The 92,852-nt window shown below is 53.3% G+C and carries 73 protein-coding genes, 1 tRNA gene and 1 rRNA gene (1 of these 75 cut by a window edge); 38 read left to right on the forward strand and 37 right to left on the reverse strand.

The features are described from left to right. Positions 1-342: the 5' portion of a formimidoylglutamase gene (locus FOE74_RS18730; protein ID WP_149100160.1), read on the reverse strand. 807 nt of this gene lie to the left of the window's left edge; 342 of the gene's 1,149 nt are visible here — the first part of the coding sequence; it begins with the start codon at positions 340-342; its stop codon lies beyond the left edge, outside the window. A 155-nt stretch (positions 343-497) separates the two neighbouring features. Here FOE74_RS18730 and FOE74_RS18735 point away from each other — a divergent pair, with 155 nt between their 5' ends. The 9 genes from FOE74_RS18735 (at position 498) to FOE74_RS18775 (ending at position 15,141) form a co-directional block, all read left to right on the forward strand. Further along, entirely contained in the window at positions 498-2,264 is a 1,767-nt protein-coding gene (locus FOE74_RS18735; protein ID WP_149100161.1) for an AMP-dependent synthetase/ligase, read from the forward strand. A 285-nt stretch (positions 2,265-2,549) separates the two neighbouring features. After that, positions 2,550-2,993 (forward strand): MarR family winged helix-turn-helix transcriptional regulator, encoded by a 444-nt coding sequence (locus FOE74_RS18740; protein WP_149100162.1) that lies wholly within the window; start codon positions 2,550-2,552, stop codon positions 2,991-2,993. Positions 2,994-3,127: 134 nt separating this feature from the next. Continuing rightward, positions 3,128-5,530, forward strand: coding sequence for a 3-hydroxyacyl-CoA dehydrogenase/enoyl-CoA hydratase family protein (locus FOE74_RS18745; protein WP_149100163.1), 2,403 nt, complete (start codon positions 3,128-3,130; stop codon positions 5,528-5,530). An 85-nt stretch (positions 5,531-5,615) separates the two neighbouring features. Then, a complete protein-coding gene (locus tag FOE74_RS18750; protein ID WP_149100164.1) occupies positions 5,616-6,794 on the forward strand; it encodes an acetyl-CoA C-acyltransferase in 1,179 nt (392 codons plus the stop codon). 113 nt (positions 6,795-6,907) lie between these two features. Then, complete coding sequence (locus FOE74_RS18755) at positions 6,908-7,204, forward strand: GIY-YIG nuclease family protein (protein ID WP_149100165.1); 297 nt, start codon at positions 6,908-6,910, stop codon at positions 7,202-7,204. Positions 7,205-7,361: 157 nt separating this feature from the next. Next, positions 7,362-9,149, forward strand: coding sequence for an acyl-CoA dehydrogenase family protein (locus FOE74_RS18760; protein WP_149100166.1), 1,788 nt, complete (start codon positions 7,362-7,364; stop codon positions 9,147-9,149). A 971-nt stretch (positions 9,150-10,120) separates the two neighbouring features. Then, positions 10,121-13,237 carry a SusC/RagA family TonB-linked outer membrane protein gene (locus FOE74_RS18765; RefSeq protein WP_149100167.1) on the forward strand — a complete coding sequence of 1,039 codons (3,117 nt, stop codon included), beginning with the start codon at positions 10,121-10,123 and terminating at the stop codon, positions 13,235-13,237. 4 nt (positions 13,238-13,241) lie between these two features. Continuing rightward, complete coding sequence (locus FOE74_RS18770; protein ID WP_149100168.1) at positions 13,242-14,672, forward strand: SusD/RagB family nutrient-binding outer membrane lipoprotein; 1,431 nt, start codon at positions 13,242-13,244, stop codon at positions 14,670-14,672. A gap of 13 nt (positions 14,673-14,685) precedes the next feature. Beyond that, positions 14,686-15,141, forward strand: coding sequence for a hypothetical protein (locus FOE74_RS18775; RefSeq protein ID WP_149100169.1), 456 nt, complete (start codon positions 14,686-14,688; stop codon positions 15,139-15,141). 345 nt (positions 15,142-15,486) lie between these two features. On the opposite strand, the gene FOE74_RS18780 is transcribed toward FOE74_RS18775, so the two are convergent. From FOE74_RS18780 to recG, 3 genes are all read right to left on the reverse strand, one after another. Next, positions 15,487-15,876, reverse strand: coding sequence for a hypothetical protein (locus FOE74_RS18780; protein ID WP_149100170.1), 390 nt, complete (start codon positions 15,874-15,876; stop codon positions 15,487-15,489). Between the two features lie 81 nt (positions 15,877-15,957). Beyond that, on the reverse strand, positions 15,958-17,409 hold the full coding sequence (locus FOE74_RS18785; RefSeq protein WP_149100171.1) for a hypothetical protein: 1,452 nt from the start codon (positions 17,407-17,409) through the stop codon (positions 15,958-15,960). Positions 17,410-18,124: 715 nt separating this feature from the next. Further along, positions 18,125-20,221 (reverse strand): ATP-dependent DNA helicase RecG, encoded by a 2,097-nt coding sequence (recG, locus tag FOE74_RS18795; RefSeq protein ID WP_149100173.1) that lies wholly within the window; start codon positions 20,219-20,221, stop codon positions 18,125-18,127. A 489-nt stretch (positions 20,222-20,710) separates the two neighbouring features. On the opposite strand from recG, the gene FOE74_RS18800 reads away from it, so the two are divergent. Beyond that, entirely contained in the window at positions 20,711-21,787 is a 1,077-nt protein-coding gene (locus FOE74_RS18800; protein ID WP_149100174.1) for an FUSC family protein, read from the forward strand. A 199-nt stretch (positions 21,788-21,986) separates the two neighbouring features. Here the strand turns inward: FOE74_RS18800 and uraH are convergent, their stop codons facing one another. The 7 genes from uraH to mutY form a co-directional block, all read right to left on the reverse strand. Further along, a complete protein-coding gene (uraH, locus tag FOE74_RS18805; protein WP_149100175.1) occupies positions 21,987-22,394 on the reverse strand; it encodes a hydroxyisourate hydrolase in 408 nt (135 codons plus the stop codon). Positions 22,395-22,410: 16 nt separating this feature from the next. Continuing rightward, positions 22,411-22,953: a heme-binding protein gene (locus FOE74_RS18810; protein ID WP_149100176.1), complete on the reverse strand. Its 543-nt coding sequence runs from the start codon at positions 22,951-22,953 to the stop codon at positions 22,411-22,413. 64 nt (positions 22,954-23,017) lie between these two features. Further along, entirely contained in the window at positions 23,018-23,587 is a 570-nt protein-coding gene (locus FOE74_RS18815; RefSeq protein ID WP_149100177.1) for a Crp/Fnr family transcriptional regulator, read from the reverse strand. 567 nt (positions 23,588-24,154) lie between these two features. Then, the gene (gene gldD, locus FOE74_RS18820; RefSeq protein ID WP_149100178.1) at positions 24,155-24,754 is read right to left on the reverse strand and encodes a gliding motility lipoprotein GldD; all 600 of its coding nucleotides are present in this window, start codon (positions 24,752-24,754) and stop codon (positions 24,155-24,157) included. Then, positions 24,741-26,102 (reverse strand): transporter associated domain-containing protein, encoded by a 1,362-nt coding sequence (locus tag FOE74_RS18825; protein WP_225840887.1) that lies wholly within the window; start codon positions 26,100-26,102, stop codon positions 24,741-24,743. The genes gldD and FOE74_RS18825 overlap by 14 nt, the downstream gene beginning before the upstream one ends. A 26-nt stretch (positions 26,103-26,128) precedes the next feature. Next, positions 26,129-26,611 carry a single-stranded DNA-binding protein gene (locus tag FOE74_RS18830; RefSeq protein WP_149100179.1) on the reverse strand — a complete coding sequence of 161 codons (483 nt, stop codon included), beginning with the start codon at positions 26,609-26,611 and terminating at the stop codon, positions 26,129-26,131. A 45-nt stretch (positions 26,612-26,656) separates the two neighbouring features. After that, on the reverse strand, positions 26,657-27,733 hold the full coding sequence (mutY, locus tag FOE74_RS18835; RefSeq protein WP_149100180.1) for an A/G-specific adenine glycosylase: 1,077 nt from the start codon (positions 27,731-27,733) through the stop codon (positions 26,657-26,659). Positions 27,734-27,921: 188 nt separating this feature from the next. Here mutY and FOE74_RS18840 point away from each other — a divergent pair, with 188 nt between their 5' ends. The 3 genes from FOE74_RS18840 to FOE74_RS18850 all read left to right on the forward strand — a co-directional run bounded on the left by FOE74_RS18840 (position 27,922) and on the right by FOE74_RS18850 (position 30,993). Beyond that, on the forward strand, positions 27,922-28,227 hold the full coding sequence (locus FOE74_RS18840) for an HU family DNA-binding protein (protein WP_149090371.1): 306 nt from the start codon (positions 27,922-27,924) through the stop codon (positions 28,225-28,227). 53 nt (positions 28,228-28,280) lie between these two features. Then, positions 28,281-29,171 (forward strand): tetratricopeptide repeat protein, encoded by an 891-nt coding sequence (locus tag FOE74_RS18845; RefSeq protein WP_225840888.1) that lies wholly within the window; start codon positions 28,281-28,283, stop codon positions 29,169-29,171. Positions 29,172-29,388: 217 nt separating this feature from the next. Next, positions 29,389-30,993: an Rne/Rng family ribonuclease gene (locus tag FOE74_RS18850; protein WP_149100181.1), complete on the forward strand. Its 1,605-nt coding sequence runs from the start codon at positions 29,389-29,391 to the stop codon at positions 30,991-30,993. Between the two features lie 119 nt (positions 30,994-31,112). Here FOE74_RS18850 and FOE74_RS18855 read toward each other — a convergent pair whose 3' ends face one another. Continuing rightward, a complete protein-coding gene (locus FOE74_RS18855) occupies positions 31,113-31,805 on the reverse strand; it encodes a porin family protein (protein WP_225840889.1) in 693 nt (230 codons plus the stop codon). Between the two features lie 67 nt (positions 31,806-31,872). Here FOE74_RS18855 and gldB point away from each other — a divergent pair, with 67 nt between their 5' ends. Continuing rightward, positions 31,873-32,868 carry a gliding motility lipoprotein GldB gene (gene gldB / locus FOE74_RS18860; RefSeq protein ID WP_225840890.1) on the forward strand — a complete coding sequence of 332 codons (996 nt, stop codon included), beginning with the start codon at positions 31,873-31,875 and terminating at the stop codon, positions 32,866-32,868. Between the two features lie 68 nt (positions 32,869-32,936). Then, positions 32,937-34,139: a glycosyltransferase family 4 protein gene (locus FOE74_RS18865; protein ID WP_149100183.1), complete on the forward strand. Its 1,203-nt coding sequence runs from the start codon at positions 32,937-32,939 to the stop codon at positions 34,137-34,139. 52 nt (positions 34,140-34,191) lie between these two features. On the opposite strand, the gene FOE74_RS18870 is transcribed toward FOE74_RS18865, so the two are convergent. The 8 genes from FOE74_RS18870 to FOE74_RS18905 all read right to left on the reverse strand — a co-directional run bounded on the left by FOE74_RS18870 (position 34,192) and on the right by FOE74_RS18905 (position 42,292). Continuing rightward, on the reverse strand, positions 34,192-35,859 hold the full coding sequence (locus tag FOE74_RS18870; RefSeq protein ID WP_149100184.1) for a S41 family peptidase: 1,668 nt from the start codon (positions 35,857-35,859) through the stop codon (positions 34,192-34,194). A gap of 215 nt (positions 35,860-36,074) precedes the next feature. Beyond that, positions 36,075-36,752: an endonuclease III gene (gene nth, locus FOE74_RS18875; protein ID WP_149100185.1), complete on the reverse strand. Its 678-nt coding sequence runs from the start codon at positions 36,750-36,752 to the stop codon at positions 36,075-36,077. A 168-nt stretch (positions 36,753-36,920) separates the two neighbouring features. Next, on the reverse strand, positions 36,921-37,148 hold the full coding sequence (locus tag FOE74_RS18880) for an anti-sigma factor (RefSeq protein ID WP_149100186.1): 228 nt from the start codon (positions 37,146-37,148) through the stop codon (positions 36,921-36,923). Continuing rightward, positions 37,123-37,722, reverse strand: coding sequence for an RNA polymerase sigma factor (locus tag FOE74_RS18885; RefSeq protein WP_149100187.1), 600 nt, complete (start codon positions 37,720-37,722; stop codon positions 37,123-37,125). Before FOE74_RS18885 ends, FOE74_RS18880 begins: the two co-directional genes overlap by 26 nt. Before the next feature lie 443 nt (positions 37,723-38,165). Next, positions 38,166-39,053 (reverse strand): YitT family protein, encoded by an 888-nt coding sequence (locus tag FOE74_RS18890; protein ID WP_225840891.1) that lies wholly within the window; start codon positions 39,051-39,053, stop codon positions 38,166-38,168. 19 nt (positions 39,054-39,072) lie between these two features. Continuing rightward, positions 39,073-39,714 (reverse strand): DUF6799 domain-containing protein, encoded by a 642-nt coding sequence (locus FOE74_RS18895; RefSeq protein ID WP_149100188.1) that lies wholly within the window; start codon positions 39,712-39,714, stop codon positions 39,073-39,075. Between the two features lie 617 nt (positions 39,715-40,331). Then, positions 40,332-40,724: a group III truncated hemoglobin gene (locus FOE74_RS18900; protein WP_149100189.1), complete on the reverse strand. Its 393-nt coding sequence runs from the start codon at positions 40,722-40,724 to the stop codon at positions 40,332-40,334. Between the two features lie 1,133 nt (positions 40,725-41,857). After that, a complete protein-coding gene (locus tag FOE74_RS18905) occupies positions 41,858-42,292 on the reverse strand; it encodes a hypothetical protein (protein WP_149100190.1) in 435 nt (144 codons plus the stop codon). Positions 42,293-42,479: 187 nt separating this feature from the next. Between FOE74_RS18905 and FOE74_RS18910 the strand changes: the two genes are divergently transcribed. Beyond that, positions 42,480-43,739: an MFS transporter gene (locus tag FOE74_RS18910; protein ID WP_149100191.1), complete on the forward strand. Its 1,260-nt coding sequence runs from the start codon at positions 42,480-42,482 to the stop codon at positions 43,737-43,739. Between the two features lie 483 nt (positions 43,740-44,222). On the opposite strand, the gene FOE74_RS18915 is transcribed toward FOE74_RS18910, so the two are convergent. The 4 genes from FOE74_RS18915 to FOE74_RS18930 form a co-directional block, all read right to left on the reverse strand. After that, complete coding sequence (locus tag FOE74_RS18915; protein ID WP_149100192.1) at positions 44,223-45,377, reverse strand: efflux RND transporter periplasmic adaptor subunit; 1,155 nt, start codon at positions 45,375-45,377, stop codon at positions 44,223-44,225. A gap of 2 nt (positions 45,378-45,379) precedes the next feature. After that, positions 45,380-49,750, reverse strand: a complete 4,371-nt coding sequence (locus FOE74_RS18920) for a CusA/CzcA family heavy metal efflux RND transporter (protein WP_149100193.1) — start codon at positions 49,748-49,750, stop codon at positions 45,380-45,382. A 365-nt stretch (positions 49,751-50,115) separates the two neighbouring features. After that, positions 50,116-50,496, reverse strand: a complete 381-nt coding sequence (locus FOE74_RS18925; protein ID WP_149100194.1) for a hypothetical protein — start codon at positions 50,494-50,496, stop codon at positions 50,116-50,118. Between the two features lie 424 nt (positions 50,497-50,920). Beyond that, positions 50,921-51,043, reverse strand: coding sequence for a 30S ribosomal protein THX (locus FOE74_RS18930; protein ID WP_149100195.1), 123 nt, complete (start codon positions 51,041-51,043; stop codon positions 50,921-50,923). Between the two features lie 277 nt (positions 51,044-51,320). On the opposite strand from FOE74_RS18930, the gene uvrA reads away from it, so the two are divergent. From uvrA to FOE74_RS18975, 8 genes are all read left to right on the forward strand, one after another. Beyond that, on the forward strand, positions 51,321-54,137 hold the full coding sequence (uvrA, locus tag FOE74_RS18935; RefSeq protein ID WP_149100196.1) for an excinuclease ABC subunit UvrA: 2,817 nt from the start codon (positions 51,321-51,323) through the stop codon (positions 54,135-54,137). Positions 54,138-54,606: 469 nt separating this feature from the next. Continuing rightward, on the forward strand, positions 54,607-55,272 hold the full coding sequence (locus tag FOE74_RS18940) for a carotenoid biosynthesis protein (RefSeq protein ID WP_149100197.1): 666 nt from the start codon (positions 54,607-54,609) through the stop codon (positions 55,270-55,272). Next, a complete protein-coding gene (locus tag FOE74_RS18945; RefSeq protein ID WP_149100198.1) occupies positions 55,262-56,410 on the forward strand; it encodes a lycopene cyclase family protein in 1,149 nt (382 codons plus the stop codon). Before FOE74_RS18940 ends, FOE74_RS18945 begins: the two co-directional genes overlap by 11 nt. Before the next feature lie 175 nt (positions 56,411-56,585). Further along, positions 56,586-57,350, forward strand: coding sequence for a triose-phosphate isomerase (gene tpiA, locus FOE74_RS18950; RefSeq protein WP_149100199.1), 765 nt, complete (start codon positions 56,586-56,588; stop codon positions 57,348-57,350). A gap of 266 nt (positions 57,351-57,616) precedes the next feature. Beyond that, the gene (gene prmA, locus FOE74_RS18955; protein WP_149100200.1) at positions 57,617-58,456 is read left to right on the forward strand and encodes a 50S ribosomal protein L11 methyltransferase; all 840 of its coding nucleotides are present in this window, start codon (positions 57,617-57,619) and stop codon (positions 58,454-58,456) included. Between the two features lie 14 nt (positions 58,457-58,470). Further along, positions 58,471-63,582 (forward strand): hypothetical protein, encoded by a 5,112-nt coding sequence (locus FOE74_RS18965; protein ID WP_188686992.1) that lies wholly within the window; start codon positions 58,471-58,473, stop codon positions 63,580-63,582. Positions 63,583-63,791: 209 nt separating this feature from the next. Continuing rightward, positions 63,792-64,436, forward strand: coding sequence for a glycerol-3-phosphate 1-O-acyltransferase PlsY (gene plsY / locus FOE74_RS18970; RefSeq protein ID WP_149100203.1), 645 nt, complete (start codon positions 63,792-63,794; stop codon positions 64,434-64,436). Between the two features lie 159 nt (positions 64,437-64,595). Continuing rightward, on the forward strand, positions 64,596-65,966 hold the full coding sequence (locus FOE74_RS18975; RefSeq protein ID WP_149100204.1) for a dipeptidase: 1,371 nt from the start codon (positions 64,596-64,598) through the stop codon (positions 65,964-65,966). 96 nt (positions 65,967-66,062) lie between these two features. On the opposite strand, the gene FOE74_RS18980 is transcribed toward FOE74_RS18975, so the two are convergent. The 9 genes from FOE74_RS18980 to FOE74_RS19020 form a co-directional block, all read right to left on the reverse strand. Beyond that, positions 66,063-66,725, reverse strand: a complete 663-nt coding sequence (locus FOE74_RS18980) for a porin family protein (protein ID WP_149100205.1) — start codon at positions 66,723-66,725, stop codon at positions 66,063-66,065. A gap of 194 nt (positions 66,726-66,919) precedes the next feature. After that, positions 66,920-67,573 carry a porin family protein gene (locus tag FOE74_RS18985; RefSeq protein WP_149100206.1) on the reverse strand — a complete coding sequence of 218 codons (654 nt, stop codon included), beginning with the start codon at positions 67,571-67,573 and terminating at the stop codon, positions 66,920-66,922. Between the two features lie 389 nt (positions 67,574-67,962). Next, positions 67,963-68,322: a hypothetical protein gene (locus tag FOE74_RS18990; RefSeq protein ID WP_149100207.1), complete on the reverse strand. Its 360-nt coding sequence runs from the start codon at positions 68,320-68,322 to the stop codon at positions 67,963-67,965. 6 nt (positions 68,323-68,328) lie between these two features. Continuing rightward, complete coding sequence (locus FOE74_RS18995) at positions 68,329-69,027, reverse strand: porin family protein (protein WP_188686995.1); 699 nt, start codon at positions 69,025-69,027, stop codon at positions 68,329-68,331. A gap of 217 nt (positions 69,028-69,244) precedes the next feature. After that, the gene (locus FOE74_RS19000) at positions 69,245-70,783 is read right to left on the reverse strand and encodes a YifB family Mg chelatase-like AAA ATPase (RefSeq protein WP_149100209.1); all 1,539 of its coding nucleotides are present in this window, start codon (positions 70,781-70,783) and stop codon (positions 69,245-69,247) included. Between the two features lie 130 nt (positions 70,784-70,913). After that, positions 70,914-71,498 carry a D-sedoheptulose 7-phosphate isomerase gene (lpcA, locus tag FOE74_RS19005; protein WP_149100210.1) on the reverse strand — a complete coding sequence of 195 codons (585 nt, stop codon included), beginning with the start codon at positions 71,496-71,498 and terminating at the stop codon, positions 70,914-70,916. Positions 71,499-71,501: 3 nt separating this feature from the next. Beyond that, positions 71,502-71,999 (reverse strand): hypothetical protein, encoded by a 498-nt coding sequence (locus FOE74_RS19010; protein ID WP_149100211.1) that lies wholly within the window; start codon positions 71,997-71,999, stop codon positions 71,502-71,504. Positions 72,000-72,168: 169 nt separating this feature from the next. After that, entirely contained in the window at positions 72,169-74,004 is a 1,836-nt protein-coding gene (locus tag FOE74_RS19015; protein WP_149100212.1) for an ABC transporter ATP-binding protein, read from the reverse strand. Between the two features lie 278 nt (positions 74,005-74,282). Beyond that, positions 74,283-75,977, reverse strand: coding sequence for a hypothetical protein (locus FOE74_RS19020; RefSeq protein ID WP_149100213.1), 1,695 nt, complete (start codon positions 75,975-75,977; stop codon positions 74,283-74,285). Between the two features lie 550 nt (positions 75,978-76,527). On the opposite strand from FOE74_RS19020, the gene FOE74_RS19025 reads away from it, so the two are divergent. From FOE74_RS19025 to FOE74_RS19035, 3 genes are all read left to right on the forward strand, one after another. After that, the gene (locus tag FOE74_RS19025) at positions 76,528-77,487 is read left to right on the forward strand and encodes a GNAT family N-acetyltransferase (RefSeq protein WP_149100214.1); all 960 of its coding nucleotides are present in this window, start codon (positions 76,528-76,530) and stop codon (positions 77,485-77,487) included. Then, on the forward strand, positions 77,442-78,107 hold the full coding sequence (gene upp, locus FOE74_RS19030; protein ID WP_149100215.1) for a uracil phosphoribosyltransferase: 666 nt from the start codon (positions 77,442-77,444) through the stop codon (positions 78,105-78,107). The genes FOE74_RS19025 and upp overlap by 46 nt, the downstream gene beginning before the upstream one ends. A 149-nt stretch (positions 78,108-78,256) precedes the next feature. Next, positions 78,257-78,715: a hypothetical protein gene (locus FOE74_RS19035; protein ID WP_225840892.1), complete on the forward strand. Its 459-nt coding sequence runs from the start codon at positions 78,257-78,259 to the stop codon at positions 78,713-78,715. Between the two features lie 165 nt (positions 78,716-78,880). On the opposite strand, the gene FOE74_RS19040 is transcribed toward FOE74_RS19035, so the two are convergent. Continuing rightward, a complete protein-coding gene (locus FOE74_RS19040) occupies positions 78,881-80,353 on the reverse strand; it encodes a DEAD/DEAH box helicase (protein WP_149100216.1) in 1,473 nt (490 codons plus the stop codon). A 503-nt stretch (positions 80,354-80,856) separates the two neighbouring features. Between FOE74_RS19040 and FOE74_RS19045 the strand changes: the two genes are divergently transcribed. From FOE74_RS19045 to FOE74_RS19055, 3 genes are all read left to right on the forward strand, one after another. Then, positions 80,857-82,194, forward strand: a complete 1,338-nt coding sequence (locus tag FOE74_RS19045; RefSeq protein WP_149100217.1) for a dihydroorotase — start codon at positions 80,857-80,859, stop codon at positions 82,192-82,194. 81 nt (positions 82,195-82,275) lie between these two features. Then, positions 82,276-82,349 (forward strand) — tRNA-His (locus FOE74_RS19050). A gap of 206 nt (positions 82,350-82,555) precedes the next feature. Continuing rightward, a complete protein-coding gene (locus tag FOE74_RS19055) occupies positions 82,556-83,479 on the forward strand; it encodes a PfkB family carbohydrate kinase (RefSeq protein WP_149100218.1) in 924 nt (307 codons plus the stop codon). A gap of 124 nt (positions 83,480-83,603) precedes the next feature. On the opposite strand, the gene FOE74_RS19060 is transcribed toward FOE74_RS19055, so the two are convergent. Next, positions 83,604-83,990: an STAS/SEC14 domain-containing protein gene (locus tag FOE74_RS19060; protein WP_149100219.1), complete on the reverse strand. Its 387-nt coding sequence runs from the start codon at positions 83,988-83,990 to the stop codon at positions 83,604-83,606. A 159-nt stretch (positions 83,991-84,149) separates the two neighbouring features. Between FOE74_RS19060 and FOE74_RS19065 the strand changes: the two genes are divergently transcribed. Both FOE74_RS19065 and FOE74_RS19070 read left to right on the forward strand, forming a co-directional pair. Further along, positions 84,150-84,464 (forward strand): hypothetical protein, encoded by a 315-nt coding sequence (locus FOE74_RS19065; RefSeq protein ID WP_149100220.1) that lies wholly within the window; start codon positions 84,150-84,152, stop codon positions 84,462-84,464. Between the two features lie 66 nt (positions 84,465-84,530). Further along, positions 84,531-84,812: a hypothetical protein gene (locus FOE74_RS19070; RefSeq protein WP_149100221.1), complete on the forward strand. Its 282-nt coding sequence runs from the start codon at positions 84,531-84,533 to the stop codon at positions 84,810-84,812. A gap of 119 nt (positions 84,813-84,931) precedes the next feature. Here FOE74_RS19070 and FOE74_RS19075 read toward each other — a convergent pair whose 3' ends face one another. Both FOE74_RS19075 and FOE74_RS19080 read right to left on the reverse strand, forming a co-directional pair. Beyond that, entirely contained in the window at positions 84,932-85,828 is an 897-nt protein-coding gene (locus FOE74_RS19075) for a serine hydrolase (protein WP_149100222.1), read from the reverse strand. Between the two features lie 90 nt (positions 85,829-85,918). Then, entirely contained in the window at positions 85,919-87,679 is a 1,761-nt protein-coding gene (locus FOE74_RS19080; RefSeq protein WP_149100223.1) for a M61 family metallopeptidase, read from the reverse strand. Between the two features lie 425 nt (positions 87,680-88,104). On the opposite strand from FOE74_RS19080, the gene rpmH reads away from it, so the two are divergent. From rpmH to FOE74_RS19110, 6 genes are all read left to right on the forward strand, one after another. Beyond that, positions 88,105-88,263, forward strand: coding sequence for a 50S ribosomal protein L34 (gene rpmH, locus FOE74_RS19085; RefSeq protein WP_071885432.1), 159 nt, complete (start codon positions 88,105-88,107; stop codon positions 88,261-88,263). 35 nt (positions 88,264-88,298) lie between these two features. After that, positions 88,299-88,709, forward strand: coding sequence for a ribonuclease P protein component (gene rnpA / locus FOE74_RS19090; RefSeq protein ID WP_149100224.1), 411 nt, complete (start codon positions 88,299-88,301; stop codon positions 88,707-88,709). Between the two features lie 33 nt (positions 88,710-88,742). After that, positions 88,743-90,398 (forward strand): S41 family peptidase, encoded by a 1,656-nt coding sequence (locus FOE74_RS19095; protein ID WP_149100225.1) that lies wholly within the window; start codon positions 88,743-88,745, stop codon positions 90,396-90,398. A gap of 113 nt (positions 90,399-90,511) precedes the next feature. Beyond that, positions 90,512-91,201, forward strand: a complete 690-nt coding sequence (gene tsaB, locus FOE74_RS19100; RefSeq protein WP_149100226.1) for a tRNA (adenosine(37)-N6)-threonylcarbamoyltransferase complex dimerization subunit type 1 TsaB — start codon at positions 90,512-90,514, stop codon at positions 91,199-91,201. Positions 91,202-91,209: 8 nt separating this feature from the next. After that, on the forward strand, positions 91,210-91,734 hold the full coding sequence (locus tag FOE74_RS19105; protein WP_149100227.1) for a DUF2480 family protein: 525 nt from the start codon (positions 91,210-91,212) through the stop codon (positions 91,732-91,734). A gap of 997 nt (positions 91,735-92,731) precedes the next feature. Further along, positions 92,732-92,852: ribosomal RNA gene (locus FOE74_RS19110) — 16S ribosomal RNA — on the forward strand; the annotation flags it as partial.

Raw genomic sequence — 92,852 nt, forward strand, 5'->3', positions numbered from 1 at the left:
GCCGGCGTCTACCAGAATCTCAATGACTTCTTTCAGGCGCAGGTAGGTGTCTTCCAGGGCAATGCCGGGCAAAAGGTTACCCAGGTCCATCAAGAGCCAGGAACCGGTGCCTTTCATGAGCCGGTACAACTCCTGCCTTATTTTATTGGGGCCCTGGTAGGTAAGGTCTGTGGGGGCAGCGGTGCCCCGGTATTCTGGTAACCCAATGAGCACCACTTCGGCGGAGCGCCAGTCTGGGAACGAATGAATGAACGGCGCCAAATACCCGCCCACTGATTTGGGGTTCTCAGGATACCCGAAAAGATCTTCTGGAAGAGGCTCAAAAAATATGGAAAGGTTCATGCGGTAGGTAGGCCAAAAATCAAATTTAGCTATTTCTAAGCCATTGGAAACAGGCAATTTTAACAAAATGGCGAAAGATGCTCAGACCCGTTTTGTTTTTTTTAATAGGATTTTGCGCTATATTAACCGGACAAACAACTTACAAAGAAGAATCTATGAAAGTAACCCGGGTTTTTGATTTACTAACCAACCAGTTACAGCAGTTTCCGCAACCAGACTGTCTGGCTACAAAAATCAATGGGGAATGGGTGAAATACAGCACCCAGCAAGTGTTGGAGACGGCTAATACGTTGAGCCTTGCCTTAATGCGGTCGGGGATCAAGAAAGATGACAAAGTGGCCCTCATTTCCATGAACCGCCCAGAGTGGACCTTCGCGGACTATGGCATTCAGCAGACCGGCGCGGTGAGCGTACCCATGTACCCCACCATCACGGTAGAAGATTACCGCTATATCCTGAAAGACTCAGAAGCCAAGTTGATCCTGGTTTCCACGGAGGATCTCTATAACAAAGTAAAAGAAGCCTCCTCTGATATTCCGGGGGTGCAGGAGATCTACACCTTTGACCATGTGCCCGGGGCTAAGCATTGGAGCGAGCTGCTGAAAATGGGCGAAGGACAGGACATGGCGGCTCTGGAAGCCGCCAAGGCTGCCGTGAAGCCGTCTGATCTGCTTTCCATTATCTATACCTCCGGTACCACTGGTGCCCCCAAAGGGGTGATGCTCTCACACAACAACCTGGTCAGCAATTTCACCTCGGCTATGCCGTACGTGCCCGTGAACCAGACGCACCGGGCCCTGAGCTTTCTGCCGCTGTGCCACATCTATGAGCGCATGGTGTCCTGCATTTACCTGTCTGTGGGCGTTTCCATCTACTTTGCTGAAAGCATAGAGAAAGTAGGCGACAACCTGCGGGAAGTAGGGCCGCACATCTTCGTGACGGTGCCCCGCCTGCTGGAGAAAGTGTATGACAAGATAGTGGCCAAAGGCGGTGAACTGACCGGCATTAAAAAAGGACTGTTCTTCTGGGCCTTGGGCCTTGGGCAGAAATATGATACCCGCACCTCACCAGGTTTCTCCTATGATGTGCAGTTGAAACTAGCCCGCAAGCTGATCTTCTCCAAGTGGCAAGAGGCCCTGGGCGGAAACGTGAAAGTGATCGTGTCTGGTGGCGCTGCCTTGCAACCCCGTTTAGCCCGGGTATTCTGGGCGGCCAACATCAGGGTGATGGAAGGCTACGGCCTCACAGAAACCTCTCCGGTGATTGCCGTGAACCGCTATGAGCCGGAGAATAACGTGATTGGGACGGTGGGGCCGGTTATTGACCGCGTAGAAATAAAGATTGCCGAAGACGGAGAGATCCTGACCCGCAGTGAGAGCGTGATGGTAGGCTACTACAAGCGCCCAGACCTCACCGCTGAGGTGATAGACCAAGATGGCTGGTTCCATACCGGTGACATTGGCGAACTGGTAGAAGGCAAGTACCTCAAGATCACCGATCGCAAGAAAGAGATGTTCAAGACCTCGGGCGGTAAGTACATCGCCCCGCAGCTTATTGAGAACAAGCTCAAGGAGTCGCTGGTGATTGAGCAGGTGATGGTGGTGGGTGAAGGCGAAAAATTCCCCGGCGCCCTGATCGTGCCCGCCTTTGAAGGCCTGCAGGAGTGGTGCCGCATCCGCAGCATCCCTTACAGCACCAACGAGGAAATGATCAGAAAGCCAGAGGTGCTGGACAAGTTCCAGAAGGAGATTGACAAGGCCAATGAATCCCTGGCCCAGTATGAGCGCATCAAGAAGTTTGTGCTGCTTCCTAAGCTCTGGAGCGTGGAAACCGGTGAGATGACCCCTAAGCTCAGCATCAAGCGTAAGATCATCACAGGCAATAACAAAGATTTGATTGAAAGCCTGTACCGCACGGCATAATAAAGAAGAAAAGAGAAGGGGAGACGCAGTTTGTGTCTCCCCTTCTGCTTTTTAAACGGGTGTATAAGGCCGGTTTTAAAAAAGTACCGCCTAAACCAGCCACGCAGGTTGCGGGTATAAGAGACAGGCACCAGCTCGGGTGGACTAGCGTTTAGCAAGACCTGAGGTAGGCAGTATAGTGGGGTTTAAAGCCTGCTTTTTGAGAAACAACCCAAAACTTTATTCGTTTATAGTATGCAAGCATAACAAATATTCTTAAATTTGGTAAGAGACAGACACGCCACCATGAAAGCAAACGAGACGGTAGACTATAATATCAAGGTATGTTGGCATGCTATTGCGCGCATGTACAACACCCAGGCGGTGAAGAATGACATTACCACCTCCATTGGGTTTGTGCTGCTGAACATTGACCCCGAGAAAGGCACGCCGGCCACCAAGATCGCGCCTTTGCTGGGACTGGAGGCCAGAAGCCTTACCCGTATCCTGAAAAGCATGGAAGAGAAGGGCCTTATCTACAAAGTAGCCGATGAGCAGGACAAGCGCTCCGTGCGTATTCTGCTCACGGAATTAGGGCTGGAAAAGCGGGAGGTGAGCCGGGTCACGGTGCGCCAGTTCAACCAGAAGGTGCGCGAAGTGATCCCTGAGAGCCAGCTGCAGGTTTTCTTTCAGGTGGTTGGGCAAATAAATGAGTTGATAGAAGCCAAGGAGGTTTTCAGAAATACCTAAAGAGGCGCTGTTTTAGGGCAGATATTCTAAAATCAACCCATAAACAGCAACTGGACCAAAGAAAAGCCGTGCGTCTTGCTACATAAGAATAGCACATCAGCAATTTGAAAAATTAGCACATTATACGAGTAACTATGAAGAGAATCATTAAGAAAGTGGCAGTGTTGGGCTCGGGCATCATGGGTTCGCGCATTGCCTGCCACTTCGCCAACATTGGCGTGCAGGTGCTGCTCCTGGACATGGTACCGCGTGAGTTGCTGCCCGAGGAAGAAGCCAAAGGCCTTACCCTGGAAAACAAGCAGGTGCGCAACCGCATCGTGAACACCGCGCTGCAAACCGCCATTGCCTCTAACCCCGCGCCCCTCTACAAGAAGACCGAGGCGCGCCTTATCCAGACCGGTAACTTTGATGATGACCTGCCCCGCATAGCCGAATGCGACTGGACCATTGAGGTGGTGGTGGAGAACCTCAAGATCAAGCAAAGCGTGTTTGAGCGCGTGGAGCAGTTCCGCAAGCCGGGCACCTTGATCACCTCCAATACCTCGGGCATTCCTATTCACCTGATGCTGGATGGCCGTTCTGAAGACTTCAGAACCCATTTCTGCGGCACCCACTTCTTCAACCCGCCGCGCTACCTGAAATTGCTGGAGATCATCCCCACCGAGGAGACCGACCAGGAAGTGACTAATTTCCTTCTGAACTACGGTGACCTGTACCTGGGCAAGACCACCGTACTGGCCAAAGACACCCCGGCATTTATCGCCAACCGCGTGGGTATCTACGGCATCATGCAGGTGCTGCACGTCATGGAGAAACTAGGCCTGAACGTAGACGAGGTAGACCGCCTGACCGGACCGGTAGTGGGCCGCCCTAAATCTGCCACCTTCCGTACCTCTGACGTGGTAGGGCTGGATACCCTGGCCAAAGTAGCCCAAGGCCTGTACCAAACCGGCGAGGCCGATGAAAAACGTGACCTGTTCCAACTGCCCGCCTACATTCAGCAGATGCTGGAGAAAAATTGGCTAGGCGATAAAACCAGACAGGGCTTCTACAAGAAAACCAAAAACCCGGACGGTGCCACCGAGATCCTCACCCTGGACCTCAAAACCATGGAATACGGGCCCAAGCAGAAGGTCCGGTTCCAGAGCATGGAGATGCTGAAACCCATTGAAGATCTGCGCAAGCGCCTCAAAGCGTTCAGCCAGGCCCAGGACAAAGCCGGGGAGTTCTTCCGGGAAACCTCCTACGGCCTGTTCCAGTACGTGACCAACCGCATTCCTGAGATCTCAGACGAGCTCTACCGCATTGACGATGCCATGCGCGCCGGCTTTGGCTGGGAACTGGGACCGTTTGAAACCTGGGACGCGTTTGGCGTGCGCGAGACCGTAACCGCCATGGAAGCCGCCGGCTACAAACCCGCTCAGTGGGTGTATGAGATGTTGGAAGCGGGTCATGAGACCTTCTACCGCAGCCAGAACAACCAGCGCCAATATTACGACCTGCTCACCAAAGACTACCGCCAGATTCCGGGAACCGAGAACTTCGTGCTCCTGGACGTGCTGCGCGGCACCAACGTGGTCTGGAAAAACGCCGGCTGCTCTATCATTGACCTGGGTGACGGCATCTTGAACGTGGAGTTCCACTCCAAGATGAACGCCATGGGCAGCGAGATCATCCAGGGCCTGAACAAAGGCATTGACCTGGCTGAGCAAAGCTTCCGGGGCGTGGTAGTGGGTAATGAGGCCGCCAACTTCTCTGCCGGGGCCAACCTGGGCCTGGTGTTCATGTACGCCCTGGACCAGGAGTACGACGAGCTCAACCTGATGATCAAACAGTTCCAGAACACCATGATGCGCATGCGCTACTCGGCGGTTCCGGTAGTGGCCGCCCCGCACGGCTTAACGCTGGGCGGCGGCTGTGAGCTTTGCCTGCACGCTGACCGGGTACAGGCTGCCGCTGAGACCTATATTGGCTTGGTGGAGTTTGGCGTAGGCCTGATCCCAGGCGGGGGCGGTACCAAGGAAATGACCCTGCGTACCTCGGCCGCTTATGAAGAAGGCGACACCGAATACAACGCCCTGCGCAACGTGTTCATGACCATCGGGACGGCAAAGGTTTCTACCTCGGCCGCTGAGGCCTATGACCTTGGTTTCATGCGCCACGGCGACGGCATCACGCTCAACACGAACCGTCAGTTAGCCGAGGCCAAAGCCGAAGCCATTCTTCTGGCCGAAGCTGGTTACACCAGACCCACGCCAAAAACCAACATCAAGGTGCAAGGCCGCGGCGGTTTGGGGATGTTCATTACCGGCGCCCACGCCATGCACGCCGCCGGCTTCATCTCTGAGCATGACCGCAAGATCTCTGAGAAACTGGCCTACGTGATGTGTGGCGGTGACTTGTCCATGCCGTCTGAGGTGTCTGAGCAATACCTGCTGGACCTGGAGCGCGAAGCCTTCCTGAGCCTCTGCGGCGAACGCAAGACCTTGGAGCGCATCAAGAGCATCTTAACCACGGGTAAACCGCTAAGGAATTAGACTTAGATAATTATTGTTCAGGAAGATGGGAAACGAGTTGTTTATAGGCTCCTTTCCCTGAAACACCTCAAAAACAGAAAAGAAAATGCAAACTGCCTATATAGTTGCCGGATTCAGAACCGCCGTAGGGAAAGCGCCCCGTGGAGTATTCCGGTTTACCCGGCCCGATGATTTGGCCGCCGATGTGATCAAGCACCTGCTGGCTTCGGTGCCACAGTTAGACCCTGCGCGCGTAGATGACCTCTTGGTTGGAAACGCGGTGCCCGAGGCGGAGCAAGGCCTCCAAATGGGACGCATGATCTCCCTGCTGTCCCTGCCCATCAACGTGCCCGGTGCCATCATGAACCGCTACTGCGGCTCTGGTATAGAGACCATCGCCACGGCGTCTTTCAAGATCCAGGCCGGCATGGCCGATTGTATCATTGCCGGGGGGGCGGAGTCTATGAGTCTGGTGCCAGTAGTGGGCTGGAAAACCTCGCCTAACTACAAGATAGCCAAAGAACATCCTGAGTACTACCTGAGTATGGGCTTGACTGCCGAGGCCGTGGCCCATGACTTCAAGGTGAGTCGCGAAGACCAGGATGCCTTCGCCTACGCCTCGCACCAGAAAGCCATCAGAGCCATTGAAGAGGGCCGGTTCAGAGACCAGATTGTGCCCATCAACGTGGAAGAGACCTATCTGGATGAGAACGGCAAAAAGAAAACCCGCTCCTATGTGGTAGACACTGATGAAGGCCCGCGCGCCGATACGTCCATCGAGAAATTAGCCAAACTTCGCCCGGTGTTTGCTGCCAACGGAAGTGTCACCGCCGGTAACTCTTCCCAGACCTCAGACGGCGCCGCCTTTGTGGTGGTGATGAGCGAGCGCATGGTGAAAGAACTGAACATTGAGCCCATCGCCCGTTTGGTGTCTTACGCCGCGGAAGGCGTAGACCCGCGCATCATGGGCATGGGACCGGTGAAAGCCATTCCCAAGGCATTGAAAAATGCCGGCATGAACCTGCAGGACATTGACATCATTGAAATGAACGAGGCCTTCGCGTCACAGTCCATTGCCGTGATGCGCGAGCTGGGCATTGACCCAGACAAGCTGAACCCCAACGGCGGCGCCATTGCCTTGGGCCACCCGCTTGGTTGCACCGGGGCCAAGCTCAGCGTGCAACTCTTCAGTGACCTCCGCCGCGAAAACAAGAAATACGGCATGGTCACCGCCTGCGTAGGAGGTGGCCAGGGCGTGGCGGGGATTTATGAGTTGTTGCGCTAGGCGCAACGGTAGCAAGTAACATGACAATAGGGAAGTTAAAACAATAGTTTTTTTACATCTCCCTCTTTGTCATCCTGGAAGGATCTCGGTGGCCAACTAGACAGGCAGCGGCTATGAAACAGCATAACTACTTTGTCTACATCACGTCAAACCCAACTAAGACGGTTTTCTATGTGGGAATGACCAACGACCTGTCCAGGAGACTGATTGAGCACCGCGAGAACAGAGGCAAGCCAGAGACCTTTGCCGGTAGATACTACTGTTACAAATTGCTGTACTATGAGCGGTTCACTTACGTGCAGCATGCCATTGAAAGGGAGAAAGAGTTGAAGCTGATGATCCGGGAAGAGAAGATTACCTTGATTAAAAGCTTGAACCCGAAGATGCTTTTTCTCAAAATAGCTGATTGAGTTACCGTTCGCCACCGAGATCCTTCCAGGATGACAAAGTGGGGGAGAGTAACTTTTTAACCGGAGTTGAAAATGGAGTCAAATAAAGTTGCTAGGGATTTAAAATCCGAAGCAATTGAACAAATCATTTAACTACTAGAATCTAGAGTCTAAAAATATGGAAACTGCAAGCAGAACCCTTAAAGGCGGTGAATTCATCATCAAAGAAACCAACGCCGCAGACATTTTCATCCCGGAGGATTTCTCTGAGGAACAACGCATGATGGCTGAGACGGCCCAGCAATTTGTGCAGACCGAGGTGCAGCCGTTAGTGGAGCGCCTGGACAACCATGAGGAGGGCCTCATGGAAGACCTCATGAAGAAAGCCGGTGATCTGGGCCTCTTCGGGGTGGCCATACCGGAGGAGTACGGCGGGCTGAACATGGACTTCAACTCCTCTTTGCTGGTGACAGAATCGGTGGGGTCAGGCCATTCGTTCCCGGTGGCGTTTGCCGCGCACACGGGCATCGGCATGCTGCCTATCCTGTACTTCGGTACCGAGGAGCAGAAAGCCAAATACCTTCCTAAGCTCACCACCGGCGAGTGGGCCGCTTCTTACTGCCTCACTGAGCCTGGTTCCGGGTCAGATGCCCTGGCCGCCAAAACCAAGGCCATTCTGGATGTGGAAGGCGAGAACTTTATTCTGAACGGCCAGAAAATGTGGATTACCAACGCCGGCTTCGCCGATGTGTTCATCGTGTTCGCGCAGGTAGACGGCGACAAGTTCACCGGCTTTATAGTGGAGAAAGGCTATGAAGGCCTGAGCCTGGGCAACGAAGAGCACAAGATGGGCATCAAAGGTTCCTCTACCCGCCAGGTGTTCCTGACCGACTGCAAAGTGCCGAAGGAAAACGTGTTGGGCGAGATCGGGAAAGGCCACTTGATCGCCTTCAACATCCTGAACATTGGCCGCATCAAGCTGGCCGCCGCCTGTCTGGGCGCCTGTAAGATGGTGGCCGACCTGTCGGTGAAATATGCCAATGAGCGCATCCAGTTCAAGATCCCTATCTCTAAGTTCGGGGCCATCCGCCACAAACTGGCCGAACAGGCCATCAGAATTTTCGCAATGGAATCAGCGCTGTACCGGTGCGGACATGATATCCAAAACAAAGAGCTGGAGCTGCTGGCTGCCGGTAAAAACTACAACGAAGCCGTATTAGAGGCTGCCCGCGAGTTTGCCGTGGAAGCCGCTATCCTGAAAGTAGACGGTTCTGAGGTCTTGGATTACGTGGTAGATGAAGGGGTGCAGATCTACGGCGGCTACGGCTACTCCGCTGACTATCCTATGGATCGCGCGTACCGCGATGCCCGGATCAACCGCATCTTTGAAGGCACCAATGAGATCAACCGCATGCTCATTGTGGACATGGTCTTGAAGAAAGCCATGAAGGGCGAACTGGACTTAATGGGCCCGGCCGCCAACGTGCAGCAGGAACTGATGGAGATTCCAGACTTCGGTGACGAGGACACTACTTTGTTTGCCTATGAGAAGAAAGCCGTGCAGAAATTCAAGAAAGCCGTACTTTTGACCGCCGGTACCGCCGTGCAGAAGTTCATGATGACCCTTGACAAAGAACAGGAGGTGCTGATGTACATCGCAGACATGGCCATCCAGACCTACATTGCTGAGTCTACCCTGCTGCGCGTAGAGAAACTGGTGAGCCGCAACGGCGAAGAAGCCCACGCGGTGCACTTAGACATGGCCCGCGTAGTCATCAACGACGCCGCTGACCGCATCAACAAAGCCGGCAAGGAAGCCATTGCCGCCATGAGTGAGCCCGGTGATGAGCAGAAACTGTTGCTGATCGGGTTGAAGCGCTTCACCAAACTGGAGCCTTTCAACACCAAGGAGGCCCGCCGCCGCGTGGCCGCCCAGATGATCAAGGCCAACGAGTACGTGTACTAACTCGCGTTTTAGGCCTGATTTAGCCAAAACGTTTTATAAACAGAAAACCCCGCTACACCAGCGGGGTTTTCTGTTTTCTGAGCCTATCCTTTTGGGCATTGCCTCACCCGCCGCGAAGGTGGCTCGGTTCTGCGCTCAACCCAAATTCTGATGACTGTTCAATGGCTGGCGGAAGGATATGGTCATAGGCTAGTACGTCCAGAACAGGCACCTCCAGAAGCAGCCTGTTTAAGGCCTTCTTTTGCCAAACGCGTCCGGAAACGGCTTGAGTAGATGATGGTTAGCCATATAGGTTATGTCAAGTCTTGAGTAAAGAACCGTCTTGGGTAGAGAACCGTCTTGGGTAGAGAACCCATTCCCGTTTTTCATGGCTTTTTCATGAAACAAGCTGAAAACGAAGGTGTTGAGTGGAGTATTCCAAGTGGTCTTGGAAATGGAGCCGTTCACTTACCCAAAGCAGTACCGCCTCATCCTCGCCACGCATTCCGTCCCCTTTGAAGGGGGTAGGGGGATGATGACTCTTGCTGATCAGGAATTCCTGAGCATCCTCCTCGTTGCCTCCAGACAAAGGTTTCTGGTTTTCTGCTGCTTCTCAGCCTACCAGCCTGGGTTAAAAAGAAGCAACTTAGTGCATTGGAATTTGACTTGTCAGGGGGCAGGCCAGAAGGAGGGAAATGTCTAGGCAGGCGAAGTGAAATCAAGTAAACATTAGCTAGCCTTTAGCATAAAGCACCCGCCGCTGTTTCAGGGGTATTTCCCGGGAAACAGGGCAAAAACGAAGAACTTGGCAAGGGTGGTTTAGTGGTATTTTAACGGAGGAAAATGAGGAGGAACAGGGCCGTCTAATTTAGATGATTCCTGTTTCTTTTTACATAATCAATCTATACCTTAGGTACCTAATATATCCTAGATACCGCTGGTGTCTTTGATACTCAATCGTTCTTTTTTGGCCTTACTTAAACGCTTGTACTATGACAAAATTTCTATTCATCTTACTCCTGGTCATGGGGAGTTTCTGTTCTTATGGCCAGACCAGAATCACAGGGCAAGTCACCTCGGGGAATTCATCCGAAGGACTGGCTGGCGTGACTGTTCTGGAGAAGGGCAACCCCACCAACGGGGTAGCCACCGGCGCTGATGGACGCTTCTCCATCTCGGTTGCCAGCCCCAGTTCGGTGCTGGTTTTCTCTTTTATAGGGTATGAGACCCGCGAGGTGCCCGTGGGCAACCAGCAGACCATCAACATAAGCCTGCGGGAAGATGCCCGCGCCTTAGCCGAGGTAGTGGTGACCTCGTTTGGGCGGGAACAGGAAAGCAAGTCGCTCACGTACGCGGTGCAGCAGGTAGATGCTGAGTTGATCCAGGAAACGAACCAGCCCAATGCCTTGAATGCGCTGCGGGGGCGGGTAGCGGGTGTCAGCATCCAGAGTGCAGGCGGGGCCCCGGGCGCCGGTGCCACCATTGTGATCCGCGGGATCAACTCCCTGAACCCTAATGCCAATAACCAGCCCCTTTTTGTGGTAGACGGCATTCCCATCAGCAACCAAACGGATTTAACCGGCAACCGCTCTGGAACCGACCTGACCGGGGGCCGGGCCGGTGACATCTTCACCAACACCAACCGCTTCGCCGACATCAACCCAGATGACATTGCCTCCATCTCCGTGTTGAAGGGCCCGGCGGCGTCAGCATTGTATGGCCTCAGGGCTTCCAACGGCGCCGTGATCATCACCACCAAGTCGGGGCAGTCGGGAAAGACTACGTTCAACTTCCGTACCTCGGCTAGTATAGATGATGTTTACCGCACGCCTCCCATGCAGACCCGGTACGGCCGGGGCTTCAACGGCATCTACAACCCCACAGATTACCGCGCAGATGGTCCTCCCATTCCGGCGGGGGAACCCATCTATGACCAATGGGACCAGGTGTTCAGGACCGGGCACCAGTACCAGAATAATTTCTCTTTTTCAGGGGGAACAGAACAGGCCACCTTCTACGGTTCCTTGGGCCGGTTAGACCAGACCGGGGTAGTGCCCAATTCTGATTTTGACCGTACCACTGTCAAAATCACGGGTTCGCTCAAAACCTCTGACCGGTTGAAGTTAGACGGCTCCGCCAATTACATCAACTCCAACGGCCTCAATCCGCGTAGCGGGGTAGGTGGGTCTGGCGTGATCTCCTACGCCTCGCGGTACGCGCCAGATGTAGACATGCGCAACTACCTAAACCCAGACGGTACCCAGCTACGGTATGCCACACAGCTGGACAACCCGCTGTTCTTCGCGGAGAATGCCTACCAGGAGGAAGACCTGAACCGGGTCATAGGAAACATGGGGCTGAACTATAAATTCACTGACTGGCTTTCTTTGGATTACAGGGCGGGCATTGACTACTACAGCAACCAGCGCCGGATCATCACGCGGCCCACGGTGTTGATTGCCGCTGGCAGCCGGGGCAGTATCTCAGAGCAGAACCTGACCTACCAGGAGATCAACAGCAACCTGTTGTTAACCGGAGACCGGCAACTTAGTGAGGACTTTGGGCTTACTTTTTCTGTGGGCAACCAGGTGACCATGATCAATAGCACCGACATCATAGGGTCTGGTACCAACTTCATTCTGCCTGATTTCAACAGCGTGAACAACCTGGGGCAATATACCGTGCGCTCTTTTCCTACGGAACGCAACATCATAGGGGTGTTTGCTGACGCCAAGCTGAATTTCAGGGAAACGGTGTTCCTCAACGTGACCGGCCGTAACGACTGGTCTTCCACCTTGCCGGAAAATAACCGGTCGTTCTTTTACCCATCGGTAAGCTTGGCCTACATCTTCACGGAGACTTTGGGGCTGTCGCAGAACCAGATTTTCAATTACGGGAAACTGCGGGCTTCTTACGCTGAGGTGGGGAAAGATGCCGCACCTTACCTGCTGGGGAACTACTATACCACCCAGGCCCCGTTCCTGGGCGTGGCCGGCATTAGGAGAAGCGAAGTCATAGGTTCTGAAACCCTGCGGCCAGAGCGCACCAAAGGCATAGAGATGGGGGTGGAACTGGGTTTCCTGGGTAGCCGCCTGAAACTAGACGCGACTTATGCCATCCAGAACTCCGTGGACCAGATTGTTCCCGTGCCAACCAGCAGACCTACGGGTTTCACCACCTTTGTGACTAATGCCGGTGAAATCCAGAACCGGGTGCTGGAGCTGATTCTGGATGCCGAAGTCTTGAGGTCTGAGAACTTCAAATGGAACAGTATCTTCAACTTTACCCGCCTGCGCGGGGAGGTGTTAAGCATGCCCGAGGGAGTAGATGTGATCACCTTCCAGCCAGAGTCGCCGTGGGTGAAACAACGCATACAGACCGGCGGCCGACCCGGTGACTGGTACGGTTGGGAACTGAGCCGCGTGAATTCTCCCGGTAATCCGGCCGACGGGCGCCTGGTGATCCTGAACGGCTACCCAGATGTGAACAACAACTGGAAAGGCACCCCGCTGGCCCAGGATACCTACATTGGCAACGCCTTCCCAGACTATGAGGGCGGCTGGAACAACAGCTTCAGCTTCAAAAATTTCTCCTTCAGTTTCCTGTTCAACTTCCGCAAGGGAGGTGAGGCGTTTGACATTAACCGCCGCATGCGCTACGGGTCTAGCGGGGGCGAGGCGCCTACCGGGGCAGAAACCGACCTGCGCAACCGCCTGGTCATCTTTGATGGCGTCACGAACACGGGTACCATAGAGGCGCCGGTATGGGTAGAGAACACTACCCCTGTAGTGCTGGATGTGGCTACTTTCTACAGCCAGGCATTCCGGTACCGTTTGGCGAAAGAGTTCAACGGTTTCCAGGATGCCAGCGTGCTGCGCCTGCAGAACGTGAGCCTGAGCTACAGCCTGCCCAAGACCTTGCTGGGCAAAACGCCTTTCACCAACGTGACCGCCTCCGTGACCGGCAATAACCTGTGGATGACCTCCCCTTTCATAGGGTTTGACCCAGAGCAGAGTGCTTACGGACCGGGCAGTAATGTTTTTGGGTATGTAGGAACCAACATCCCGGCCACCAGAAGCGTGTATTTTGGTCTTAACTTCACTTTTTAACCGTATGAGAAAGCTACTATACAGTACAGCCATAGCCTTGGGCACGCTCTTCTTGGGGGCTTGCGGCGACCTGCTTGACGTGAATTCTGACCCAGGCAGGGTGAGTCCGGAGGAGGCGACCTTGCCCACCTTGCTTCCCTCTGCCCAACGGTTCACGGCGAACACCCAATACGGGGCGGCGCAGTACGGGGTGCAATACCCGCAGTATCTGACTGGCCAGGCCATTGGTCAGTTCACGCCCTATGGGTTTGACCAGCTCTGGAACCCGTTCTACACAGACGCCTTTCCTACGTTGCAGGATATGATCAACCGGGCCGGGGAAGTAGGGGCGTACAATTATTCAGGCATTGCCAAAACCCTGCTGGCCCTGAACCTGATGACCGTCACAGACATTTACGGCGATGCGCCCTACTCCCAGGCCAACCAAGGCACGGCGAACCTCTACCCTTGCTATGACAAGATGGAAGATCTGTACCGGGTACACATCATCAAGCTACTAGACGAAGCTCTGGCAGATTTAGCCCGTCCTTTGCCTGCTAGGCAAGATTTACGCAACGTACAGAATGACTTGATTTACGGTGGTGTCTTAACCCAGTGGACCAAGGCCGTGAGAGCCATCAGGGCCCGGTATTTCCTGCATTTGAGCGAGAAAGACCCTGCGCTTCTGGCTACCGCAGCCCAGGAGGCCGCCGCTTCTTTTGGGTCCATAGCAGATGATCTGCAATTGAGCTTTGAGATGCAGAACGCTAACCCTTGGTTTGGCTTTCTGGGCAGTCCCGGGGCTAAGCCCATGCAGCCCAGCTCCTATGTGGTAGATCTGCTGAGTGGCAGGGGAGGCCGGTTCCAAGGAGTGGCAGACCCACGTTTGCCCATCTACATGACCCGTACCACTCCCAACCAAACCACCGATATTGGCCTTACCCCGGGTAGGCTGGTGGGGGATCAACCCACCGTAAACGTGAACATGACGTCTACCTCCTGGCATACCCGGGCTATTGCGCCTATCCTGTTCATCACGTACGCGGAGACCCAGTTTATCATTGCCGAAGCGTTGTTCACTACGAACCGGGCGGGGGCTCATGCCGCTTACCTGCGGGGCATTGAGGCCAGCATGGCCAAAGTAGGGGTGCCGGTGGCTCAGATGAGCGCTTACCTGGCCAACCCAGCGGTGGCGCTTACGCCGGCTACCTTGACCTTACAGGACATCATGCTGCAGAAGTACCTGGCCCTTTACATGCAGATAGAGACCTGGACCGATATGCGCCGGTACCAGTATTCCCAAACAGTGTACCCCAGACTGGAAAAGCCGGTGATCAACCAGTTGCCTGGCAATCCCTGGGTACAGCGGTCTAATCTGGCAGATGAAGAGCCAGGCGTGAATACCTGCCTGCCTTCGGGCGTTACCCAAACAACTCCTTTGTGGTTATTCCAATAAAAACAGCCTTTATATGAAAAGCCTATTCAACCTTCTCTCTTTGTTTTTACTGGCCGTGGTGTTTACCTTCAGCTCCTGTGACAAAGACCCTACCGAGGATCTGGAAGAGATCATCAAGGAAGATTTGGGGTATGTACCCAAGATTGCCGCCTTCCGGCTGGTTACCCCGGCTTCCACCGCTGTGCCGCCGGGCACCAACCTCACCATGGACCTGCGGTATTGGTCAGAGGGTCAGATCAAAGACATCCAGTTTTTTATGATCAGAGGAACCCAGGAAACCAAGATAGGGGAAAGCCCTTATACACCGGCCTACAGCAAGGTCACGCGTACTGATTCTCTGCTCTTCACGTACCAGGTGCCTACTACCATTGCCCGCGGTAGTACCTTCACCATTCAGGCGCGGGTAACCAACCAAGGGCTGGAGCAATACCCTGCCAGAGCAACGCTCAGCTTTACGGTGCCGCAGTAAGTAGAATGGGAGTGAGGTTGCGGTAATCTCTTTACTTACTTCCTAAAACAGAACGGCTCCCTGATATCAGGGAGCCGTTCTGTTTTAGGAAGGTTTCTTATGATTACCCACGCCGCCTTTCCTGGATAGTGATCAACAGTAAACTCAAAAGGATTTGTTCTTTCTCACTGGAGGTGAAAGGGTTTCCTCTATAAACGGAGAATTTGCGTGACAGAGAGGACTTTTGCTTTTGAAGTAAGGCTACTTGTGTACTATCAGGCCGGATCACGTGGTACGAAGGATTGAAAAAGTAGCCCGTAAATAGTCCTAAGAGAGGGATTTTGCTTAAGAGGGTGTCGTTGAACCTCACATAGCCAGCCCTTCTCTAACGATGAACACCTTTTGCAGGTGCTTGTCAAAAATATGATAGTGCGCAGCCAACTCAGGCACCCAGGTGGAGCGGGCTACATACCCTAGCACTTGCCCATCTTTGTCCATAAACCCAAAAGAGGCGGTGAAATCTTTCCACGGCACGGCTTTCATGATGTAAAGGGCTTCTGCTGCAGATGAATCTCTGAAAATCTTCACCTCATCTATAAATGGATCTATATTCAGAAGGCTTGATTCAGAAAACTCATCTTCATGAACCTGCTTCACAAAGTAGATGGCTTGTCCCTTGACATCTGTTACCTGTAGTCGGTTAGCAAAGGTGAATTTCTCAAATGTGAAGTTCACTGGGAAATCAAGGTCTTGCATCTGGTAAGGTGTATCCTCGTCTACAGAGGTCAGAGGTTGTGCTTAGGGGTTGTTTTTCTAAAAAGAGAGCCTAAAGGCAGTTTAGTTTTTGAAGGTGATGCGGCTCAGCCGTAAGCCCGCAGAAGCTTTGGACGGGCGGTTTACGGCCGTGATGGTACGCTCGTCTAACCAGGTGGTGAAGTCTTTCACGAAGGCCACTTGCTTGTCATTGGCTACGTTCAGGCCTACCGCCTTGGGAGGTTCAGCCGCCCCGGTCACCAAATGGATGGAGCGGGTATAGAGGTCTGTCTTGCCTTTGAGGGTTTCCAGGGTAAGCAGCTGGAGCCGGTTCCCCACCAGATGGGCACTGTAGGAAATACCCGCGAACCCCTCCGTGGAGGGAGCTACCTGGTTTTTGATGATGACCGAGTTCCAGGTAGGTTGCAGGTACTCATTATAGGCGAACAGCAGGATTTCCTTTGCGTGGTAATCGCTGTTCTCACCGCCTTCCGTATATTTCTTCTCTGCCATTACCAGCGTCTGTCCCTCTGAACTGATAAGGATGTCTGAGAGGTAGATGTCTTGCAGGCGGGCTTCTCCGGTGGCTTTGGCTAACTGGGCCGTAAACGCGGGGGTGAACTGGAACTCTTCGGCAAAGCGCATGTTGCCGGCCGCATAGTCAAACCGCACCATCTTAAGGCTGCGGTAGTCGCCTGATTTTTCCTCGGCCACCAGCACGGCGGCATAGAGGCTGCTATCCTGGTGCAGCTGGAAGTGGGTGTCCAGCACGTACATCTTCTCACCGTTAAAAACGCCGCCCAGCATGACCTCCATCACCTTGATCTCATTGTCGCGGTTGTTGTAGCGACGCACGCTCAGGCGCATGGAGTTGTTGGTGAGAACACTCACGAACTGGTTTCCGTGGTTGTCTACCTGTACCTGGGCGCTTACCTGGGTTCCGGCACCGGCAAAGTCATAGGTGCGGTCTTTGATCTTGGCCAGAGAGGCATCATAGACCGTGGCCTGCATAGACTTGAGTTCCTCGTTTCTGGTGATGGCGTGGTAAGCCACGATCTTGGACCCATCTGCGGAAACTGCCACGGCCGGGCGCCGGCTGCGGCTAGGGGCCTCAACCAGTTTGGTCTGTTTCAGCTCTTTGCCTGAGGCCACGTCAAACAACCGGCCATACAGGGCCTGGCTGCCTTGGTCTGCCATGACGCGGTGCGTGATGAGCATCACCGTTTGCTGGTTCTGCGAGAAAGCCTCTACCGTTTCCTGGCCCAACAGGTTCACTTTGGTAGACCAACGGGCTTTGAGGTCCTCGCCGTAGCGTTCCACCGCATAGGAATTGTCCGATTTCCGGCTAAGGATCACAAAGTCAGTGGGGCTGACGGAAAACGCTTTTTTGGGGATGCGCTGGTTGTATTGGTCTCCGGCTGCCTCAGGGGCGTACGTAAAAGCCGCAGACTTTATCTTCTGCGCCTGGGCCTGATAAAGGCTAGCAAAGACGCCAAATAAAATAACCAAAAAGTGTAACTGGTAGCGATTACGCATAAATAAAAACGTTGGATTCTGGCAAATATACCCTCTAAACGTGTGGAAGGGCACTATTGATATTTCCCTTTATAAAAAGGATATTAATTTATAGTTAAATTTTTATTGGAAAAATGTAATTGTCAAATTATTCCTTAACTTTGCACCCGCTTGAAAAAGAGATAAACAGACAGACAAAACTATTTAAATCTAATATTAAAATATAGGAATACGTGGAACTTTCAAGTTGTGGAAAACTTTAGCGAATTCATCCGAACCTAAGGTTAGTTAGTTCGTACACACCAAAGCTTGTCAAAATAGTGATAAGCTGATACAGAAGTAGGACACTAGAAGGCCAAGTTGTAATTTTTTAATAGAAGCTTAACCTTATGGTGATGATTGTTACTTGTTGCTTGACGTAAATTGCTTGAGAAAGCCTAAATCACATTTAATTAGTTTGTTTATGAAATTTATTTTTAAGGTGTTGGTCTTAGTGGGGATTATCTTAGTAGGGAAGTTTTTGAAAGAAGACACTTCTTCAGAAGTAGGAACAAACAGCCAGATCAAAACAGAAGACGCTTATTCTTTAAATAACCAGGAGAGGTACCCCTCCAATTCTCAGACCAAAAATTACTTAGTACCTACCACTAAAAAAGTTACCTCTGAAGAAACCTTTACTTACTCTTTCAATTAATCGCTCCTAAGAGCATACCTGTTAAAAGATTCAGACTCAGGTCTAGCTGATCCTGCTCCAGTTCACGGCGTTGTGGCTCAGTGACCGGATGTGCCGCAATAGGTTGGCATGTTCCGGAAGACTTAAGTCCGGGTCTTTTTCTATTATCTCCAGGGCCGCATGGCGGCTCTCTTTCAGGATCTTGGCGTCTTTGGCCAGATCAGCGATCAACAGATCCAACACCCCGCTCTGTTGGGTGCCCATCAAATCTCCCGGACCCCGCAGCTTCAAGTCAATGTCAGCGATCTCAAAGCCGTTGTTGGTGCGCACCATGGTCTCAATCCGGGTCTTGCCTTCTTTGCTGAGTTTGTAGCCCGTCATGAGAATACAGTAGCTCTGCTCTGCACCCCGGCCCACGCGGCCGCGCAACTGGTGCAGCTGGGCCAACCCAAACCGTTCTGAGTTCTCAATCACCATCACGCTGGCGTTAGGTACGTTCACTCCCACCTCAATCACGGTGGTGGCCACCATGATGTGCGTCTCGTGTTTCACGAAGCGCTGCATCTCAAAATCCTTGTCTTTGGGCTTCATCTTGCCGTGTACCATGCTCACCCGGTACTCAGGAAAAGCACGGGTCACGCTCTCGTAGCCATCCATGAGGTCTTTGTAGTCCAGACCTTCAGATTCCTCAATGAGCGGGTACACAATGTAGATCTGCCGGCCCAGCTTGATCTGCTCCCGTATGAACCCGAAGACTTTCAGGCGGTTGCTGTCATAGCGGTGCACGGTCACAATCTCTTTCCGGCCGGCGGGTAACTCATCAATCACCGAAACCTCCAGATCACCATAAAGGGTCATGGCCAGCGTGCGGGGTATTGGCGTGGCCGTCATGACCAGCACGTGCGGAATGATACGTGGGTTCTTCTGCCAGAGCTTAGAGCGCTGGGCCACGCCAAAACGGTGCTGTTCGTCCACAATGCAGAGGCCCAGGTTCTGGAACTGCACCTCGTCTTCCAGCAGGGCGTGGGTGCCCACAATCATCTTCATCTCGCCACTGCGCAATTGCTCATGTAATACCCGCCGGTCTGCCTTTTTAGTGGAGCCGGTGAGTTTGCCCAGCAAGATGCCCAGCTTGTCAGCGAACTGTTTCAGGCCCTGGTAATGCTGGTCGGCCAGGATCTCCGTGGGGGCCATGATGCAGGCCTGGGCCCCGTTGTCGGTGGCCAGGAGCATGGTCACGAACGCCACAATGGTCTTGCCGCTGCCCACGTCGCCCTGCAGGAGGCGGTTCATCTGTTGGCCGCTGGTCACATCCTGGTAGATCTCGCGCACCACGCGCTTTTGGGCCCCGGTGAGGTCAAAGGGCAGGTGGTTCTTGTAGAAATCCGTGAGGGTAGGGGTTTTGGAGAAGACCTGCCCGGCCAGTTCGGCTTTGCGTTTGGTGCGGGTGCGTAGCAGCTTGAGCTGGGTGTAGAACAATTCCTCAAACTTGAGTCGGAAACGGGCCGCCTGCAGGGTGTCCCAGTTACTGGGGAAGTGCACCTGCAGCATGGCCTCGCGCTTAGACACCATGCGGTAATGGTCAACCAGGTCTGGGGTCAGGGTCTCTGACAGGTGCGTAGGCGCTTGCTTGAGCAGGTCGGCCATCATCTTGCTGATGGCTTTGCTATCTACGCGGTGGTTCTTGAGTTTCTCAGAGGTATGGTAGACCGGCTGCAGAAAGCTCTGGCCTTGTTTTACCTCGGTGGCTTCTTCCAACTCTGGGTGCGCCATGTTGAATTTGCCGTTGAACAGGCTGGGCTTCCCGAAGGCGATGTACTCCTGATTTACCTTCAGTTGCACGTTGAGCCATTTCACGCCCTTGAACCATACCAGTTCCAATTCGCCGGAGGCATCGCGGATCACCACGGAAAGGCGCTGCTTCCGGCCTTCGCCTATGAGGTTCTTGTCCATGATGCGGCCCTTGATCTGCACGTACTGCATGTCCTCGGTGAGGTCTGCGATGGCGTGGAACTGGGTACGGTCCATGTACCGGAAGGGGTAGTGCTGGATCAGGTCGCCGTAGGTGAAGATGCCCAGCTCCGTCTGCAGCAGACCGGCGCGCTGGGGCCCCACCCCTTTCAGGAATTCAATCTTGGTATGGAAAAAGCCGGATGACACCTATTGGGGAAGCAACTCTGTTTTTAAGCTTGTTTTCTGGAAACAGGCCCAGAAACGCCAGCCAAGCCGCCCTGTAAAATTACAGAAAAGAAAGCAGGCAGACCAACCGCCCAGCCATTCAGTTTCAAAGGCGTTTTAGGGAAAGCAGGCAGGAAGTAGGTGCTGGGCATTTTCTTTATCTGGCTGCGAGGCGATTTAAGGGCGGTTTTCTGCAAAAGAACCCCTAAACGAAGAAGGTTGAATGGTTCATGCCTGGAGAGAAAGAACCAGGAGAAGGCACCGTGCGAATAATCCTCTATCGGTTACTAGGTGGTTCAGTAAGGGGTAGACGTTGTTTTTGGGGTATTTTTGCGAAAAGAAGCCGAAAGCTTGGGCCAAGCCATAGGGGCAACGGTTGCGTTTAAAGGAAGGAGAAAGGCGGGTGGGCGTGTTAAAAGGAAAGCGCCTGCCGTCGCCACAGTTTCATTAGGGGCAAAGGCAAAAGATACAATGGAAAACACGTCTTCTGGGTGGGTACGCCGCGAACTGAGATCTCTGGTAGAGCTGAAGGAAACGCAGCGCCTGTGGCATATTGCCCTATTGGCTGCGCTCTGCGTGGGCATTCCGCTATTGGTGGGGTATTATTTTGACGCTCTTCCGTACGGTATTTTGGCCTGCACCGGGGGGCTGGTGATCTTGTATCTGCCCCTTACCTCAGTGGCGCACCGCATGGTCACCTTGTTGGTGTGCTCCTTTGGGTTTATGGTTTCCTTCACCGTGGGCATCAGCTTTAGTTTCCATCCGGTTCTGTCTTCCGTGGTGCTGGGGCTGTTCGCGCTCACGGTGCATTGGGTGGTGAACTTCTTTTCGCTTCGGCCACCCGGAAACTTCTTTTTCATTATGGTGGCCACCATTGCCAGTTGTATGCCTTTTGAGCTGGAGACCATTCCCAGTCGGGTTGGTTTTGTGGGCTTGGGGACTATGCTGGCCTGCGGGCTGGCGTTTTTCTACAGCCTGTACATCACCCGCAAGCACCCGCCCCGCCGGCCAATAATCGTCAGGAAGAACACGTACACCAGTTTGTTTGAGGCCGTTATTATTGGGGTGTTTGTGGGAGGCTCCTTGCTGGTGGGGCATCTGTTGCCGGTAGACAACCCGTACTGGATTCCTATTTCCTGCGCCGCCGTCATGCAGGGCGTGAGCCTGCAGCATGTCTGGCAACGGAGCTTCCACCGCATTCTGGGTACGTTTCTGGGCATGGGGCTAGCCTGGGGATTGCTGTTGCTGAACCTGACGCCTTTGCGTGTATGCCTGAGCATTATGCTGTTGCAGTTCATCATTGAGATTCTGGTGGTGCGCAACTACGGGCTGGCTGTCGTCTTCATCACGCCCCTCACTATCTTACTGGCCGAGGCGGGAAGCGCCATGACTGCCCTACCTAACGCCTTGATCCTGGCCCGCATGCTGGATATTTTCATTGGAAGCATGATTGGTGCCCTGGGCGGTTGGTTCCTGCACCACGAGCAGCTTAGGACCAAAGCGGAGCGGCAGATCAGGAAGACAAGGGTAGGTTTCCTGCGGCGCTAGGGGCCTTGAAAGAAACAAGATTTTTTGGGGCAATGCTTCTTAGGCTTATCCCACGGTTTCACCCTGTTTCCCTAAAAGAAGCCTCAAAACTAGACACAAGCTACTGGCAGCCAGGGAAGGCGCGCGAGGCGTAGTTAAAACCCCTGCAACGCAAAGTAGGGCGGCGCAATTGCCGCCCTACTTTGTTTAAAAACTCTGCTTAATTTCCCCGGTACGTGGAGTAGCCGAAGGGCGAAAGCGTGATGGGCACGTGGTAATGGTTTTGGTCCTTGATTTGGAAAACCACCTCTATAAACGGATAGAAGCTTTCGGTCTTTTTGCTTTTGAAGTAGTCTGCCGTGAGAAACGTGAGCCGGTATATACCTTTCTCAGACTTCTTGTAGTCCAGGAAATCTTTGATGCGGCCATTCTCATCAGTGGTCTTGGAGTCAACCGCCGTCCAGGCTTTGGTCTTTTCATTAAGCTTCTCCAGGTTGACCTTCACGCCCGGAGCCGGTTGGCCGGTAGAAATGTCCAGGATGTGGCTAGACAACTGGTGGGTGGGGGTTTGCGCGAACCCGAAGGTGGTAATAGCGCAGAACAGAAGACTAAAGAAAATGCTTTTCATATGTTGGTTTTTATGGTTAACGGGTGGTGGTGTTTGCTTCGGGCAAGAGGGCTGCTCTGGCAATGGCGTCGTCTTGCTCAGGTCCGCCGCCGCCGGCAATGCCCAGGCCGCCAATGACTTTGCCCTCATGCCACAGCGGAATGCCGCCGCCTAGCAGCAGCAACTCCGGTAAATGGGCCAGGTTCTCCGTGTCGGGGTTGGTTTTGGCGTTTCGGCCCAGGGTGAGCGTAGCCGTTTTGGTGGAAAGGGCGGTATAGGCTTTCCGGCGGGCGGCTTCAGTGTTATGAGGACCCACGCCATCGCCGCGCGTGAGCAGAAGGACTTCGCCGGAGGCATCCACCACCGCCACTGATACCACCTTCTGCGTAGAAGCCGCTTTCGCCTGGGCGCGGCCCAGCATGTCAAGGGCGGCGGAAAGGGTGAGTTGGTGGGCCTCAGATACGAGAGGTGCCTTGGCTTCCGCTACGGGAACCGGGTGGCGGGAGGTACCCTTGGGAGAGGTGCCTTGGGCGAAGGTGAAAAGGGGAAAGAAAAGGAGGACGAAGAAGCTGTATCTCATGGTACTTTATTGGTGTAAAGCTACCCGAAGTACAAACCGGAAACATTGCCCCAGGGCAACATTTTCAGAGCTTGGCTTTTAACCGGCTCAGGGTAGAAGGGGAGAGCCCCAGATAAGAGGCCGCTATCTTGTTGGAAACCCGCAGCAGGAAATCAGGTTGATGTTGTATCACCCACTGAATCTTCTCCAGGGCATCAAAGCCCTGAAAGCCGTAGATCCGTTTCTGCGCCGTGATAAAGCCCAGTTCCAGGATCTGCCGGTAGATGAACGCGAACTGGGGAATGGTGTCTACCAATTGGTAAAAGTCTGCCCGGGAGATTTGCAGCAGGTCAGATTTCTCAATGGTCTGCATGTACTCAAAGGCGGGGGTATGCTCAATGAAGCTGGGCAAAGCGGTGCCAAAGCCTCCTTCAAAAGCGAAGAACCGCGAAGTCTCCAGCCCTTCTTTGTTGATGGTGTACATCCTGATGCAGCCTTTGTTGACGAAATAATAGTGCTGGCACGTTTGCCCGTACTGGAGCAGGAATTGGTTCCGCTTGGTTTTCAGGGGGCTGAAATGGGAACAGATGAACGCCAGGGTGGCTTCGTCTATGGTGGTCCTGGCCGTTAGATAGTCCCGTAGTAGCTGGTACATGGTTGGTGGGTAGGTGTTCTGTGTATGCCTGCTTTCAAATGTACGTGAGCCATGGGTGGAGGTCCAGCCACGAGGTGTCCTTTTCTCTGGTCGGAGTTTTCCTAGTTTACCCTTTGGCTTACCTGTCTTGATACGCCCAAAGTATTCCCTGTACCGGGGCCAACGCATTTTTGAGACTAGCCATAATGATGCCGGGGAGGTTGAGTTTGGCCGTTCATCATGTTGCTCGGGTATACCCTGCCGGCAGGGTAAAGGACTTTTCCAAGGCTCGTTTTGACCTGTAAAGAACGTTTTACGATAGGGGCCACAGATAACTGGTTCAAGGCTGGTTAGTTTAAGTATGGGTATTGGCTGGGGCGTTTGGGGCGTGGATTTTAAAAGTAAGACCTGAAACAACAACCTTGAAGTAGCCATCTAAGGGAAAGGGGTTATGGTAGGGCAGACTTGGTTGGCGTCAAACCACTAGGTGCAGGACCGGCGGCAGGGACATAAAAAAGCCGGCTAACCCTGCAGGGGGCTAGCCGGCTTTTTCAGTCTGGTTTGAGAAAAGTAGTCCCAGAACGGCTTCTACTTTACCTGCTGGGTCCAGTGCAGGGTGTTGAGAAGGTGCACCGCATCTTTCTTCAGGTATTCAATCACCGGGGCCAGGGAATCATTAGAGGTGGCCGTTCTGAAGTAAAGGGCTCCCCTAAAGAAATGCCTGGAACTGTCAGTGAGGTAGAACTGGAACTGGCTGGGTACTTCGCCCTCCAGTTCAAACACGCTGGCGGTGATGCCGGTGGGCGTCTTGATCTGGCTTTCCTCAATGGCGTAGGCCTTGATCTGGTGCCGGGAGGTCAGTTTGCGGGCATCCTCTACCAGGTCATTGAACATCTTGGGGTCCTGGTTGAAGTTCTTGTACGTGAGCTGGATGTTGGCTTTGAACCGGGGGTAATAGATGTCTATCCAGTGCGGTTCGGCTATGCGCGAAGAGTCTTTCAGTATCTTGGCGTACACAGAGTGCTCAAACGTATATGGGTGCCGCTCCTGCAGTTGCACATATTTCGCCTCTGGCAGGTCAATGCGGTTATAGCCTTTGGGTTTAGGGGTATAGTCTTCCGTGCAGCCAATCAAAAACAGGAAACCACACAGAAAGGCGGTGACCAACAAGGGATTATTCTTTTTCATTATGGGAGTGGGGCACTGCCTCGTGCACCCGTACTTGCTTTATTTTCTTACTGTCAGCGGCCTCTATCCGGAAGTGGTAAGGACCTAGCTGTATTTCTTCGCCCGGAAGCGGGATGCGAGCGAACAGCCGGAGCATCAAACCAGCCACCGACTCCACCTCGCCTCTTATTTCCTTGAGCAGCTCAGCCGGCGGGTCTACCACCTTGCAGAAGTCATGCAGAGAGGTGCGGCCTTCAAACAGGAACGTGTTCTCGTCCAGCTGCGTATAGTAGTGGTCTTCTTCTTCGTCCAGCTCATCATGGATTTCCCCTACTATCTCCTCAATCACGTCTTCTAAAGTGATAAGCCCGGTGGTGTCACCGTATTCGTTCACTACTATGGCCATGTGTACCCGCCGCTCCTGGAACTCGCGCAGCAGCTCATCTATCTTCTTCGTTTCCGGTACAAAGTACGGGGTTCTGATCAGGTTTTGCCAGACAAAGTCGGCGGGGGCGTTCAGGTAAGGCAGCAGGTCTTTCACGTATAAGACCCCGTCTATCTTGTCAAGGCCCTGGGTGTAGACCGGTATGCGGGAGTAGCCCCCCTGGTGGATCTGCTTGAGCAGGGCCGGGAACGGCATGCGGCGGTGCAGCCCGATGATGTCTGCCCGCGCCCGCATGATTTGCTTGACCGTGATGGAACTGAAGTTTACAATGGCCTTCAGCAGCCCTTTTTCCTGGGGAGAGGCGGGCTCCAAAGGAGCCTGGTCCAGCGAATGGGACAGTTCCTCTGAGGCCGAGGGAGCGCCAAACGCTACCCGGGTGCGGCCCACCAGGTGCTGTACCGGCAAGATCAAAGCCACAAACGGCCGGGCAAGCGCCTGGGTCAGGTGCAGCACGGGCAGCAGCACGAGAGAGGTTGTTTTCTCCTGTTTGCGCCTTGCCCACTGAATGAGGCCCAGGCGCAGCACCAGCAATAGCGTGGTCACGCCTAAAGTGTAGGCAATGGTGATGGCCCAGAAGGAAGCGGTGGGTGGAACAAGCCGGTCCAGTAGCCAGAAGCCGGTAAGGCCCAGCAGCACCTGGAGGGTGGCCGCCAGAAAGGCACCACCAATTACCATCTTCTCTGGGCTTTCAAAGATAGAAAGCGGGGGCAATGGGGTTCTCTGTCTGGAAGTGGTGGGGTAGGTGCTGTTGCCTAATACCTGTTGAAAAGCGGCCAGCGCCGCTGCTAGGAGCAGGATGCCGCCAAAGAGCAGCACAAATAAGGCAGTGGGCAGAACCCAAGATGCCTCAGGGCCAGTTGAAAGGGATAAAGTTAAGAGAGAGCCCCAACTGGAGGGCTCTCCTAATGATGGTATACTTTCCAAAACGTGAAGTTTGGTTCAACAATAAGTTAGAAGGGCAGATCGTCGGGCTCTTCTTCATAGGCAACCGGCTTAGCCGCACCGCCTTTGCTTTGGCTGGCGGCGGCATTGCTGTTGCTGGCGCTACCAGAAGAAGCCTCGTTGCCGTAATTGCCACTGCCCGCCTGGGCACCGCCCTCAGGACGGCCACCCAACATGGTCATGTTGTCCGCCACAATCTCGGTGCTATAGCGTTGCACACCGTCTTTGTCTTGGTAGCTGTTGGTTCTGATTCTGCCTTCAATATACACAGACTGGCCTTTTTTGACGTATTTCTCAGCCACCTCTGCCAGCCCCCGCCAGACCACAATGTTGTGCCACTCGGTGCGTTCCTGACGTTCGCCGTTCTTGTCTTTGAACGTCTCTGACGTAGCCAACGGGAAACGGGCCACCGCCACGCCGCCTTCTAAGTGCCGCACCTCTGGGTCTTTGCCAAGGTTGCCAATTAGGATAACTTTATTAATACTCGCCATAGATTAAAATCTGTAGGGTTGGATTTGCTTTAGCTTATAAAAATATTAAAAAAAATACTCATTTAAAAATGAATGGATCAAAATCGGCTTAGGAAGTTCTTCTATTTCAGAAATAGAATATAGCTGCAAGCCAATAGATTCTTCTGTTTCTTTCCTTAAACGGATAGGAAGCGAAATCAGATAAAATTGGGCGGAAATTTTCTGGTGGCTTAAGACGTGCTTGTACACCTTCCCGGTGCTGTGGAGCGGGATAGGCGGTACCCCAAGGGCGGTGGCCACCTGGTCCTGAAAAACGTCCGGGTCTGGGTGCAGCGTGTCTGTTTCTACCGTGAAAAAGTCATAGAGCCCTTGCCAGATATCGTTACCGGGTCGCTTTTTAAGATAAATTTTGTCATCGTGCTGCAGCACCAGGTAGTGGAGAAAGCGCTGGCGGCTGCTTTTGGCTTTCTCTTTCACCGGCAACACATTCACCAGCCCGTGCTGAAACGCGAAACACTCCTGCTGCAACGGGCAGAACAGGCAGTCTGGCGCCACCGGGGTGCACTGGATTGCCCCAAATTCCATGATGGCCTGGTTGAAGGTGTCTGGGTGGTCCGTGGGGATCTGGCTATTGGCTAGTTCCTCAAACACCTTCTTGCTGGCCGGGGCGGCGATGTTCTCGTGGCGCCCAAACACCCGGGCCAGCACCCGGTACACGTTTCCGTCCAGCACCGCCACGGGTTCACGGTAGGCAAAGGAAGCAATAGCCGCGGCGGTATAGGAGCCAACGCCCTGCAGTTGCAGCAGACCCGCATAATTCCCCGGAAACTCCCCGTTGAAGTCAGTTACTACCTGTTTGGCCGTGAAATGCAGGTTACGGGCCCGCGAGTAATACCCCAAGCCTTGCCATAGGCGCAATACTTCATCTTCCGGTGCGTTTGCTAAGTCGTGTACCGTAGGGAACCGCTCCAGGAACTTCAGGTAATATGGAAGTCCCTGACGCACCCGCGTTTGCTGCAGGATTATCTCTGAAAGCCAGATGGCATAGGGGTCTGTAGTGTCACGCCAGGGCAGCGGGCGGCGGTGGCGTTGGTACCAGGCAAGAAGGGCATTACTGAAGAACGTGGGGGTGGAAGTGGCCATGGAAAGGCTTTAACATATTGGTATGCTGCTGGTAGGCAATGCGAAGGCCAGCAGATTTTTGCAGAAATAGTTTTATTTTGTGAAAAGGCCGGCTACCTTTGTGCCCCGATTTCAGGGTGCTGCAACCGGCAGTAAACGTTTGTACAAACATATTCATCTTTACTTAATTACCTTTAAAGTTTAAACAAGTGACTAAAGCAGAAGTTATATCAGAAATTGCGGATAAGACAGGGATTGAAAAATCTGATGTTGCGGCCACAGTAGAAGCGTTCTTCAAAGTGGTGAAAGATTCCATGGCCGATGGTAATAACATTTACGTGCGTGGCTTTGGAAGCTTTGTGAACAAGAAGCGCGCGAAGAAAGTAGCCCGCAATATTTCTAAAAACACCTCTATCATCATTGACGAGCACTTCATCCCTTCCTTTAAGCCGTCAAAAACCTTTGTTGCGAAGATCAAAAACAGCAAAAAGATCAAAGAACCGGTAGTTTCTTAGTACCTTTGCAGCCTTAATCATTTGTTTCATAAGAATTTCCGGAGTTCAAGCGTATGTCAAAAGGTCGTGTAGCCCTCATTCTTTCTGCCGTGGTGCTGGCTGTTTTGATGGCGTTGTTGCCGAAAGTCATTATCAACAAAGACAAGAAAGGCGAGTTTGCCGCTAACGGAGCCGCTGCCCCTGCCGCCCAGCCTGACCATGACCCCAACCATGAGGGCCATGAAGATCATGCGACAGAGACAAAACCGGCTGCTCCCGCAGATGCCCACGTAATGGCTACGCCCGCCCAATTGAAGGAGATCGCTGATTTGCGCATCAAGTTCAACCAGGCAGGGGCTGGACAGGGCAAAAGCAAGTTGGCAGAAGAGCTGGCCGTGAAATACGCGGCTATTGCCAAGCATGACAGCGCCGGTTATTTCTATGAGCAGGTAGCCCAGGTGAGACCAGGCGAGAAAAGCTTCCAGAAGGCGGCGGATGAGTATTTTGAGGCATTCACCTTTGCCGCTACCCAGGAACGTTCACAGGAACTGGGGGCCAAGGCACAGGGGCTTTATGAGCAAGTGCTGAAGAATAACCCCACCAACCTGGAGGCCAAGACCAACCTGGCTATGACCTATATCTCCAGCAGCACGCCTATGAAGGGTGTTACCTTGCTACGCGAAGTAATTGCCGCTGACCCTAAAAACGAGAAGGCCTTGTTCAACATGGGGCTGCTGTCTATCCAGTCAACTCAGTATGAGAAGGCGGTAGACCGTTTCAGGGAGTTGCTGGCGGTGAACCCTAATCACATAGAAGGCACCTTTTACCTGGGGGTGGCGTTAGCAGAGACAGGCAAGAAGGTGGAGGCCCAGAAATCTTTCATGAAAGTGAAAGAGATCAGCAAAAACCCAGAAGTGCAGGCCTCCGTTGACAGTTACCTGGAAAAGCTGAAAAGCGCCAATTAAAACAGAGTCAAAACATTTTTCACTTATAAAAAAACCATACTATGCCTTGCGGTAAGAAAAGAAAAAGACATAAGATCGCTACTCACAAAAGAAAGAAGCGTCTTCGTAAGAATAGACATAAGAAAAAATAAGGCCTAGCCTTTGATTCTGAAAGCCCACATTACCACCTTAGGTAATGCTGGGCTTTGGTATATTCTTCCACCTAACATCTAATACATTGAGTAACGAATTAATCATTAATTCTACTCAAGATGGAGAACGAATAGCCCTTCTGCAGGACAAGCGACTAGTAGAGTATCACTTCGACCGGAATGATACGAACTACTCCGTAGGAGACATTTTCCTGGGAACCGTGAAGAAAGTGATGCCGGGTCTGAACGCTGCGTTCATTGACATTGGCTACACCAAAGACGCGTTCCTGCACTACCATGATTTAGGAGAGAACATCAAGACTCTCAATAAATACGTGAAGACGGTGCAGACCCAGAAGAATACTTCTGCCCAGCTGACCCCTGTGAAGTTTGAGCCCGAAATAGACAAGCTGGGCAAGATGGCAGATGTCCTGAAAAAAGGGCAGCAGATCTTGGTCCAGATTGTAAAAGAGCCAATATCTACCAAGGGGCCCCGGCTTTCTTGTGAGATTTCCCTGGCCGGCCGGTACCTGGTGCTTGTGCCCTTCTCTAACACGGTAAGCGTGTCAAAGAAGATCGTGAGCAAAGAGGAACGCACACGTCTGAAACGCCTTATTTCTTCCATTAAACCGGAGAACTTTGGCGTGATCATCCGTACCGTGGCCGAAGGCCGCGAAGTGGCGGAGTTAGACAAAGACCTGCGCACCATGCTGACTACCTGGGAAGAAGGCATTGCTACGTTACGCACCGCTAAGGAGCGTGACAAAGTGATTGGGGAGCTAGGACGCTCCTCCTCCATGTTGAGAGACATTTTAAATGAAAGTTTTGACAACATCGTGGTGGATGACGCCAAGTTGTATGACGAGATCAAAACTTACATTGAGACCATTGCCCCAGACAAGCTGAAGATCCTGAAGCATTACTCGGGCAAGGTGAAGACCTTTGAACACTTTAACATTGAAAAGCAGCTGAAATCCCTTTTTGGGAAGACAGTGAGCATCCCCGGCGGGGGGTACCTGGTGATTGAACACACAGAGGCCCTGCACGTGGTAGATGTGAACAGCGGGAACAAATCCAACTCCGAAACGGACCAGGAAGCCACCGCGCTGAATGTGAATCTAACCGCGGCAAAAGAGGTAGCGCGTCAGCTGCGCCTCCGGGACCTGGGCGGAATCATTGTAGTAGATTTCATTGACATGAAGTCTGCCGAAAACCGGCAACGAGTGCAGGATGTGGTGAAGGAGGAAATGAAGAAAGACCGGTCTAAGTACACGGTGTTGCCCATCTCCAAGTTCGGCCTCATGCAGATCACCCGCCAGCGCGTACGGCCTGAGCAGAACATTGTAACCGGTGAGGTATGCCCTACCTGCGGAGGCAGCGGCAAGATATCCGCCAGCATTCTGGTAACCGATGAGATAGATCAGACCATTGAAGATCTGCTCACGCGCCAGAATCAAAAGAACATTACCCTGTACGTGCATCCGTTCTTGCACGCGTACTACACCAAAGGTATCCTCTCCAAACAGCGGAGATGGTTCCTGAAGCACTTCAAGCGGGTGAACGTGATGAAAGATACGGCGCTCGCCCTCACAGAATTCAAAGTGATGGATGAACACGGCGACGAAATTGAGCTGAAATCAGCGTATACTGAAGTAAATGGGTTACAAGACCGCGCAGTAGAAACAGAGTAAACCGTTTCCATTGCCAGCGATATAAAAGAAAAGCCCCCGTTGTGAAACAACGGGGGCTTTTTCGTGGAATGGGTTTTGGGTTTCAGGCCTTGTTCCAAAGAAACGGGCCTGAAACAGGGCTAGAACTTGATCCCGAAGTCAAGGGCGAACGAGCTGCTTTTCAGTTCTACCTTGTTGTCATTGAAGATACCGGAGTAGTGGTCGTCGTCCACGTCAGTAAGTCCGCGGTGGTAAGAGAGTCCGCCAAACAGCTTGGTGCTTTCCCCTAGGGCCCATTCTGCCCCGGCGCCCAACACGGCCCCAACCTCAAAGGTGTTGAACCGTTTGGTGAATTTGTCTCCTTCGCTGTCCACTTTCTTGTCGTTCACCTTGGCGGCCAGCATGGTGTTCAAAGAGCCCCCGGCCTGGAAATACAGGCGGGTGTCTGGGGCTACCTCATTGGTGAAAAGCTTCAAAGAAACCGGGATCTCCAGGTACTGGAGGCTGATGTCATCTGAGCCTTTCATCTGCGTGGTTCCTGTGCCACCGGCAGTAGGAATAGTGTAGTCATATGCTACCTCGCCCCCCTTGCCGTTATAGATAAGGCCAGAGCTGAAGGCGTAATTCGCCCCAAAGAAATAATCAGCAATGATGCCCATGCCAAATCCGGCGTCGGCGCCTTTGTTCTTGAAGTTGTACTGGTCTTTGGCAATGGTGCGGGTAGAGTTGATGGAGGGCGATACTTTCACCCCGATCTCTATTTGTGCAGTTGCTTTCTGAGAGCAGAACAGAAGGGCGGCCAAGACTAAGACCAAGGGTGTAAAACGAATCATCTTCATGAGGTAAGAGGGTATTAAGATTTAGTACGTTAAATTTGCTTAAAGATAAAGGAAGAAAAGGATGCGAGCCTACTTATTGCTGCTGTTTACTGTGTTGTTGTGTATTGGTTGTACAAAAAAAGAAACATGTGAAATTCCAGATGAGGTAGCCAGTCTTCCGGTAGACGTGAAAATAGACCGCCTGGAAGACCAGTTCTTCCAGATAAAGACCCTTCCAGAAATGCAGGCTTTCCTGCAGCAGCACCCTATGTTGCGCGACAAGTACCTGTTGCGTGACCGCTACCCCTCCCTAGACCATATGGCCCAGAACCTGCTGCGCCTGGCCACCGACACCAGCATCCATAAACTGGCGCGCCAAAGCAAGGAGCAGTTCGGTGACTTGAAAGACGTGGAGCAGGAACTGGAGACCGGCCTGAAATTCGTCAAGCATTATTATCCTTCGTTCCATATTCCGCAGGTGCAGACCTTTATCTCAGGCCTGAGCCGCGACCTGCTGGTGAGCGACAGCTTGATTGTGCTGGGGTTGGACTTCTTTATAGGCAAGAAGGCTGCTTTCCGGCCCCAGGCGCCCCAGTACATTCTGGAACGCTATGAGAAAGAGAACCTGGTGCCGTCTGTCATGCTGCTGGTTTCCAACAAGTTCAACAAGACCGACTTCGTGAACAAGCACATGCTGGATGAGATGATAGATTACGGCAAGTCTTACTATTTCACCCAGAAAATGCTACCCTGTACCCCAGACTCCTTGATTATCTGGTACTCTGGCCAGGAGCTGGCCGATGTGAAACACAACGAGGGGAAGATCTGGGCCCATTTCATTGAGAAAGGCCTGCTCTATGAAACCAGCCAGTTCATCATCAGGAAATACATTGGCGAGCGGCCCAACGTGCCTGAGATCAGTGCGCGTTGCCCTGGCCGGGTGGGGACCTGGGTGGGCTGGCAGATTGTACGCTCCTACATGGAGAACAACCCAGAGGTGACCCTGCAGCAGCTCATGGAGGAAAAAGACGCCCGCAAGATCCTGGACAGGTCTAAGTACAAGCCGCAGAAAAAGTAACCCTTTTGGTTTAGGGGCTGTTTTCACCAAAGCAGCCCCTAAACGTTTCCCTTCGTTTTCGCTAAGGCATGCACATTGCGCTGTTTCACCAGTACCACCACAACCCAGACTGCCCCGCCACGTGCCGGCATTACACGTTCATGGCAGAACTGGTGAAACGGCATAAGATTACGCTGATTACCTCCAATGCCTGGGAAAGCAAGCGCCTTACGCAATTATATGACTGGGTGCCGCCGGGGGTGGAACTTATCTCCATTAAGGCGCCCTATTCCAATTCCATGGGCGTGGTGCAGCGACTGCGGGCGTTTGGCTCGTTCGCTACGCATGCTTTGGTGAAAGGCCTGAAAATGCCTAAGCCAGATGTGATTTGGGGCGTTTCTACGCCCTTGACTACGGCCTGGGCCGCCGCGCAGGTGGCGAAGATCAGAAGAGTGCCCTGGGTGTTTGAGGTGCAGGATCTTTGGCCGTCTTTCCCCATCCAGATGGGCGCGGTGCCTTCAGCTTTCGCGCAACGCCAGTTGTACAGCCTGGAGCAGTCGTTGTACCGGCAAGCTGCGCACATTATTCCGCTGTCTACTGACATGGAGCAATACATTCTGGAAAAGGGCATTGCACCCCAGAAAATCACCACCCTGGAGAACGGCACGGAGATCCCCACGGCTTCCATGCCCTTGCGGCAGCAGGAAGCGCTTCGGGAAAAACTGGGCCTTCAGGGGAAACAGGTGGTGCTGTATGCCGGTACCTATGGCCGGGCGAATGATATGCCCATGTTGTTGAAAGCGGCGGCGTTGCTGCAAGACCAGGAGCAGATTTGCTTTGTCTTCACGGGCCAGGGTTTTGAGGCTCCTTTGCTGGAAGAAGCCGCTAAACGGCAGAAGAATATCAGGCTGCTTCCGCCGTTGCCGCGCCCTGACGTGCTGGCGCTTTTCTCCCTGGCGTCTGTGTCTGTGGTGTCATTTATTGACTTACCTGTGCTGAAAGCCAATTCCCCCGGAAAGCTATTTGATAGCCTGGCCATGGGTACTCCGGTAGTAGTCACGAACGCCGGCTGGACGAAGAACCTGGTGGAGACGCATGGCTGCGGTTGGTATGTGCCCGCCGGCGATGCCTCTGCTTTGGCCCATTCTTTGAAAAAAACCCTAGGAAACGAGCCGGAGCTGGCAGGGATGCGCGAAAGAGCTGCCCAGGAAGCCCGTTCAAAGTTTGACCGCCTGCAGATGGTACCCGTTTTAGAGGAGATTTTTGAGAAAGTGGCCCAGAAAAATGCCTGAACCCTCTGGTCTTCTTGGGTAACGCTGCTACCTCTTAGGTAACGCAAGCAACCTACTTACCGGAGGTGATGAATTGGATGGCTCTCTGGAGGACTTCATCTTCCCCTCTCTGCATACCGGCAATGGTGGGCTTTACCTCTATGTCTGGCACAATTCCGATGCGCTGCGTTTCTCGCCCATCTGGGTAATACACACCTAATCCTGACATGCTGGCTTTATAGCCTCCCGGAAAAGGAATATACACAATATTGCCGTCTGCACCGGCCGTTTGGCTACCCATGATGGTGACATTTGGGGCAGTCTGTAGGTTCATGGCTGAGAATTCCCCGGCGCTCATGGTGCCCTCGTTCACCAGTACTACCACTTTCCCCTGGTAGTGATTTTTGTTGTTCTTGCTGCCAGATTTCCAGGGGTAGTTGGGCCTGAAAACGCCCGGGTAAGAAAGGTCTGGATACGTCATGAGCGCGTAATGCGACCGCTCTGGTTTAAGGTAGGCTGCTACCGCATGGGTGATGGGCGTGGGGTATTCCCGGAGGTCCACCACAAGGCCCTTTGAGTGCAGAACTTCTTTCATGGCAGTGCTCACATCCTTGGCCACCAGATTGCCCATATGAAGGTATCCCACCTCTGCATTGAGCATTCGCCAGGGTTTTCCTTTTGCCGTTACACTATCTGGTTTGTACCCGAACCTGGCAAATTGGTGCCTTTGTATTTCTTTGGTTTGTTCAGTGCCATCTTTCTCAAAAGTAACCTGCAGGGAAGGGGTGTGGCCAGTAAACAGCACGGCGTGGACACGGCTTAATTTATAGGAGTAGTTAGAACCAGAGATGTATTTGAGGTTAGGCTTTAAAACCTCTTCTATGGGTTTGCCTTCAATCTTGGTGATCACGTCTCCTAGTTGAACGCCATCAGATTTCGCAAACCTCTCATGGTAGAAGCCTGTCACCAGCGCTTTCCCCTCCACAATCTTAAACTGGAAGGGCACATGGTAGTACCCAAAATACTGATACGTGTATTTGGTGCCGAAGAAATTATGCCCATCATGGATCCGGTTACTCAGTTCCAGCAGGGCCATTTGGTAGTCTACCGGCTTTGCCGCGTCCCTGAACTTGGGGATCATATCTGCCAGTACATGGTCCCAACTCTCACCTATGGCATATTTGTAAGGGAAAAAATAGTTGATGATGTTCCAGTACCGAAACAGAGCCACCAAACGGTATTCCTCTGCAGGCAGATCTGGTAAATCTTCATACAGCTTCTCGTTGGGGAAATAGGCCTGGGTTTTAAAAAACTTGTAACGGCGCTGGACATAATAATTTCTGCCCTGCGCACGGTTCTGCCTGATGTAATCTAATTGCTGAGAAAAGGTTGGGGTGAACGTGGTTGAGTCATGTATCCACTCAAATGTAATATTCCGCAGGAGGCTGTCAGGGAGGTTGTTGTCACAGCTGCCGCATCTTTTTACTTTCCCCAGTGAGGTTAGCCAGCCGGCATAAAGGTGACTTAGTTCTTGCCGGGTTCGGGCTTGCTTGACTGCTAGGATTTTGGCCATCAGCTCCGCATCCCAGTCGCGTTTGCCTTTGGCCACTTCTGGATGGTAATACTTCAGAAACCCCCAGACCTTGGCAAGGCTCTCCAGCTTCTGGTTTTCAGTGAAGGTGGGTTGGGCAAAGACGGTGAGGGTGGAAAAGCATAACAAAAAGAGCAGAAGCTTTTTCATGGAAAGCAGGGGAAGGAAGCGTTCATAAACTTGTAAAGGGTTTACAAGTGTTTGCTCCTGGCTAACGTTAGAATGTAAGAATTTTATATAGGATATATAATATTTTATAGATTTGCCTCTCCGCCTCCCTTGCCACGAGGAATACAGCTTTGCTCTCAGCTTTTACCCAAGAGTTAAAGCTTCCTTTTCACCAAAACAGCCTGAAAACAGTAACCTTACCCCAACTTGTTCTGCGGGTCATCTGGCTTGTTGGGCCAGTTCTTCTGGTAGTAGGCGCAGAAGTGGGTGAGCGGGCAACGCTCGCACTGGGGCGTGCGGGCCAGACAGATGTAGCGGCCGTGCAGAATAAGCCAGTGGTGTGCCTTGGGCACCAGGTCTACGGGAATGTGCTGAAGCAACTCTTTTTCCACCTCCAGCGGGGTTCTGGCCTTGGAACTTACCAAACCCAACCGTTTAGAGACCCTGAACACGTGCGTATCCACAGCCATGGCGGGCATGTTGAAGATTACCGAGGCAATCACGTTGGCGGTCTTGCGGCCCACACCGGGCAACAGCTGCAATTCTTCTATGGAAGAGGGCACCTCACCGGCAAACCGGTCAGCCAGCATGCGGCCCAGGCCTGCCAGGTGCTTGGCTTTGTTGTTGGGGTAAGAGATGCTTTTGATATAAGGGAAAATCTCCTCAGGCGTGGCAGTGGCTAAAACCTCCGGGGTAGGGTACACCTCAAACAAGCCAGGGGTGACCAGGTTCACCCGTTTGTCGGTGCACTGGGCACTCAAGACCACCGCTACCAACAGCTCATACGGGTTGCGGTAATCAAGTTCCGTCTCGGCCTCAGGGAAATTCTGGGTGAAATAAGAGATTAAATGGCGGTACCGCTCTGGTTTGCGCATAGTGTGTTCATTCTTTCTGCCGGTAAAGGTACGGCTTTGGTAAGAGGAAGTCTACTGGGTTTCTAGGAGAGCTTTAACGGGTGCCTGCGGGCCTGCCGGAACGATGCAGAAACAGAAAGCGCCAATCATGTGCATGACTGGCGCTTTCTGGTAAGGTCTAATAAAAGACTACTGTAAACTTAAACTTTTGGAGTAACTAATGATGGCATTGGTTACCCGCTCGCTTGGTTGGGTGAGCGCTTCCTCCAAGCTTAGCTGGGTGAGGAGCAAATCAGCACAGCATTCGGCCAGTTCCTGGTCTACCATCAAGGCTTCTTCCAGGGCTAGGCGTTGCTTTTTAGGCAGTTCGTTGTAAAGATACTGTACTAGATCATGTTGAGTAAAGGTTTTGGTCATAGGCTGTTTTATCATTGGACATTTTTTTACGCAGGTTAATTAACGCGTATCTCATTCTGCCCAAAGCCGTGTTGATGCTCACACCGGTAGCCTCTGCGATCTCCTGGAAACTCATGTCAGCGTAGTGGCGCATGATGAGCACCTCTTTCTGCGCGGCCGGCAACTGCTGGATCAGGTCTCGCAGGCGGGCATGGGTTTCCTCTTTGATCCGGATGGATTCCACTGATTCTTCAGAGAAGCTCAAGGTGTTAAACACATTGCTGCCGTCTTCCAACGTAATCATTGGGCTCCGTTTCTCCCGGCGGAAGTAATCAATAGCCAAATTATGGGCGATACGGCAGATCCAGGATGAAAATTTGCCTTCTTCGTTGTAACGACCGCTCTTCATGGTATGGATAGCCTTCACAAACGTCTCCTGCAACAGGTCTTCAGCGGTGTAGGTATCTTTTACTATAAGCAGAATAGTGGTATAAACCTTGCTTTTATGGCGGTTTACCAGTTCCTCAAATGCGCTCTCGTTACCAGCGATATACGACGTGACTAACGCCGAATCATTTAGCTGTACTGTATTCATCTAAATCTACAATTAAAGTAACGTAGAGGTTTATGCCATATTGTGAGGTTAGGTGATTAAGATGGGTTTTTTAGGATTACCAAATATAGAAAATAAGAGGTCCAAATGCAACGGGTGAAAAATATCTGAAAAATATTTTTTTTGGTTTTGGCCCTATCTGCAGAATCTACGCAGAAAGCCCCTGAACCTGAAAAATAAAAGTTCCTCAAATATCACACCAGTACAGCAGGCAAGCCCCTGAAACCGGGTGGTTCCAGAGGACAAAGGAAAAGGTTTTGGCTGGTTTTGTGGCAGGAAAAAAGAAAAATTTTCTGAAAAGTTGAAAATCGGCCTCCTAACCCCCTGATGGGCAGCGGTAAAGAAGAAGGCATCGCCCAGCGGGCGAAAGAGCGGCGTTTTTTGAAAATAAACCGAAAAGGAAGAGTGGGTGCCCCCAAACCTCCCTAATGGGAAAGAGGCCGTTTCTTGATCATGCCCCCAGACGTGTCATTGATGCTGTGCATGATGATGAACGCGCCGGGGTCCAGGTCGGTGATGAGCATCTTGAGCCGTTGTACCTCCAGGCGCGTGACCACGCAGTAAAGGATATCCACCTCTTCGCCTGAAAAACCCCGCTGGCCTTTGTAAATGGTTACGGCCCGCCCCAGCTGGGTTAAGATGGCCTGCCGCATGGTGTTGCTGTGTACCGAGACAATGGTCACGCCCGTGTACTCTTCAATACCGTTGATGATGAAGTCAATGGTTTTGGAGGCGGTCAGGTAGGTGAGCACCGAGTACATGGCCGGTTCTGCCCCTAACAAGAAGGCGGCGCCCAAGAACAGCACCAGGTTGATGATCAGGATCACGTCTCCAATGGTGAGGGTAGTGCGCTTGCTGAGGAGCAAGGCCAGGATCTCAGTACCATCCAGCACGCAGCCGCCCCTGATGGATAGCCCAATGCCCGCGCCCAGGAAGAAGCCCCCAAACACCGCCGTCAACAGCTTGTCATCTGTAATGCTGGGGAAGTCTACGGTGAGCAACAGCAAGGCCAGGCCTATCACCGCCGCCAGGCTTTTGAAGGCGAAGGAGCGCGCCACCAGTTGGTAGCCCGCAAAAAGGAAAGGCGCATTGATCAATAGGATCAAAAGAGGCAGCGGCACCCCCGTGCTCTTGGAGAGCAGCATGGAAAGGCCGGTCACGCCCCCATCAATAAAATGGTTGGGGATCAGGAACCCTTTGAGGCCCACGCCCGCAGAGCAAATCCCGAAACAGATAAGCAAGGTGTCGCGCAGGCTCCCCCACGGGCGCTTTATCTTGATGGCTGACAGGGCGGGCGGTAGCGGTGGATTCAAAACCTAGTGGTTTAGGAGGTTATTTAACCGGAGGCGAGAGCGCCTCTAACTGCTGGTTCACAGAGGCCAACTGCTTGTTGAGGCCGTTGTAGTAGGCCTCAATGCCCTTGCGCTCCGCCGGGGTGAGGTTGGCCTCTAGCAGGGCATTGCGCTGCTCCAGCAGGTGCACTATTTGCTCCAATAGCTGCAGCCGCTTCATTTGCGCGGTAGTATAAGTGATCTGCTGCTGGTTGTTGCCCGCCGAAACCACCTGTCCGTTGATGGTCGTGATCTTGATTTCGGTGTCGCCTACTACTTTCTTTTCGTGCTCTATGATGGTGGTATGGGTGAAAATGTCATCGGCTACCAAGACTACCCGCCCCTGCGGATTGACGGCATTCTTCTGCTTGAGGGTGTAGTTCTTGCCGTCTGGTAGGCGCACCTGTCCATTAGGCGAAACAACGGTGCCGTTCTTGTACTGGACGGGCTCCTGCAGTTCGTATAATTTCCCGCCTCTGTGCTGTACCAGTTTTCCCTGCTGCCAGAAGATGGTGTTGTCTTTGATGGTGGCCCGGGTGATGAGGGAGTCTGAGGTCTGCTGCGCGAGGGAAAAATGCGGAACGCAGCTCAGGGCCACACTCAGCAAGAGCAATGAGAACGAGTAGAGGAGGATTCTTTTCATGGCTGTACTTTTATCTGTTGCTGTAATACGGGATTTCCGGGCCAGATGATTGAAAACGGGCAGGCACAAAAAGCGGTTGCCTTGCCAGGTTTGTGGAGGGGTGCAGGTAGGTTCCTTGAAAAGTATAATTTATAACGCATCTTTAAGGCAAGGCAGGGCGTATAAACCAGTGTCTGCCACGCAAGTTTATCCTGGCGCAGAAGATAGGAGACGACAGAAACAAAGAAGTCTGATCGAAAAGGAAAATAGAGATTGTAAGCTTTTTAGATAAAAGGAAACAGGAATGACGAGCTTCTGTTTACTAAAGGCATTCACAGGCGAAGAGCTAAAGAACTAGGTCTTATTGGAAATAAAGAGGTGCGGCGGGTGACGTAGTGGTGTTGTTGGAATGCAAAACCGCCCACCTCTTTTTATTTTTTATTTCTAAATGGTACGTTACCGATACCAGAACCTCGCGTAGTTTACCATCTTCTTATAAAATATAAGGCATAAAAAGAGAAGCGGGCGTGGCACCACCACTCCCGCTTCTCTTTTTATGCCTTTTTGCCAATCCATACGGGCAGCTTCTTTGCCTTTCCGTTTTAGGAAGAATTTCAATAAAATAGGCTTAAATTGGGTTAAGGCTTTGCCAAAGGGACAGCCCAAAGTCCCATCTTCATTTGAAAAATATTGGCGATGCTGGCAGCTTTTTGTTTTGCCTGTTCCGCCATGGTGCCGGCAAATAAGTCATCCACGGTTTGGGTAAACAAGGCTATCCAGCGGGTGAAGTGCGCCCGCTCAATGGGTAAGGCCAGGTGCTTGGGAAAAGGTTGGCCTTTGTATGCCGTGGACCCGAAAAGCACTGTGCTCCAGAATTCGTACATGCGGGGCAGGTGGTGTTCCCAGTTCACCTTGGCCACCTCATTGAACACCGGGCCCAGCAACCCGTCCTGGTTCACGTTGTCATAGAAAGTATCTACCAGCAGGCGAATATCTTCCTCGGTCTGTATATCAAATTTTGTTTCTTCCATCGCTTCTCTTGGAGTGGTCTCTCCTGATTATGCCACAAGGTTACGCACGGCACCTGAAGAATGAAATGACCTTCATCACTTTAGGTTCCTCCTTTGCCTGCTTTTAAAGGGAAGTTCCCTGCAAACTAAGTGAGTAACTTCTTCTTGCACAGTAGCTAATTCTGTGTCCTCTGAAGCTGTATACGGCTATAAAGTATATCCGCTTTACAACACTGGTTGTCCCGGTTTCGCTATGAGGCAGCGAGGGAAGTTATATACTTCCCATCATAGTAGGACCAAGTTGCAAATGTGAACCATGGGGGTGGTTTTGTTGGGGAAGGCTTATCTATGCGGTCATGTGTTTCCCGGCTCCCTTCTGTAAATCAGGCGCAAAACGGAAGCGCGCAGTTCCTTCTCCCTCAGGGAGAAGGCTAGGATGAGGGGGAGTTGGTTCCTGACTGGAGAAGCCTTTGCTTTGAACCACCGCTGCCCCTCACCCTAGCCCTCTCCCAAAGGGAGAGGGAATTTCCCTTATCTTGCCTTTTCCCTTTCTTTAACTTTATCCCTTAGTTACCGAAGTAAATCCGCGCCATAGAAGGGAAACCTTGCACCATAGGAAGCCAAGACCTCACAGGTTTTCAAAACCTGTGAGGTCTGCTACCATTCCCCCACGCATACCCTATTCCAGCCTTTCGCTTGAGCGCCTAGCACTCGACCACCCCTGAGCGCGAGCGAAGCGGGCGGAGTAGAGGGCACAGCGCGAGGGCGGAAGGCGGGGCCTCGCGGCCGTGAGCGCTTAGCGGCACCTATGCAAAGAGCCGGTCGTGGATCAACGCTAGCAGCGGAAATGCCAAGGGAATATCATAAGGCATGCACTAGAACCGCCTCAAAAATAAAAAGCGGAAGGAAGAGCCGTCTAATCCATGGAGAAAGATACCAACCAGAACGCTACATCCAGTGAAAGGCATTTCCATCTGCGAACGTGAGACAAGGCAGTGCCTTGTCTCTACCAGGTAAGACCTGCTTAAAGCAGATTATCGCCTTTTTGTCATAAAGGCCAAAAAATCAGAAACCTGTTTCAATACCGCTGAAACACAGAAGAGGCCCGGCAGAATTATTTGCCGGGCCTCTTGTATCAATTCTATGGAAACGTTTTAACTATCTATTTCCACCAACTGGCATTTCTCCAGCCAGCCCAGGGCGTCAGTTTCTGAGGTGAAGCCTTCAAAATCTGCTCCCTGGCCATACCAGGGCAGGGCCCGCATTTGAGTCGCCTGGACATTGGTTTCCGGGTCGTTGGCGTGGGCCGGAGAAACCAAGTACGCCACGTGGGTAAGTTGCCGCAGCTGGCCATGCAAGGCTGGGAAAAAACTCTCCCTGAGCCAGGTGACGTCCTCCGCCGAAAGGGGGCCGCGGCTCCTGACATCAAATAGCCAGTAACGGGCCTTGGTATCCTGCGCTAGTTCCAGTACCTGCTGGTAAACCTCACGGGTAGTAAAGGCATACACAGGTTGGGGCCACCGTAAAAACAACACATCCAGGTCAGGGCGGTAAGTAAGTGCAATGGCGTCTAAAAACAATGGAGACATAGCAAAGCGGTTATTTAAAGTAAACTTACAAAGATTGCGCAAAGAACGGCAGTAGAAGACACAGATTGTTCTCCTCAGCGCAAGTATATAGACAACATCTATATTTCAGAATCGTTCGCTTGAATGCGGTTTTAAAGGCGATACGCAGAAAAATGCAATATCTTTGCTTCCTCATTTTCTTGACCCTGTGGCAGCATCTACCCCTTTCCCTGAAGAGCAGCATGACCCGTATGCCGTTCTGCGCATCCCTGAGTTCAGGCTTTTCGTGTCGGCGAGGTTTTGCATTACGCTGGCCATGCAAATCCAGGCGGTGGTGGTGGGCTGGCAGATCTATGACATCACCAAAGACCCGTTCTCGCTGGGCTTGATTGGGCTGGTAGAGGCTATTCCTTCTATCACAGTGGCGCTGTATGCCGGCCACGTGGCCGATATCGTGCCCCGAAAGCGGATCATCATCACGGTGCTCAGCGTGCTGCTTTTCTGTTCGCTGGCCCTATTGTTCTATACCCTTGACCTTGGGAAAGTGCTGCATGCTTTTGGTACGCTCCCTATCTACTCGGTGATTTTCCTGAGTGGGATTGCCCGCGGCTTCATGGGGCCAGCGGTTTTCTCGTTCATGCCCCAACTGCTCCCCGACCGGAAACTGTACGCCAACGCCATCACCTGGAGCAGTACCACCTGGCAGGCAGGCTCGGTGGCAGGCCCGGCCATTGGCGGACTGGTGTATGCCTTTGGCGGGGTGACGGCGGCCTTTGGCGTAGATGCGTTTCTGGTGTTGCTGGCGCTGCTCTTGTATGGGTTCATCGCCGGACGGGCCTTGCCGCCCAGTCAAGGCCCTAAACTCAAGATCAAGGAAAGCTTGCAGACGGGACTTCGGTTTGTGTTCGGGAACCAGATCATCCTGAGCGCCCTGGCCCTGGACATGTTTGCGGTACTCTTCGGGGGCGCTGTGATCCTGCTTCCTGTGTTTGCCTCTGATATTCTGGAGACCGGGCCGCAGGGACTGGGTCTGTTGCGCTCGGCGCCGGCTATTGGCTCCGTGACTATGGCCTTGTTTATGGCCTACCGGCCCATCACGTTCCAGGCCGGTAAGAAAATGCTGTGGGCCGTGGCGGGTTTCGGGGCTTGTATCATTGGGTTCGGTTTGTCAGAGTTGTTCTGGCTGTCTTTTGGCTTGCTGCTGTTAAGCGGCGTGCTGGACAGTATCTCGGTGATCATCCAGTCTACGCTGATTCATACCCTCACCCCGGAACACATGAAAGGCCGGGTCTCCAGTGTGAACAACATCTTTGTGGGTTCCAGCAACGAGATAGGCTCCTTTGAATCGGGCTTGGCCGCCAAGCTGATGGGCGTAGTACCTTCGGTGGTGTTTGGGGGCTCCATGACGCTGCTCATTGTCGCCTTCACCGCCTGGAAAGCAGATAAACTCCGGAAGCTGAGCTTGTAAAACCTCTTGGATAAGTAATAACCGACACTCCCTGTTTTATGCCTCTTTCAGTGAAAAGGAGCCTGAAACAGGGAGTGTCGGTTATAGAAGTGCCGCCTTTCGTGGCAGGCCTCTTTTTCATTGGCGCTTTCTCTGGCGCGAGTCTCCAGACTCGTGCCTACGGATAAGGGGTGATCTCCAGACTACCCTCGCTGCACCGCAGCGAACCCACGCATTGCCAAGTTCTATGGCCCAGATATAAATCAACCTCATTCCAACTCAGCAATCTTACCTGTGGTTCCCGGCGAGTCTGGAGACTCGCATCATCCTTTGTCACGAGACTTTAGTCTCGCGCCAGTTGGTTTATTTAAACCTGTGAGGTTTTGAAAACCTGTGAGGTTTTCAAAACCTCACAGGTTTTCCTTTTAGGCCCCTTTTCTTAGAAACAGGCCTTAAACGCTTTCTCTTAGCTCCCATCACCACAAAACCAAGGAGCATGTGCCGTTATTCCTCTTCCCCGGCGTTCTCCTGCATGGCTAGCAAGTTATGCGCTCCTTTCACGGCTATCTGAGTAGAGGTTTGCAGCTCAGCGGGCAGTGCTACTTCCACAAAGCCATTGCCCTTGAGGCCCGTGGTGACCTCTATGCGCTTGAACTGGTGGTTGGGGTTGCCTACAAAGATGTACGAAGCGCCTTCGAACTGCACCAGGGCGCTCTCCGGTAGAGAAGTCACGGTTCTGGCTTTGGTTTGGATGGTGGCCGTGACGTACATGCCGGGCAGGAGTTCGTGCTCATTGGCGTGGGCCAGGTGGGCGTGGACGGGAATGGTTTTGTCGCCTTCCACGCTGTGGCCTACCAGCAGGATCTTAGCGGTGCGGGGCGTAGGATCATTGGCGAGGGTATAGGTAAGAGACTGGCCCTTCTGCAGGTACGGCACGTCTTTCTCGAAGGCGTTCAGTTTCAGGTGCAGGTCATCAGTGTTCACCAACTCAAAAAGCACGTCTGAGGGATTCACCATCTTGCCCACGTTAGCCATGGTGTTCTTCACGAACCCGTTGATGGGCGAGAGCACGCTGATAGTGCGGTTGATCTTGCCGTTCTGCAAGCGCGCCGGGTTGATGTTGATCATGAGCAGTTTCTCTTTGAGGGCGGCCAGGCTGTTCAGCAAGACTTCCCGCTCCGTCCTGATCTGCTGCAGGTTCTTGAGGGCACCCACTTTCTCCTGGGTCAGTTCCTGCTGGCGTTGCAGTTCCAGGTTGGCCAGTTGCAGGCGGGCCCGGGCGTCTAAATAATCTTGTTGCAGTTGCACGTAGTCCTGGTGTTGGAGGGTGGCAAGCACCTGTCCTTTATTCACGTGCTGGCCCGGCAGCAGGTTCAAGGTCTTCACGAAGCCCCCGTACGGCACCGACACGCTCACCATGCTGGTGGGGGGCACGTCAATCTCGCCGGAAAGCTGGAGGGTGCTGCCTAGTTGCTGCTGGGATGCCCCGCCCAACTCAATGCCAGCGTTCTGCATCTGCTGCGGGGTAAGCGTGAGAACGCCTTCGGCAGGGGCCGATGTAGTGGTGGGGGCAGCCGCTGTTTCAGGGTCTTTTTTCTCAGAACACGCTGAAACCAGGAGGAGTGCTGCCAGGGATAAAGTATAGAAAGATGCTTTCATGATTATTGGCCTCCTAAGTACTGGAGTTGATAAAGGTTTACTTGATAGTCCAGCAGGAGCTGGAGGTAGTTTTGCTGGGTGCGCAGCTGTTGGTCGGCGGCCTGGAGGTAACTCAGGTAACTGACTTCACCGCTGCGGTAAGCTTTGTTGGCTTGGGTGAGGGCCAGGCGGGCGTTGGCCAGCACCTGTTGCTGGTAGAACCGCAGGCTCTGGCGCAGGCGCGCATGGTTTTCCTGGGCTGCCTGCCATTGGGCCTGCAACTGGTGCTGCTGGTTCTGAAGCGTGGCCTGGGCGGCTTGTATTTCTAGCTGGGCGGCTTTCACGCGGCTGTTCTGCGCCCCCCGGAACAACGGAATAGCCAGCCCGGCCTCCACGCCCTGGAACCGCTGACTGCGGTCTGCGGCCGTTTCTGTGCGTCCGTTGAGTTCATAAGTGCCAATCAAAGACTGGTTGAAGTAGCCCAGCATGAGGTCGGGGGCCAGTTTGCTTTTCTCTACCTGCCGTTCCCGGTCTGCCACGGTGATTTGCTGCTGGTACACCTGCAACAGCGGGTGGTTTTCCTGGGCCAGGAGTTGGGCGGGCAAGCTGTCGGGTTGCAGGGGTTGGGGAAGAATCGCCAATGGCTGCGGGGCCTGCACCAGCGCGTTCAATTGCGCCTGGGCCACGGCCAAAGCCGCCTGGTTCTGCCGAAGCCGGTCAGAGAGTTCCAGACGTTGGGTGGTGGCGGTGGTTTTTTCCAGCAGACCCGTCTCCCCGGTTCTGAACCTGACCTCGGCGGCTTTCTCCAGTACCTGGAAGATGCTGTCTTGCCGCTGCAACAGCGTTTGGGCCTGGTGCAGATACGCCAGTTGCGCGTACGCCTGCTTTACCTGGAACACCAGTTCATGCTGCTGCAGGCTCAGTTGCCCCTGGCTCAGGTTCTTCTGTTCCTGCAAGAGCTGGCCCTGCGCCTTCCAGACCGTGGGGAACGGAATGGTCTGGCTCACGCCCAGACGGTTGTCGGTGACGGGGCTGTTGAGTTGGCCGTGCTCGTAGAGGATTTCAGTCTTGGGCAGATCCACGGCGGTTTTCTGCAGGGCTCCGCGCACCTCCACTTCTAGGGCGGCGCTTTTGAGCTGTTGGTTGTTTTGCCGGGCCAGGTCTAGCACTTGCGTCAAAGTCATGGGCTGCGGAACAGCAGGGGCCTGCGCCCGGGCTTCCTGCGGCAGCAGGAAGCCCAGCGGCAATAGCCACAACAGCGCCGCCTTGCCCGTTTTGAAGCCCTTTTCTGAAAAGTAGTACAAAATGGGCAGCACCACCAGCGTGAGCAGCGTGGCGGAGATCAGCCCACCGATCACCACCGTGGCCAGGGGTTTCTGTACTTCGGCCCCGGCCGAATTGGAGAGGGCCATGGGCAGGAAGCCCAGCGAGGCCACCGTGGCCGTCATGATAATAGGGCGTAGGCGCGCGGCCGTTCCCTCCCGTATGATTTGTTCCAGGTTGGTCATGCCACCGGCTTTTAGTTGGTTGAAATAGCCTATCATCACAATTCCGTTGAGCACCGCCACCCCGAAGAGCGCAATGAAGCCCACGCCCGCCGAGATGCTGAACGGCATGTCGCGCAGGAGCAGGGCCAGCACGCCGCCAATGGCGGAGAGCGGAATGGCCGTGAACACCAGAATGGATTGCTTTACTGATTTAAAGGCGAAGAACAGGAGCACGAAGATGAGCGCCAAGGCCAGCGGGACTGCCACCGAGAGCCGTTCCTTGGCCTCCAGCAGGTTCTGGAACTCGCCGCCGTAGGTGATGGTGTAGCCGGGCGGCAGCTTGATCTGGGCGTCTATCTTCTGCTGGATCTCCGTGACAATGCTTTGCACGTCCCGGTTACGCACGTTGAACCCAATGGTGATGCGGCGGCGGGTGCCGTCGCGCTGGATCTGGTTGGGGCTGTCTTTCATCTCCACCTTAGCAATGTGCTCCAGCGGAATCTGCAGGCCGGCCGCGTTGCTCACGTACAGGCGCTGCACATCTGAGATGTCCTGGCGGTTCTGCTGGTTCAGGCGCACCACCAGGTCAAAGCGTTTCTCGCCCTCATAGACCTGGCCGGCCACTTCGCCGGCGAAGGCCGCCGTCACGGTGCGGTTCACGTCCTGAATGGTGAGGCCGTAGCGGGCTATCTGTTCCCGGTCATAGGCCACCACCACCTGCGGCAGGCCGCTCATCTCCTCAATGTACAGGTCTTGGGCGCCTTCAATGGGTTGTACCAGCTTGCCTATTTTCTGGGCGTATTTGGCCAGTTGGTCTACATCATCGCCGTAGATCTTGAGCACCACGTCTTGCCGCGCACCGGTCATGAGTTCGTTGAAGCGCATCTGAATGGGCTGCTGCACCCCAAAAGAGGCCTGCGGAAGATGTGCTTTCAGCACGGCCGACATTTTCTCGGCTAGTTCTACGCGGGTGCTGGCACTCGTCCACTCGTCGCGCTCCTTGAGCACCACAATCATGTCGCCCAGTTCCACGGGGTTGGGCTCGGTGGGTACTTCGGCGGAGCCGATCTTGGTGACCACTTTCTCCACCTCGGGAAATTTTTCCTTGAGCACCTGTGACGCTTTCTGCACGACCTTGATGGTCTCATTGAGCGAGCTGCCGGTGAGCAGGCGGGTTTCTATGGCAAAATCCCCCTCGTCCAGCGATGGGATGAACTCGCCGCCCATGCGCGTGAAAAGAAACACCGAGACCACGAAAAGAGTCAGGGACACGCCCAGTACCAGCCCTTTGGCCTTGAGCGCCGCGGAGAGCAAGGGCTGGTAGGCCCGGTTGATGGCATTCATGATGCGGTCAGAGATGTTCTCTTTGTGCACGGTCTTGCGGCTCAGCACCAGCGAGGCCATCATGGGCACGTACGTCAGCGAGAGCAAAAAAGCACCCAAAATGGCGAACGAAACGGTTTGGGCCATGGGTTTGAACATCTTGCCCTCAATGCCCACCAGTGCCAGAATGGGCAGGTACACAATCAGGATGATGATCTGCCCAAACGAGGCGAAGCCCATCATCTTGCCCGCTGAGCTTTTTACCTCCTCGTCCATCTCTTGGCGCGAGAGCTTCTGGATGCCCAGCGCCGAATAGTTGCTGACGTGGATGCGGTGGATGACGCTTTCCACAATGATCACGGCCCCGTCTACAATCAGCCCGAAGTCCAGCGCCCCCAAACTCATCAGGTTGCCAGACACCCCAAACACGTTCATGAGCGAGATGGCGAACAGCATGGCCAGCGGAATCACCGAGGCCACCACCAAGCCCGCCCGCCAATTGCCCAGCAACAGCACCAGCACGAAGACCACGATCAAAGCGCCCTCGGCCAGGTTTTTCTGCACGGTGTTGATGGCGCGGTCTACCAGTTTGGTGCGGTCCAGGAAGGGTTCCAGCTCTACGCCCGGCGGCAGGGTTTTCCTGATCTCCGCAATTTTATCTTTCACCCGCTTGATCACCTCTGACGAATTCTCACCCTTGAGCATCATGACAATGCCGCCGGCCACCTCGCCTTTCTCGTTCACCATAGCACCGTACCTAATGGCCGAACCCTCGCGTACCTCGGCCACGTCTCTGATAAGCACCGGGGTGCCGCTGGCGGTGTTGGTGACCACAATGCGGCCAATGTCTTCGGGGGTTTTCACCAGGCCCTCGGTGCGGATGAAGTAGGCGTTGGGATCTTTCTCAATGTAGGCGCCGCCCGCGTTAGCGTTGTTCTGCTCCAGGGCGGTGAAGATCTGACCAATGGTAAGGTTAAAACTGCGCAGCTTCTCTGGGTTGATGGCCACCTCGTACTGCTTCAGCTTGCCGCCAAAACTGCTGACCTCGGCCACGCCGGGCGTGCCCAGCAACTGCCGCCGCACAATCCAGTCTTGGATGGTACGCAGCTCGGTGGCGTTGTACTTGCTTTCATAGCCCGGGGCCGGTCTTAGCTCATACTGGTAAATCTCGCCCAGACCACTGGAGATAGGCGCTAGGGTGGGAGTGCCCATACCCTCGGGGATCTGTTCACCAGCCTCCCGCAGCTTCTCCGTGATCTGCTGGCGGGCCCAATAGATATCGCGGCCCTCGTCAAAGACCACCGTGACCAGAGAAAGCCCGAAACGGGAGAATGACCTGATCTCCGTGACGCCCGGCACGCTGGCCACCGCTTGTTCCACGGGGAAGGAGATGAGCCGTTCTACTTCCTGTGCGCCCAGAGACGGTGACACGGTAATGACTTGTACCTGGTTGTTGGTGATGTCTGGCACGGCATCAATGGGCAGGCGCTGCAGGTTGTACACCCCCCAGGCCACCAGGGCCACCGTGAACAGCCCCACAATGAGCTTGTTCTTGATGGAAAAATCTATAATCTTCTGTAACATGTTCTTGAATAAATCCAGAGCTGCCTACCTCCTGTGGGAGGCAAAAAGCAGCAGAAGAAAAGCCCGTACCCTCAGCTTAAAGCCTTGGCTGCCGGGACATGGAATACTGATTGGGATTGGATAGTTGTTGGCGCTTCCGCGCGCAAGAATTGCTTTTGCTGCAATGTCTTCTGCGCTGCCAAGCGTTTTGGTTTGGGGGCTGTTTTAGGAAAAAAGCCTTGAAACGTGCCTATGGGTTTCTAATGCCTGAAGCAAGTTGCCCCCGAAACACAGCAGCAGAGATGCGTGGCCAGCTGCCCTTTTACAAGACAGGAACAGCGTAGCGCATTTGCCGGAAAATCAGCAAAACTATCCAGGAAGAGGGGTTAGGCCAACTGGGGCGGTTGCCAGATGCTGCCCGTGAAGAAATCAGGGACAGAAGGCGTGAAGAGGGTGTATTGTTGGGGTTCCTGCAGGTCTAGCGCCCGCAGCGGGGATTGCAGCAAGGGCATGGCCACAAAGAAGTCGTACGCCGAGTTGCCTAGCTGTTTAAGCGGAAGTTGGTCATGGTTCTCTGACCGGGTGTTTTCCTCGCCCTGGTAATGCATGTCCAGGAAGTCCACAAACCGCAGCGGCCCGTTCAGGGCCTGGTGGGTCTGGTAATGCTGCAGCAGGAAAGAGATTTTGGAAAGCTCATGCAGATCAGAGTTGGGCAGCAGAGAGCCCAGGAACAGGTAAGCCGCAAAAAAGATAACTCTGAGTCTCAAGGTGCTGGAGGTGGAACCGCAGCAAATATAGGTAGTCCAACCGGGTTTTGGTAATGGTTTGTGGGAAACAGGCATTTTCTGGATAGCCTCCTTGGCGGAAGCCCTTCTTCGGCTTGCCAAACGTAGCCACAGGTAAGATGCCTTTGGTTTAGAGGCCGTTTAAAGAAAACAGGCCTTAAAAGACCATCCGCCGCTAAATTTCCTGCTTTTCTATTCTTAGCGGTGGAATGAGGCAAGACTACCACAACCACTGGCTTAACGGGGCATCCTGCGTAGAAATCTATTTTCCTCATTAGGCTTGAAAAACCACCAGCGGGTTTCCAGGCTGTTTTGGGAAATGGAGCCTGAATGTAAATAGATCCTAAACAAAGAGGCCCTGCTGAAATGCTTCAGCAGGGCCTCTTCTTGCTAGTGAGCGATTTTGTTATTTCTTGACAACCAGCTTAGCGGCTTTGGTGGCCGCGTTTTTGGCTTTCTTAGGACGGCTGTTGCCGAAAGAGCCTTTGCTGATTTTGCCTTTCTTACTTTTTACATCTCCTTTTCCCATGGTGGTACTACTTTAACTGTAAGTGAAACAATAGGTGATAGGTTCTCTCATGCGAGAGGGACGGCAAGAAAGTTACAAAGTTTACGTAATAACCGCAAGTTTCTTGTTTGGCGTTTCCGGGAGATGGTTAGAAAAGGAGCTTATAACCGGCTGGGAATGGACCTTCTAAATCCGGTTGCGTATGCCTACCTTTGCGGTTTGGCCTCCGCTTGTTTTAAACCCGGGGAAACAGAATTATTCTGCCGCGGTTGTTGTTCTGGAGAGGCTATAATTTCTTATGACAGAAGATCTCATTCAACAAGATTCAGCAATAGACGCACTAGACGCCCGCGAGAACATCATCATCAAGCGGGCCCGCGTCCATAATTTAAAGAACCTGAGCGTGGCCCTGCCCCGCAACCAGTTCATTGTGGTCACCGGGCTGTCCGGGTCAGGCAAGTCATCATTGGCGTTTGACACGCTTTACGCCGAGGGGCAGCGCATGTACGTGGAGAGCTTGAGCTCCTACGCCCGCCAGTTCCTGGGCCGTATGGACAAGCCCGACGTGGACTACATCCGAGGCATCAGTCCGGCCATTGCCATTGAGCAGAAGGTGAGTATCCGGAATAACCGCTCCACGGTAGGCACCAGCACCGAGATCTACGACTACCTCAAGCTGCTGTACGCCCGCATCGGCAAGACCATTTCCCCCGTTTCTGGCCAGGAAGTGAAAAAAGACACCGTTACCAGCGTGGTCGATTTCCTGATGACCTTGCCAGACGGCACCCGCGTCATGATCCTGGCGCCGTTGCAACGTTCCCCGGAGCGCAAACTGAGCAAAGAGCTGGACTTGTTGCTGCAGAAAGGCTATTCCAGGGTGATGCTCAACAATGAGCCCTTCTTTATTGAGGAGCTCATTGGTGAGGGCAAGCCCGAGCCCAAAGGCAAGGTGTTCATTCTCATTGACCGCACTGTGATCAAGCAGGATCAGGAAGACGAAAGCCTCCAGATGCGCCTCGCCGACTCGGTGCAGACCGCTTTCTACGAAGGCCACGACGAGTGCCACATCCACCTGGGCGAGGAAACCCGCGTGTTCTCTAACCGCTTTGAGCTGGACGGAATGGTGTTCGAGGAGCCCAACGTGAACTTCTTCTCCTTCAACAACCCGTACGGCGCCTGCCAGACCTGCGAAGGCTGGGGCAGTGTGCTGGGCATAGACCCGGATCTGGTGATTCCAGACAAAAGCCTCACCGTGTATGAAGGAGCCATCGCGCCCTGGCGCACTGAGAAGCAGAACGAGTGGCTGCAACCCTTGCTCAAGAACGGCGTGCGTTTTGATTTCCCCATCCACCGGCCCTACAACGAACTCACCGAGGAACAGCAGGAACTGCTCTGGAAAGGAAACAAATACTTTGGCGGGCTGACTGATTTCTTCAAGCACATCTCGGCGCAGACGCACAAGATCCAATACCGCGTGCTGCTGAGCCGGTACCGTGGCCGCACCGCCTGCCCAGATTGCAAAGGGTCACGCCTGCGCAAAGACGCGGGTTACGTGAAAGTAGACGGCAAAAGCATCACTGATCTGGTGCTCATGCCCGTGACCAAAACCCTGGAGTTCTTCCAGACCCTGAACCTGAGCGCCCATGACATGGCCGTGGCCGATAGGCTGGTGACGGAGGTGACAAACCGTCTGAGCTACCTCACCCGCGTTGGCTTAGGTTATTTGACCTTGAACCGGCTTTCTAATACTTTGTCAGGGGGCGAGAGCCAACGCATCAACCTGGCTACCTCATTGGGGAGTGCGCTGGTGGGTTCCATGTATATCCTGGATGAACCCAGCATCGGGCTGCACCCCAAAGACGCCGACCAGCTCATTGGCGTGCTCCGCAGCTTGCAGGAAATGGGCAACACCGTGATTGTGGTGGAGCACGAGGAAGGCATGATGGAAGTCGCTGACCAAGTATTGGACATCGGCCCCGAGGCCGGTTCCGGCGGCGGGAACCTTATGTTCCAGGGCACCTTTCAGGAATTGCTCAAGAGTGATACCTATACCGGGCGTTACCTGAGTGGCCGCATGGAAGTGTCGGTGCCGGCGCAGCGCCGGCCGTGGCGCAACTGCGTGGAAGTACACGGCGCCCGCGAGAACAACCTCAAGAACGTGACCGCCAAATTCCCGCTCAACATCATGACCGTGGTCACGGGCGTAAGCGGCTCGGGCAAGTCTACGCTGGTGAAGAAGATTTTGGCTCCGGCGCTTATCAAGTCCTTAGGCGGCCACGCCGATGCCACGGGTAAATTCGATAAACTCTCCGGTGATATCAACAAGGTAGCACACGTGGAGTTCGTAGACCAGAACCCCATTGGCAAGTCGTCGCGCTCTAACCCGGTGACCTACGTGAAAGCCTATGACGCCATCAGGACGATGTACGCCGATCAGCCGCTGGCCAAAGCCCGGGGGTTCAAGCCGTCGCACTTCTCTTTCAACATTGAGGGCGGCCGTTGCGAAGTATGCCAGGGCGAGGGCCAGGTGAAGATTGAGATGCAGTTCATGGCCGATATCTACCTGACCTGCGAGGCCTGCGAAGGCCGGAAGTTCAAGCAGGACATCCTGGACATCCAGTACCACGAAAAGAACATCTCTGAAGTGCTGGACATGACCATTGACGACAGCCTGATCTTCTTCAAAGACCAGCCCAAGATCCTGGAGAAACTGAAGCCGCTGCAAGATGTAGGCTTGGGTTACATCCGGTTAGGGCAAAGTAGCAACACCTTGTCGGGCGGGGAGGCACAGCGCGTGAAACTGGCGTCTTTCCTGACCAAAGGCTCTACTCCGCACAACGGCAATATCCTGTTCATCTTTGACGAGCCCAGCACCGGTCTGCACTTCCATGACATCAACAAGCTGCTCACGGCCTTGAATGCCCTGGTAGAGAACGGCAACACCGTGCTGATCATTGAGCACAACATGGACATCATCAAATGCGCCGACTGGATCATTGACCTTGGCCCGGAAGGCGGCACCAACGGCGGGCACCTGCTGTTTGAAGGCACCCCTGAGGAACTGGTGAAGCAGGAAGAAAACCACACCGGCCGGTATTTGAAACCAAAGTTATAAATCTGTTTAGCGGTCTTTTTTGAGAAATAGGGGGTAAAAACGGCTGAATTTTATTTAGACCTGTGAGGTTTCCAAAACCTCACAGGTCTTTTCGTTTGAATGAATCTGAAAGGCTGCGGAATATTTGTAAAACATAAACCGTAGCGTCGTTACACTGTAACGACGTGGTTCTACGCAGCAAAAACGCCTCAATCTTCGCCAAGATCGTTCTTCGCGCCCGGGAACCACTAGGTTATCTGGCAGGACGGCTTTATTAGGGAGAGGCGCGGCTTGTTTCATGGAGACCCGTCGTTACAGTGTAACGACGCTACGATTTCTGTTTTTACAGCTTCAAAGCTTTCCTTCTCTCTACCTCTCATTCCCCAGCGCATTTTCCACCGGCGTAACAAATCCATCTCATTCTGGTTGACTATATTGCCATGGTGGCGTATAGCTGCCTGTGCCATTTGCTTCACCAACTTAGCCCAGAATGAAGGAACTCACCGCTCCTCTTCCTATCCGTAAGCTTTCCCTTTCCATTGGCATCATCTGCCTGTTCCACTTTTGTGGGCTCATCGGGTTCTACACCCCGTACCGCGAATGGTTCCTGGGCAACACGCCGTTGAACCTGATCCTGGCCACGGGCCTGTTGTTTTGGAACCACCAGGGCCTCACCGCTAAAATGGTGCTAGGCACGGTGGCCGTGTTTCTGGTGGGCTTGACCGCGGAAATCATTGGCGTGGCCACGGGAAAGGTGTTTGGGGCCTACCATTACGGTGATGCGTTCGGGTTCAAGTTCCGGGAGGTGCCATTGGTGATTGGTATGAACTGGGCGGCTTTGTGCTTTGCGGCGGCGGCGGTAGTCAACCAATGGCAGAAACCTTATCTGGTGAAGGCGGCGGTGGCGGCGGCTATTCCGGTGAGCATCGATTTCCTGATTGAGAAGGTCTGTGAGACCTTTGACTTCTGGTACTGGCACGGAGGCAGTCCGCCTTTGCAGAATTACCTGAGTTGGTACCTGTTCAGTTTCCTGTTTGCATTGGTGCTCATTCCGTTGCTCAGGAACTCCCGCAACCGGTTTGCGCCCTATTTTCTGCTGGTGCAGTTCGTGTTTTTCCTGCTGCTCAACTTAGCTGAACTGGTGTATGGCCGCTAGCCCTATGACGTATGACTACATCATTGCCGGGGCCGGGGCCGCCGGCCTTAGTCTGGTATGCCATCTGTTGGGCCACCAGAACCTCCAAAGTAAGCGCATCCTGCTCCTGGACCGGGACCTGAAACAAACCAACGACCGCACCTGGTGCTTCTGGGAAACCGGCCAAAGCCCATTTGAAAGCTGCCTTAAAAGCCAGTGGGCCAAATTGCACTTCCATTCCCCCGCGTTCTCCGCGTTGCTGGACATCAGCCCGTACCGGTACAAAATGTTGGACAGCCTCTCGTTTTACCAGCACTGTTTTGAGTTGATCAAGCGGTTCCCAAACGTGGAGTTCCGACAAGATGAGCTTCTGGCCTTGGAGCCTTCTGGATTGGTGCGGGGGAAACAGGCGGTGTACCAGGCAGCGTACGTGTTCAACAGCGTGCTCTTCCAGATCCCTAAACTGCCGCAGAAGCATTACCTGGTGCAGCATTTCAAGGGTGTTTTCATTAAGACAGCCGCTCCCGCCTTCAATCCTGAGGAACCTACACTCATGGACTTCCGGGTGGCCCAGCACCAGGATTGCCGCTTTATGTACGTCTTGCCCATCAATGCCTACGAGGCGCTGGTCGAATACACCGGTTTCTCTGAGGCAGCGCTGGCGCCGGAAGCATATGACCAGGAACTGCAAGCGTACCTTCGGGATTTCCTCGGCATTACCCAGTATGAGATCACCCATGAAGAATTCGGGATCATTCCCATGACCGATGCCCCTTTTTCCAAAGGGAGCGGACGGGTGGTAAACATTGGAACGGCGGGCGGCGCCACCAAGGCCTCTACGGGGTATACCTTCAGCTTTATCCAGCGGCAGTGCGCGGCCATTGCCAAAAACCAGGCGCAGGGCAAGAAGCCGTTGGCGGGTTCCAAGGCGGCTTTACACAAGTTCGCGTTCTATGACAGCGTGTTTTTGCGGGTGCTTTTAGAAAAGAAGCAGGAACCCTGGCGCGTATTCCATGATATGTTCAGCAAACTGCCCGCCAGCCTCATCCTGAAGTTCCTCAACGAGGAAACCCACCTCTTGGAAGACCTCCGGATCATGAATGCCGTGGAGAAAAATATTTTCCTGCCCGCTGTCTTCCGGCAGGCCTTGGCCCGTTAGACCCTGCTCCAGTCTTAGGCACCTCGGCACGGTAACCCAAAATTGCTAACTTAGCGGCTCAGGAATGGGGTTGACGTAGACAGATGTTTTCGTTTTTGCCCCGATTCCTTAAAAAAGAACCTAAAACCGTGGGAGCTTGCCAAGCCGCCGCTTCCATTCATTCAACTATTTGGCTATGAGAAAAAACATTGTTGCCGGCAACTGGAAAATGAACAAAACCTACCAAGATGCCCAGGCGCTGGTAAGCGAGATTGACAACATGGTAAAGGACGAGGTCACCCATGACAACGTGGAGGTGATTGTGACGCCGCCTTTCCCTTTCCTGAACTCGGTAGGCAAGTTGATCCAGGGAAACCCGCGCATGCACCTGGCCGCGCAAGACGTGAGCGCCCATGAAAGCGGAGCCTATACCGGTGAGGTGTCGGCGGCCATGCTGAAGTCCGTGGGCGTGGAGTACGTGCTGGTGGGCCATTCTGAGCGCCGCCAATACCACCAAGAAGACGCGGATCTGCTGCTGAAGAAAATGAAGGCTGCTCTGGCGCAGGGCATCAAGCCTATCTTCTGCTGCGGCGAGCCCCTGGAGGTGCGCGAGGCCGAAGACCATTTCAAGTACGTAGCCCAGCAGTTGCGGGAGACGGTGGCCCACCTGAGCAACGAGGAGTTTGACCAGATTGTGGTGGCCTATGAGCCTATCTGGGCAATTGGCACCGGCAAAACCGCCAGCAGCGCGCAGGCGCAGGAAATGCACGCTTCCATCAGAGAAGAGCTGTCGCGGTTGTTTGATGCCGAGGCGGCCTACAACAAAACCATTCTGTACGGCGGCAGCGCTAACCCCGCTAACGCCAGGGAGTTATTCTCGCAACCAGACGTAGACGGTGGCCTCATTGGCGGAGCATCCCTTAAATCACGTGATTTCACCGATATCATCAAATCTTTCTAGTTTCCGGCGGAGGCGCTTGGGAACAAGCGCTTCGGGAATTATATAGATTTTACCATATGTTTTGGGCCTGTTTTATAGAAAACAGGCCCAAATTGTTTTTAGGGCCGTGTCCAGTCGCCTGAAAGGCGGATGGAGGAGTCAAAAGATTTCTCCCGTATTTGGGCCCTTTTTCTAGAAATAAGTCTAAAACGCAAGATATTACTCTTATTTTCGTTGAAATATTTACCGCGCCTCTGTCTAATAGCAGAGTTTTTATAACCACGAGTATGAGTTTTATTGAAGTTACGGTTACCGCAGTTCCAGAATACGCTGAAATCCTGATCGCTGAATTGGGTGAACTAGGCTTTGACACCTTCCAGGAAACAGAAGAAGGGTTTCAGGCCTATATTGAAGAAGATAGATTTTCTGAAGAAGCCGTGCAGGAAGTGCTGGCGCGCTACAGCTTTGCCGGCGAGTTCCCGTACCAGACCAAAAGCATTGCCAAGCAGAACTGGAACGAGGAGTGGGAGAAGAACTTTGAGCCGCTGTTGATCGCCGGAAAAGTATCGGTTCGCGCTGATTTCCACCCCAAGCCCGAAGGCGTTTCCTATGACATTGTGATTACCCCCAAGATGTCGTTCGGGACGGGGCACCACGAGACCACCACCCTCATGATAGAGAACCAGCTCACCCTAGACCACAGCGGCAAACGCGTGCTGGACATGGGCTGCGGCACCGGTATCCTGGCCATCATGGCTGAACAATTGGGTGCCCGCCAGGTGCTGGGCGTAGACATTGAAGACTGGACTGTAGAGAACGCCCGCGAAAACGCCGAGCGTAACAACTGCACCACCCTGGAAGTACGCCTGGGAGACGCTGCCGTGCTGCACGGAGAGGCTCCTTTTGACCTTATTCTGGCCAACATCAACCGCAACGTGTTGCTGGAAGACATGCCCGTGTACAGCCAGTTCCTGCTGCCCGGCCAGCCGTTGGTGCTGAGCGGTTTCTATACCCAAGACCTTCCGCTGTTGCAGGAAAGAGCCACTGAACTTGGCCTAGAATTTGAGGCCTCCAGAGACAAGAACAACTGGGTTTCTGCCATTTTCAGGAAAACAGAGACCAAATAGCCCGCCTATCTCTTATGAAGCATTTCTATCTCTTTCTGATTTTTCTTTTGTGCGCAGTTTCCGGACAGGCCCAGAACTACAAGCTGGCTGCTGATGACCCGGAGCAGTTTGTGCTGGACCTGCGGGCCATGATGGCCGGTACCAAGAACCAGACGGCCGTGCAGACCGGTTCCGGGTTTGAGAACGCCTGGAGCAGTGGCAAGCTCAGCAATTCCCAGAAGGCCAAAGTTATGGACTTGGGGCAACAAATGCTGAAGAAGAAACTCAAGGCCCGTCCGCATTTTGAGCATTTTCTGGGTGCGCTGGGTTCCAGCGTGAACCTGCACCAGTACACCGGCGCCAACCTGGACCAACTCCTGAAGGTGATGGAGCAAACGTTGCAGAAGCAGGATTTGAAAGTATATGAGCGCTTCTTGACGAACACCCACCAGTTCCTGGCTACCAAAACCTTGTTCAAAGGGCCCAGTAACGGTGTGCAGGCGGTGAATGGCGTCTTCTCTTTTGACTACCGCGAGGGCACCCCAGAACCCGCCGCTGAGGCAGGCTGGGGCACCGACCCGGCCCCAGCGCCGGCCACGGCTTCGCCCAAAACGGTGGCTGCTCCGGCGGCCAAAGCAACTGCTCCAGCTCCCAAGCCTGCGCCCAAGAAAGTAGTGAAGCAGGAAGAGGAAGATCCCTGGGCCGCTTGGGAAACCCCTAAGAAGGTAACCAAGCCTAAACCGGCCGCTGCCAAGACCACCAAGTCTGCGGCGGGTGCTAAAACAGCCGCCAAAAAAGAAACCCCTGCCCCGGCCAAGGCCGAACCCGCCTCGGTGGTAGAGAAAGAGTATTTTGCGGCTCCTTTGCCCGTACTGGCAGGGCCGGTAGTGGTGCTGGAGAAAACCGACCTGTTGCTTACTTCGGCTTTTGACTCGGTGACCATCAAAGAAGCCAACGGCGCGGTTTCCTTGGCCAACGGCATGTACGTAGGAAAAGGCGGCAAGCTGGTCTGGAACCAATTGGGCGGTGATGCCACGGCAGAGTTCAAGGGTCTGGCCTTTGAGGTGGCCAAACCCACCTTCAAAGCCGAAGACGTAACGTTGACCTACCCGGCGGTGCTGGAAAATAGCATCCGCGGAAACCTGGAGTACCGCCTTACCAGGCCCAAAGCCAACGGCGACAACGGTTATCCCCGGTTTATCTCCCACACCAACAACGCCAAGATTAAAAGCTTCGGTTCTGATATCAAATACTTGGGCGGGCTCTCCCTATCTGGGGCTACGCTGATGAGCGCCGCCCTGGACGGCAGCCCTTCCACCATCTGGGTCTCAGACAAAGGCGACGCCAAATTCAGGGCTTCTTCCAGAAACTACACCATAAACGACAGCTTAATCACCGCCCCAGAGGCCGGGGTGGCCCTTTTCCAGGGGAAAGATTCCATCACCCACCCGGGCGTCAAGTTCAAGTACAACAAGCAAGGCAAACGGCTGGTGCTCATCAACCAGGAAGGCCATTACAAGCTCACGCCGTACTACCACTCGTACCACCAGGTAGAGCTCACCACCGATATGGCGGCCTGGAACATCACCGAGCCTAAGATAGACTTCTCTATCCTCACGGCTAAAAACGAGGTGCCGGTGCAGGTGAACTCCAAAGAGTACTTCACGCTCACCCGGTTCCAGCAGATCAAGACCATCTCCAACTTCCACCCCTTGTATGCCACCGTGGGGTATGCCCTCAAGCGCGGTTCCAAGAACTTTACCTTAGACGAGATGGCAGAGGACACCAAGATCAAGAAAGAAGTCCTCCACAATGCCCTTACCACCCTTTCGCAAAGCAACTACCTGGACTATGATTCCAAGAGCGGGAATGTGCACCTGCGCGACAAAGCCTACCATTACGTAGACGCTTCCCGTGACAAGAAAGACTACGATTACATCAACCTGAATGCCTTGTCGCCGGCGGGCCGCAACGCCACCCTTGACCTGGCCACCGGAGACCTGGTGCTGCACGGGGTAAAAGCCTTCGCGTTCCACACAGACTCTACCGTGATCGCGGAACCAGACAGCCAGACGGTACGCATCCAGAAAAACCGCAACATCCTGTTCAACGGCAAGGTGAAGTCCACTGATTTCTCGTTCCGGGGCAAAGAGTTCCTGTTTGACTATGACGGCTTCTTCATTGACCTGGCTAAGATTGACTCCACGGTGTTAACCACCAGAACCAAGGGCAAAGACGGCAAAGAGAAGGAAACGCCTTTCACGCTGGTGAACCGGGGCGGCAAGGGCCAGGCCAAGCTGTACCTCAACCGGCCAGACAACAAATCGGGCCGCAAGAAGTCTTTGGGCTACCCGGCCCTGGATGCCATCTCAGGGGCTACGGTGTATTTCAACAAACCCGAAATCCTGGGCGGCGTGTATGATACCACCGTGTATTTCAATATTCCGCCGTTCAAGATTGACAGCATGGCTAGCACCAAGCACAACGTGATCGGGTTTGCGGGCACTTTCAATTCCGGGGGTATTTTTCCGCCCTTTGAGACGAAGTTGGCGGTGCAGCCAGACGGAGCCTTAGGGTTCTCTTACCCGGTGCCCAAAGCGGGTTTTGCGGTGTACGGGGGCAAAGGCCGTTTCACTGACACGCTAACCCTAGATACCAAAGGCCTGCGCGGAAGGGGAGTACTGAGTTACCAAACGGCCACCATGCACTCGCCGGCTTTCGTGTTCTTCCTTGATTCAGCCATCACTGAGGTGGGCAAGAAAGGAAGCTTCAAAGAAGGAACCATGGCGCAGGGTTCCTACCCCAGCGGGTCGTTCAAGTCCTTTAAGATGAACTGGCACCCTTACCAAGACACCTTGCTGGTGCACACGGTGGGGAAAGAGCTGATGAGCATCTTCAACGACCGGTTTACCTACAAAGGCTCCCTGGGTTTCACGCCGTCTTCGTTATTTGGTAACGGGGTGGTGGAAAACAAAGAGGTGGCCATGAAATCACCGCTGTTCGTGTTCAAGAAAGGGCTTATTCATGGGAACAAGGCCGGCATGGAAGTCGCCTCGGCTGACAAGAAGAAGCCCGCCCTTACCACCTATGATATTTACCTGGACTTCCGCCTGGATGAAGGTTACGCCGAATACGGGGCTGAAACCAAGGGAAGCGCCACTACTGAATTTCCCTTCGCCCAATATAAGTCTTCTCTGGCTGCCGGTAAATGGGACTTCAAAACCAAGAAGCTGATGCTGTCCAACGGTAACACAGAGGGGTCTGACTCTTACTTCTACTCCATGAAACCAGGCGATGACTCCATCAGCTTCAAAGCCAAGAGTGCCGTGTATGATTTCACCAACTATACCTTGGTGGCGTCTGGCGTACCGTATATCCCGGTAGGGGACAGTTATGTTATCCCGGACAGCAACCGGGTGCAGTTCCTGAAAGATGCCGAGCTGAAGACTTTCCAGAGAGCCAGCCTGGCCATGGACTCAGTGCAGAAGTTCCACCAGATGTCTAAGGGGGAGATCCACATAGACAACCGCTTCGGCCTCACGGGCAACGCCATCTACACGTTCACCAACACCAGCGGCGACGCGTACAAGATCAAGTTTGACAAGTTTGCCTGGCAAAAGGCAGATGGCAAGAAAGACGAAGGCAAAGGAGGCGCTTTCTTCCTGGCCCAGGGAACGGTGCAGGAGAAAGATACTTTGTTCATCATCCCAAAGGTGCGCTACCACGGCAACGTGACCCTGGCGTCTAACCAGAAGACCCTGGATTTTGACGGGTACGCTAAGATGCTCTTCAGCGGCACCGAGAACTCTGACTGGTTTCCTTACAAACGTAGCAACGTAGACCCGGAAGATGTGCGACTGGAAATCAAGAACCCGGCCCTGGCCGATGGTACTCCTTTGAAAACCGGTCTCCATATCAACACCACCTCTGGCAAGATCTACAACACGTTTGTCTCCAAGAAACAGTTTGAAGATGACCTGGACGTGTTTGAGGTACAGGGGCAGCTTTCGTTTAACAAAGAAGACAAGCAATACAAACTAGGCGATGAAGGCCGGGCCTACGGGAACTCCTACACTGGCAATGTGCTCCAGTACAGTGACGTAACCAAAGAAGCCAGGTACGAGGGCCAGTTCAACCTCATCAAGCCCGTGAGAGGCTTCAAGATGACTACCGTGGGCAGCGGAACCGGCCGCACAGACAGCAGCCGGTATGAGCTGGATACCTTTATGGCCTTTGACTTTGATGCGCCTGGCCAGGCCATAGAAAGCATGGGGCAGAAAGTAGCCAAAGATGTGGCCGGCATGCCCGAAGGTGTGGACTTGAACAACCCCACGCTGCCCTACAAGCTAGCCGCCTTTGTAGGCGACAATGGCGTGGCAGACTTCAAGACGGTCACAGCCAAGGGTTACGTGCCGTTCTCCAAGATATCGCCTAAGCTCATTCATACGCTGGTCTTGAACCAGGTAAACCTGAAGTGGTCACCTAAGAACAATGCCTGGTACAGTGTAGGACCCATCAGTATTGCCGGTATTGACAAAGTAGACGTAAATGCCAAAATCAATGGTCATATGGAAATCAAAGCGGGTGCCGCCGGCGATGTGGTCTCTATGTACCTGGAGGTGAACCCGTATTCCTGGTATTACTTCAGCTTCAATGAAGGCGGCCTGGGCATGGCTTCCTCTGATCCGCAGTTCAATGCCGCCGTGGCCTCCAAGTCAAAAGGCCGGGGCATGGCTGGTGGTTCCTACACTTTCTATCCGGTGGAAGACATTGACAAGATGGAGTTCGTGAACTACTTCCGGAAAACGTACCTGGGCAAAGAGGCGTTGAAAGCGGCGCCACAACCAACCTACAACACCTTTGACACCGCCCCAGAGGAAGATGCCGGCAAAAAGGGCAAGAAGAAAAAGAAAGCCGACGAAGTGGACACCGGGTTCGCACCTGCCGACTTTGACACGCCGGTAGCGCCGCCGCAGGATTCCAAAGGGAAAGACAAAAAGAAGAAGAAGGAAGAAGCGCCGGACGTGGTGCCGGCGGGCTTTGAAACCCCGGTAACTGAGCAGGAAGATGCTTCGGGCAAAAAGAAGAAAGACAAGAAGAAGAAAGGCGAAGTACCCCCACCAGACATTGACCCGGCCGGAAACTAAGCTAACTGGTTAAGGATCCCTGGCAGAGAAGGTTACTCAGCAGCATCCCGTTTTAGGGCAGGTTTTCAGAAATCTGCCTTAAAACGGGATGTTCCATTTAAGGGAGTCTAATTGGCCTTTGCTAGGGCTTTTCCTATATTTGAAGGAAGATAAGGGCGGAAGGGCAAGGGTTTTTTCCGTAGTAGAGAACTAAACAACACCAAAAGCGCATGGAGGTAGTCATTATTGGCGGGATCATTTTGTTGGCGTATCTGATTGGGTCTATACCTACGGCAGTGTGGGTGGGCAAAAGTTACTACGGCATTGACGTGCGCCAGCACGGCAGCGGAAACGCCGGGGCCACCAACACGTTCAGGGTGCTGGGCAAAAAACCGGGTTCCATTGTCATGGCCGTGGATATCTTCAAAGGCTGGGCCGCCACCTCGCTGGCACACCTGTTGGTGCTCTGGAACGTGATTGAGCCCGACCAGTTGATTATGTTCAAGCTGATTCTGGGCGTGGTGGCCGTGTTGGGGCATATATTCCCGGTGTACGTGGGCTTCAAAGGAGGCAAAGGCGTGGCTACGCTCATGGGCATGGTGCTGGCCGTGCACTTACAGGTGGCGCTGCTCTGCCTGGGTATTTTTATTGTGGTGTTGTTGCTCACCAAATACGTGTCTCTGAGTTCTATGCTGGCGGCTATCGCTTTTCCGTTGCTGTTGCTGCTGCCCATGTTCAAGCCTGATACTCCGCTGCTGCTGATCTTCGGGATTTTTATAGCCATCATGGTGGTGCTCACGCACAAGAAGAACATTACCCGGCTCTTGCAGGGCGTAGAAAGCAAAGCCAACATCAATCCCTTCAACAGTAAATAAGCCTTGGGGCAGCAACCTGATAAGCGCCTGTTTTCCTGGAAAGAGGTGAAAAACAGCCGCATCAGTTTTTCGCGACAGAAGGCTAGCCCTGAACTCATACATTCACCCTGGGAGCACCTTCTGTAAAAGAGAAGGGGCTTTCACCTTTAATATCCTACTATGAAAGCCTATATTGATCAGAACAAAGACCGGTTTCTGGCAGAGTTGCTGGAGTTGCTGCGCATACCGTCTGTAAGCGCCGATGCCTCTTTCAAAGGAGACGTGGTACGCGCGGCGGAATACCTGAGAGAGAAACTGGCCGCCGCCGGCGCCGACAACGCCCAACTGTTCCAGACGGCCGGGAACCCTATTGTGTACGCCGATAAGATCATTGACCCGTCCCTGCCTACCGTGCTGGTGTACGGCCATTATGACGTGCAGCCCGCAGACCCTTATGAACTCTGGAATTCGCCACCTTTTGAGCCCGTGATCAAAGACGAGAAGATCTACGCCCGCGGCGCCTGCGATGACAAAGGCCAGACCTACATGCACGTGAAAGCCTTTGAAACCATGATGCAGCAGCAAACCCTGCCCTGCAACGTGAAGTTCATGATTGAGGGCGAAGAAGAGGTGGGCTCCGTGAACCTGGCCACCTTTGTGAAGGAGAACAAAGCCCGCCTCAAAGCTGATATCATCGTGATCTCTGATACCGGCATGCTGGCCAATGACGTGCCTTCGGTGACCACTGGCTTGCGCGGCCTCAGCTACCATGAAGTAGAGGTAACCGGCCCTAACCGCGACCTGCACTCGGGCTTGTACGGAGGCGCAGTGGCCAACCCCATCAACATCCTGTGCAAGATGATTGCCTCTTTGCACGATGAGAACAACCACATCACCATTCCCGGGTTCTATGACAAGGTAGAGGAGCTGAGCGCTGAAGAACGGGCCGAGATGGCACGCGCACCTTTCAGCCTTGATGCTTATAAAAAAGCCCTGGACTTGTCAGACGTGCACGGTGAGGAAGGCTACAGCACCATGGAGCGCAACTCCATCAGACCTACCCTAGACGTGAACGGCATCTGGGGCGGCTACACCGGCGAAGGCGCCAAAACCGTGATTGCCTCCAAGGCTTTTGCCAAAATCTCTATGCGCCTGGTACCGCACCAAACCTCAGAGGAAATAAGCGAGCTGTTCCAGAAGCACTTTGAATCTATTGCGCCGCCCAGTGTGAAGGTGGTGGTGAAACCGCACCACGGCGGCGAACCGGTAGTGACGCCTACCACTTCAGCGGGGTATCAGGCGGCGGCCAGAGCCATGGAAGATACCTTTGGCAAGAAGCCGGTGCCGGTGCGCAGCGGCGGCAGTATTCCTATTGTGGCCATGTTCAAATCTGAGCTGGAAACCGACACCGTACTCATGGGCTTCGGGCTGGATTCAGACGCCATCCACTCGCCTAATGAGCACTTTGGGGTTTTCAACTTCATGAAAGGCATAGAAACCATTCCGTTGTTCTACCAGCATTTTGCCGCCTTGCACGCGCAGAACGCGTAAGGCTTATAGGGCGTTTAGTCCAAAACAAGTCTAAAACAGAAAACCCCGCAAGCAGTAGCGGGGTTTTCTGTTTTAATGGTAAGCTGTCAAAAGTAGTTAGCGGCTGATGGGGAAGCCAACGGAAAGCTGGAACAAGGAGTGGCGGGCATCTTTGAAATCGCCCTGCACTGAATTGGCGCTGGCATCTTCGCCCAGGTCTGTAAAAGCTCCGTTGTAACGCAAGCCCAGGCTAATGCCGCTTTGGGTAGCAAACCCTAAGCCGGCCGCGTAGCCAATCTCAAAGTCTGAGTAGCCTTCTTTGCTTTTCTCACTCACCGTGCGATCCACCAGCGTGCCCTTGCTGTCATATTGCTTTGTCTTATCATTCACACTCATTAGGTAAGAGACCTGTGGGCCGGCCTCAAAGAAGAAGCTTCCGGCTTTAACCTTGGCAAGTACAGGTACGTCAATATAATTGAAGTTAGCAGTGCCTTCATACCGATATTGACCCTGTAGCAGCGTGTTCTCTACTTTGTCATCATACTTGAACCCTTTGTTGGAGTAAAGGACTTCCGGCTGGATGGAGAAGAAATCGCCCACGATGGGTGCGTTGAAATATACCCCGGCATTGAAGCCAAGTTTGTTGTTGAACCGTGATTCATCCTTCAGGTCTCCGGAAAGGTTGGAATAGTTAAGCCCGCCTTTGATCCCGAACGTAGATTGTGCCTGCGCGGCGTAGGAGGCCACTACGGCTACGAATAAGAAGACTAGTTTTTTCATGGTTTTAAAAATTTGAGTTTAGTTCCCTTGTCTGAAAGTATTTTATCAAACACTGTGCCTAAACCTGGCAAAAGCGGGTGCGCTGAAACGGTTTACCGGCTGTTTTTAAGTAAAGGGCTGAAAATGAGGGCAAAAAAATAGGAGGAACCAACACCAGCTGGCTCCTCCTATTTTTCTAGGGATGCATGACGCGATTAACGACCTCCAAACACGTACCCTAACGTCAGTTGGAAGGCAGAATGACGGGCATTGCCCAGCTCATCATGGTCATCTTTGGCCAGGGCGTTAATGCCACCCGTGTAGCGCAGGCCTAAACTCAAGCCAGCCTCCGTCTGATACCCTAAACCTGCGGCATATCCAATCTCCAGTTCAGACAGATCGTCTTTGTCAATTCTTCTGGAATTATCAAAGTCATTGTTGCCAATCTTGGTTTCTGTTTTGTCTTTGATACCTAACAGGTAAGACACCTGCGGACCACCTTCAAAGAACAGGCCACCAGCATTGATTCTCAACAGCACGGGCAAATCCAGGTAGTTATAGTTCATATCGCCTTTGCTCTTGTAGGTGATATTATCTATGGTGTACTCCTCGTCACGGTACTGGTACCCGCGTTGCGAGAAGAGTAATTCTGGCTGAATAGATAAGAAACCATCACCGGTCAGGTCGAAGTTAGCCGTTAAACCACCTACAAAGCCTAGTTTGTTCTCGTAGATATCCTCGTTGGCCAGTTCTTTCCCTGAAATGTTAGAGTAATTTGCTCCGGCTTTGATCCCGATACGTGGACCATTCTGTGCCTGTGCAACGCTGAAAGTAAGCGCGGCTGCTACAAATAATACAATCTTTTTCATAGTGGTACTTAGGTAAAAGTAAGAGGATGCCACAGTAGCGATCCCTGTTAAAACCCTCCATTATACGGCCCTGCAAGAAAATGTTGGCTTTTTATCGCCCGAACTTTAAGTTTAAGAAAAATAATCGGGTTTTTATCAACTTAGCAAAAGCCAAGTGCTGCCTTTGAGGCTTTGTTAGTCAACGCCTTAGGGAAAAAGATGGATGGGTGAAGGAACCAGGGCATGCCAACAAAAAAACTCAGGCATTCTTTTTGTCTGAAAAACTACCAAAAGCAGCGTCTCCCACCAACCAGCCGCCCAAAATTGGACATCATGGAGTACCTGAGAAGGCCGGGCATAAAAAAAGGGGCCTGCCAGCAGACCCCTTTTTTTATGTTGTTGCAGTGGACCTATCTGCCACCAAGCATAAAGCTTAAAGAAAGCTGGAAAACAGAATTATGCACTTTTCCTGCTTCAAAATTCTCACTGCCCTCTTTATAGATCTTGCTTATGCCCCCATTGTATCTCAAGCCTAACCCGAGGCCTTCTGTAAACTGATACCTTAGGCTAGCAGCATAACTGAAGTCAACTTTATTAGTATATTCTTTAATACTTACAGAAACGTGTTCCATCTTTCCATATGATTTCAGAAGGAAAGAAACCGTATTGGCAAATTCAAAGAATAAACTGTCTACGGTAATGCGGGCTAAAACAGGTATTGCAATATATTTAATTTGACCTCTGAGGGTTGCATTACCACCGCCAAGCAAAAGTGATTACCTGGCCCCAAACCTGTAGCTCAACGAAAGTTGAAAGACAGAATTCTTCATTTTGCCGGAGGGTAAGCCCAAGCCTTCATCGTCGCTGTCTTGGTCAGACTCTTTGTAAAGGTCATTTAAGCCTCCTTGGTATCTAAGTGTTAAGCCTAAGCCACTGGGAAGTTCATAGCCGATGCCAGCCGCGTACCCAAACTCAAAGCGTTTCATGTCCTCGGTAGTTTCTACGGTTTCATCCATGGAGAAATCCATGCCGTCGCTCGATAGCTTCATCTTCATGTCTGCTTCTGATTTAAGCAGGTAAGAGAACGTAGGACCGCCTTCGAAGAACAAGTTTCCGGCCTTTATGTGCGCCAGCACCGGTACCTCCAAGTACTGGTGAATCATTTTACCGTCTATTTCACCGCTAATAGTTTGCTCATCGCCAAATTCATCTTCCACTACTTCTGTGGCCCTGAATTCATACTTGGCGCCTTTTCTGGAATACAGCAGTTCTGGCCTAATAGAAACCATGTCAGATATACCAAAGTCTGCGAAGGCCCCCAAGTGGAAGTCTGGCTTATATTTAATGCCATTGTCTTTGTCGGCGGTAATGGTGCTGTAGTTAGCCCCGACTTTTACGCCAAAAGAAGGTCCAGTTTGTGCCTGTGCGAAGTAAGAAGCGAAAATCGCGAAGGTGAGAATTGCTAATTTTTTCATTAGGGTTAGGTTGAGGTAAAATGATTTATAGGAAGTAAAAGCAGGCATTTGTGCCGAGGCCTTCCCGGTGCCGCTTTCTATATTCCAGACAGCGTTCTTCCTTTATACCCCTATTGTTCTAAATTTTATAAAAAAGCTATCTCAAAAGGCCAGTGCTCCAATCTTATAATAGAGGCGCTAGCTTTTCAAGGTAGCTTTTAAACCAAAGCAAAAACAATCAACCCGCCCAGCCTTCGCGGTCCAGGCTTCGGTATTGGATGGCCTCTGCCAAATGCTCAATCTTGATGTCTTCTGAACCAGCTAAATCCGCTATGGTACGGCTCACCTTGAGAATGCGGTCATACGCCCGGGCCGAAAGCCCCAGTTTCTCCATGGCCGCTTTCAGCAACAGACGGCCCGCCTCATTGATGCGACACAGGTCTTTCACCATCTGTGGGGGCATCATGGCATTGGAATGGATGTCTGGGAAAGCCTCAAACCGTTGGGCCTGCCATTGGCGCGCCCGTTCTACCCGTTCCCTGATATCCGCGCTGGTTTCGGTTCTACGGGTCTCGGTCATCTGGTCAAAAGACACCGGCGTCACCTCCACGTGCAGGTCAATGCGGTCCAGCAAGGGGCCACTTACCTTGTTCAGGTAGCGCTGCACCACCCCTGGGCCACATACGCATTCTTTGCTTGGGTCATTGTAGAAGCCACAGGGGCAGGGGTTCATACTGGCCACCAACATGAAATTGGCCGGGAAGTCAATGGTGAGCTTAGCCCGTGAGATGGTGACCCGGCGTTCCTCCAGCGGCTGCCGCATGACTTCCAGCACCGTGCGCTTGAATTCTGGCAGTTCATCCAGAAACAGGACCCCGTTATGCGACAAAGAGATCTCGCCCGGCTGCGGATTGCCGCCGCCGCCCACCAGGGCCACGTCTGAAATGGTATGGTGAGGCGCCCTGAACGGACGTTGCGCCAGCAAAGAGCCCTGCATCCCTAACTTACCCGCCACAGAATGGATTTTGGTGGTCTCCAGCGCTTCATGCAGCGTGAGCGGGGGCAAGATAGAGGGCAGCCGTTTGGCCAGCATGGTTTTACCCGCGCCGGGTGGGCCTATCATGATCACGTTATGGCCCCCGGCCGCCGCAATTTCCAGGGCGCGCTTGATGTTTTCCTGGCCCTGTACATCAGCAAAGTCGGCGGTATATTGGTGTGCGGTGGCCTGGAAAAGATCACGGGTGTCTATCTGCAGTGGGGGAATGGAGAGGGTACCGGTTAAAAAGTCAATGGCTTCTTTGAGGGTAGACACGCCAATCACCTCCAGGTTGTTCACAATGGCCGCCTCCTGCGCGTTCTGCTTGGGCAGGATAAAACCCTTGAAGCCTTCTTTGCGGGCCTGGATGGCAATGGGCAATACACCTTTGATGGGTCGCAGCTCCCCGTCCAGTGCCAGTTCGCCCATGATCAGGTATTGGTCCAGGTGGTCAGGGAGAAGTTGGTCAGAGGCGGCCAGAATACCGAGGGCAATGGGCAGATCATAGGCAGAGCCCTCTTTCCTGACATCGGCGGGCGCCATGTTGATGACCACCTTCTGCCGGGGCATACGGTAGCCGTGGTGCTTCAACGCCGACTCAATGCGTTGCTCGCTTTCTTTGATGGCATTGTCTGGTAGGCCCACCAGGAAATACTTGGTGCCCGGGGTCACATTTACTTCAATGGTGATGGTGAAGGCATGCACACCCTGCACCGCGCTTCCGAAGGTCTTTACAAGCATAGAAGAGACAGATACAATATTAGATATTGAATATATTTATGGGTAGGCCCACAGAAATGGCCTGTATTTACTTCTCTTGCTCTGTTCAGTGCCTGACGAGCCTTATGCTGGCGCTTTGCCTTACCAGAGGTTACGCCATCTGCTTTTCCAGCAGCAGAATGAGAATATGAATCACCTTAATATGGATCTCCTGGATTCTATCGGCGTAGCCGAAGTGGGGCACTCTTATTTCCACATCACTCAAGGCGGCCAGTTTTCCACCGTCTTTGCCGGTAAGCGTGACTACGTGCGCGCCCTGGGCCTTGGCGGCCTCCGCGGCTTTTAATACGTTGGCAGAGTTGCCGCTGGTGCTGATGCCTAATAATACGTCGCCGGGGCGGGCCAGGGCTTGCACATAGCGGGAGAACACCTGGTCATAGCCGTAGTCATTGGAGACGCAGCTCAAATGGCTGGGGTCTGCGATGGAGATGGCGGCCATGGGAGCCCGGTCATCGCGGTAGCGGCCGGTGAGTTCCTCAGCGAAATGCATGGCATCACACATAGAGCCGCCGTTGCCGCAGGAAAGAATCTTGCCTCCGTTCTTTAGGCTGTGGGCCATGAGCTGCGCAGCCGCCTCAATAGCGGCAATAGAGGCAGGCTGGGTCAGAAATTGGGTGAGCACCTGTTGGGCTTGCTGCAGTTCCTGCAGGATAAGGGCAGATGGCGAGGTAGTCATGTACTAGAGTAAAGGCCGGTGATCTGCCGGCGGCAGGTTGGGGTTCTCGTCTGGGTTCAACGTAGGGGGCATGGGAGCGGGCGTGATGATCAGTGTCTGCTCGTCATCATCTGAGGTATGCAAACGCGGGCCAACGGGCGGGGTGGTCTCCCCGGGCCGGGCGGGATCAGGCTGCGGAACAAGCGGATTCCCTGAGGCTTTCATCTGCTGGTCATAATGCTTGGCCTTGAGTTGGGTATGCTTTGTCCGCAACTCTGCGTGCTGCCGGCTCTCGCGCTCCAGGCTACGTTTCAAGGTGGCAATATACACGTTTTCTACCAGGAGTTCTGCCAGCAGCAGTATGGCGCCGGCCCAAAGCAGTCGGTTGAAGAATTCCGCATCGTCTGCCAAGTCAAAGAGCGCCACAAACTTAGAGACGCTCAGGATGCGCAGCAAAAACAGGAAGGCAACCAGCAGGTACACCATCACCAGAATATTCAAGATTTTTTTCAGGGCTTCCATAGGCAGGCAGAATAACAAACATTAAGAATAACGAATATTCTAGTCTGTACGCAAACGCCGCAAAATAGCTGTAACCGGTTTAGGAATGCCTGAAGGTAAGAAGCCGCTTTGGGCCTGTTTCCAATAAAACAGGCCCAAAGCGGCTTCAAAGAAAGAGCGTAGTTCTGGCCTAGGCCGTTGTGTACTGCATCTTGGTGAGTTTGAAGTACAGCCCGCCTTGCTGCACCAATTCAGCGTGGTTGCCGCGCTCTACAATGCGCCCTCCTTGCAAGACAATGATCTCATCTGCGTGCTGGATGGTGCTTAAGCGGTGGGCGATGACCAGCGAGGTGCGGTTCTTCATGAGGTTGGTCAGGGCCTCCTGCACCAGCTTCTCAGACTCGGTGTCCAGGGCAGAGGTGGCCTCGTCCATGATCAGGATAGGCGGGTTCTTCAAGATGGCGCGGGCTATGCTCAGGCGCTGGCGCTGGCCCCCTGACAACTTGCTGCCCCGGTCCCCGATCACGGTTTGGTACCCCTCCGGCGATTGCATGATGAAGTCATGGGCGTTCGCGATCTTGGCGGCGGCAATGACCTCGGCCTCGGTGGCATTGGTCTTGTTGAAGGCGATGTTGTTGAAAATGGTGTCATTGAAGAGAATGGACTCCTGCGTAACAATGCCCATCTGCTCCCGGATGGAGTGCAGCGAGCAGTCGCGCAGGTCTTGGCCGTCAATGGTGATGGCGCCTTGGGTGGGGTCATAGAAACGGGGCAGCAGATCGGCTAGCGTTGACTTACCGCCGCCCGATGGGCCTACCAACGCAATGGTCTTGCCTTTGGGAATACGCAGGTTGATCTCTTGCAGAATAGGATCATTGCCGTACTGGAAGCTCACGTTCTGGAACTCTATGGCCTGGGTGAACTCTGGCAAGGTCTTGGAATCCGGTCGGTCCCGGATCAAGGGTTCGGTGTCAATCAGGGTGAGCACGCGCTGGCCAGACACCAGCCCGCGCTGGATGTTGCTGAACGCATTGGAGATGGCTTTCACCGGCACCAGTACCTGGGAGAACAGGGCCAGGTAAGCAATGAGGTCTTCGCCGTCCAAATCAGATTCTCCGCTCAGCACCAGAGAGCCGCCGTAGAAGAGAATGCCTGCCACGGCCGTAACGCCCATGAACTCAGAGAAAGGCGAGGCCAGACTGCGTTTGTTGTTCATAGAGGTGATGATGCGGGCGTACAGGCTGTTGCTCTGCTCAAACTTGTGCAGCACGTAGGGCTGGGCGTTGAAGCCTTTTATCACGCGCAGGCCGCCCAAGGTCTCGTCAATGATGCCTAAGATAGAACCCAGCGCGTCTTGCCCCTGGGTAGACTGGCGTTTCAGTTTTTTAGAGATACTGGAGATGACCAACCCCGAAGCCGGGAGCACCAGCAAACTGAAGAACGTTAACTGCGGGGAGATATAGAAAAGCACCACAAAATACCCGATCAACAGAAAAGGCTCCCGAAACAGCACGTTCAGGGTACTCACCACTGAGTTCTCCACTTCTTGCACGTCGTTGGTGAGGGTAGACATGATGTTGCCCTTGCGCTGGTTAGAGAAAAAGCTCAGCTGGAGTTGGGTGAGGCGCTCAAACACCTGCATTCTCAGGTTTTTCACTACCCGGGCGCGCACCACGCCTTCAATCCGGAGGCCGATGTAACGGAACAGGTTGGCCAGCAAAACGGAGATCACCAGCAAGATACAGATGAAGCGCAGGGCGCCAATGCTGCCCTCGGCCTGGATGATCTGCCCCACATGGTAGTAGAAGAACTGGGTAAACCAACTAATATTCAACTGGAAGGCCGGGACAACCGCCGGAATGTCTTCCATGGTCTTGCCCTGGCCAAAGAGTACTTTGAGCAAAGGAGCCAATAAACCGAAGTTCAGGACCCCAAAGATGGTAGCCAATAAGGTGGCAATGGCGTACCACGGAACGTACTGGCTAAACGGCCGCGCAAATTTTAAAATGCGGAAATAAGTTTTCATTCCGGCAAAGGTACGGCTTTGCCGGAATGAATCAGCATGCCAGGACCAAGCGGGTGTTTAGAAGCCATTTGCAGAAAAACAGCCTCTAAACGTCCATACCCGCCCGCGGGCAATGGGTAGGCAGTTCTGCTGTTGTATGTATTATGGAAAACCTACTTCCGGCCCCTGCGGACGGCGGCCTTCTTTTCCATCTTCCAAAGACTTGCCCTGACCGTTATAAAGCAGCCAGGCCCGCCCCTCAGGAAGAAGGGCGGGCCTGGCTGTTGGGGCAGAAGCCTTTAGAATTCGTGGGTGCGTTGCGGGAGGTTCCACCGGAAAGAGACCGCTGAAAAGGCGCTCTTTTGGTCAAAACGGCTGTCATTCGCCTTGGCCTGGCGCACCACCTGGGTCACATCCAGGAACATGTTGTACCTGAGCTGAAAGGATGCCGTGGCCTCGCCGTACACCTGGTTCGTGGTCACGCCTTCCCCAATCTGGAAGCCATAGTCGCGGGGACGGGTGGTGTAGGGTTTCAACACGTTGCCGCCGTAATTGTAGGCCAAGGTGCCGCCGTCTGGGTCAAACGGATCCACGATAGGGTCTGGGTCTTGGCCGTAGCGGGTGGCAATGGCTTTGGCGGTGATGGTGAGTTTAGGGATAGGCTGGTACCGCACAATGGCCACGGCCTCGGCCAGGTTGGCGCCCATGGGGTGGGCCAGGGGCTGCAGGTAATGCTGGTAGTTTTTAGAGGCGTCTTCGTGCTGGTACGTGTACGGGCGGGCCAGATTAAGCTCTCCCTGCAAGTCCAGGTTGGAGACCCCGAAGGCATCTATGTACTTGGCCCCGCCTTGGAGCCCGAATTTGTTTCCCCACCAGCCGTTGCCGGCCCGCAGTTCACTGATCAGGAATTCATCCAGCACGGCCTGCCCATAGAGTTGTACCCGGTTAGCGATGTTCCATTTGAAGTCCATCCCCAACAAAGCGTTGTCTTCAGAGCCCAGGCCCTGTTCCACGCTGCGGTAGAAGATAACCGGGTTCAGGTACTGCAGCTCAAAACGACCGTGGTCGCGCCCGAAGATGATAGACTCAAACAACCCCACGTTCAGGTTGGGCAGAATGTTCACGCTGAGGTGGTGCAGGGTCATGTATTTCTTGTCATACAGCTGATCTGCGAATTTAAAGTCCTGGGTGAGTTCCGCGTAGAGGTTGGTGTACTGCAGTTTCCAGACCTGGGTCTGCAGTTTCAGGAAGAAGTACGGCGCCGCGTAGTCTGACAGGATCATGGACCTGAAACCGTTACCGATGAAGTGGCGGTCATGGCCCAGCATCACGCTGATGTGCTTGGTGGCCGTATAGTTGATGTACCCACGGGCGGAAAAGAAGTCATAGCCGCCGCTGCTCCCGAAGGGCTTCCAATAGGCCTCATGGGGAACAATGTTGTCACGTGAAACACGCTCGTTCACGTAGCCCGGCAGTTTTACCTGGTTATCGGCGAGGAAGGTGTAGAAACCCAGTTTCTCGTCAATAGAACCTTCCACCTGTAAACCCCGCGTGTTGAGGTAGCGCAGACCATCGGTGTCAGTATCCTTGCCGGCCTGCAGGCCGATGACCGGGTTCACGCGCAGGGTGAACTCTGGGCTTTCATAGTGGTAGAAATCGGTCTTGTTTTGGAAAAACGGCCCCAAAGAGCGCTGGCTCTCATTGAGTCGTGAGTTGCGGGTGTAGTTCCAGTTATCGTTGATGAGGTAATTGGCGTTGTACTCATCGGTGGCGGAACCGCCTTGCGCGTCTTGGCGAACTTCTTCGCCTAGGGCAGCCACCCGGGCGCGGCCGTAAGGCTTGAAGGAAGTGTGCAGGTTCTCAGGGTTATGCTTGATGTGGTAACGGTCAATGACCCGGTAGACATCTGGGTTAAGGGGCACGGTGGCATCCTGCGCCACGGCTGAACCAGAAAGTAAAACCAGACCCAACAGCAGACGGTATGTTTTTCTCATAGAAAGGGATTGTAGACGCGAAGTTAATGCAATTTTGACGTGTACTCTCTCGGGGGGCAATGGGTTGCCTGAAGGAGTTCTGAGTTCAGAGTCTTGAGTTCTGAGTCTTGGGTCTTGGGTTGTTTTTGGCTGTTTCTGGCAAAAGTAGGGTGAAACAGCATTTGCTCTTACGCGAGTATGCCCGGTCGTCCCTTGGAAGGGGGTAGGGGATGATCCACGGTTGCTGATCAGGTATTCCCGAGAATCGTTTTGCCCTTTTTATTGCGGTTGCTTAAGGTTCTTCAGCGGCCTTTGTCATCCCTACCCACTTTAAAGGTATGGCCGTTAAGTTCTACCTTGAGGGCTTAAACTGGGGTGCAGTTCATGACCATTCTTGCCTAGTTTGAGGCTTTCGCCTCACTGAAGTTGCAAACTTCAGCTCATTTTGGGTCCAAGTTAGAAACTTGAACCAGCTATATTTTTAGAACTTAACGGCCCTACCCTCTTCAAGGGGGATGGGTGGGAAGCAGTCCTCAAAAAAGAAGCCTGAAAACAGTATCTTGCCACCGCCATGATCCACCTGTTGCGCCACCATGAAATCGACTTCGTCCGTTGGCAAGCTTGCCTGCGGAAAGCACCGGAGCCCTTGGTGTACCTGCAAGCCTGGTACCTGGAAGTGGTGTGCGCGGGCCGGTGGGAAGCGCTGGTAGAAAGGCAGGGCGAAGAATATGTCTCCCTGTTTCCGTTACCAGTGAAGAAATGGCTGGGCCGGAAAAAGGTGTACCAACCGTTGTTCACGCAGCAACTGGGGTTGGTGATCACGCCCGAGAGCCAGCACCGGGCGGTGGAGGAATACCTGGCGTTATTGCCTGATCGGTACGCGCAGGTGCACTACCAGATGCCTGTTCCTCCGGCTTCCCTGAACCTCTCCCCGCCCTGGGCCTGGCGCGAAAGGCCCAACTATGAATTGTCTTTGGCCCCCGCCTACGCCCTGCTGCTGCAAAACTATTCTACCAATCTGAAACGGAACCTGAAAGCCGCCGCCAAAAACGGACTGGTGGTAGCGCCAGCCACTTCCATAACCCCGCTGCTGCGCCTGTTCCAGGAGACCAAAGGCAAAGAGTTACCCGGCTTGAAAGCCCGGCATTACCAGCGACTGGCCAAACTTTACCAGCGGGCGGCCCAGGAAGGGGTGGGGGAGGTCTGGGAAGTGCGGGCGCAAAATAACTTGCTGGCCGCGGCGTTTATTCTCCGCACCACCCACCGGGTCACTTTCCTGTTTGGGGCCAGTTCCCCGGAGGGGAGGCAGAAGAAGGCCATGGCGTTTCTGTTAGACCAGCTTGTGCAACAGGAGGCAGGTTCAGGCAAAACCTTTGACTTTGAAGGCAGCGAAGTGCCCGGCGTGGCCAATTTTTACGCTAGCTTTGGTGCGCAGCCGGTCAAGTACGTATCTTTAAGCTGTCAATCTAAACCCTTCGCCCTGCAATGGACATCAACCGTCTCCACGTTCTTAGCCAGACACCTTCGTTAGCCAATCATTTTATCTCTGAGTTGCGTGATGTGACCGTTCAGAAAGACAGTCTGCGGTTCCGCCGCAACCTGGAACGGCTGGGTGAGGTGATGGCCTACAAGATTTCTGAGACCTTGCCGTATGCCCCGCAGACCATTCAGACGCCCCTGGCCCAGACGCAGCAAACGCTGCTTCAGGAGTTTCCGGTGCTGGCTACCGTGCTCAGGGCCGGTTTGCCGTTCCACCAGGGCTTCCTCAACTATTTTGACCATTCTACCAGTGCCTTTGTGGGCGCCTACCGGGTAGAAGGCGGGCGAAAGCTGTCGGTGCACTTAGATTACATGGCCACCCCGCACCTGGAAGACAAGATCCTGATTCTGGTAGACCCCATGCTGGCCACCGGAAAATCCTTGGTGCTCACCTATAAAGATATGCTGGGTTTTGGCACGCCCAAACGAATCATCATTGCCGCCATTATTGCCAGCCCTGAGGGGGTAGCCCATGTGCAGGAGCAGATCCCGGAAGCCGAGCTTTGGCTGGGTGCCCTGGATGAACAGCTAGACCATCAGTCTTATATTGTACCGGGCCTGGGCGATGCCGGCGATCTGGCCTTCGGAGAAAAAAACAGTAAAGTGCAATAAGATCCTTCCTATCAGACTAGTAGCGGGTTGATTCCGTGCGTTAGTTAAAAAGGTGGTTATAAGAAAGTTAAATAGCGAAGGCTTGGCCTTGCCTAGCGATTTATGAATCTGAAGATGGGGTTGACTGTTTGTTTTGAGTTGAAGACTGTATGCTAGCTGGCGTTCTGAAATATATCTCGGTGTACCTGCTGAGTGCCGTGAAGTTCTTTGGCGGGCCTTTGGTAGGAGTGACCATGGGGCTTTCCTTCTGGGCTACTCTGTGCCTGACCATAGCCGGTATGATGACCAGTGTGTTTCTGTTCTCCATGATTGGCTCAGCGGTGCATGACCGGTATGTAGCCCGGCAGCGGGCCAAGAACAAGCCCATGTTCAGTAAAAAGAACCGCCGCATTGTCTCTGTCTGGAAGCGGTTTGGCATGTCTGGTATTGCCTTTCTTACCCCCATTCTGTTTACTCCCATTGTAGGTACGGTACTGGCCACAGTGCTGGGCGTTTCTAAAAGCCGCATCATGCTGCACATGCTCTGGAGTGCCGTCTTCTGGGGGCTGGCGGTCACCTTCACCCTGTTTGAACTAAGCCACCTGCCTTTTCTGCAGTTCCTGAAGTAATGGTAAGTAATTGTTGGTTGCTGATTGTTTTTTCAATCCTCATATAGAAGAAACAGAAGAGCCGCTTAGGAAACTAAGCGGCTCTTCTGTTTTACAGGTGTTTTAAAGCAAAGTGCCTCAAAACCTATTCAAATGTAGTTTAACAACTAACAATCAGCAATCAACTTACCGGCTCTTGCGCTTGCTGCCTCCGCCGGCTTTGGTTTTCTTCCAGCCGGCTTTCTTCAGGTCTCTCACCTTTTCGCCCTTGCCTTTGTTCTCATACTGAGGTTTGGCTTTTTTCTCGTGGAAGGCTCCTTTGAAGTCTGGGTCTTGCTGCCGTTTGTAGGAGTCTAACTCTCGGTTGATGAGTTGCTGTTCTTCAAACGGGGTATCGTATACCTTCACTTCCTCGGGGAGGGGTGCCTGGGGTATCTTCATCTTGATCAGCTTCTCAATGCGCTCAATGTGGTGCATCTCGGCTTCATTGGCGAAGATGATGGAAGCACCCTTCTGTTCGGCCCGGCCGGTGCGCCCGATGCGGTGCACGTAGTCCTCATAAATGATGGGCACGTCAAAGTTGATCACGTGGCTCACGTCTTGGATGTCAATGCCGCGGGCGGCTACGTCAGTAGCTACCAAATAGCGTACTTCGCCTTCCCTGAACGCCTCTACCGCATTGATGCGGGTGTTCTGGCCTTTGTTGCCGTGTACCACGCGTACTCCGCCCTGCCCTTTGCGGTCCAGGAAGGAACTGACATTGTCAGCGTTGGTTTTGGAGCGGGTGAAGATCATGACGCGGTTGAACGTCTCGCGGTCTTTAAACAGATAGTCCAGCAGCGCGATCTTGGTGCGCAGGTTGGGTACCTGGAACAGCTTCTGGCTCACGGTTTCTACCGGCGTGGCCTGCGGTGTCACCTCCACCACCATGGGAAATTCCAGGAACTCCTCAGACAAGGTGTGCACCCGCTCGTGCATGGTCGCCGAGAACAGCAGGTTCTGCCGTTTACGCGGTATAATCTCCAGGATCTGCCGGATCTGGGGCATGAAACCCATGTCCATCATCTTGTCGGCCTCGTCCAGTACCAGGGTTTTCAGCTCTTTCAGGTGCAGTTCGCCCTTGCGGTAAATGTCCATGAGCCGGCCGGGGGTGGCTACCAGAATGTCAATACCGGCCTGGATGCGCTCAATCTGGGTTTTAGGGCCCACACCGCCGTAAATGCCCACGGTACGCACATCTAAATAAGCGCTGAACTTCTGGATGTGTTCCTCAATCTGCAGCACCAGTTCCCGGGTAGGAGCCAGAATAAGGGCGCGCGGGTGTTTGCCCTGCGCGTATTTCACCTTCATGAGCAAAGGCAATACGTAGGCACCGGTTTTACCTGTTCCCGTTTGCGCAATGCCCATCACATCATGCCCGGCCATGGCCAAAGGAATGGTCTGCTGCTGCACCGGCGTTGGCTTCTGGAAACCCAGTTCGGCAATGGCAGTCAGCAACTGCTTATTCAGCTTAAAATCCTCAAAGCTGGCTTGGGGAGCTTCTTCCTCTGGCTCTTGCGCTTCTTCCTCTGGCGCTTCTGCCCGTGTTTCCTCGGTTGCCTCTGGGGCTATTGGTTCTTCCTGCTCCGGGGCAAGATTCTCGTTTTCTTCTTCTATCATCGGTGCAAAGGTACGGAATTGAGATTTGTCTCTATCCTTCTCTCCAGTAATACGTTTTCAGACGGTTTTTGGGAAAGTAGGCTTAAAACGGAAATTGGAAAAGACGCTCGTAGGACCTTCGGACACTACGAGGTCTTGAAATCGGGCGGTATCGGGGTAAACACGAAACCCTGTGAGGGCTCCAAACCGCACAAGTTTGAAACTGCCTGGCGCGAGACCGCAGTCTCGTGACTTAGGATGAAGCGAGTCTCCAGACTCGCCGGGAACCACCAACCGGAATTTGGGAGTCTGGAGACTCCGTTCATGCATGGGCACGAGTCTGGAGACTCGCGCCAGCGTGGTATAACCAGAGCAGCCCTACGTTCGGTAACTGCGTTGGCTTCCGGAAGACCTCGTAGTGTCCGAAGGTCCTACGAGTGTCTTCTCCGCCGCCGTTTACACCTTATTTAAGAAAAAAGGCCTTGAAATACCTGACTTAGGAAAGGTGCCTTTATCTTAGCGCCATGAACAGCATTCTCATCAAGAACGCCCAACTGGTGAACGAAGGCCAGATCCAGACCGCCGATGTGCTGGTGAAAGACGGCTACATCCAGACCATCGGGCAGAACCTGAACGCCGTGGCTGACACGGTGATAGACGCGAAAGGCCAATACCTGCTGCCCGGCATCATTGACGACCAGGTCCATTTCCGGGACCCCGGCCTCACCTACAAGGCAGACCTATACTCTGAACCCCGGGCGGCCGTGGCCGGCGGCGTGACCACCTTCATGGAAATGCCCAACACCGTGCCCAACGCCACCACGCAGGAGCTGTTGCAGCAAAAGTATGATACGGCGGCGCAGAAATCATTGGCCAACTACTCGTTCTTCATGGGCGGCACCAATGATAACCTGGCCGAAATCCTGAAAACGGACCCGCGGACTGTCTGCGGCATTAAGCTGTTCATGGGTTCCAGCACCGGTAACATGCTGGTGGATAATATCAGCACGCTGGAGGAAATCTTCAAACAGAGCCCCATGCTCATTGCCACGCACTGTGAAGATGAAGCCACGGTCAGGGCTAACACACAAAAAGCCACGGAGCAGTATGGCGAGGAGATTCCCATGAGCGCGCACCCTGAGATCAGGAGCGTAGAAGCTTGTTACAAGTCTTCCAGCATGGCGGTGGAGTTGGCCAGGAAGCACAATACGCGCCTGCACATCCTGCACATCAGTACTGCTGAAGAACTGGCCCTGTTCAGCAATGACATGCCACTGGAGCAAAAGCGCATCACCGCCGAGGTCTGCGTGCACCACCTTTGGTTTGATGCCGCGCAATATGAGACGCTGGGTGCCCAGATCAAATGTAACCCCGCCATTAAAGAAGCCCGCCACAAAGAAGCCCTTTTCCAAGGGTTGCTGGACAATAGGCTAGATATTATCGCTACGGACCATGCGCCGCACACCTGGGAGGAAAAGCAAGCCGACACCTACAAAGGAGCTCCCTCGGGATTGCCGTTGGTGCAGCACTCGTTGCAGGTGATGCTGGCATTTTACCAACAAGGCAAGATTTCACTGGAGCGCGTGGTGGAAAAGATGTGCCATGCCCCGGCTATCTGCTTTCAGGTGGAGAAGCGCGGGTTCATCAGAGAAGGCTACTGGGCTGATCTGGTGCTGGTAGACCTGGCGCAAAGCCAGAGTGTAGCCAAGGAGAACGTCTTCTATAAGTGTGGATGGTCACCCCTGGAAGGGCAGACTTTGCCGGGCGTGGTGACGCATACTATTGTTTCTGGGCATTTGGCATACAAAAATGGACAGTTTGATGAAAGTAAACATGGTGAAAGAGTGATATTTAGCCGCTAAGGGTAAAAATTTTCTATAAAAATGCGGGCAGAAGCTTGCGTTGAATACTCAAAGCCGCTACTTTTGCTCTCCAATTACACGGTGGCCGTAGTTCAGCTGGTTAGAGCACCAGATTGTGATTCTGGAAGTCGTGGGTTCGAACCCCATCGGCCACCCAAAAAGCTCCTGATTCGTCAGGGGCTTTTTTTGTTTTCGGGCGGAAGGGCATCAAGTAGCGCGTATCACGTATCAAGATGAATGTCCAGGGAGATGATACTTCCGTAGAATTGATACATTTGCCGGAGCTTAACTCCACAAGAGCTAACAAAAATTATCAAGCTTCGCGATACGTGTCACGTCTCGCGCATAACTGAAAAAACACATGAGTCTATTAGTAATCGGGTCAGTGGCGTTTGATGCGCTGGAAACCCCGTTCGGGAAACGGGAAAAGATCATCGGCGGAGCCGGAACCTTCATCTCTTTGTCAGCCGCGCACTTTGTGCAGCCGGTGAACCTGGTGTCTGTGGTAGGGGGTGACTTCCTTAAGTCAGACATTGCCATGCTGCAGAGCAAAGGCATCAACGTAGATGGTCTGCAGATCAAGGAAAACGAGAAATCGTTCTTCTGGTCTGGCCGGTACTTCAATGACATGAACAGCCGTGAGACGTTGGTCACAGAATTGAACGTACTAGGTGATTTTGACCCGATTATCCCGGAAAGCTACCAGGATTGCCAATACCTCATGCTGGGCAACCTGGCGCCGCAGGTACAACGCCAGGTGATTGAGCGCCTCAACAATCGGCCTAAGCTGATTGTGATGGACACCATGAACTTCTGGATGGACATTGCCCTGGACGAGCTAATCAAGACGATTGGCATGGTAGACGTGCTCAGCATCAATGACGAGGAAGCCCGCCAGCTGAGCGGCGAGTACTCTCTGGTGAAAGCGGCCAAGAAAATCATGGGTATGGGCCCCAAATACCTCATCATCAAGAAAGGGGAGCACGGTGCGCTGTTGTTCCACGGGGAAGAAGTGTTTTTTGCCCCAGCCTTGCCGCTGGAAGAAGTGTTTGACCCCACCGGCGCCGGTGATACGTTTGCCGGTGGTTTCATTGGCTACCTGGCCTCTACAGATGATATCAGCTTTGAGAACATGAAACGCGCCGTGATCAACGGTTCTGCCATGGCCTCTTTCTGCGTAGAGCAGTTCGGGACGGAGCGTCTGGTAGACCTGCAGCCAGATGAAGTGGTGACCCGTGTACTGGAATTCGTGAAACTGGTGAACTTCCAACCGCACCAAGGATAATCTGTTTAGGGGCTCTTTTCCTGAAACGAGTCCAAAATAAGCGTAAATAGAAAAGCCCGGGGCTGCCAATACAGATTGGTAGTCTCGGGCTTTTTTATTGATTCCCGGAAAACAGGCGCTAAACTCAGGCGGCCTGTGACCTTGATCTGAGCCACCTCCTGGCGGATCGGGCATCTGTGAAGTACTGGATCTCAATGTCGCCCCGCTGGGCCATGTGCTTGTTGGTGGATTCCACGCTCATCTTCCCGAAAAAATCCTGCGGGATAAGGAAGGCCATGTGCGTGACGCCCGCATTGATGGCTTTGGGAAACCACTCGTGGTTGATCCATTCCTGGCTTTCCTTTTGAATTACTTTGATCTTGCTGGTGTCTACCAGTATTTTGGAATACCCGGTTTCCAGCACCAAAGCAAGACTGTCTTCGGCGATCTTCTTGAACTCATGGTACTTCAGAAAGCCCTCAAAGGTGGCCAGTACCACCCGTGACACGATGTCTACTTGATTCGTCCTCATGCTGCATCAAGGCAGTTTTTCACCCTCCGCTAGGTAGACGCTGCCCACTCCATTTGCTTAACGAGTTTAGGGTTCGATTTAGTGAAAGGGGGCTGAAAACAGTTGAAAATTTTAGAAGTCTGCCAAGATTTGGCTAGGTTGGCCTTTAGATAGAGAACCATGCGGAAGAAAGACAATACAGCGGTGGCTATTTTTGTGGGAGCGGTGGTGTTCCTGGCCCTGGAGGTGGCCGTGTACTATGGGTTGGTGACCTGGTTGGTTCCTACGGATCCTGAGGTAGAGGAGCAGGGCGGCTCTATTGTGCGCAACTGGAACAAGGTCATGTACTTTATCCTGATCTACATGGGCGTGTTGGTGGGGGCGCTTCTGTTTGCCAGCTCACAGGTGCCAAGAAGTTACCGCCGGCACGTTCTTTTCTGGTTTTACCTTTCGTTGCCCACGTTGCTGGTGCTGCTAGTCCTAGCGTTTAGCTGATAAAGTGATATACTTTTGCCAAAGCCGCTCGTATAGAAGGTATCACTTAACCAAACGGAGGATTTTATGAGCAGCAATAAGAAAAATCACGGCGGAGAAAAGGATAACAAGAAAGGTGGGTTTATTGACAATACTGACAAAAATAACCTGACCCCAGATGATACTACGCCTCAAACCCCGGAAAGTAGCTACATGAGTTCCAAGAGCGGTGGTACCACCATTCAGGATGAGCGTAGCGTGTCCAGGAGTGGAAACAACAACCGCGAAGGCGTAAATGCCTCTTACGGTGACGGCGGCGACCGGCCCCGCAGTAACCCCAGCGACAACCAGGTGGACCGCGGTAAATAAGATGGTCCGATCATAAAAAAAAGCGGAGGCTGTTCATATATAGAGCAGCCTCCGCTTTTTTGTTTTCCTCTAACTCAAAACTCAGAACTCAAGACTCAGGACTATTTCACAACGTGGGACTATTTCACAACGTGCCGGTAAATCATCTCTGAGACGTTGGCCATGGCGGCAACACTGGCTTTGTCATCGGCGATGCCTTTAGACAGGAGCACCAGCACGTACTGGCGGCCGTTGGGCAGGAACACAATGCCAGAGTCATGGCGCACGCCGGTGATCCAGCCGGTTTTATGGGCGACTTTCACATCCTGGGGCAATTTGGCCGGAATAATCTCCTTGAATTTCTGGTCCAGCAGTACCTTGATCATGTCCTGTGAGGCGGCGGGGCTCACCACTTTTCCCTGAGCCATTTTCTGGAAGAGCACCATCAGGTCATAGGCGGTGGTGGTGTTGTTCAGGCCCTGCCGGTACGCTTTGGTGTCTTCTACGCCGCGTAGCACCTGCATGTCTTTGGCCCCCAGGGCCCGCATGGTCTGGGTTACGTTCTTGGCATCCAGTTTCTCTATGACAATGTTGGTGGCCAGGTTGCTGCTCTGGATGATCATCTTGTAGAGCAGCTCAGACAAGGGCCGCTTTTGACCCAACTGGGTATACAGTACCTGCTCGCTGTCGGCTTCCGGACCGATGGTAAACGGGCTGCCGTCTACTATGCTCTTGAACTCATTCTTCACCAGAATAGAATCAGTGAGGTCGAATTTCCCTTCTGCGGCTTGTTTGTAAGCTTCAATGAGCACCGGGGTTTTCATGGTGCTGGCCGCATGGAAGCTTTCGTGCTCGTTCAGTAACAGTTCCTCCCCGGTTTTCAGGTCTTTGAAGGCTACGGCAAAGGTACCTTCCTGTTTCCCTAGTTCGGCCAGTACTTCTTCCCTGAGCTGGAGCATGTTCTTTTTAGGTTTAGAGACGGTGCACCCCAGGAGCAGAAACGCCAGGGCCACAAACGGAAGGTGAAAGGTGCGCATGATGGGTCTGTTTTGAATCAAGGTAAGCAAGTGCCGCCACTTCAGCACGAAGGACCGCCCGTTTCAGGGCCTGTTTCTGAAAAGCAGGCTTTAAACAACTGTGGCGGCCTGGACTTTCACCGGCTCCCTGAATTCCTGATGAAGCCACTGCCGGAAGTTCTCCTGCTGTTCGGCCGTGGCCGAGGGGTTTTTCCGCACGCTGTATTGCGGCAGGAACAATTGCGGGCCGGGCGACAAAGTCACCGTTTGCAGGGTCTTTTGCCGGAACAAGGTCACTTCTAGCTTCTGTTGGCCCTTGGTCAAGTGCTGTAGGTTGCCGTTCTCCAGCTTGCGCCCGTTCACGGCCACCAGTTCATCGTCTACGGAGAGCACCGCCGCGGCTGGAGAGTCAGGTACTACATAGCCCACCACGGGAATTGTCGGCAGGGCCGGGTTTAACCGGAAGCCATACACGCTTTCATAGGCCAGTGCCGCAGGTTCTTTGTGTAAGGTGCAGCCCACGTAGTCCAGCGCCGCCTGAAGCCAGGGTTCAAAAGAGGCAGTCCCGAAGATCATTTCCCGGAAGTACGGCTCCAGTGACTGGCCCGCTTCTTCCTCGGCCAGGCGTTGGTAATCTGCCTCAGTGTACCCAAGGCCCGGTTGCCCGAACTCCTGCCACATGCGGCGCATCACATCATCCAGGGAGCGGGCGTTTTGAGTGGTGCGCCTGATTTCCAGGTCCAGTACCAGGGCCGCAAGACAACCTTTGTGGTAAATGCTCACTTTGCGGTCAGGCACGCCGGGTTTGTAACCGTCTAGCCAGGTGTCAAAAGAAGAGTCTGCTACGGAAAGGTGCTGTTCCCCCTGGTCTACCGTGTGGCGCTTGAGCACCGTGTTGAGCTCCTGGAAATACTGATCCGCCGTGAAAACGCCGCTGCGGGCCAGCAGGTAATCACCGTAATAGGTGGTGACGCCCTCGGCCACGTAACCCGTCCGGAAGTAGTTCTCGCGGGTGAAATCATACGGCAGCATCTCCTGGGGCCGTATCTGCTTGATGTTCCACGTGTGAAACAGCTCATGGCAGCTTACGCCCAGCAGTTCTTTATAGAGCGTGGGCGACATCAATTGTTCGGCAGGGCCCAGCGTGATGACCGTGGAATTAAGGTGCTCCACCCCGTGGTAGTGCTGGTAGGGCAGAATAATATTCAGGAAATGGTAGTCTTTTACCGGAAACGTCTCAAAAAGGGCCAGCTGCGCTCTGGTAAAAGCCCTGAAGTGCGGCAAAATCTGCTCCCAATCCGGTTGGCAGGCTCCCTGGAACCACACGTGGAACAGGTGACCCTGCTCTTCATACGCCTGGTGCTGCAAGGTGGCGCTGGTAATAAAGGGCGAGTCTGCCAGATGGTCAAAGTTTTCTGCCTGCAGGGTCTGGGCCGCGGTGGTGGGCAATCCGCACGCGATCTGCCAATGGTCCGGAATGTCCAGCGCCAGCGTGCAAGGCTCCTGTTCCAGGCCCGAGGCCGTGAGCAGGCAGTTCACCGGGTTCACGTACAGGAAATCCGGAGCCACCCAGGAGCCGCCGGCATCCATCTGGCGGGCGTAGAAGTTATAGCGTACCTCTATCCTTGGATTCCCCTGTATGTCTACCCGCCACCGGTCTTTGGTTTCTTTTCTAACCGGCAGGGGAGAACCGTCGGGTGCTACCACAGAGAAACCCTGCAGCTTCTGCGCGAAGTTCTGCAGCTCATACCGGCCGGGACGCCAGGCAGGCAGTTGCAGAAAAAGCTCGGGCTGGGTCAGGTTCTCTAGAAACGTCTGGACTTGCAGGAAACCAGAGAGTGGGTTCTGGCAGGAAAGGCGGTAATGGGGCACGGCGGTCTTATTATTTAAAGGTACAAGAGGTCCTTACGGAGGAAATATTTGCAAGAAGAGCGAATTTGCCCTCTTTTCCGAAAGATACCCCCTAAAAGGACGCGGGCAAAGCTTGGCTTCGCTGTCTATAACCTGGTGGCTTGGGAGAGCGGGGAAGTCAAAAACATGGACCTTTCCCCGTGGCTGGGAGGGGAGAAAGGGGATGGGAGGCAAGCTGCCTCGCAAGCCTTGGGGAAAGGTTTGTTTGGGGCTCTTTTCCTGAAAAATAGGCTCAAAACGGGTTCAAGCCAGGCGGTTGTGGTGCAGCAAGGCTTTCACGGACCGCGGGTAACGTGCAAATAATCAAATTAAAATGTGGAAAGGGGTTTGATATATCAAAATTCATTTCCTAATTTTGCATCCCTTAATATAATGTTTAGTGTAAGATGAAAAGAACATTCCAACCTTCGCAACGCAAAAGAAGAAATAAGCATGGTTTCCGCTCAAGAATGGAAACTGCTAACGGACGTAGAGTATTGGCTAGCAGAAGAGCTAAAGGCCGTCATAAACTGACCGTTTCTGACGAAAGAAGACACAAAGCCTAATTTTTCTGAGTAGCTCGCTGCAAGGCGCCTCGCGAATGGGTACCTTCACTGAACATTCTGCAGAAGAGCAATCGATTTCTTATAGATTTCCGAGAGAAGAACGTTTACGGAGCAAAAAGCTGATTGAACAGCTTTTCCGTGAAGGTTCTTCTTTCAATTCCTATCCGCTGCGTTTTGTGGCGCTGCACGTACCCGGTCCGGCTGAACTCCCTGTTCAGGTGCTGGTCTCGGTTTCCAAGCGCAACTTCAAGAAAGCCGTAGACCGCAACCGCATTAAGCGGCAGCTGCGGGAAGCCTACCGGCTGCACAAACACGTTCTGTCTCAGCCTTCTACCCCGGAAGGCACGTGGTATATCGGTATTCTTTACATTGGCAAAGAAAAAAATCCTTTCAATGTTATCTGCAAAAAACTAAATTCAGGGCTGGAGCGTTTGATTTCTATATAGTCTTCTCTTTTCCTGATTTTTACCTCTGCAGTTATGTTGAAGAAAACATTTGCCGGCCTGTTGGTGGTGGGGACCGCATGGGGCCTTTTTTCGTTCAAGGACGGCTCTGAGCGGTACTTCGATATCGCCAAAAACCTGGACATCTTTGCTACGCTGTTCAAGGAGGTGAATACCTACTACGTAGACGAAGTGGCTCCCTCTAAACTGGTGCGCACGGGCATTGACGCCATGCTCAAGTCACTGGACCCCTATACCAATTACATTCCTGAAGACGACATAGAAGACTTCCGCACCATGACCACCGGGCAATACGGCGGTATTGGCGCGTTGGTAGGCAAGCGCGATGGCCGCACCATTGTCTCTTTGCCGCATGAAGGCTCGCCGGCCCAGAAGGCGGGCATCATCATTGGTGATGAGATCCTGAAGATTGACGGGGTAGACCTGGCCAAGAAAACAGACAATGAGGTGAGCAAGCTGCTCAAAGGGCAGGCCGGCACCTTGGTGAAACTGGAGATCAAGCGCTTCGGTGCTGAGAAGCCTTTGGTGGTAGATGTCACCCGTGCCAACATCCAAATCAACAATGTGCCTTACTATGGCATGGTCACCCCAGAGATTGGCTATCTGCAGCTGTCTGGCTTTACCGTAGACGCGGGCCGTGAGGTGCGCAGCGCGGTAGTCAAGTTAAAGGAGCAGGGCGCTAAAAAGGTCATCTTAGATCTGCGCGATAATCCCGGCGGCCTGTTGAATGAATCAGTGAACATCTCTAACCTGTTCTTGCCCCGCGGCAAAGACATTGTCAGCACCAAAAGCAAGGTGGCCGACTGGAATAAGATGTACAAGGCCCTGGATGAACCCCTGGATGTGCAGATGCCGCTGGTGGTGTTGACCAGCTCTAACAGCGCCTCGGCGGCTGAGATTGTGGCCGGCGCCCTCCAGGATTATGACCGGGCCGTGTTGATCGGACAAAGGACCTTTGGCAAAGGCTTGGTGCAGATGACGCGTCCGCTTTCCTATAACTCCCAACTCAAGGTAACCACTGCCAAATACTACATTCCCAGTGGCCGGTGCATCCAGGCCATTGATTATGCCCACCGGGCGGCAGATGGCTCGCTGCACAAAACCCCAGACTCCTTGCGCGTGGCTTTCAAAACCGCCAGTGGCCGGGTAGTGTATGACGGCGGCGGCATCAGCCCAGACCTGGAGGTGAAAGAGCAGCCGGTGCCAGACATCATCCGGAAGCTCATGACCAAAAACTACATCTTTGACTACGCCACCCGGTTCAGGGCCGCCAATCCTACCATTGCGGCGGCCAAAGACTTCCGGCTGTCTGACGCTGAATACCAGAAATTCATTTCCTTCCTGAACGGGAAAGACATTTCTTACTCCACAGACGTAGAGAAGGCCCTGGACAACATGATCAAGAAGGCCAAGGAAGACAAGCACTATGAAGAGGTGAAAGCTGATATAGAGCAGATCAAGAAAAAGGTAGCCACTAATAAAAGCAATGACCTGATCAGGTTCAAAGCTGAGATTGTGGAACTGTTAGAGCAGGAGATCGTGTCGCGGTACTACTTGCAGAAAGGGTTGGTGGAAGCCACCTTCAATGATGACAAGAACATTGTGGCTGCCGTTGACGTGCTGAGCAACCCTTCGCGCTACCAGGGCCTGCTCACCAGCGCCAAGAAGTAGCAAAAAGGACATCTCTATTCTATATAGTATAGTAAGGGCAACCGGAGCACGGTTGCCCTTATGTTTTAGAATAGCGTAGCTTTGCAGAAAATACGCTTTTTAGCTTTTTGCCCATGGCCTACCTTTTATCACTGGAAACCTCCTCCTCAGTCTGTTCCGTGGCGCTGCACCAAGACCAGCAGCTGCTTTCCTACGCTGAACTGCAGATGGAAAAGTCGCACTCTTCCCACATCACGGTGATGGTGCAACAGGTGCTGGAATATGCAGGTGTGCGGTTAGAGCAGCTGGAGGCCATTTCCGTTTCAGGAGGGCCAGGTTCCTACACCGGACTGCGCATAGGATCAGGCACTGCCAAGGGGTTGTGCTTTTCTTTAGATAAGCCACTCATTTCAGTGAGTACGCTAGCTTCCATGGCGCACCAGGTCATTTCAGTTACCCCCGCGCCAGAGCGGTATCTGTTCTGCCCCATGTTAGATGCCCGTCGGTCTGAAGTGTATACTTGTCTCCTGGCTCATGACCTGCAGGAGCGGTTACCCGTAGAGCCCATGATTCTGGAAGCTTCCAGTTTTGCCGCAGATTTAGAAAAACAGCCTATCATCTTCTTTGGCAGTGGCGCCGCTAAAGCCAAAGAACTTCTGGCCCCGCACCCGAACGCTTTGTTCCTGGAAAATGTTAAACCTACAGCCAAGGCTATAGGCGCACTTGCCTATCCAAAATGGCAAGCGGCACAGTTTGAAGACATGGCTTATTATGAGCCGTTTTATCTAAAAGAGGTATATATCACCAAGCCTTCAGTTAAATAAAAGGAAAGATGGAAGAGTTTGTAAACCGAGTAGCCAATAGCGGCCTCATCACCTTGAATCTGGAAGAGTATCTGCACCCCGGCGAGCGGGTAGTCTATGATATAAAAGACAACCTGTTCATGGGGCTCATGCTGCGCGAGAAAGATTTCCGAGCCTTTGTGAAAGACAATGACTGGGCTCAATATGCAGGAAAGAACGTAGCAATTATCTGTTCAACAGATGCCATTGTGCCTACTTGGGCTTATATGCTGTTAGCAAGTAAGCTGCAGCCTTATGTTAATAGATATGTGTTTGGAGACCTGGAGGCATTAGAGCAGGCCTTGCTTCAGGATGCCATTGCCCAAATCAACGCCGAAGAATACCAGGATGCCAAAGTGGTGATCAAAGGCTGCGGCCAGATTCCAGTACCCACCTATGCTTATGTAGAAATCATGCAGAAATTGTTACCAGTGGTCAGCAGCATCATGTATGGAGAGCCTTGCTCTACAGTGCCTATCTACAAGAAGCCCAAAGACAGGGCGGCCACTGTATAAAGTATAAAAGGGAAAAGGTCTCTCTTTGTAAATAAGAGATCAAGGGAAGATATTCTAAAGAAACGCACTTCTCCAGAGGAGCTTCCACTCCCCTTAGATGGTTCTTTCCTCACCTCTGGGGAGGGATGCAGCCAAAAGGCCATTAGGTAAAAAATATTTCCCTCCCGGAACTCGCTGGCCCTGAACATAGTTAGGTCCTAGTACAGGGTCAATAACCGCCTGCCAAGGGCAGAACCGGGGGAGAGGGTTTGGAAAGCCGGCCCTTTTCCCTACCTTTGCAGCCTCTTCGGCGGGAAGGGGATCACCAAGAGACGGACTTACCACCAGCGGGGGAGGGGGAAAAAAGTTCTCCGCGCCGCTTGCGGAAAGGGAAACGTTTCCTACCTTTGCAGCCCGCTCCGGGGGGGGAGCCTCAGGGTTCCTGGCCGCAGCAGTCTTGGCTAACCGAGCCGAGGGAACAAGAGTAAAAAAAACTTCGCCTCCGGGCTTGCCAAGAAAGAAAAGCTTCTTACCTTTGCAGCCCGCTCCGGAAGGAGAGCCTCACCGCTCTTCACCGAGGCAGCCTCTACGCCGGCAGGGCGGGAGGGGAAAGGAAAAAAAGTTTTCCCAACGCATTGCAGAGAGAAAGAAAGTTCTTACCTTTGCACCCGCTTCGGGAACGAACAGAGACACCAGGCCTTGGCTAGCAGAGCGGAGGAAGAAAAAAAAAGAGAGAAAAAGTTGCCGAGGGGCTTGGAAACGAAGATTTGTTCCTTACCTTTGCAGCCCCTTCCAGCGGGAAGGGAGACGGGACCAGCAGTGGTTCGCAAGCACCGGCGACAGGCCGGTGGGAGGTTCTTTGAGTGAATGGGAAGATAGGAAAAAAGAAGGGCGCCGGTCAAACGGTGCCTGACAAGAGAGAAACGAAACAAGGGAGTGCAGCGTATCGGCGGTCGATCGTCTTGACAACATCGACTGTCTTTATTGAAAAATTGAGAACAAGTCAAACATTTCTACTACAATGGAGAGTTTGATCCTGGCTCAGGATGAACGCTAGCGGCAGGCCTAATACATGCAAGTCGAACGGGGCCCTTCGGGGCCCAGTGGCGCACGGGTGCGTAACGCGTATGCAACCTACC

Source organism: Rufibacter glacialis (assembly GCF_008271745.1).
Classification (GTDB): Bacteria; Bacteroidota; Bacteroidia; order Cytophagales; family Hymenobacteraceae; genus Nibribacter; species Nibribacter glacialis.

What these genes read in the sequence shown, in the direction of transcription:
- tsaB (WP_149100226.1), top strand. Translation starts at nt 90,512, where the DNA reads ATGGCCTACCTTTTATCACTGGAAACCTCCTCCTCAGTCTGTTCCGTG.
- FOE74_RS19000 (WP_149100209.1), bottom strand. Translation starts at nt 70,783, where the DNA reads ATGCTTGTAAAGACCTTCGGAAGCGCGGTGCAGGGTGTGCATGCCTTC.
- FOE74_RS19010 (WP_149100211.1), bottom strand. Translation starts at nt 71,999, where the DNA reads ATGGAAGCCCTGAAAAAAATCTTGAATATTCTGGTGATGGTGTACCTG.
- prmA (WP_149100200.1), top strand. Translation starts at nt 57,617, where the DNA reads ATGAGTTTTATTGAAGTTACGGTTACCGCAGTTCCAGAATACGCTGAA.
- FOE74_RS18995 (WP_188686995.1), bottom strand. Translation starts at nt 69,027, where the DNA reads ATGAAAAAATTAGCAATTCTCACCTTCGCGATTTTCGCTTCTTACTTC.
- FOE74_RS18780 (WP_149100170.1), bottom strand. Translation starts at nt 15,876, where the DNA reads ATGCAAGACCTTGATTTCCCAGTGAACTTCACATTTGAGAAATTCACC.
- FOE74_RS18815 (WP_149100177.1), bottom strand. Translation starts at nt 23,587, where the DNA reads ATGTACCAGCTACTACGGGACTATCTAACGGCCAGGACCACCATAGAC.
- FOE74_RS19015 (WP_149100212.1), bottom strand. Translation starts at nt 74,004, where the DNA reads ATGAAAACTTATTTCCGCATTTTAAAATTTGCGCGGCCGTTTAGCCAG.
- FOE74_RS19075 (WP_149100222.1), bottom strand. Translation starts at nt 85,828, where the DNA reads ATGCGCACCTTTCACCTTCCGTTTGTGGCCCTGGCGTTTCTGCTCCTG.
- FOE74_RS18920 (WP_149100193.1), bottom strand. Translation starts at nt 49,750, where the DNA reads ATGTTACAGAAGATTATAGATTTTTCCATCAAGAACAAGCTCATTGTG.
- FOE74_RS18930 (WP_149100195.1), bottom strand. Translation starts at nt 51,043, where the DNA reads ATGGGAAAAGGAGATGTAAAAAGTAAGAAAGGCAAAATCAGCAAAGGC.
- upp (WP_149100215.1), top strand. Translation starts at nt 77,442, where the DNA reads ATGGACATCAACCGTCTCCACGTTCTTAGCCAGACACCTTCGTTAGCC.
- FOE74_RS18830 (WP_149100179.1), bottom strand. Translation starts at nt 26,611, where the DNA reads ATGGCGAGTATTAATAAAGTTATCCTAATTGGCAACCTTGGCAAAGAC.
- FOE74_RS18985 (WP_149100206.1), bottom strand. Translation starts at nt 67,573, where the DNA reads ATGAAAAAGATTGTATTATTTGTAGCAGCCGCGCTTACTTTCAGCGTT.
- plsY (WP_149100203.1), top strand. Translation starts at nt 63,792, where the DNA reads ATGGAGGTAGTCATTATTGGCGGGATCATTTTGTTGGCGTATCTGATT.
- FOE74_RS18750 (WP_149100164.1), top strand. Translation starts at nt 5,616, where the DNA reads ATGCAAACTGCCTATATAGTTGCCGGATTCAGAACCGCCGTAGGGAAA.
- FOE74_RS18845 (WP_225840888.1), top strand. Translation starts at nt 28,281, where the DNA reads ATGTCAAAAGGTCGTGTAGCCCTCATTCTTTCTGCCGTGGTGCTGGCT.
- rpmH (WP_071885432.1), top strand. Translation starts at nt 88,105, where the DNA reads ATGAAAAGAACATTCCAACCTTCGCAACGCAAAAGAAGAAATAAGCAT.
- FOE74_RS18915 (WP_149100192.1), bottom strand. Translation starts at nt 45,377, where the DNA reads ATGAAAGCATCTTTCTATACTTTATCCCTGGCAGCACTCCTCCTGGTT.
- FOE74_RS18745 (WP_149100163.1), top strand. Translation starts at nt 3,128, where the DNA reads ATGAAGAGAATCATTAAGAAAGTGGCAGTGTTGGGCTCGGGCATCATG.
- FOE74_RS18905 (WP_149100190.1), bottom strand. Translation starts at nt 42,292, where the DNA reads ATGTCTCCATTGTTTTTAGACGCCATTGCACTTACTTACCGCCCTGAC.
- FOE74_RS19055 (WP_149100218.1), top strand. Translation starts at nt 82,556, where the DNA reads ATGAGTCTATTAGTAATCGGGTCAGTGGCGTTTGATGCGCTGGAAACC.
- FOE74_RS18880 (WP_149100186.1), bottom strand. Translation starts at nt 37,148, where the DNA reads ATGACCAAAACCTTTACTCAACATGATCTAGTACAGTATCTTTACAAC.
- FOE74_RS18975 (WP_149100204.1), top strand. Translation starts at nt 64,596, where the DNA reads ATGAAAGCCTATATTGATCAGAACAAAGACCGGTTTCTGGCAGAGTTG.
- rnpA (WP_149100224.1), top strand. Translation starts at nt 88,299, where the DNA reads ATGGGTACCTTCACTGAACATTCTGCAGAAGAGCAATCGATTTCTTAT.
- FOE74_RS18885 (WP_149100187.1), bottom strand. Translation starts at nt 37,722, where the DNA reads ATGAATACAGTACAGCTAAATGATTCGGCGTTAGTCACGTCGTATATC.
- gldD (WP_149100178.1), bottom strand. Translation starts at nt 24,754, where the DNA reads ATGAAAAAGAATAATCCCTTGTTGGTCACCGCCTTTCTGTGTGGTTTC.
- FOE74_RS19095 (WP_149100225.1), top strand. Translation starts at nt 88,743, where the DNA reads ATGTTGAAGAAAACATTTGCCGGCCTGTTGGTGGTGGGGACCGCATGG.
- FOE74_RS18800 (WP_149100174.1), top strand. Translation starts at nt 20,711, where the DNA reads ATGGAAAACACGTCTTCTGGGTGGGTACGCCGCGAACTGAGATCTCTG.
- FOE74_RS18760 (WP_149100166.1), top strand. Translation starts at nt 7,362, where the DNA reads ATGGAAACTGCAAGCAGAACCCTTAAAGGCGGTGAATTCATCATCAAA.
- FOE74_RS19035 (WP_225840892.1), top strand. Translation starts at nt 78,257, where the DNA reads ATGCTAGCTGGCGTTCTGAAATATATCTCGGTGTACCTGCTGAGTGCC.
- FOE74_RS18900 (WP_149100189.1), bottom strand. Translation starts at nt 40,724, where the DNA reads ATGGAAGAAACAAAATTTGATATACAGACCGAGGAAGATATTCGCCTG.
- FOE74_RS19060 (WP_149100219.1), bottom strand. Translation starts at nt 83,990, where the DNA reads ATGAGGACGAATCAAGTAGACATCGTGTCACGGGTGGTACTGGCCACC.
- FOE74_RS18945 (WP_149100198.1), top strand. Translation starts at nt 55,262, where the DNA reads ATGGCCGCTAGCCCTATGACGTATGACTACATCATTGCCGGGGCCGGG.
- FOE74_RS18865 (WP_149100183.1), top strand. Translation starts at nt 32,937, where the DNA reads ATGCACATTGCGCTGTTTCACCAGTACCACCACAACCCAGACTGCCCC.
- FOE74_RS19020 (WP_149100213.1), bottom strand. Translation starts at nt 75,977, where the DNA reads ATGAGAAAAACATACCGTCTGCTGTTGGGTCTGGTTTTACTTTCTGGT.
- FOE74_RS18980 (WP_149100205.1), bottom strand. Translation starts at nt 66,725, where the DNA reads ATGAAAAAACTAGTCTTCTTATTCGTAGCCGTAGTGGCCTCCTACGCC.
- FOE74_RS19040 (WP_149100216.1), bottom strand. Translation starts at nt 80,353, where the DNA reads ATGATAGAAGAAGAAAACGAGAATCTTGCCCCGGAGCAGGAAGAACCA.
- FOE74_RS18965 (WP_188686992.1), top strand. Translation starts at nt 58,471, where the DNA reads ATGAAGCATTTCTATCTCTTTCTGATTTTTCTTTTGTGCGCAGTTTCC.
- lpcA (WP_149100210.1), bottom strand. Translation starts at nt 71,498, where the DNA reads ATGACTACCTCGCCATCTGCCCTTATCCTGCAGGAACTGCAGCAAGCC.
- tpiA (WP_149100199.1), top strand. Translation starts at nt 56,586, where the DNA reads ATGAGAAAAAACATTGTTGCCGGCAACTGGAAAATGAACAAAACCTAC.
- FOE74_RS19065 (WP_149100220.1), top strand. Translation starts at nt 84,150, where the DNA reads ATGCGGAAGAAAGACAATACAGCGGTGGCTATTTTTGTGGGAGCGGTG.
- FOE74_RS19025 (WP_149100214.1), top strand. Translation starts at nt 76,528, where the DNA reads ATGATCCACCTGTTGCGCCACCATGAAATCGACTTCGTCCGTTGGCAA.
- FOE74_RS18785 (WP_149100171.1), bottom strand. Translation starts at nt 17,409, where the DNA reads ATGCGTAATCGCTACCAGTTACACTTTTTGGTTATTTTATTTGGCGTC.
- FOE74_RS18855 (WP_225840889.1), bottom strand. Translation starts at nt 31,805, where the DNA reads ATGATTCGTTTTACACCCTTGGTCTTAGTCTTGGCCGCCCTTCTGTTC.
- FOE74_RS19105 (WP_149100227.1), top strand. Translation starts at nt 91,210, where the DNA reads ATGGAAGAGTTTGTAAACCGAGTAGCCAATAGCGGCCTCATCACCTTG.
- FOE74_RS18735 (WP_149100161.1), top strand. Translation starts at nt 498, where the DNA reads ATGAAAGTAACCCGGGTTTTTGATTTACTAACCAACCAGTTACAGCAG.
- mutY (WP_149100180.1), bottom strand. Translation starts at nt 27,733, where the DNA reads ATGGCCACTTCCACCCCCACGTTCTTCAGTAATGCCCTTCTTGCCTGG.
- FOE74_RS18765 (WP_149100167.1), top strand. Translation starts at nt 10,121, where the DNA reads ATGACAAAATTTCTATTCATCTTACTCCTGGTCATGGGGAGTTTCTGT.
- FOE74_RS19070 (WP_149100221.1), top strand. Translation starts at nt 84,531, where the DNA reads ATGAGCAGCAATAAGAAAAATCACGGCGGAGAAAAGGATAACAAGAAA.
- gldB (WP_225840890.1), top strand. Translation starts at nt 31,873, where the DNA reads ATGCGAGCCTACTTATTGCTGCTGTTTACTGTGTTGTTGTGTATTGGT.
- FOE74_RS18755 (WP_149100165.1), top strand. Translation starts at nt 6,908, where the DNA reads ATGAAACAGCATAACTACTTTGTCTACATCACGTCAAACCCAACTAAG.
- FOE74_RS19045 (WP_149100217.1), top strand. Translation starts at nt 80,857, where the DNA reads ATGAACAGCATTCTCATCAAGAACGCCCAACTGGTGAACGAAGGCCAG.
- nth (WP_149100185.1), bottom strand. Translation starts at nt 36,752, where the DNA reads ATGCGCAAACCAGAGCGGTACCGCCATTTAATCTCTTATTTCACCCAG.
- uraH (WP_149100175.1), bottom strand. Translation starts at nt 22,394, where the DNA reads ATGAAAAGCATTTTCTTTAGTCTTCTGTTCTGCGCTATTACCACCTTC.
- FOE74_RS18870 (WP_149100184.1), bottom strand. Translation starts at nt 35,859, where the DNA reads ATGAAAAAGCTTCTGCTCTTTTTGTTATGCTTTTCCACCCTCACCGTC.
- uvrA (WP_149100196.1), top strand. Translation starts at nt 51,321, where the DNA reads ATGACAGAAGATCTCATTCAACAAGATTCAGCAATAGACGCACTAGAC.
- FOE74_RS18775 (WP_149100169.1), top strand. Translation starts at nt 14,686, where the DNA reads ATGAAAAGCCTATTCAACCTTCTCTCTTTGTTTTTACTGGCCGTGGTG.
- FOE74_RS18940 (WP_149100197.1), top strand. Translation starts at nt 54,607, where the DNA reads ATGAAGGAACTCACCGCTCCTCTTCCTATCCGTAAGCTTTCCCTTTCC.
- FOE74_RS18810 (WP_149100176.1), bottom strand. Translation starts at nt 22,953, where the DNA reads ATGAGATACAGCTTCTTCGTCCTCCTTTTCTTTCCCCTTTTCACCTTC.
- FOE74_RS18895 (WP_149100188.1), bottom strand. Translation starts at nt 39,714, where the DNA reads ATGAAAAGAATCCTCCTCTACTCGTTCTCATTGCTCTTGCTGAGTGTG.
- FOE74_RS18770 (WP_149100168.1), top strand. Translation starts at nt 13,242, where the DNA reads ATGAGAAAGCTACTATACAGTACAGCCATAGCCTTGGGCACGCTCTTC.
- FOE74_RS18740 (WP_149100162.1), top strand. Translation starts at nt 2,550, where the DNA reads ATGAAAGCAAACGAGACGGTAGACTATAATATCAAGGTATGTTGGCAT.